This window comes from Lacinutrix chionoecetis, from assembly GCF_053604665.1.
On the sequence record NZ_JBSHNQ010000080.1, the window covers coordinates 173,015 to 285,382 of the forward strand.

Here is a 112,368-nt window from a genome sequence, read left to right on the forward strand (position 1 = left end):
ACAATGATGGCCTTTACGATATTAAAGTCATCAATGCAGCGGTTAGCGAATACGGAAATACTAATGCACCTGGTGACCCAGAAAACACCTATTCTGGAGAATTAAATGTATACGCTGGTTATGCCAATGCAGAATTAAAATTTGGCGAAAAATGGCTTGTAGTTCCTGGAGCGAGATTAGAATCTTTTAAACAAAATATAATTTACGACGTTATAAACTTACCAGCTAACGAGCCAGGATTTAGACAGACACAAAATATATTCTTTTTACCAAGCTTGAGTATTAAATATGCTCTAAGCGATGACCAAAATTTACGTTTCTCTACAAGTAAAACAGTTTCCACTCCAGAGTTTAAAGAAATGGCTCCATTTGTTTACGAAGATGTAACACAACGTATTGGTGGAAACCCAGATTTACTTAATGACCCTTCTTTTTCTTCAATTTACAATGTGGATTTTAAATATGAGTGGTTTATAGATAAAGCAGAATTATTTGCAATATCTGCCTTTGCAAAACAAATAAACAACCCAATAAATTTAGTAATTGCTAACGATGCTACTGGTACACAACGTTATTTTAGAACCGGAGACAAAGCCTCTATTATTGGTGTTGAACTTGAAATTAGAAAGGCATTACTTAAAAATGCAGACGAAGATGCACTAATGTCTATGGGTTTTAATGCTACTTATATGCATACCGAACAAGATTTGAAAAGTTCTTCAGGATTATACACATCTACTTTAAATAGAACAGACGAGTTACAAGGTGCATCTCCATTAATTATAAATGCAGATTTAAGTTACACACCAACCTTTGGAGAGAATTACAAACCTACTGCCAATCTGGTATTTTCTTATTTCTCCGATAGGATTTCGGCATTAGGCTCTGGACAATTAGGGAATATTATAGAGAAAGGTATTCCTACTATTGATTTTGTATTAAAAAATGAGATTAATAAAAACTTAGAAATAAATATAACTGCTAAAAACCTACTGGATCCCAGTATTGAACGTGTAAGAGAAAATACTTCGTTTGGAGACATTACACTTTCAGAATACAAGAGAGGCATGGATTTAGGTCTTCAGCTTAAATATAAATTTTAAATACAATAAACTTAAAAAACTAATTACATGAAACGACAATTTTTATTAGGCTTAACAGCTATAACATTGCTTTTTTCGGCATGCTCTACAGACGATACTTCAGATATTATATTAAATGTTAATAATGAAGATGGTGGACAGCTAACTGGCAATACTATTTCTGGAACTTACACGCAAGATTTAACATTAGAGGCTGGAGTAAATTATACACTAAACGGATCTTTAATCATGGCCGCTGGAACTACTTTAACAATTCCAGCCGGAACAACTATTAGCGCTTTAGCACAAGGGTCTGATGTTTACATCGCCATATCTCAAGGCGCTAGTATTAATGCTAATGGTACTGCAACAAACCCAATAGTATTAACCTCTAATGCTTTAAACCCACAAGCTGGAGATTGGGGAGGGTTAATTATATTAGGAAGAGCACCTATTAACTCTGTGTCAGGATCTGCCACTTCGACTTCTGAAATTGCAAGCTTACCTTATGGTGGTACTAATGTTGCTGATAATTCTGGGAGCATACGTTATATGAGAGTTGAATATTCTGGAGGATCTGCTGATGGACAATCAGAAAATAACGGATTTTCATTTTATGGCGTAGGAAATGGTACTACAGTAGAATATATTCAGGCTTTTGAAGGAAAAGACGATGGCGTGGAATTTTTTGGAGGTACAGTTAACGTGGACTATGTTTCCGTTATTAATGCTCAAGACGATTCTATAGACTGGACAGAAGGTTACTCTGGTACAATTACTAATGCGTATGTAAAACATGGTGTAGACCATGATAAAGGTATTGAAGCAGATGGATTTAATACAGATATTGGTAACAACTCTAATCCAATATTTTTCTCGAAGCCTACAGTTACAAACTTAACTATTGAAGGAAATGGTTCTTCAACAGGAAACGAAGCCATACGCTTAAGAGCCGGAACACAAGGCTTGTTTAACAATGTGTCTATTGTTGGTTTTGCTGAAGGTTTTGATCTCGATGGCGATCAAGGAGATTCGCCAACAGGTGCAGGTGTAATTAGCGACAATTTACAAGTTACAGGTGTACTTTTTACAGATGTGACTTTAAAAATGAAAAACGATACCACTTATACTTTCTCTGAAGCAGATTTTATTTCAGGTGATGGTAATGCAACAGGAACAAATTATACTTCTTGGAGTTCTGGTTGGACAGTACAATAAGCAAACCAAATATAAACAAAAAAGCATCTTCAAATTGAAGATGCTTTTTTTTATTTCTTAGCTTTAGTACACTAATTGGTATCTGCAACAGAAGCTTTTACCTCCCATTCGCTAACACTTACAATAGCACTATTGTTATAATCTACTTCTTTAAGAGTGGTGTCTTTCCAGAAAAACCACTTGCCGACTTTTTTACCATTATCATAATTTGCAGAAACTTGTTTCTTGCCTTCCGTATCATAACTTAACCACTCTCCTTGTAATTTACCATCTGTAGTGTAAGTTCCTGTTTGGCTTACAACTCCATTGTCATGATAATAAACAACTTCTATTAAATTAGTGTCTTTGTTAAGTTTTAAATCTCGCTTTTCTTGAGCGAAAGTTACCACGGTAATTAAAAAGGCAATTGAAAATAAAATTGATTTCTTCATAATTATGGGTTTTAACATTATGACTCAAAGATAAAATTTTAATAACATTAAAACAACAATTACGTAACGTTAATTTAACATTACAACACAAGTTTCTGTTATTCAGCGCTTTAATACGCATTATGCTTTAACAAAAAGCTTAATGATTAGTTAATATTGAGTTTACATTAGCTTTAATTACAATTGTCATATTTGTTATGTCTTAAGACAACCAATTAGTATTTCATATAATCTATTAGTTTTTGTCGACTACATTATTATGATTTCTAACGAGACTGCTTTGGCCAAAGCAGTCTTTTTTATATAATAAAACTTAAAATTTAATCATTTAGAAACATTTAGTTAACATTAGAATTGGTTATTTGCAGCGACAAAAACTAATACTAATGAAATTAAAAATTACGCTTACCGCTATATTACTATGTGCTTACATTTCTACAAGCGCACAAGAAATTAGCGATACTAAATTTGGCAAAGGCTTAATCAATTTTACAGCAAAAGACAGTTCGTTCAGCATTAATTTTGCACCTCGTTTTCAAGTACGCTCCGTATCTTCCTGGGACCACGATGGTGATAATTATGGTAGCCCAGAGCATAATTTTATAGTACGTCGTGCACGTTTAAAATTTGGTGGTTTTGCTTACAGTCCAAAATTAAAATATAAAATTGAGTTAGGGTTGTCTAACAGAGATGTTTCTGGCGCCAATGCGTTTAACCGTAACACACCTCGTATAATTCTGGACGCTGTAATCATGTGGAATTTTGCCGAAAACTTCGAACTTTGGGCAGGACAAACAAAGTTACCTGGTAACGTAGAACGTGTAGTTTCTTCTGGAAACCTTCAATTGGTGGATCGTTCGTTATTAAACAGTCGTTTTAATATTGATCGTGATTTAGGGCTTCAACTACGTCACAAAACTAACTTAGGAGGTCATTTTTTAATGCGTGAAAAACTTTCCATTTCACAAGGAGAAGGTAGAAACGTTACAGAAGGAAACATTGGTGGTTTACAATATACAGGACGTTTAGAACTTTTACCATTTGGCGCATTTAAATCTAAAGGCGATTACGTACAAGCCGATTTAAAACGCGAGCCTACTCCAAAATTAATGGTTGGTTTTACTTATAATTACAATCAAGATGCAGTGAGAGAAAGAAGCGGCTTAGGTTCTTACATGTTTCGTAGCGATGAATCTTTATATGAAACCGACCAAACTACTATATTTGCAGATGCCATGTTTAAATATCAAGGTTTTTCATTTATGGGAGAATATGCAAAGCGAACAGCAGAAAATGCAATTGCAGTAGATTTAGATGGAACTCCAACTGGTGATGTTGTTTTAACTGGTGAGGCTTTAAACTTACAAGCAGGTTATTTGTTTAAAACAAACTATGAAATAGCAGGTAGGTTTACTACTTTAGATTTCGATACAGTAACTGGAAGTCTTCCTCGAGAACAATATACTTTAGGAGCATCAAAATACATAGTTGGCCATAAATTAAAAGTACAAAGTGATTTGAGCTACACTACTTTAGATGGTAATGATGATAATATTACCTTTAGAATAGGATTCGATATCCATTTCTAAACATTATAAATGATAACATTGAGATAACATAATACTCAATAACACTTAAGATATTTGCAAACTTATTTTATATAAAAATTATGGATAATATTTACTTATTTATGTTAATTGCCATCACCATTTTAGCGATTGCTGATATTGTGGTTGGTGTTAGTAATGACGCTATTAATTTCTTAAACTCTGCAATAGGATCTAAAGCAATTTCTATGCGAACAATAATGATTGTTGCCAGTTTAGGAATTTTTATTGGTGCTGTATTTTCTAGCGGCATGATGGAGGTTGCACGTAAAGGCATATTTGTACCTGGCCAATTTTATTTTGATGAAATCATGTACATTTTCATGGCTGTGATGATTACAGATATTCTTTTACTAGACTTTTTTAATACATTAGGTTTACCAACCTCAACTACTGTATCTATTGTATTTAATTTATTAGGTGCTGCAGTTGTAATGTCTTTAATTAAAATAAGTGGGTCTGATGCCAATACCATTGCAGATTTAGAAAAATACATAAACACTAAAAAAGCCATAGAGATAATCACAGGAATTTTAATGTCTGTTTTTATAGCTTTTACCGTTGGTGCCATTGTACAATGGTTATCACGTTTAATTTTTTCGTTTCATTACGAAGGGAAAATTAAAAATTTTGGAGCTCTATTTGGTGGTGTTGCCTTAACAGCAATAACCTATTTTATCTTTCTTAAAGGATTAAAAGGAACACCTTATTACAGCGATTGGAAAGGGTATATTGAAGGTAATGAGTTATTAATTATCATTGGCGGGTTTATAATGTGGACGTTGTTTTCATACCTTTTTCAAAAACTGACTAATAAAAGTGTTTTAATTGTTGTAATTGCAGTGGGTACTTTTGGTTTAGCATTAGCTTTTTCTGGAAACGATTTGGTAAATTTCATAGGTGTCCCAATGGCAGCTTATCATGCTTTTTTAGCTTACAATGATGCTTTTTTAGCTACTGGCATTTTACCTTCAGAATTTTCAATGGGTGTGCTTTCTAAAAAAGTGCCTGCAGAACCTTTACTATTATTTATCTCTGGAGGTATTATGGTATTAACCTTATGGTTTTCTAAAAAAGCTAAAACCGTTGCAGAAACCGAAATAAAATTATCAAGTCAAGGCGATACAAGCGAGAAATTTGAGCCTAATGCACTATCAAGAGCTGTTGTTAAAGGGACTTCTTACATTTCTAATGTAATGGATTCTATAATTCCGGCAGCCATTCAAAATAAAATTAATTTAAGTTTTCAAAAACCAAACGAATCTTTAAGTAAAGTTGAAAGAGCAGACGCTCCTGCTTTCGATATGATTAGAGCATCGGTAAACCTTATGGTTGCTGGTGTATTAATCGCTATAGCAACATCAATGAAATTACCGCTATCTACAACTTACGTTACTTTTATGGTAGCTATGGGAACCTCGTTTGCAGATCGCGCATGGGGAAGAGAAAGTGCTGTCTATAGAGTGGCGGGTGTTTTAAATGTTATTGGTGGCTGGTTTGGTACCGCAATTGGTGCCTTTGTCGCTTCTGGAATTGTAGTATTCTTAATTAACTGGAATCCTATGGTTATGACGCCTATATTACTGTTTGTTACCGTAATATTATTATACAGAAATTACACAGCGCATAAAGAAAGTTCTAATAAAACATTAGATGAAGACAGTTTAACAACCTCAGACTCAAGTTCTGTACAAGGTGTTATTTACGAAAGTGCTAAAAACATCTCTAGCGTTGTAAAACGTGGAAATAAAATTTATACTAATGCCATTAGAGGACTAGCAAAGCAAGACACTTCCTTACTTAAAAAGAATAAAAAACAAGTTACCAAGCTTTCTAAAGAAGTAGATAGTTTGCGTGATAACATCTTCTATTTTATTAAAAATTTAGATGAGTCGAGCTTAAGCGCCAGTAATTTTTACATTAATATTCTTGGATACTTACAAGACATGACACAATCTTTAGAATACATTTCTAAAGTGAGCTATAAACATATAAATAACAATCACAAAAATTTAAAATTTAGCCAGATTAAAGAGTTAAAAGAAGTTGATGATGCCTTAGAGCAATTATTTGGAGATATAAAAATAGCTTTCGATTCTCATTCGTTTGAACAAATTGGAGATATTTTAAGTAGTAAAAAAGAGGTGTTCGACTTGGTAACTTCTAAAATTGTTAAGCAGGTAGCTCGTACAAGAACTGAAGAATCAAGCCCGAAAAACACAACATTATACTTTAGTCTGTTATTAGAAACTAAAGATTTATTAAATGCAACAATGAATCTTTTAGAAGAATATCATGATGCGCATGATAGTTCTGTTAAACCTGCAACTATTCCAGACACAGACGTATAGTTTTTAGTTCATATATAAAGAAACCTCGCTTAGTCGAGGTTTTTTTATGCCCAAAAGTTAAAATAATTATAAAATCTACAATCTAAAAGTCTATATAAATTTTAAACCCGTATAATATAATATAATAACCAAAAACTTAAAAATGAAGAAAATTTCAATACTATTCGTTTCGGCGTTACTATTATCAAGTTGTGTATCTAAAAAAAAGTATGTGGCTTTAGAACAGGAAAACGGAGAAATTAAAAGCGAACTCACAAAAACAAGAGTAGAAAAAGAAGATTTAGAAGCAAAGTTTGCTAAAATAGAAGCTCGTGTGGACGAGTACAATTCAAAAATTAATTCTTTAGTTTCAGACAATGAAAACCTGATGGTTGAAAACGAATCTAAAATAGATATATCTCCAGATGGTACTGTAGCCTCTAAGCTAACTAAGCAACAAATGCGTAACACGCTAACCAAAGTAGATCCATATTTATTAAGTCAAGCAAAAACACTTAAAGATTCTATGAATTTAGCCGTGCAATACAGCTTAAATCGTGTAGTTGATACCAGCTCTTTAAATGAAGACGAAGACATTACAGTAAATATTAACGAGACTGTGGTAATGATTTCTATTAGTGATAAAATGCTTTTTAACACTGGAAGTTATAGATTAAGTAACAAGGCTAATGGTATTTTACAAAAATTAGCTAACGTAATTAACTCTGAGCCAAGTATAGATGTAATGGTAGAAGGGCATACAGATGCAAGATCTATTAATACACCAACTTTAGCAGATAACTGGGATTTAAGTGTAATGAGAGCAACCTCTGTAGTTAGAAAGTTACAAAACGATTTTGGTGTGGCTCCAGAAAAACTAATTGCTTCTGGACGTAGCAGTTACCAACCGCTAACAGATAATGACTCAAACGAAGGGCGTTCTAAAAACAGACGTACAAGAATAATACTCCTCCCTAATATTGATAAGTTTTTTGCTTTAATGGCATCAAATAATTAATATTATAGTCTATATATATATTTTCAAAAAGCATCCTTCATGGGATGCTTTTTTACTGTTTAATATTTAAATAAAGTGTGTCGCTTTTACCTTCCACAAAACTGTATATTATTTTTTCTCCGCCTTGTGTTCCAACGGTTTGAATGGAATCTAAAAGACCAAGCGTTGGCGACTCCACATACAAAAATCTACTTAAACTATTTTTTTCTTTTTTTATTTTAAAGTAGCCTTCTGCATCTGTTATACCATAACTGTTGGTATTGCCTCTTTCATACACTTTTAAATTTTCCATTGGATTTGTATTAGCATCCAAAATATGGCCATGATAATAGTTGACTTCTTGGTTGCATTGTGCAAAAAATAATGTTGCGATTAAAAGTAGCAGTGCTTTCATTCTATTTCCAATTTTGATAACCAAATTAAACTGAGTACATCTTCTTGAGATGCAATAAACTTATCGTAAACAGATAAAGGAACAACATCTGTATAATATGGCATAATATCTATTTCTCCTTTTTTGTTATATCTTTTTGCATCTGAGCTTTGTGATTGAGTAACCACACTAACACTTCCTTTATGTCCATAAGAATAGTTTGTGCCACCATAGGCTTTTAATATGGTATGGCCAATCTCATGCGCAGAGGTCATTTTAAACTCTATATCTTCACTATTAGCATTTACATAACCCCATCCATTGGAGTATTTAATATAACCTACATTATAGCATACAGCTTCTCTGGATACCAAGTTTCCAACTGCAGACACAATACCTTCTACAGTTCCAGGATTACCAGAACGCATCCACTTTCTGTTCGTATTAAAAATGAGATCCACATCATCCATGGCACTTTCTCTCGTGTTTATGGCATTTACAAAAATTTGATATTCCTCTCCGTCTATAGTGACGTTTTTTGCTTCGCTGTGACTATTATTTCTTCCCCAATGGTAATTTAATCCCTCTAAAGCTAAGGTTTCTAAATCTTGAAAACTTCTGTTTCTAACCTTGAGAACAGGGTCTAATGGATTTAATTCTGAATCTGGAATTTTCTCCCATGGACAGGTAGTAACTGTTCTACTTGATCTTGGACCACCAACTCTTCTTGTGAAACAATCAATCCCTTTAGCACCACCATCTTTAAAATTAACTCGTAGGTCTATATTAATTTTTTTAGAACCTTTGTCAATTTTAATATCGACCCATTTTTTACCTGCTTTAGAGACTTTAAAATCTACCGTGTTAAAATCTTCATTACCTTCATCATCTTCAACTTTAACATAGAAATTAAGAGCTTTATAAGCTTTAAGAGCACTAGTATCTAATATTTGGTTATTATCAAAACCATCCCAAGACCATTGGTGGCTACCTTGAGTTATGTTTTCTGGATCGCTTTTAATTTCTTCAAAAATAACAGTAGAGCCATCTCTAATTTGCAACGTAATTAATTTTGCATCGTTTTCTGAAACCTCATACTCAAAAGTAATGTTGTCCTTTCCTTCTACTCCATTATAATCGGCTATCCCTAAGGGTACTAATTCTGGCATATTAACTAAGTTTTGCTTTTACCGCTATCTTTGTCTTTTCTAAAGGCTCGCTATTACTCTTTTTTGTTAAGTCGGTCTCTTTCCAGTACCACTCGAAAATTTTAACACCATCTTGTATCATAATGGCTGGTGACAATTTTAAATACACCTTCATTGGTTCGTTGTTTACACCATCAAAAACCTCTTTATATTCAATACAAAACACATCTAAAAGTTCTATTGTTCTCGATTTTGATACTTGATGGGTTTGCGAAATCTTTATTTTAAGATTTTTCATCATTTTATCATGTACCATCCACTCGTTAAATAAGGCATCTTTTGTAGATTCTAATTCTATATTAAAAATGCCACCTGTGGTTTGTGAAGAAGGCATGCCATTATTACTATGCTGTTGATTAAAGTTAAAATTAAACCTTAGCACGTTAAACTCCTTATCTTCGATAAATAATTTGGATACAATACTCATTAATGTATTTTATATTTTTTTAAGTAATCTCCTACTAATTTCGCATATTAGGTTCTAACTTCCAATAGATTATAGCATAAATATTATTCTTTTATCTTATTTGTGCTTTCTAAATGAAAAAAGCATCCCATTTAGAGATGCTTTTTTGGTAATAACACTTATTTAATCCTGCTTTAGCAGGAAGCTTGATTATGGTTTTTAAGAACCACACATTAAACAATCGTCACCTTCGGCTTCTTTTGCCTGAGCAATTAATGCTTTCATTTCCTCTGGAGACATTGGTGTTCCTTCTGGAGTTTCGGCTGTTTGCTTTGCAAATTTTTCGGCTGTTTTAACTGCTTTTTGCTGTTTTTGTGCAACGCCGTCGTTATCACTTTCTACTTCTGTTACTGGTGCTTTAACCGGTTCTGCTTTTGCAGCTCTCGATATAGTTACTTTTTTAGCATCTACAGCACTCTTAGTACGTAAATAATACATACCTGTTTTAAGACCGCTTTTCCATGCATAAAAATGCATAGACGTTAATTTTGCCATTGTTGCACCTTCCATAAACAGATTAAGCGATTGCGATTGGTCTATAAAATAACCACGCTGACGCGACATGTCTATAATATCTTTCATAGAAAGCTCCCAAACTGTTTTGTAAAGGTCTTTAATATCCTGAGGTATGTTCTCTACATCTTGTATCGATCCATTGGCTCTCATGATTTCATTTTTTAAATCTTCGTCCCAAAGCCCTAAATCTACCAAATCTTCCAATAAATGTTTGTTTACAACAATAAACTCTCCAGATAATACACGACGTGTATAAATATTAGAGGTGTATGGCTCGAAACACTCATTGTTTCCTAATATTTGAGATGTTGAAGCTGTAGGCATTGGTGCTACTAATAACGAATTACGCACGCCGTTTTTAAGCACTTGTTTACGTAATTTATCCCAATCCCAACGACCACTTAAAGTATCTTCCTGAATGTTCCATAAGTTATGCTGGAATTCTCCTTTACTTATTGGAGAGCCTTCATATGTTTGGTATGGTCCATCTATTTTTGCTTCCTCCATACTTGCAGTTACTGCAGCGTAGTATAGTGTTTCAAAAATATCTTGGTTTAATTGCTTTGCTTCGTCACTTGTAAAAGGCAATCGTAATTTAATAAACGTATCTGCTAAACCTTGCACTCCTAAACCAACTGGTCTGTGACGAAAGTTTGAGTTCTCTGCTTCTTTTACTGGGTAGTAGTTTCTGTCTATTACTTTATTTAAATTCTTTGTTACACGCTTGGTGATTCTAAATAACTCTTTATGGTCAAATTCACCATTTCTAACAAACATTGGTAATGCAATAGATGCTAAGTTACATACAGCTACCTCATCTTCTGAAGTATACTCCATAATCTCTGTACATAAATTTGAAGAACGAATGGTTCCCAAATTTTTCTGATTAGATTTACGGTTTGCTGCATCTTTATACAACATATAAGGCGTTCCGGTTTCAATTTGAGATTCTAATACTTTCTCCCAAAGCTCACGTGCTTTTATTGTTTTGCGTCCTTTACCTTCTGTTTCGTATTTAGTGTAAAGCGCTTCAAATTCTTCGGAATGCACATCGCATAAGCCAGGACATTCGTTAGGGCACATTAATGTCCATTCGCCATCTTCCTGCACACGTTTCATAAACAAATCTGGCATCCACATGGCATAAAACAAATCACGTGCACGTAATTCTTCGGCTCCATGATTCTTTTTTAAATCTAAGAAGCTCATAATATCTGCATGCCAAGGCTCAATGTACATAGCAAAACTTCCTTTACGCTTTCCGCCGCCCTGATCTACATATCGTGCTGTATCGTTAAACACCTTTAACATTGGTACAATACCGTTGCTTGTTCCATTTGTTCCTGCAATGTAACTTCCGGTTGCACGAATATTATGTATAGATAATCCTATTCCTCCTGCAGATTGTGAGATTTTTGCTGTTTGTTTTAAAGTATCGTAAATACCATCAATACTATCATCTTTCATTGTTAAAAGAAAGCACGAAGACATTTGTGGTTTTGGTGTTCCAGAGTTAAATAATGTTGGTGTTGCGTGTGTAAAGTACTTTTTAGACATAAGCTCGTATGTCTCGATTGCAGCTTCTAAATCATTAAGGTGAATACCAATAGACACACGCATTAGCATGTGTTGAGGACGCTCGGCAATTTGTCCGTTTAATTTTAAAAGATACGACCGCTCTAAGGTTTTAAAACCAAAATAATCGTAACCAAAATCGCGATTATAAATAATGGCAGAATCTAATTGTTCTTTATTTTCTTGAATAACATTATAAACCTCATCGCTTAATAACGGCGCTTTTTTACCTGTACGCGGGTTTACGTATAGGTATAAATCTGTCATGACTTCGCTAAAGGTCTTCTTTGTATTTTTGTGTAAGTTAGAGACCGAAATACGTGCTGCTAAACGTGCGTAATCTGGGTGAGCTGTCGTCATGGTTGCTGCTTGCTCTGCTGCCAAATTATCTAATTCGCTGGTTGTAACACCATCGTACAACCCATCTATTACTCGCATCGCCACTTTAATAGGGTCTACAAGTTCATTTAGTCCGTAACATAATTTACGTACTCTTGCCGTAATTTTATCGAACATTATCGGCTCTTTTCTACCGTCTCTTTTTAATACAAACATACTTTACACATTTTTTGTTTTTCCTGAATTCACCCCGTTCAGAAAAAGGATTAGTTGATTACTTTAAACCAGTAACACACTGATTAATAGCTGATTAATTTTTTACTTTTTTATGTTGAAATAATAATGGGCAGTCCTTATTTAGTCTATAGCGCTAATACGCTACTGAAAAGGCTTAAAACCAATTAAAATTTTTGTTTTTATATACCTGTTTGGGACTTAAAAATCGTCTGATCCAAAATCGTATTTATTCTCCTCTTCTTCTTTGTTTAAAACACCTGCTTTTTGGTATTCAGAAACGCGCTTTTCGAAGAAGTTAGTTTTTCCTTGTAACGAAATCATATCCATAAAATCGAATGGATTTGCAGTACCGTATTCTTTTTCACAGCCTAAATCCTGTAATAGACCGTCTGTTACAAACTCAAGATATTGTGACATTAATTTAGAATTCATTCCTATTAAACTCGCCGGAAGAGACTCTGTAATAAATTCTCTTTCAATATCTAAGGCATCTACAAGAATTTCTCTAATTCGTTCTTTAGGCACTTTATTAACTAAGTGGTGCTCGTGCAGGTGAACCGCAAAATCACAATGCATGCCTTCGTCTCTTGAAATAAGCTCGTTAGAGAATGTTAAGCCTGGCATTAAACCACGTTTTTTTAACCAAAAAATTGAGCAAAACGATCCAGAGAAAAAGATACCTTCTACAGCTGCGAAAGCAATTAAACGCTCTGCAAAACTTGGAGACTCTATCCATTTAAGTGCCCATTCTGCTTTCTTTTTAATAGCTGGAAATGTTTCGATAGCATTGAATAAATTTGCTTTTTCTTTTTCGTCTTTTACGTAAGTATCTATTAGTAAAGAATAGGTTTCACTATGTATATTTTCCATCATAATCTGGAAACCGTAGAAAAATTTAGCTTCTGTATATTGTACTTCGTTTACAAAGTTTTCTGCCAAGTTTTCGTTTACAATACCATCACTTGCAGCAAAAAATGCCAATACATGCTTAATAAAATAGCGCTCATCGTCGTTTAATTTCGAAGTCCAATCGGTAAGATCTTGATGTAAATCTATTTCTTCGGCAGTCCACATACTTGCTTCAGACTTCTTATACCATTCCCATAAATCATGATGTTGTATAGGGAAAATTACAAATCTATCTTTGTTTTCTTGTAAAATTGGTTCGACAGCTTGCGACATATTATTGTAGTTTTTAGTGTAAAAATTAAACGAAAATTTGGTTTTTCTTGGGACTAACAAAGATTGAAATAAATCTATGATTTTAAAAGGTGGTTTAGTGTAAATCTTTCCAAAGTTCTTAACATTAATTGTTGAAATGTACACTTACAAGCGACGTTTATTGGCGTTGTAGCTTTCTTAATTTTTTATATTTTTTTTGAAGAATAAAACCGAATGATTTTATAGAAAAAAGTTTGTATATAAAAAAAATGAACAACTTTAAGCTGCTCATTTTTAATTGGTTGATTAATAGCGCAATCATTAAATAGTGACTCCCTTAAAATCACTTAACCGTTTTAACTTAACTAAAACTAATCTTCCATAAAGATAAATTTTAAAACTTGTTTTAAATGGCAAAATGTATAACTGGTTTGTTTTTGTGTATAGTTGGTATACCTCATAAAGGTTAAACAAAAAGAGGTCTTCAAAAAAAACAAAATACATAACTGTTTACACATTATTATTTACCACTTACACATTAAATAATGTGAAATGTATTATATGTTTTATATTTATATAATAATCTCCTTAAAAATGATTAAAGCAGTTATTGTTGACGATGAGCCAAAAGCCATACAAGGTCTGTCTTGGGAACTCACAAATTTTAGCAATGAAATAGAAATAGTAAAAACATTCTCTATTCCAGAAGATGCTTTATTGTATTTAAGTGAACACACTCCAGATTGTTTATTTTTAGATATACAAATGCCTACAATGGATGGGTTTCAGTTTCTAGAAAAATTAAACCAAACTAACATTGCCGTAATTATTACTACGGCTTATGATGAGTATGCTATAAAAGCCCTTAAAAATGAGGCTTTAGACTATTTGCTAAAACCTATTGACTCGGACGATTTACAAGAGACCATTTTAAAAATTAAGAAATTTAGGTCGCGTATTGTAAATTCTGATAAAATAGAAGACATCCTTATTAATTTCACCAGTGCGAAAAACAAAAAGAAAGTTACTATAAATACGGATGGCAAATTGCTTTTTTTAAATATCGAGGATATAATATTTGCGGAGTCTGATGGTAATTATAGTACAATTTTTTTAAGTGAAGGAAAAAAAATTCTGGTTACAAAAAAATTAAAAGAGGTAAATGCCTTGTTGCCCGAAGGCGAATTTTTTAGAATACACAACTCGTACGTTATTAATCTTTCTAAAATTAAAGAGTTTTTAAAAACCGATGGTTATGTAATTATGGAATCTAACCACAAAATACCAGTGGCGCGACAAAGAAAGTCGGATTTTTTAGAAAAGCTATAACGATGACGTGTTTCTTGACAACAAATAAATTAGTATTTGCAGTATTTTTTTTTACTTGCCTTTCCTTGCAATATAGTTATTCGCAAGACCAAAAGCAGGATTTTACTGTTTTTGCAGACAGTATTATTACTGTTAATCATAAAAGTTATGATGATTTAGAATATGCTATCTATAAAAATAAGTACGACACTACTAAGATGCGTATTTTACTAACAAAAAGCATTCAGGCAAATTATCCATCTGGGCAAGCTTTTGCAAACATTATGTTGGGTAATCAATACCGAAACAAATCGCTTTTTAGCGAGGCCAGAACATTCTTAAATAAGGCTTTAGAAGTATCAGAAAAAAATAATTTAATAGAGTACAAAGTGGTTAGTTTAAATATGCTTGGTGTTGTAGAGCGACGCCAAGATAATGTGCGTCCAGCTTTAGATTACCACCAAGAAGCATTATCTCTTGCCGAAGCAGAAGCTAATAAAACTAAAAGTCTTCAAAAAAGTATTGCTGTAAGTCATAATAGTATGGGTAATATTTACCTAAGTTTAAAACAAGAAGATTTAGCTTTAAAGGAATTTAATAAATCTTTAAAAATTGAAGAACGCAATAACAACAAACTTGGCTTAGCCATTAATCATCACAATATTGGAGCTATTTATGAGGCTCGAGGCGACTTGGACAAAGCCTTATTGAGCTATAAAAAATCGTTAGCTTATAATGAGGAAATAGACTCAGATATTGGTAGAATTATTTGTAACAACAGTATTGGTGGTATTTACGTAAAGCAGGAAAAACCAAAAGAAGCCCTTAAGGTTATTACACCAACTATTGTACTTGCAGAAGAAAAACAAGATCAATTCTATATTGCATCGGCATACATACGCTTAGGCTGGGCTCAAAACCAATTAGGGCAATTGGATTTGGCAAAAAAAAACCTGAATAAGGGATTAGAAGTTGCCTTAAAGTACAATTTAAAATCCTCTGTTTCTGAAGCTAATTTCCAACTCTCTGACATTAATGAAAAAACCGGCAATAGTGCTTTGGCTTTAACCCAATATAAAGAAGCCGTTGCCCTTGATCAAAGCATTATTAACGAAAAAAACGCACAGTATGTAAACAGATTACGGTTTCAATACGAAGCAGAGAAACAAACCAACCAGATTAAAACGCTCGCTTCAGAAAAGTTGATATTAGAAAAGCGAAACGACTCTACTTTTATTGTTTTGTTTATACTTTTAACCGCAGTTGCCGGTTTGTTTTTCTTTTTTAGACACAGGCAGGTTAAAAACGAAAAACAAATACTTACGTTAGAGCAAGACATGTTACGTAGCCAAATGAATCCTCATTTTATTTTTAATTCTCTTAATTCTATAAAGCTTTATATTATTAATAATGAAAAAGAAAATGCGGTCTATTATTTAAATAAATTCTCTAAACTCATTCGTAAAATTTTAATTGCCTCTACCGAAAAACAAATTTCTTTAGCCGAAGAATTAGAAACTATGGATTTGTATATGAATATAGAAAACATTCGTTTTTCTAACCAAATAAATTATAGTCGTACTGTAGATAAAGATGTAAAAATAGACACTATAAAATTACCCTCTTTAGTGCTTCAACCGTTCCTTGAAAATGCTTTATGGCATGGTTTATCTTCTAAAAAAGAAAATAAAAGTGTGTGTATACATGTAGCTTCGAACGCATTAGATTATGTGACTATTACCATAACAGATAATGGTATTGGCAGGACAGCTTCGGCTGCCATCAAAAAGAAAAAATTATTAAAACGAAAATCGGTTGGTATCGATTTAACCAAGCAACGTTTAGAAAATTTTTCTAAACACTATACTAACTCTTATAAATTACGTATTGAAGATTTGTATGAAGATGGTATAGCCTCTGGCACCAAAGTAACCATAGAAATTCCAACAAAAGAAGTACACCGCTTAAAAACGGCTTAGTGAATATTTATTTCATGGTTTGGGCGACGTTTTCTAATTGGGAGTACCAATCCGCACCAAATTTTCTAATAAGTGCTTCCTTTACAAATTTGTATACTGGCACTTGTAATTCTTTACCAAGAGAACAAGCGTCGTCACAAATTTCCCACTTATCGTAATTTACAGCCGAAAACTCTGTATAATCCTTAACCCTAATAGGATATAAATGACACGATACTGGTTTTTTCCATGTTACCTCACCTTGATTATAGGCCTCTTCTATAGCACATAATGCTGTATTTTTTTTGTCGAAAATTACATAAGCGCAATCTGCACCATTAATTAAAGGTGTTTCCAGTTCTCCAAAATCTGTTTTAATAGAAGTGCCCTGTGCCTCAATAGCATCGATACCTTTTTGTCTTAAAAAAGGTTTTACTTTCGGGTATATATCGTTTAGAATTTTAGCTTCATCTTCTGTTAAAGGAGCGCCAGCATCGCCATCTATACAACATGCGCCTTTACATGCAGATAAATTACAAACAAAATCATTTTCTATTATAGCTTCAGAAACTATTGTTTTCCCTAATTGAAACATACTTAAAATTAATCTCTAATAAAGCACAAAGATAAGACGAAAATTTTCAATTAAACTGTCAATAATTTCGGTTAAAATTAACTTTAATTTAATATTGAAATTCTCGTATTTAGAAGTACTTTTGCCGAAAATTTAAGGAACTGAGTTATGAATTTCGATTTTAAAGAAATATTTACTGTATTTATGGTGCTTTTTGCAGTAATTGATATTGTTGGAAACATTCCAATAATTATAGATTTACGCAAAAAGGCAGGACACATACAGAGTGAAAAAGCTTCTATTATTGCAGGAATTATTTTAATTGCTTTTTTATTTTTAGGGAAAAGTATTTTAAACCTTATTGGTATAGACGTAAGTTCGTTTGCTGTAGCAGGTTCTTTTATTTTATTCTTTATTGCTTTGGAAATGATTTTAGGCATAACATTATACAAAGATGATGAAACCAACCCTATGACTGCTTCTGTTTTTCCATTAGCATTCCCATTAATAGCTGGGCCTGGAAGTTTAACCACTTTGCTTTCTTTAAGGGCAGAGTATGCAATCGAAAATATTATTCTTGCTGTTTTACTAAATGTTGTTGTTATATATATTGTATTAAAGACATCGAGAAAAATAGAACGTTTAATTGGACAAAACGGAATTAATATAGTAAGAAAGGTGTTTGGTGTAATATTATTGGCAATAGCGATTAAGTTATTTGCGCACAATGTTAAGATTCTTTTTTCTTAACTTTGTATTATGAAGATATTTACACTAGTACTTACTATTATTGCTTTTGGATTAATAGTTTTTAATGCAACCAAAATTAACTTTAACGCTCTTTTTGAAGGAGAAAGTATGGTTGCTTTGATTACTATAATCGCATCTCTGTGTGCTATATTATTGCTTCAAATTTTAAGAATTTCTAAAAAGATTGAAGAAAAAAGTAAAGGATAGATGTTAGACACTTTAATTATTGGCGGTGGCGCTGCAGGTTTATCTTGTGCTTTAGTTTTAGGCTCTGCGCTAAGTAAACCATTTGCTCAAAACAAAAAAGTTGGTATTATAACACATCAAAAAACATCCCATCTACAAAACGCATTATTTAATAATGTTTTAGGCTTAAAAGCGGGTACCTTAGGTAAAGACCTACTAATTGAAGGCAAACAACAATTAGCAGATTTATATCCCGAAGTATTACAATTTGAAAATGAAAAAGTTAAAAGCGTTTTAAAAAACAATGATAACTTTTTAGTGATTACAAATAAAGACGAATACAAAACTAAGCGTGTAGTAATAGCTGTAGGCTACACAAATTTATTAACTATTTCTGGTCTAGAACAATATGTAAAACCACATCCAAGGGCTGCAATTGAAAAGGACAGAATTTGGCTTGAAAACACAAATCATTTCATTGAAGAAAACCTATATGTTGCTGGTACACTAGCGGGTTGGCGAAGTCAGTTTGCTATTGCATCTGGTAGTGGAGCGCATGTAGCTACAGATATTTTAACACTTTGGAATAATGGCAAACAAACCAAAATTCATGACAAGGTTAGTCAGTAAATTCTCCGTTTAGACTTATATTAATCACTTCATTAACCATGGTGTCCTTTTGATTGATAACCTCTTCAAAAGCACCATTTCCAAAAAGCTGAGCTGCTAACGCTGCTTTTATATATTGTTTTACCTCTTCTTTATAAGCAACAAAAACAATATTTGTTTTTCTTTTTTTGCTTAAATATTCCTGAAACTCCTTTACGACCTCGTCTGATACTTGAAAAGTGATTAAAAAATCTTCTCTTGTAAAATCTTTAAAAAGGGCTCTATCCTTCTCCAATTGTTCGAAAGCAAAATTATTAATGTACCCTCTGCGCTGCAAAAAAGTAATAGTTTCATTTTGCATACCTTCATCTAAAGGCACAAAAACATCTGGAATAATACCTCCTCCTCCATACACTATTTTTCCTTGAGGTGTAGTAAATTTAAGCGAATCTGCCACTTGTATTTTTTCTGGATCTAAAAGCTCTCCACTATCCAATCGTGCATAATAATCGTCGAAATAGTCTTTATTTCCTTTATCGTATGCGCGTTGTATGGAGCGACCTGTTGGTGTGTAATATTTAGAAACCGTTAAACGCACTGCGCTTCCATCGCCTAATTTCATTTCACGTTGCACCAAACCTTTACCATAAGAACGACGGCCGACAATGGTACCTTTGTCGTTATCTTGTAAAGCGCCTGCTACAATTTCGCTCGCAGATGCAGAGTTCTCATCTATTAATACATAAACGTGACCATCCTCGAACGAGCCTTTTCGTGTAGCAAAACTCTTTTCTATTTTACCTCTTTTATTTTTAGTAAATAAAATAAGTTTGTCGTCTTCCAGAAACTCATCTACTATGCGTTCTGCCACACCTAAAAAACCACCTGGATTGTTACGTAAATCTAAAGCGATTTCTGTAGCACCAGCTTTTTCGAGTTTGGTTAATTCTTTTTTAAATTCTTTGTAAGTGGATTCGGCAAACCTGTTAATTTTAATATAGCCTAATGTTTCAGTTAACATATAAGCTGCGTCTACGCTAACAATAGGAATGTTATCGCGAGTTACTTTAAATTTTAAAGGTTTTGGCTCTCCTCTTCTAACAACTTCTATAGTAACATTGGTGTCTTTAGGGCCTTTTAATTTTTTTACCAAATCGCCATTTGTTAAGTCTCGCCCAAAAAGCGAATCGCCATCTGCAGTAATAATACGGTCACCACCTTTTAAGCCTGCGCGCTCACTTGGTCCGTTTTCTATGGTTCTGATTACTGTAATGGTATCGTTATAGGTGTAAAAGCTAATGCCTATACCTACAAAATCGCCTTTCATGTTTTCTGTAACGCTTTGCATTTCTTCTTTTGAAATGTAAACCGAATGCGGATCGAGATTCTCTAAAATACCATTAACTGTAACATCTACAATACTATCTGTATTGACATCTTCTACATAATCATGGTCTATGTAATCTATAAGCCTGTTAAGTTTATCTTTTTTACTGTTTGAAGTAAATAAACTATCAGTTTTGTCATTGAAATCTAAAGAACCACCAATAAAAATACCTGCTGCAATTGCAACACCTAAAAGTAGAGGAAGGTATTTTCTTTTTAATTTCATGTTCTTTAAAAAAAATTTTATGCGGTTAAATCTTCTATTTTCTCTAATTCTATACCAGCTTTTTCTAAAAACTGCAAACCCGAGTCGTCTTTATAACCTTCTTTATACACTACACGAACTATACCAGCTTGATGTATAAGTTTACTACATTCTTTACATGGCGACAATGTAATGTATAATGTTGCACCTTTACAAGATTGTGTTGAAGACGCTACTTTTAAAATAGCATTAGCCTCTGCGTGTAAAACATACCATTTTGTGTAACCCTCTTCGTCTTCGCAAGGGTTCTCGAATCCTGTTGGTGTACCATTAAAACCATCGCTAATAATCATACGTCCTTTTACAATTAAAGCGCCTACTTGTTTACGTTCGCAGTGTGATAATTTCCCCCATTCTTTGGCTATCCTTAAATAGGCTTTATCGTATTTGTGTTGTTTGTGTTTAGACATTTTTTTATAAGAGTAGTATTATTTATTTCTTAAAAAACACTCAGCAGTTTAAAATATGCGTATGGTTAACACTACTAACAACGAAGATAGCGTGTTAGTATTTTAATTACAATTCAATTAATGAAGATTTATGATAAATTTATGTTATACTACTTTAAAAGAGGGCTACTAAGCAACATAGGAATAACTAAGCCCACCACAATTGCAGAAACAACCATTATCCAGTCTCGTTTAGTAAATCTAAAAATTGTTTGCGTTAAATAACCCAAAAACAAGACAATAAATACAATAATAATTTGAGCAATTTCAATACCTAAAGCAAATTCAACCAATGTTAATAGCTTACTATCGTCTGCACCAACTAATAATTTAAATTCTCTGGCAAAGCCTAAACCATGAATTAAACCAAAGAATAAAGTGGTAATAAACAACACGCCTATTTTTTCTTTCTGTGCGCCTTTTCCAGATGTAAAGACATTAAAAAGTGCTGCTATTAAAATTGAAAGTGGTATTAAAAATTCTACTATGTCTCCAGAAACTTTAACTGCGCCATAGGTGGCTAAAATTAATGACAAAGTATGACCAACGGTAAACATGGTGACCAACAAAAACACACGTTTCCAATCCTTAAACATATAAGGCACTGTTAATACAATTAAAAATAGTACGTGATCGTAAGCGTTGATATCTAATACGTGATTGATACCATATTGTACATTAAACCAAAGTTCTTCGAGCATTGTAGATTATATTTTCGGGTAACTACAAAGATATAATAAAAAGAGAAAAACATCATCATTTCCAGAATTCTTCAATTTCTTCAAGAGATTTTCCTTTAGTTTCTGGGATAAATTTATACGTTACAAATACTATTATAAGGATAAACACAATAAAAATGAAATATGGTAAAGAGCCATTCCAGGTGCTATTGTTGTTCATTTCACTTCCCATTACAACAGGAAAGGATTGAGATACCACATAATTAGCAGCCCATTGAGCTGCGACTGCTACCGACATTGCCACACTTCTAATATTGTTTGGAAACATTTCAGAGAGTAACACCCAAACCACTGGACCCATAGATAAGGCAAAAGAGGCAATAAAAAGTAATACTCCTATTAAAGAAAGTAGTCCAACGTTTTGTTGCTGTAGTGTAATCCCTAAAAGTAAAAAACCAACAATCATTCCTACAGAGCCTATATAAAGTAGAGGTTTTCTACCAAATTTATCTACCGTAAACATTGCTACAAAGGTAAATACTAAATTAACAAAGGCTAATAATATTTGTTGAGCAAGAACATCTTCTTTACCAAATCCTAAAGCCTTTTCAAAGATATCTGCACCATAATAAAGTACTGCGTTTATTCCTGTAAATTGTTGTAGCATAGATAATACAGTACCAATAGCAATTATAACTAATATAGCCTTAGAGAGGTAGCTCACTTTTACACCTTTTTTATTTTCATCTAAAGATTTTTTTATGAGTAAAATTTCCTTGGACGCCTCTTCGTCTTCATTAATTTTTTGCAAAACGGCTAAAGCCTCATCATCTCTTCCTCTTAAGGCTAACCATCTCGGGCTTTTAGGCACAAAAAACAAGAGTATTAAAAATAATCCGCTTGGTATTAATTCTGACCAAAACATTCGGCGCCATCCAAAAGCAATATTTTCATCTACTGTTAAATTTTTTCCTATAAAATAAGTGGCTAAAAACACTACAAAAAAGCCTATAACAATTGCCAACTGGTAATAGGTTACCATACGTCCTCTAATACTTGAGGGAGCAATTTCTGCTATATACATTGGTGCATTCATAGAAGCAATACCAATACCTAATCCACCTAGAATTCTGAAAACCACAAGCATACTTACAGATTGCGGGAAAATTTCTGGTAAGCCAGACCCATAAGCTGAGAGTGTAAATAAGACGGCAGAAATAATTAACGACCATTTTCTACCAATTTTAATACTTAATGGTCCTGCAACAATAGCACCAAAAAAACACCCTAAAAGTGCACTACCAACAACCCAACCTTTTAATCCGTCGCTTAAGCTAAAGTGTTCGGTTAGATAAAATTGCGCGCCATTAATAACACCTGTATCATAACCAAACAGTAAACCACCTAAGGCAGAAACCGCAGCGATTAGTAGTAAAAAAACTCCTTTTTTCATTTTAGTAAATATGTTAGTTAGTATTAAGTTCTAAATATAAGTAAATAACATCGTAGAAAATAAATTCCTCTACTTGTTTCTATTTTGTTTGTAATAAATATTTATTGAATACTTTAAGTATTTGCATAAAAAAACCTACCATTAATCTATTCTCATTTTTATAAAAAATATTCTAAAACAATAGATTAAAGGTAGGATCCCTGCTATTTAATTATTCCGTGATCTGAAACAATTAGTTACTATGGTGCTTATTTAATAACCAGTTTTTTGGTTACTGAATTCTTATTAGAATCAGTAAGATTTAATAAATAAACTCCTGTATTTAAAGCTGAAACGTTTAAGGTGTTATTTGTTAAATTATCATTAGAAATTACTTTTTTACCTGTTATATCATAAACCGAAATATTTATAATTTCTCTATCGCTGTTTATTGTAAGTACATCTGTTGCTGGATTAGGAAAAATAGAAACGTTTGTAGTACTAAACTCATCCACACTTAATAATGGATTGTTAAAGAACTCGATATAATCAATAATTATGTCGCCATTTGAAGCATCTGTGTTACCTGCATTTCTAAATAAAATTTCAATTAAATCCATATTATCAACCCAGTCTGGATTAGTTAATGGAATTTCAACTACACCAGTTCCGTTTGCTGTAATCGTTTCATCTATATAATTATCTCCACCGCTAAATTTAGGGTGTTTAAATCTTAATACAGTATTTGGTGATTGATTATCGTAACCTATTTTAACAGAGTTAATGTTCCATGATGTTGGAGCAATAGCACAATTGTAAGTTATTTTAGGAACAACACCAGAGATGCTAACGGTTAAATCGTCATTAGCAGCTGTAGCTGTTGCACTTGAGTTTCCAGACCAGTTACTTAATTCTGCAGTAGTATCAAAATTTAAATCTGGTGCAGGAGATACAGGCGTAAAAGTAGCTGTTACGGTAGCATCTGCAGATCCCACTGTATAATTAAGAGGATTCATATTTCCCGCAGGTGCTCCATTTACAACCCATTCATTAAAGGTAAAATTTGCACAAGCTGGTGTTGCAGTAAATTCTACGCTATCACCAGTTAAATAACATGCTGAAGGCGCAGTAATTACGTTTGTTCCTCCACCATCTGTCTCAGGTAAAATTGTAAAACCAGTACATGGTACGATTGTAAAAGTAACATCATCTACAAAATAGGTAGAGTTTGGAGTTCTTCCAAATACTCTTACATTCATATTATCTGTTGTAATACCTGTAAAGGTATGCGTATAAGTTTCCCAAGTATCATCGGCTGCCAAGTCAATGTCAATACCGTTTGTTGCACCACCTTGAAATATAGCTCCTCTTACAGTGGTTCCCATAGTTCCCTTAACGCTAAACGTTAAAACGTAATCACCTGGACCATCATCTGGGCCTACATTTGGTGATGTGTTAATTCGTCCATTATTATTTCCACCAGTTGTAAATGTAATTGATCCTGGAGCAGCATCTCCTTCTGTAGAACTCCAAGATGAGGTTGCGTTGTTATCTACCCATCCATTAATGTCTGAATCAAAAGTTGAATTAGTTACTTGGGCAAGCCCAACTAACGGTAGCATTAATAATGTTAATAGTGTAATTTTTTTCATGATTTTTGAATTTTGGATTAATATTTATTGAATTGTTTTATATTTAATTGTTTATTATTTTTTTTGTTAATATGCTTCCATCCTGCATATACGCTTTTAAAAAATAAAGGCCTTTGTTTAATTGCGGTAGTGAAATGCTATTATTTTCTATATGTATTTGAATATTCTGACCCTGCACATTAAAAAGTAATACACGTTCAATTTGTTCATCGCTCTCTAAATGCAAAATATTGTTGCCGCCTACAGGGTTGGGATATACTTTAAAATTTGCTGCATTAATTGGGTTTTCTACAATACTTAATGTTTGATCTTCCATTTGGAAATCATCAAAATAATAGACACCAGCTTGCTTTCCGCAAAGTATTTGCAGTTGCAATGATGATATGTTTTGAGGTACTGTATATTGAAACTGATATTGTTGATATGCCGTATCATTTAAATTAAAAGTTGGAGAAGCTGTTAATTCTGTGGCACCATTGACAATCGCTTTTAACCTGAATTTAAATTGTTGTGTATTTGTCGAAGCTTTTGCAAAACAGGAAAAACTAAGTGATTTTCCGGATAAAGAGGCGTCTGCGACAACAATATTGTTTAAAATAGTTTTATTAAAACTGCCTCCTGCTGTAGTAACATCTACTTGCATGGTTATTTTACCATCTTTACTTTCTCCCAAAGTGGCATCTGTGTTTGTTGCTACTGCTGGGGTTTGTACAAATAAATCCCAATCCATTTCATAACCGCATTCTATATCGGGATTGGAAATTATTCCAGAAACTGGACAAGCAATTCCTAACACTGCGTTTCTAATATCTACAACCCATTTTCTTATATCTGATCTATATATAGTTTTACCAGCTTTAAAACCTGCATCCCAAACAGCAAGAGAAAACCCTCTGTTTACAGCTGCTTCTGCAACGTATTGATGATAGACATATCTCGAAACTTCATCCGGACCACCAAAGTTACCGCATACCTCATTTTCATAATCGTAACCACATACATTATCGGCTCCAAATTCTCCTAAAAAAACAGGAATGTTGTTATTTTGAGACCATGTTTCAACAGCATCAAAATGGGCGTCTACAGACTGCTTATCGCTAGCTGTTCCCCAATCGTTGTCTGTTTGATTTTCACCAGCAGATCTGGTAAACGATCCTGGTTTATAATAGTGAAATGTTGCTATTAAATAATTGTCGCTTTGTATAAAGGAGGCTGGTATTTGCAAAGGGGCTTCCCATGAATTTACACCACCACCATTTATAATGACATTTCTGGTTGGATTAGTTAAGCGAATAATATCAAGAATTTCTTGGTTGATATAGTTAACTTCGGGAGCCGACATACTAAAATAGGCCTCATTCATGATTTCAAACAACAAGTTTTCATGCTTGTTTTGAAATCTTTGTGAAATAGCAAGCCAAATGGCACGAAATCTGTCTTCAGACGCCAAAAGATCGTTTCCAGTTTTATATTCTGGGCTACCAGAATCATAGCTTTCCCAAAACCAATGGTCGCCATGCACATCTATAATGGCAACTAAGCCATTGTTTAATGCCCAATCGGTAACTTGTTCAACTCTGTCTAAAAAAGAGCTGTCTACAACATAATCGGCTGGACTACCTGTGTAATTATTATTACCATCGGTATATGTTACCGCGTTAAAAGGAGTTGTATGGAAATCCCACCGAATAGGAATCCTCACGGTTTGAAAACCCGAAGCAGCAACATCCTCAAAAAAAGTTTCTTCTACAGCTGGTGACCAGTTGCCTTCTACAGGCGCACTTAAAACATTACCCAAATTAATACCTCTGCCCATACTACTAACCATTTGTTGTGGTGTAGATTGCGCATAAGCAATAGAAGTTATCGCTACAAAAAATATTAATATGGATACTGTTAAGTGCTTCATTTGTGTTTGCTATTAATCAACTATTCTTTGGTTTTTTCCTTACCTGCCTTCCTGGCTTTCTTTTGATCTTTTGTTAAAATCTCTTTGTAGATTTTCTTATTAAATTTTTTGTTTACTTCTTTTTGGTCTTCTTTATCTCCATCAGCCTTTTTAACTTTTTTTAAAGCTTGCAATCTTTCAACATGAACGTTATAGATTTGTTCTTTTTGTTCTTCGGTTAGAGCTTGAGACTTGTCTCCTGCTATAATTTCGGCATTTATCTGTTCTACCTTTTCAGTAGCTTTTCCCTTTATTTTATCAGATTGCGAAAAACCCGTTGTAAGTCCTAATCCTAAAAACAGGACACATGTAAATAGTATTTTTTTCATAATATTTTTTTTAAAGTGAATTAATTTTCAAATTATCGAAACGCCATCTCGTTCTATAATTAGTACCATCAATTGTTTGAGAAATTCTTACAGCTACGTAAAAATCTGCCGTAGTTGTAATATTAAAATTTTGTTGTTTGTAATCATTATTTCCAAAACCATCTGCATCCATATTGGCTACAGTTTCGGTTCCCATAACTGTCCATTCACTTTCTGTAAAAGTTCCAGAACCGTTATATGTTTCAGAATAATAATAGGTGATGGTAGCGGTGTTTTGATTTTTAAATGCATACGCATTATCAATAATAACTTCAAAATTACCAGTAGCATTCATTAATGGTGATACCAAAACATTGTCTAATAATTCTGTAACTGTTGTACCACTTCCTGCGTTATAAAAGATGTTTAAACCATTATCTGAAGGCATTGTAAAATCATTAACATCTGTAAAATTACCAGCACTGGTAATTAATTCAATAACTTTAGTTGGATCGACTGTTTGACCGTTTAAAATATTTTCGAAACCTAATGTTGCTAAATCGCTTCCAGACTCGAAATCTTCAACATAATTAAATACTACAGCGTCATTGTCTGTAATAGTTAGCGTTTGCTGCTGTATATTCACTCCTGCATCTAAACCTCCTGTAACATTTGTTATGCTAAGAACTATAGTTTCATCTGCTTCTTGACTGGCATCATCTACTATAGTTAATGAAACACTACCAGCTGATGAACCAGAAGGAATAATAAATGAATACGGACTATTGCTGCCTCCAAAATTAAAATCTGAATCATCTGCAGTACCTGTTGCTGTTAATTCTACTGTAGCATCTGCTGTTGTGGTATTAGAGATATCAAAATTTAAAGTTATTGTTCCATCTGCTTCTGTGTAAGTTAATGTGTTTGAAGAGCTAAAATCTATAACTGGATTTGGTGGAGAATCATCATTCTCAATTGTAATTGTTGTTGCTGTAGTTACTCCGGTGGTTAAACCTCCTGTTACTTCTATTATAGAAAATACGGCTGTTTTATTAGCTTCAAAAACAGTATTATCTATGGCAGTAATTTCAAAACTTGCAGCGGTTGCTCCGGCAGGTACAGTAATGGTAAACGGGCTTGCATTTTGACCAACCACACTATAGTCTGTACCTAAAACGGCATCACCAGAAGCAGTTATTGTAATTGTCCCTCCTTCTGTAGACGCTTGGTTAAAAGGGATATTTATTAAATAATTAGTTGTATCATCTTCTTGTATTGTTCCTGTTGCATTTTCAAAGTCTACAATAGCCACTAATGGATCGTCGTCGTCTAAAATAGTAAATTGAAGCGTGGAGTTCTCTCCTAAAACCAAAGATCCTGTGGCGTTTGTTAAGGTAATAGTTAAGTTTAGATTGCCGTCTATTGTATCGTTATCTACAGGTGTTAAGCCAAAAGAATTAGCTAAGCTTCCCGGCTGTATTGTAATAGTAAAATTAGCATTACCTGTACTTGTTTCGTAAGCGACACCATAATCTGCACCAGAAATGGAAACATCTACAGTTCCGCCTCCATGATTAAAATTATCTATACCCAGATTAACGTTTAATGGTTGGGTTGCGTTTTCAACCTCTATTAATTGGTCTAAAGTGAAACTCACTGTACCTGCACCATTTAAATTCTCATCATCATCATTACATGATAAAATGATAAATACTGATAGCATTGCAAAAAGGAAAAACTTGGTTTTCATATAATCGATTTTTTAACATTGTAAAATTGTAGAAAAAGAAGCTAAATATGGTTTCATAATAGTCTGATAACGTTTGATAATTGTGAATTTATCAATAAAACCAAGCTTTAAAAGCAATTATGGTAAAATATACGAGCATATTTAATGAAATTAAAAAAACACAGCTTTAGGCTTTTTGTTCTATTTTGCTACTTGTTTTTTACGCGAAAAAGATGATTATTTTTCTGAAAAAAGACGTGTTAAGCCAAGATAATTTTCTTCTAAAATTATTTCAGGATCTCCGCCTTTAACATGTCCTAAAATTCCAAAAGGTCCTGAATAATTTAAGTCTAATAATTGTTGAATCATCTTTTTTTCAAGGTCTCCTTTTCCGATAGTGATAATTTTTGGACCTCCAGCTTTCATTCCATTTAAATTGACACACCAGAGATATGGGAGCAATTTTTTAATGTTTTCAGGATAAGCTTCCAACTCATCATGAGCGTGATGAAAATTAAAAACAATTCCTAACGCTTCATCTGGAAGTGCTTTAATAATTTTTAACTGATTATCTGGATTACCAAACCAGCCTCCATGGTTATACAATGCAACCTTACAACCCAATCCTTTTGCGCGTTGCGATAAATAGGAAACCATTTCTACTGTTTGTTTTAAGGATTCTTCTGGAGATAAAGCTTCAAAATGCTTAGGTTCAAAGCCTACCCAAATTTGAGTTTTTAAACCTACAGCTTCTAAGTGCTTAAAAACCGCTTCACTTTCAGGTTTTAGTGTATTTGGTTGGTCTTTTTTAAGGTTTATATAAAGCCAGACTGCTTTAATTGCAATGTTTTTATTTTTTGCCAGTTCCCACTCTTGTTGCATCGTTGGGATGTGTTTTGGGCGGTTTCCGTAGGCGTATTGCTTAAAGCCTAAACGCTCTAACATCTCTAAACGCTCATTTGGAGTGCGCTCTTTAATATCGAAACCAACAATTGACCACGGAATAAGGTTTTCTTTTTTAAAAAGTGCTTCATTATTTACTGCAATGCTTTCCGAAGTTTTACAAGCAGAAAAAATGCCTGCAATAATAATTATGCAAGCCATTCTTCTTAATAATGCAAGTAACAACTTAGATTTTGTCATTTACTTTTTAATCACCTTTTTAGTAACCGAGCCCATTTTTAACACATACACTCCGCTTGGTAAATGATTTAAATTTAAAGTGACAGAATTGGTATTCGATTGCGCATTAAAAGATTGCTTTTGTCCTAAAATATTATATAGACTTATATTTTTTGACTCTATATTATTGTGAAGAATAGTAATTTGATTATTAAAAGGATTTGGAAATACTCCTAAAGTACTTAACTCCTCATCATTAACTGATAAAGTAGAAATAAACTCTATGGCTCCTATATCTGGATTGGCATCTCGACTGTTTCCTAAATAATCGTCACCAGGTGCAAATGTGGTATTAGCAATATCAATAGCTGGTGAGTTTGAACTTAAACCAAAGTCATAAGTACCAGCATCATGATCACCAGCGTTAATAAATAATGGATTTCCAATTGTAGTATTTGTTTCTACACTTGTAATGTCATTATCTTGACTTACTGTACCATTATAGCCAAAAATGATATTATCAGACACAAATAAGTTGGAAGTACCTCCTGCGGCTAATGCATAACCATTCCAGTCTGTATCGATAACCGAAATATTATTAATCATTTTTATATCATCACTGCCTTGAGCACTTACACCAATATTTCTTCCTTGTTGTGTTTGCCCTGCATAGGTAACTGTATTTGTATAAGAATTTAAGTAACATGTGTTGTTTATAAAATCAATTCTGTTACCATCGTTAGAGTGTACACCACTAAACCCATTCCAATAGCATAGGTTGTTAGCAACTAAAATTCGCCCGCTACCGTTAATCCATCCTGCTGTATTATTTCTTTGTAAAGAAATTCCTTTACCCTCATCTATAATTGGAGTAATTATAGTCTTATCTGGTGCCCAAGAGAATTGTTCGTTATAATTGTGATGTATTAAATTTTTAAGAATTTTTATACTGTAATCTGTGGAGCCTATTGGTTCTGTTCTAGTAACTACTAAAGCATGCGTACCAGAGTAAGATCGTGCAGAACACCTGTAAATTTCATTACCAATAACATCTACAAACTTACTGTCGGACACCCTAAGACCACCTCCTGGAGTATGGTGAATGGTATTATTAGTAATGATTACGTTTTCAGAATTACTCATAAAAAAACCTCTAGTATCTACATAAGAAGGTCTTTTTACTGAGAGGTTGCTTATATCTGAATACGTATCGGTTTCTTCAACAATCCCATCGGTATCGTTAGTTTCATCTAAATTTCTAAATTTTATATCTGCTGCATCTGGTGCTGTTACTGTACCTTGTAAGTTACCATCATCTATTATATAAACAAACTGCAAATTATTAGCGGTAGTAAGTGGGATTCTATCCACTTCTCCTTCCATATTAAAATCTTCAATTTTTAAATAAGAACTATTCGTTATCCTAAAAATATTACCACCATCTCCTTTTAAAACAGTTGAATTATTATGCGCTTTAATAGTTATATAATTTCCAGCTGAACCGTTTAGGTTATTTATTCTAATAGTGTTTTCTGCATGCCAAAGATGCGCATCGTGTTCTGTAGTGTAAGTGTAATTTGGATTATAGCTTGGGTTGCTATATTCACCAATAATCTCAATGGTATCTCCTGCAGACACTTCGTTTTTTGCTTTATCAAAAGTCTCGAAAGCTGTTGAAACACTAGTCCCGTTACTGGCATCGCTACCGTTTTGTTGATCTACATAGTAAGTAGTTTGGGCATGAGTAAATGCACTAAGAAAAAGTGCGACAGCTAATACTAATTGTAATTTTATATTACGCATTGGGTAAGTTTAATATGTTCACTCAAAATTAACTATTAAAAAAACCGAAAGGGTTTAAAAGTAGAGGCAATGAGTTTAATAACTGTCAGCTTTAAAATTTGCTGTTGTTTTTAATTATCTATCACTTTTTAGAGTATTTCTATTGTATAACTACTTGTAAACGTCTTGTTTGGAGCAAGTTTTAAAACTCCTTCTTTTCGTTTGTAATCTTTATTGTGGTTTACATGATCTGCAATACCAAACCAAGGTTCTATACATACAAATGGCGATTTATTATTAATTGACCAAATGCCTAAATATGGAAAATCTTTAAATGTGACGCTCAAATATTGTTTATTGGTGGGCTTGTGAACAAAGGTCACTTTAGAAAACGGATTGGGATTAAAAGTAAGTGAGCCTTCATCGAAAACCGTATTTGGCAACTCTAAAATACCTGGCTCTTTAAAATACTGTGTCCATTGGTCTTTGTATAACCCATCATCTTTATCTTGCGTTTTAGGCATCGCGTCTGTATCGAAAACCAATTGGTATTCACTGCGTTTTTGGCCTTTTTCAATAGGGCAGTTAAATGCTGGATGTGCACCTATTGAAAAATACAAATCGTCTTTGGCTGAAGGGTTTTTAACTAAATAGTTGACCGCTAACGTTTTATCGTGTATTACATATTGTATTTGAAGCACAAAATCGAAAGGATATATAGCCTTTGAAGTTTCAGTAGCAATTTGCTCAAAAGTGATGCTGTTTTTAGATTTAGCAACGACATGAAACTCATTATCCCTTGCAAAACCGTGTTGTGGCATTTTATAGGTTTTTCCGTTGTAAGTATACTCATGATCTTTAAGGCGTCCAACAATAGGAAATAAGATTGGCGATTGCCTGTTCCAAAATTCGGGATTGCCTTGCCATAAATATTCGGTAGTATCCACTTTAATACTTGTTAGCTCCGCACCTTTAGTTTTTATAGACACTTTTAAATTGTCGTTGCTTATTGTATGAATTGCCATAGACTCAATTAGATTTTCTGTTTTTGACTTTGTTTTTACTTCGGGTTTTTGTTTAGCATCATTACAACTTAAGATAAGAGCAAAGAGGCAAATACATATCACTATATTTCGTTTCATAAATAAACAAATAATTATTATTCTCTATTAGAAAAATCAGGATTTGGTTGCGGATTTTCATAACCGGTTTCTTTTTTCCATTGTTGTAATCTTGCTTTTAATTTCACTATTTCAGCAGGATAGTTGTTTGAAACCTCATTAGTCTCGTAAGGATCATTGTTTAAATTATATAAAGTAAAGTTGTTTGTTTCAATGTCTTCGGTCATTTTAAAACCATCCATTTGTATCACATTCACCCAACTTGAGGCAAATTCCTTTCTCTTCTCATTCCAACGTGAGTAATTTGTGTATTGCCAAACCAATGCATTGCGTTTGGTTTCCGAAGTTTTTCCTAATAAAATAGGTGAAATATCTTCACCATCCAAAACATAGTCTTTTGGTTGTGGTGTGTTTGTTAATCCTAAAAGTGTCGGATACATATCCACGTGAATAATTGGTTCTGTAGACCTTGATCCAGCTTCAATTTTATTTTTCCATTTAATAATATAAGGCACCCTAATTCCGCCTTCCAATGTTTGGCCTTTAACACCTTGATATGGCTGATTAAAGATGTTGCTTTCAGTTTTGTAGTGACCATTGTCGCTTGTAAATACAATAATAGTATCGTCTTCTAAGCCTAAATCTTTTAAAGCTTCAAGCAATTGTCCAACGCTTTCATCAAGACTTTTAATCATAGCTAAGACTTTGATTTCGTCCTTTCCAACATCAGCATTGTTTTTTAATTTTTTTCTGAAATATGCCAGATATTCAGGTTTTGGCTCTAAAGGTTTATGTACCAAATAGTAAGGCACATAGGCGAAGAACGGTTTGTTTTCTGAAGATGCCTTTTTAATAAAATTAATCGATTTTTCGGTAATCACATCTGCGGAATACAATGTATGGTCTAAACCATCTTGTTGTGGTGAAGTTTTAAAATTATAGTGACCCGTAATTTCGTAACCTTGATCAAATCCTTGATTTTGGATTTGTAAATCGTTCTTTCCTAAATGCCATTTCCCATAGGCTGAAGTTGCATAATTGTTGGTTTTTAAAGCTTCGGCAATGGTTATTTTATCTAAATTTAATCCTGCACCAGAACCTTTTACTCTATTAATTGCTGGTGGTAAATAGCGCATCGCTTCCAATGTTTTTTTATCGGTTTTGTAACGATCTGCAACACGATACACTTTATGTCTTGGCACATATTGACCTGATAGAATAGAAGCTCGCGACGGCGCACAAGTGGGATCGTTAGAATAGCCATTGGTAAAATGCATACCTTCAGAAAATAGCTTATCTATATTTGGCGATTCCACCAAAGTATTACCATAACAGTTCAAAGCGTTAATGCCTAAATCGTCTGCCAAAATGAAAAGCACATTAGGTTGCTTTTCTGCTTTTTGAACAGCATTGTTTTGTGCATTGCAAGAGCAAAAAGCTAAAAGCAAAATTCCTATAACAACTATGTTTTTCATTAATTCTTTTTATTTTTTAACCAGAACAATTGTTTCCAGATTTTCGGACCTTCATTTTCTAATATTTCTCCTTCTGTACTTCTTCCGTTAAGAATAATCGTGTTTAATGCCGAAGTTAATTCTTGCTTTTTTTCCGCATAAGCATCATCAAAAAATAGATTCGTCGTTTCAGAAGGATCTTTTGCAATGTTGAATAAATAGCTACTTCCCTTTTTAGGATTTAAATCCATTTTCCAGTCGCCTTTTCTAATGGAAAAGCGTCCAGCAAAATTGCTGTAAACCGAAGCTTCTCTGCTGTAATTATCCTTTCCTTTTAATAGCGATAAAATACTGTAGCTATCGACACCTTGGTTGTGGTCTGTTTCCGCATTTAGTAAATCAGCGCAAGTGGCATATAAATCACCCAATGAAATGGTTGTGTGATTTTTTGAATTGGGTTTCACTTCGTTTTTCCATTGTACGATGAACGGAACCGTATGTCCACCTTGGTGCAATGATGCTTTTCTTCCTTTTAAATGTGCGCTTGGTTTGTGGTTGAATTGATCTTCAAATTCTACAGGAAACGACGCTTTCGATGCTCCATTATCTGCTGTGAAAATGATGATGGTATTGTCTTCAATCCCTTTTTCTTTTAAGGCTGAAACGATTTGACCAACCGTCCAATCTAATTCCTGAATAAAATCGCCATAAATTCCTGCTTTACTTGTTCCAATAAATTCATCTCTTGGATAAACAGGTGTGTGTGGTGCAGTGAGCGGAATGTACAAAAAGAATGGATTCTCTTCTTTGTAATTAGCGATATACTCAACAGACTTGTTTGTTAAATCCAACATTACTTGTTCTGCTTTAAAATCTGGTGCCTTATCACCTCTTCGTTTTAATTTTTGTCCGCCAACTAAATCCTTTTTTCTTCCGCCAGGAAAATCTTTATCCTTTCCATCAGGTTTCATGGTTGCTGTTGGCATGGTAATGAGTTTATTATTTTCTGAATACACATAAGGCGGAAAATCCAGTGATGCATTCAATCCGAAGAAATAATCGAAACCACAATCTGTTGGTCCGCCAGAAAACGGTTGGCTATAATCTACATTTTTACTGATATCTTCTTTAAATTGATAAGGATTTTTTGGATGCATCTCAAGATTGGCTTCATCCTCAACAACCCAATTCCAACCCAAATGCCATTTACCAATCATTGTGGTTTTGTATCCATTACGCTGCAATAATTTTGGTGCAGTGTCTTTTGTATCTTCAATTAATGCTTTAGAAAAACCATCTAAAACACGTCCTTTTAATTTTGTTCGCCATGCATATTCGCCAGTCATGATGCTGTATCGTGACGGTGTGCAAACTGAAGACGTGGTGTGCGCGTCGGTAAAGGTCATTCCGTTCTTTATCAAAGCATCAATATTTGGTGTACTAACTTTTGCTTCAGGATTTAAACCGGAAACATCACCAATACCCAAATCGTCTGCCAAAATATAAACGATGTTTGGACGTTTCGTTGAACGGTTTTCAGTTTGAGCATTACCAAATTGGAATGCACATGAAAAGAGTATGATTAAAGCTAAGTTCTTCATTTAGTCTTTTAATTGTTTACTAAATTCTTTTTCATAAAACTCAAAAAAATAAGTCCCGATTTTTTTCATAGCGTCAGTGACGTAATGACCAATTGGTGGTGGGTTTTTTTCAAAATAAAACTTTGAGTTTTTATCGCTTTCCTGCGGAATTAAGAGTACGTTATCGTCTGCTTTTGAAACAGTTTGCATAGCTTCAACCACTTTGCCATTACCAACCTGAAACATTATAAATGGTAAATTAGGCTTTTTAAAATCTGAACGTACGCGGCTAATTAATTTTGAAAGGTTAGTTTCATAAGCTTCTCCTGGTTTAGTGCCAAAACGCTTTCCGCTATCGGTTTCACCTTGAACCCAAAGCATTCCGCAGAGTTCATAATTTGATAATTGAGATAATATGTGGTTCGAGTAACTTACCAACTCACTGTACAGTTTAGGTTGGTTTTGTTCATTCATTAATGTTGCTTTTTTTTCATCCCAATCTGGATTCCATGCTCCATAAAGAGACATGCCTCCTTTAGATCGTTTAATCAACACAATCTTATGATTTGGGTATTTTTCAGACATCTCTATTCCGAAGAATAATTCTGGCCCAAACAAATAGTCAGCACCAAATTTTTTGGCTGTATGCTTCGCAACCTTTGTTGTATCTAAAGGTTTTCCTTTTTCAAAATTATAATACAAAGTCACGTTTTGCTGAGCTTTTTTCAACCTTTGTTTGTCTGTTTCTGAAAGTCCAGATGCTTTAGCGCGTCCATCCATGTTAGATTGACCAGCCAATAAAAATACTTTAGTTTTTTTTGGTTGAAGAGTGTTTTGCGCTTCCGTCTTAATCGAAACCGTTAGTAAAAAACATATAATATAAGAGACTACTATTTTCATCTGTTTTTAAATTAAAAAAAATATTGTCAGCTTCATTCATAAACATTAAAAGCTGTAATTTGAATCGCCTTCGTATTTTTTGTAGGCACTAATCGCATACCATAAATAGCATCACCATTAAGCTTCACTCGTAGTCCTTCGCCAATGGTTTTTCCGTTATACACAGTATTCCAATTGCCAGTTTTATCTTTAGCATCAATATGAAATTCTCTAATACAATGCGAACGCATATTCTCACTTAATAAAATAGTTTTTATCTTTTTAGCCGATTTGAAATCTAAAGTCAAACTCGGATTCTGATCCTCTTTTGACGGTTCCCACCATTTTTTAAGATGAATGCCTTCGCTAAACACATTGCCTTTTGAATTGTAAATAACATCTCCTTTTTTATCCTTATTGAAGAATGAAGATTCTGAAACGTCAAATGCTGTATTTGCCAAAGGAATAGCCTTCCAAGTTTCAATGCGTTCAAAATTTGAAGGGTTTTCAGCCAAAGTCAATTCTACGATGTTATCTATATTTTTACCGAATTCCGTTTTATCAAAATGAAGGATAAGCTTTCCGTTTTTAATGTTATGTTTTTTGAATCCATCCGTAATGCCTTTAGACGTTAAAATTTCCGTTGGAAGCATTGGCAATTCAATTGTTGCTTCTGAATTATCCGCTAATTGCTGCAATACATGTATATAGATTTTGTTTCCAACTTGCGTGGAAGCACCATAATCGCCACCAATGTAAATACCTCGTCGTGTGTTTTTTATGGTGTGACCATAGTGTTTTATCCATTCACCAACTTTTAACGCTTCTTCAGCTTCTTTTTCAACGAATTCACCTTTTCCGTTTGGTCCTAAATTCAGTAGTAAATTTCCACCATTTCCAGCCACTTGAATGAGCATGCTTAAAACGGTTTCGTAAGGTTTTATAGGGCCTTTTGGACTATATAACCATTTGTCTGTCATGGTTAAACAGGCTTCCCAATAACGATGATGGTCAATTGGGCCAAGGCTTTGCTCTGGTGTGTCGTAATCGCCACGATCGTCTAAAGGCCAAGCAAAACCAGTTCTTGCATTACTAATAATGCCTGGTTGCCATTTTTTCATGTCTTTTAACACATGATAGCTATCCCATTGCCAATATTTTGTCGCTAAATGGTCCCAAAACACACCATCAATTCTACCATATTCGGTAAACAATTGCTTAACGTGTTCTTTCATATAAGGCAAATAATTTTCGTAATGTTTCTCACGAAGATTATCTGGATGCGTCCAATCTGGTTGCGAATAGTACCAAAATAATTTAACATCTGCTTTGTGTGCCGCATCTGCCAATTCTTTACAGATATCACGACCAAATGGTGTGTTCATGATATCGTATTCTGTGTTTTTTGCATCGAAAAATGCAAATCCATCATGATGTTTTGCGGTGAATACTATGTATTCTGCTCCCCAATCTTTTACTTGCTGCATCCATTTGTCTGCATCAAAATTTTTAGGATTAAAATTTTTGTAGAGATTATCATAAACTTCAGGATGCACACCTTTCGTCGAAGGTTTTCCTGCGCCAGGACGTTCGCCATGTCTTCCCCAACTTAGTACGTTAGTTTTTAATAATGCAGGTCCCCAATGTACAAAGATGCCAAGCTTTGCATCTTTAAACCATTGCATTTCGGCTTCAGTGGCATATAACTCTTTTTGTTGTTCTGCAGTAACGTACATGGTAGAATCCTTTGCAGGAAACTGCCATTGGTCTTTGTAGTTGCTTTTTTTCTTTTGGGCGAAACCTATAGTTGAGATTACTAAAAAGGCTATTAAAAATTGTTTGTTCATTGTTTAATTTTTATCTAAATAATTAGGAATGCCGTCATTATCTGCATCGCCATTGCCTTCAGCTTCATCTGTTTTACCATCACCATCTGCGTCCCGAATTAAAATTTTGGATTTATTTTTTGCAGAAACTTCAAAAGGTTCGGTTTTTAATAATGCAATGCATCCATCTGCTTCACCTAAATTTCTAATATTTCTTGAAAATTTATGTAACAAAGGCTCGTAAACTTCACGTTGTGTTACTGCTAAATTTTGTGTTTCGTTTGGATCTTGTTCGTAGTCGTATAATTCGTAAAAATTGTCTCCACCTTTTTTGCTAACCCATTCTATATAACGGTATTTTCCTTTTACGCGATAGCCGTAACCCAAACCACGCTGACCTCTATAAAGTGTTATGGCTCCAATTTTTACTTGTGCATCTGTGTCGTTTAAAATAGGCACTAAACTGCGACCTTTTATTTTACGACCGTCTGTGCTTTTCGCGTTTTTTGGTTGTTCTGGAATTTCTAAACCTGCTAATTCACACAATGTTGGATAGATATCTATTGTGGATACAGCAGAAAATGTGTCGCCTTTTGCTTTCTTGTTTCGAGGATCGATTATAATTAATGGTGATGAAGATGCAACTTCTAAATTAGAATGCTTGTTCCAACGGCCATGTTCGCCCAAAAATAAACCATGATCTCCCCAAAGGACAATAATAGTGTTATCTGCAACGCCTAAATTTTCCAATTTTTTTATAACCATGCCAATTTGCGCATCAACAAAAGAAGTGCATGCATAATAGCCTTGTTTTAGTTTTAATTGAAAATCTTCATTAATTAATCCTGTTTCAGTATTCATGTTTTGCTTTACATCTTTTCCATGAATAGCATAGGTTTTTAAATCTTCTCTACCAATTGGTGCTTTTTGATTTTCAGCCACTTTAAAATTAGTATCATTATATAAATCCCAATATTTTTTTGGAGCAACAAATGGTTCGTGTGGTTTTTTAAAGCCGATAGCCATAAAAAACGGATTGTTTTTTGTTGCTACTTCTTCTAATAATTTGATGCCTTCCACTCTAATAATGCCATCGACGTAATCTTCATCTGGTAAATCCTGAAAATCCAATGCCATTTCCTTTGCTTTATGACCACCTTTTGGTGCTAAATAAGGAATACTCCATGAAGCCACATCGTCTCCATCTTTGTTTTCATCATCACCTACTGTTCTTGGATCATGGATTTTTCCTGCAGCAGCTGTAGTATATCCGTTATTTTTAAAATGTTGTGGTAAGAAAGTTACATTAGGCAGCTTTTTTCTAATAGGCTTAAAACCAATAACGCCAGTTTCTTCAGGCATTAACCCTGTGGTAATTACTGTCCGAGAAGGGCCACAAACTGCATATTGAACTTGATGGTTTCTAAACGTTACGCCTTCTTTTGCTAAAGCATCAATGTTTGGTGTTATGGCTTGCACATCGCCATAAGCTCCTAAATTATTACGTAAATCGTCGACACAGATTAATAATACATTTGGTTTTGATGTATCTGTGTTTTGTGCTGTAATTGTTTTAAGTCCAAATAATGCTAAAAGTAGTATAAAGTAATATTTCATTTAATTTAGTGTGTTTATTAGGTATGACTACAAAATCATGCCATAGTTTAATGCATTTTTATTCGCCTTTAATATTCTGCTTGTAAGCGATATGAAGTGTGTTTTTTAAGTCTGAAACGACTTTTTTATACTTCACATTATCAACTACATTTACATTCTCAGCTTTATCAACGCTATGATCGTACAACATGGATGTAATGGTCGTGTTATCTTCAGCTTTTATAAATTCAGTATAGCTAAATCGAGGTGTTTTTAAGGTGAAACCGTTTCCTTTTTTAATTAAAATATGGTCTTTTCCTTTTGCTTCAGAACTATTTAAAATAGAAACTAAACTTGTTCCGTCTAATTGATTTTTTGGAATTTCTAAATTGCATAATTCAACCAATGTTGGGTATATATCCACCAATTCCACTAAAGCATTTCTATTTCCTCTTAATTTTGAAAATGGGTTGTAAATAATAAGTGGAACTTGAGTAGAGGTATTATAATTCGTGAATTTTGCCCATTGCGTGTGTTCTTGTAAGTTATAGCCATGGTCTGATACAAAAATGACTATGGTATTGCTTTCTAATCCTTGAGTTTTTAGTTCTTTTAAAATCTTACCAATTAAAGCATCGGTATAACTTACTGTTGCATAATAGCCATGAATTAAATCTATTGCCAAACTGTCTGAAACTTGTCCTTTTTTTGAAATGTTAGAATAGGCACGCATTTCTCCCCAATTGCTAATAGACATTTTTGGCGCATTTTTAGGAATATAATTATGATTTTCTGGTTGTTTAATCTGGCTTCTATCATACAAATCCCAATACTTTTTTGGTGCGTTGAATGGTAAATGCGGACTAATAAATCCAGCCGTTAAAAAGAATGGTTTATTAGAATTTTTAAGTTTTTTGATATCTCTTATTACCTTCTCAGTCATTAAACCATCAATATAAATGGAATCGTTAACAGCTGCACTTTCATAAGCAGGGCCTGTGTTTGTAGCACTATATTCGGCAATATTTTCAGGGTTTTGATAATCTTTCCAAAGCGATTGCCACCAATCAGTAGGCGCTAAATTTTGTTCATTATTATTAAAAGCATAAGGTCTGTAAACCTCATCCCAATCGGTTTCCCTATCGTCTAAATGATGGTATATTTTTCCGTTAGAAATGGTGGTATAGCCATTAATTTTGAATAATTCTGGAAGTGTAACAGCATCTGGCGTTTCCTTTTCAACAAACGTATTGTAATCTAAAAATCGATTTTTTGTTGGTAACATTCCGGTAAGCATGCTCGCCCGAGAAGCACCACAAACTGGCACATTACAATAGGCATTGGTGAATTTTACACTCTTTTCTGTTAAAGCATCAATATTAGGGGAGAAAATTTGTGCAGCACCAAAACTTGCTAATTCTGGACGTAAATCGTCCATATAAAGAAAAAGGACATTTGGTTTTTGAGTTATTTCAGAGGGCTTTTCTTTACAAGACCAAAGGACTGTACTTATGAGAAAAACTACTATTATTCTAAAAAACTCCATCTTATTATTCTATTTTCATTTTTGTTACATCGCTTTCCTTATAACCAATACGTTGAGCCATTGCATATAAAAACTGATTTTTTTTAACTAAGAAAGGTTCACTATACACCTGCCAACCACTATCAAAATTAATATTATTTAATGCTTTATCTGAAATAATATAGGCTATAGATGCACCTTTTGTTTTGGTTGAAAGAGACACTTTTTTAGCCTCAATTTTAACATCTACTTTATTGGTTGCAGGTTGTTTAAAATTTGGCCACATTTGGTTAATGAGTTGTGCTTCTGGTTGCATTCCGTAATCCATGTGCTTATCTCTAAATTCTAATAAAACTCCTCGCATTCTGTTGCGGACGTCTGCAAATTCAGGGTTTTCTGCTAAATTATGTAAGCGATGCGGATCCTTTTTTACATCGAACAATTCTTCGTTTTGCTTTGCTTTAAACCAAGTCATTTGTACCTCGTTTAATTTATTGTTATCGCGAAGCTCAATCATTTCAGCCATCATAGGCATTTGTAAGCGGTATGAAATGTCCTTGTACCACATTTTATCAGGAAAATCGTTAATAACATATAAGTATTGCTTATCGTAAACTGCCCGAGAACGGTCTGTTATTTCATCAAACCGATCTGATGTTCCAAAAACGTAATCACGTGCTTCCGTATCCTGTTCACCCATGAATGCTTTTCCTTGAATAAAATCTGGAATGCTAACACCTGCTATACTTAAAATGGTTGGTGCTAAATCTACAAACGATATTAAACGCTCTGTACGACCTGTTGTACCTTTTAAATCCTTGACCATAAACGGGACATGTAATCCACTTTTATGAATACCACGTTTTTGTCTTGGTAATGGTCCACCATGATCACTATAGAAAAATATAATAGTGTTGTCATACAATCCATCTTCTTTAAGTTGTGCGATTAGTTTCCCTACTTGTTTATCCAACAATTCGATATTACTATAATTACGAGTCACATCTGCACGAGCTGTTTTGGTATCTTGATAATATGGTGGTAATGGAACGCTATCAGGATTTACCGTTAACGGTTTGTCTGCATTTTTCCAGATTTTACTTTCGTGAGTGACATCAAAATTAAATACTGAGAAAAAAGGTTGATTTTTATCACGATTACGCCAATGCGCCTGATTACTATTTTGATCCCAAACCGTTACTGGGATTGCGAATTGATAATCGGTTTTTTGATGATTGCTGGTAAAATAGCCTGCTTTACGCAAATACTCCGGAAATGCTTTTACATACTCTGGAATAACAGCTGCATACTCAATAATTGGGTTACCTTCGGTATCCGCGCGTCCTGTTTCTTTTTTATACGCTCGTGTTCCCCAAGCTTGAATGTCTTTTCCCGTTCGCATATGCATGGTTCCCAAACTTGTCGGGTACATTCCTGTAATTATTGCCGATCGACTTGGAGCACAGACTCCAACAACTGCATAGGCATTATCGTACACCAAACTTTCTTTGGCAAGTGCATTTAAATTTGGAGTTTTTGCTGTATCATCGCCATAAAACGATAAGGTTGGACTAATATCTTCGGATACAATCCAAAGGATATTTGGCTGTGTATTTTCTATTGTGTGTTCTGCTTGTTTTTCGGTTTGTGAATTGCAAGACGTAACTATTAAAATAATACATAGAAGCTGGAAGTATTTTATCATAACTCTATTTTATAAACATTTGCTTGTCTTGGCTTTACTTGAAACGTGCCAGTAAAGACCTTTCCATCGTCTACAAAAGAATATTCGTAAAGACCATAAAAGCCTCGTCCGACAACTAAACCATTTTCTGAAGTTGTTCCATTTAAGTTGGTTTTCCAGGCATCATGCACTAATGAGAAATAGGCTTTTCCCATAACACCAATGTTGTTATCTTTAGTAAAAATATCAGATTTTTTACGTCCATCTTCCGTGTTTCCCCAAAATAAAAACTCAGAAACATTAGGATGACTAAAGGCCGCAATCATAAAATCTCGTGTGTATTGCTCTCGGACTTTTTCATCCTGGACATCCATTGTGAATTCTGAAATACTAATTTGTTTGCCAAGCGTTGCATAATAAGATAAGATTTCAAGCACACGCTCAGGTGGTGTTAAGTCACTTCCTATATGGCTTTGTATGCCAATACCTTGAACCAAACCACCAGTATTGTCGTCAATACGCTTTATAAAATCGTAATACCATTGTTGCTTTTGGGTGTCGATGCCGCCTTTACTAATAATGCCATATTCATTGGTAAAACGACGAACATTGGGTTGTTTTGCTGCAATAGTTCTAAATCCGTTGTACAGAATCTCTTCACTTCCAGTAATTTTTTGCAAATCTCTGTTTGTGTAAGCTTCATTAACTACATCCCAATGTGTGATTTGTCCTTTAGTTGCATCGAGAATATTACTGACGTGAGACGCAATGATTTGCGTTACCTTTTCTGGGTTATCCTTATTTTCACGCACCTCTTTTGTAAGGTAATTAAAACCTGGCCAAATTAAAACATGTCCTTTTACTGGATAGCCATCAGTTTTAAGTATCTCTAAGGCTTCTAAGGTTTCTTTACGTTTATCTTCTCTAACCCAGTGCTTTATTTTTAAATCATTACCCAACACCAAGCTATTAAAAGCTTTTTTAAAATTTTTGTAATCGTCGGTATTATTCACAATATCTTCAGCAGCCATTCTTGCTCCAAAAGGGAAGGCATGATTTACGAGTTTAACGTTAATCTCTTTGTTGGCTATTGGTTTTTCATTTTTATAAAACTGAACTTTAAAATCTCCTTTTCTAATTGCTTCAATACGTTGGTTGGCGTCTATTCGCCATTTGGCATCGCCTTCCATACCTGCATAGGTAATTTTAGTTTTGGGCAAGCTTTCCAGCTTTGTTTCTTCTGGAAAGACTTCAAATTTAATGTCTTTTATAAGGAACGATTGTGGCCTGTAACCATATTGCATTACAATACCTAAATGTTCCTTTTTGATGTATCTATCTGCTTCGAAAGGTAAATAGTAGGTTTGCCAATCTGAAGAAAAACTCTGCGTATAATCTTTATTCCCTTTATAACTATCCAATTGTTTAAAGATAAAAAGTGCTTTAGCTTCTCCTGTTTCTAAACTTGCAGACACCGTTTTAGCTTTAAAAGACAACAAAAACACCGTTCCTTTTTTATAACCTTTTTGATGAATAGGAACGTTGGTGGCGCAATTATAAATAAATTTTGGTTCCTCTTTTGTTTCTATTAAAAACTGAAGATTTCCAGCGTCATCCATAGATTTTGTTATGTTTGAAAAATCGCCTTTCGTATTTAAAAATTCAATCTTTTTATAATCAATTAAATCTTCACCTACAGAATTATTTTGTGCAGCGATTAATGAAATAAAAAAAATAAAATAGAGTAGAATTGCGTGTTTCATATTAAAAATTAGATTTCCAGTTATTAAGTTCATTCAACAACTGTTCTGTTAATGCGATATTTTGTTTTGAAATATCGTTGCTTTCTGATGGATCCTGTGCGATATTATACAATTCTGTTCTGCCTTCTTTGTACCAATTAATCAACTTATAATCACCTTTTCTAATAGCAGAAGATTTGGTATCTCCTGTATTTACAGGTCGTGCTTTAGACGAATGCCAGAATACCGTTCTGTCTGTCCATTGTTCTTTATTCTTAAGAATTGGAAGGAAACTTTTTCCGTTGGTATTTAAGTTTTTATTTGCTGTAATATCTAAAACAGTAGGAAACACATCCATTAGCATGACTAACGATTGGCTATCTGTTTTAGGCTGAAATTTTCCGTTCCACTTCACCATTAATGGAACTTTTAATCCACCATCATACAACCAACCTTTTCCTGCGCGAAGCGGAAAGTTAGACGTGGCTAAATCGCGTTGTTTTGTACCATCATTCGAGAGTCCGCCATGATCTGAAGAAAATACGACGATCGTGTTTTTTTCAAGATCTAAGTCTTTTAGTAATGTCATTAATTTACCCACATTTTCATCCATAGTTTCCACCATGGCAGCGTATTTTGGATGATCTTGACGCATTTTGGTGCGTCCTGTGCCTTCTTCTATAAATTCTGGCTGGTTCCCGAAATCGAAGTTCTCAATCTCCTGTTTATTGCGTTTAATGTCTTTAGCTTTAGCTTCTAATGGTTGATGCACAGCGTAAAATGAAAACATGGCCATAAATGGCTTGGTTCTATCTGTATTGGTGATGTATTTAGCAACATTATCTGTCATGACATCCATTAGATAGTCGCCTTCTTTACTCACAGCATCTACATCTGGAATTGGTGATTTTTTAGATTTACCTTTACCTTTCTTTTCGTTAAAAGGATATAAAAAACTAATTGGCGAACCTGCGTGACCTGCTGCAAAACTATAATCGTAGCCAAAGTCTTTTAAGCTTTGTGCATTGCCTAAATGCCACTTCCCAAAATAGGCGGTCTGGTATCCTGAAGCTTTAATATTTTTTACAAAATTCTTATTATCTGCAATACCTGTCATTTTAAAACCATCGTCTGGTACATCTCCATTTTGGATTGGATAATTACCAGTCATCATCGCATATCTTGATGGAACACAACGTGGATAATTGGCATAGGCATTACTAAATACAACAGACTGTTTAGCCAAAGCATCAATGCTTGGTGTTTGGTAAATTTGACTTCCATTTATACTTAAATCGTGAAAACCCAAATCGTCTACGTGGATAATTAGGATATTTGGCTTATCATAAGATGTGCTAACTGTTTCAATTTTATCAGCATCTGAGATCGTTACCGTTTTTGTTTTACAACTCAAAACTAATGCAAATAGAAGTAAAAAATATATTGTTTTTAAAGCTTTCATTATTTGTATAAAAAGACCTCACAGGTTTTTTTTAAAACCAGTGAGGTCTGTAAATTGTTGTTCGTTAATTTTTATTCTTCTTTTTGTCTTTAGCTTTTCCGTTTTTATCGGCTTTATTTTTCTTTCCTACGTCTAAACGCTCAGGCACTAACATTTCTTTTTTCCAATCCTTCAATAACTTAAGCATTTGTGCAGTTTTAGCTGGCTCTTTATTAGATAAGTCCTTCTCCTCACTAATGTCTTCTTTCAAATTATATAATTCTACTTTATCTGTTCCTAAAAATTGAATTAATTTAAAATCGCCCGAACGTACAACAGCAGCTTTACTATCTCCTGTACTGTGTGGTCTTGCTTTTTTAGAAATCCAGAATACTGTGCGGTCTTCCCAAGTCTCTTTTCCTTTTAAAACTGAAGCGTAGCTTTCGCCATCTAAACCCTCCACTTTTTTATTAAGTGTTAAGTCTAAAAGTGTTGGAAAAATATCCATTCCTAATACTATCGATTCGTCATCCACACGTGGCTTTAATTCATCAGTCCATTTTATGAATAAAGGCACTCTTATACCACCTTCATACAACCACCCTTTTCCAGCTTTAAGAGGAATATTAGTTGTTGCTAAATGGCGTTCACCTTTATTTCCATCGTTAGATAAACCACCATGATCTGAAGAAAATACAATGATTGTATTTTTATCGATGTTCATGTCTTTTAAAGTTTGCAATAAACGACCCACATTTTCATCTACATTTTCTACCATTCCTGCGTAAGCAGCATCATCTTGGCGCATTTTGCGTCTGCCTTCGCCTTCTTTAATGTATTCTGGTGTATCACCAAAATCGATAGATTTTAATTCTTCTTTATTTCTTGCTTCATCTTCTGGTTTTGCTTCAATTGGTGTATGCACTGCATAGTATGCCAAAACAGCTAAAAACGGTTTGTCTTTTGGGTTGTTTTTTATAAACTCTATTGTGGCATCTGTTAACAAATCTGAAGCATAATCGCCTTCTTTTCCATCTTCCTTAACATTAGGCACATCGTACTTTGCAGGTTTCCCATTAGCTTGTGTATTAAACGGATAAAAACGACTTCCAATTCCGCCAGCTTCTCCTGCGGCATAAATATGATTAAAACCAAATTTATCTGGATTACTTTTGCCTTTTCCTAAATGCCATTTGCCAACATAAGACGTGTTATATCCAGCATTTACAAACTGTTTAATCATGTTTTTCTCTTCTGGAATAGCACCTAAGTTTCCTTTATTTTCATTTACTGGATACATGCCTGTAATCATACCATAACGTGATGGAGTGCAACGCGGATAGCTACTGTAGGCATTGGTAAAATTTACAGAAGCTTTGGCCAATTCATCAATATTATTTGTATCGTAAAGCTGAGAGCCCGTGATGCTTAAATCGTGGTATCCTAAATCGTCTGTGTGAATGATAAGAATGTTAGGTTTATCTTGAGCAAAACTTGCAAACGACAAACAAAAAGCTAAAAGGAATGTGATATTTTTCATTTATGTATTATTAATCGAATCTTGGTTAAGACGCTATTGTTATTTATTGATTTAATTCAGAAATTGTGCCAAAAAAAGCGATAAATTAATTACCGCTTTTATGTTACTTTGATAAATGCGATTTAAGTTTTACTTTTAAACCCTTTACTACAGAAGTATAAGCTGGATCATCCACCAGGTTTTTAGTTTCTAAAGGATCTTTTTCATAATCGTATAATTCGCGACCTACAATATTATCTTCTTTGTAAGTGTCGTAGCTTCTATAATTATTATCGTGCCATTCTGTATAACGATAGCGATCTGTTCTTATAGCATAACCCATACGTTTTTGACGTGCATATTGGTGATAAGCATAATCCATACCGATAGTTGTAGTACTGTCATTATCTAATAGAGGTGCTAAAGATTTTCCATCAGTTTGGTCACTTTGCGGAACATTTGCCAATTCGAAAACAGTTGGAAATAAATCTATTAAATTAACTGGATGATGTGATTTCTTATTTTTTTCAACTCCAGGTCCAGCAAACATAAATGGAATACGTGTTGCCTGCTCGAAGTTTGAATGTTTACACCATTCTGTATGATCACCTAAGTGAAAACCGTGATCTCCCCAAAGTACAATTACTGTATCGTCGAGAATATTTCTGCGTTCTAAATCATCGAATAAGATCCCTAATTGTGCATCGATGTACGAGATACATGCCATATAACCATGAATTAACTCGCGTTGCTTTTCTTCTGGTAAGACATCGCCTTGGCGTAATTTATTATCAATGTCACTAAAAGCACGTAATTCTCCAAAAGAATGAAAGGCAAATTTTGGTGTACCGTCCGACAGTTTTTGAAATTCTGCTAATTCAATTTTATCTCTATCGTATAAATCCCAATATTTTTTTGGTGCTACAAATGGTAAATGTGGTTTTTGATAACCAACACCTAAAAACCAAGGTTTTCCAGAGTTTTCTAAATCGTTAATCTGTTTTAAAGCCGTTTGTGTGTATAAACCATCTTGGTATGCTGTATCGCTAACGTCTGCGCCTTCTGTTGAAGGTTTTAAACGTTTAAAAACATAACTTCTTGGATTTTTGATGCCTTTTGCTTTTGCCTCTTCAGCCAGTTGAGCCATTTTCTTCTTAGTTGCAGGATCTTGATAATATGAAAAAGCAGCTTCTCCAGCAGCAGGATCATAATTGTCTGGTAATTGATGAGGCATAGACCAACTTTTTCCATCGTGTCCTTTTGAGGAGCTTCCTTTATGATAAATTTTCCCAACAGCAGTTGTTTCGTAACCTTGTGATATTAAATATTCTGGCATTGATATTAAATCTGGCGCAGATTCTCTAAAATCGGTGTGTAAATCCCACACTTTTGTTTTATCAGGATTAGTACCTGTCATTACACTGGCACGCGATGGACCACAAACAGCATATTGTACGTGCGCGTTTGTAAAGGTCATTCCCATTTTTGCCAAACGGTCGAAGTTTGGTGTTTTCATCTGTGATTCACCATAGTTTGATAATAATGGTTTTAAATCGTCAATAGATAAAAACAGAATGTTTTTTTTTGCAGCGTTTGAAGTTGGCATTACTTCTTTAGGTTGCGTTTCAACTATTTTATCGTTAGCCGATTTTTGCGCATTGCAACCTGAAAACAAAGTTATTGCAATTACAGATGCTATGGAGAAAAATTTATTCATTTAAAATTTCTTATTAATTAGTCAGAACATCTTGAACCGACGTTTCATCATCTTTTTTATCAACGATTGAACCAAAATCTTTGTCTGTAATCATTCTAAAATCTGCCAGCGATTTGTCGTTACCAGATTTTTTCATCAATTCTTTTAACTGTGCTTTTAAATCTGTTACCACATTGGCGTATTCTGGATTGTTAATGATGTTATTCATCTGTTGTGGATCTTTTTCTAAATCGTATAATTCCCAAACATCAATATTATAATAAAAATGCGCTAATGTGTATTTTTGAGTTCTTATACCGTAATGTGGTTGTACATGATGCCAGTATGGGAATTCGTAATAATGATAGTACATTCCTGTTTGCCAGTCTGCAGGTGTTTCGCCTTTTAAAACAGACTTAAAACTCTGTCCTTGCATTTCTTGATCTGTAGAAATATTCGCTAAATCTAATAAAGTAGGTGCAAAATCAACGTTTGTGATAATATCTTCATTTACAGAACCTGCTTTTACCAACTTAGGATACTTTACCATAAATGGCATTCTAATAGATTCTTCATAGATAAAACGCTTATCGAAAAATCCATGATCACCTAAATAAAAGCCTTGATCTGACGTTAATACTATAATCGTATTATCTGCTAAATCGTTATCATCTAAATATTTTAATACACGACCGATATTATCATCTACCGACTTTACGCAAGCTAAATAATCTTTAACGTAAGTCTGGTATCTCCATTTTCTACCTTCTTCGGCAGTCATGCCTTCTGGTTGTACAACTTCTCCTGGCTTTGCACCATAAAAAGCCCATTTAATTTTTTCTTTACCTTTTAAATCTGCTGGCTCTTCAAATTTCATATCTCTTCTTGAGAAATATTCCATTGTCATTTCTGTATCACCTGCTGTTAATTCACGACCTTTATAATCGTCGTTAAAAGTTGCTGGATAAGGGAATTCTATGTCGTCCCAAAGTTTTTCATATTTAGTATCTGGCTGCCAAGGTCTGTGTGGTGCTTTGTATTGCAACACCATCATAAAAGGATCGTCTTGCTTTCTATCGGTTTCTAACCAATTCATGGCAAAATCTGTACTTAAGTTTGTAGAATACCCTTCAACTTTAGTGTCTTCACCATTCATATTATAAACAGGATCCCAATAATGACCTTGTTGTCCAGCAGAATTATGATATTTAAAAACATCAAAACCTTGTGGTTCTGTACCTAAATGCCATTTCCCAAAAAGCGAAGTTTGGTAGCCGTTTTTTTGAAATTCCTGTGGAAATGTCCATTGCGTTTCATCAAACTTACCACCACTTTCGTTTTTATAATAACCATTTCGATTGCTATAATTTCCTGTTAAAATTGCAGCTCGAGAAGGTCCACAAATAGCATTGGTACACAATACATCTTGAAACAACATACCTTCTGAAGCAATACGATCTATATTAGGAGTTGGTGCTAAATCCTTATAAATACCACCATAAGCACTAATGGCTTGCGTGGTTAAATCATCTGCCATAATGTAGATAATGTTAGGCTGTTGCACTTCTGTATTTTCAGTAGTATTTAACGCCTGGTCTTTGTTAGTGTCTTTACAAGACAGCACAATTAATGCGCAGGCTACTATAAGGTTAATTTTTTTTAGCATCTTATTTATATTTATCTAATGTAATAGCGTCTTTAACTGATATTTTTGTGGTTTTCAAAGCTTTATCTGCTGAAGAATTTCCAGTCATAATTGTAAATGTTCCAGGCTCTACTACAAAGTTAAAGTCTCTGTCGTACATTGCTAAGCTTTCAGCCGAAACAGGAATTGTTACCGTTTGTGTTTCACCTGCTTTTACAAATACACGTTTGTAACCTTTTAATTCTTTAATTGGTCTTGTGTATGAGCTTAAATCGTCTCTAATATATAGCTGAACTACTTCTTCGCCATCCATATCGCTTTTGTTCGTGACTTTAACTGAAACATCAATGGTATCATCAAGCCCAACGAAATCTGCTTTTGAAACTGTTGGTTTAGAGATTTCAAAATTTGAATAACTTAAACCGAATCCGAAAGGATGCAAAGGCACTTTCTTTTCCGTATTATATTTATGAATATATGCCGTTGGCTTGTGGTTGTACACCATTTGCAATTGACCAACGCTACGAGGAATTGTTAGAGGTAGTTTCCCTGAAGGATTTACTTTACCAAAAAGAATTTCTGCTGTTGCCTGACCAGCAAAAGCACCACTTTCCCATGTGTTTACTACAGCTGCTGCACGTTGCTCTAACCATGGTTCTGCAATTGGGCTTCCGCTAACGTAAACTACAACTACTGGTTTGTTAAGTTCGAACATTTTATCGGCTAACTTCATTTGGTTACCAGATAATTTTAAAGTTGCTCTGTCAATATTTTCTCCAGTAGTTTTACGTTTCCAATCGTGACGGAAAGAGTTTTCACCTAAAACCAACACAATCATATCTGCATTTCTTGCTTGTTGTGCTGCTTTATTTATGTTTTCTGGTGTGATTTCTTTAGAACGATCTCCAGAATCAAAATAATTAACTTTATAACCATTTTCTTCTCCTATTGAAGTAATACCTTCAACCATTGTTATTACATTTTCTTCTGGCTGTGGCGAAACCCAATCTCCTAAAGTGGTTTGATTATTTGCATTTGGACCAGTAACAAATATGGTTTTACCGTTTCCTTTTGCTGCAAATGGCAATGTTTTTTCTTTATTTTTTTGAAGAACAATAGAGCGACGTGCTTGTTCTAAGGCATTTTCTTGATGTTCTTTAGAAAAATTAACTTCCTTGGCTTTTTCGACCTCAACAAATGGATTTTCAAATAAACCCAATTTAAATTTTGTTTCTAATATTTTACGACACGCATAATTTACACGTGCTATATCTACTTTTCCTTCTTCAACTAATTCTGCTAAATTTGTATCGAAAAGGATGCCGTGCATATTCATATCCATTCCTGCATTTACAGAAAATTCGATAGACTGTTTGAAATCTTTTGCTACGTTGTGCCAGATATCTATTCTCGAAATATCGTTCCAGTCACTTACGTAAAAACCTTCAAATCCCCAACGGTCACGCATTAGGTCATTCATCATAAATTTATCCATATGTCCAGGTAAACCTGCAACTTCATTGTGTGCTGCCATTATAGAAAATACATTGGCTTCCTGTACTGCACGACGGTATGGTGGTAAAAATATTTCGAAAAGTGTTCTTTTTGAAACATCGGTTGGTGAGGCATTTAATCCGTTTACGGACTGGCTTCCTGCAATTAAATGTTTTGCACAGGCAATTACATTATCGGTTCCAGAAAAATCATCAGACTGTAAACCATTTATTGTTGCTACGCCCATATTACCAACCAGGTATGGATCTTCTCCAAATGTTTCGCCTGTTCTTCCCCATCTTGGGTCGCGTAATACATCTATATTTGGTGTAAAAGACCAATGCATACCATTGGCTCTCATTTCTAAAGCGGTTTGTTTGCTACCTTCTAAAATTAAATCATCTGCAAACGTTGCTGCCTGCGAGATTGGTGAAGGATATATTGTAGAACCACTTACTAAACCATTACCATGAATGGCATCGATACCAATTAATAATGGAATTTTTAGAGGTGATTGCTGTGCTAATTTTTGTAGACTATTGGCTTCTTCTGGTGTAACTACATGTAAAAAAGAACCAATTTTTCCTGCTGATGCTAAACGCCCAACACTGTCGCTACGCACGCCTGGATAAAACCCTAAAGCATCATTTTTTTCTAATTCTTCTGGTGTGATTTTTTCTTCGGCATGTTTCATATGTTCTAAACCTACATATTGGCACATTTGGTAGATTTTATCTTCCGTAGTCATGCGCGACATGAGGTCGTCTAACCTATCTTCTATTGAAGCTGAAGCATCTAAATATGTTGGGTTTTCATCATTAGAAACGCCTTTTTTAGTCGCGTCTTTACAAGAGATAATAACTGTTGATATTACAATAGATAACGTTAGAAATTTTGCTATTAATTTTATTGTCTTCATTTAATAATCTTCTAAAATTTAGTACCCTGGGTTTTGGTCTGCTTGTGTGATTTCGGAATTGTTTGATAATTCTGTAGATGGAATTGGCAACAACATATTTTTAACGGAAACGGGATAGATATGATCTCTGTTTCCAAGGTTTCCAAAATTATTATGTGTTTCAATAACTTCATCTAAGAAATACTCGTAACCTCTTCTTCTGGTATCGAACCATTCGTGGTTTTCGCCTAACAATTCGTATTGACGCTCTCTCATAATTCTTGTTCTAAAATCATCTTGAGACAAGCCAGCAAAATCTGCAGGCTCTGCAGCAGTAGAACCATCTGCGTTGGTTCTTGCTCTTGCTAATACTTCATTTACATATTGATACGCATTGGCTGGACCGTTTAATTCATTTTCAATTTCGGCTAACATTAACAACAAATCTGCATATCTTAATTTAAGCATGTTTCTACTTGTGGTAGAGCCATTAAAATTAGGGTCTAAATATTTTTTTATAGCTGTATAGCCATCGTTACCATTAATTTGAATAGGATAGAGATTTTGAGTTGACCCGTTAACCTTGGTGTAAGAATTATAGATAAAAGTAGCATCTATACGTGGATCGCCAGGATATTGGCCTACGTGCTGATCGAAAACTTCTTTATTTGGACGTATGCGTCCAAAAGTATCATAATCATAAAAATCCTTTAGTGTGTAACTTCTAATAATATCTGAATTTCTTTCTGCACCATTTGGACCAAATTGTATTTCGAAAATAGCTTCTGATGTGTTTTCGTTTCCAGGGTCGTATAAGTCTTCAAAAACTGGAACTAAACTATATTGCCCCAATACTGGTATTGCTTCGTTGTATGCTGCTTGCCACATTGCGGTATCATTAGTCTCTCCTGCCAGCGTCATATATACTTTTGCAAGAAACATATTCGCAGCGGTTTTAACTGGTCTTTCTGGTAAATATTCTCCTGGATTAGGCAATAATTCTTTCGCTTTTTCGAAATCTGCTATTACTAAATCGTAAATTTCCTGTTTAGAACTTCTTGGTGTATTGAGGTCATTAATATTTGCAGGTAATGTTTTTAAAGGAACGCCACCAAAATAGCGTACCAGGTCGAAATAGGTGGCAGCACGAATAAAGTAAGCCTGACCTAAAGCTATGTCTCTATTTGGGAGTTCAGAATCTTCTATATTGAAAATTATGGTATTTGCTACATTAATTGTTGCATACATATCTGGCCACATGCGTGTTAACCACGTGTTATTGGGCAGGGTGTTTAAACTGGTAGCATCCTCACTTGCGCCTTGATTTGAGAAAAATTTACCAGATACAGGTGCAATAAAAGTATGAATAGAAGTGCCATGATAACCAGGACTTGCGTAGCTACGGTATAAACCATTAATAGCTGTTTCTATGCCATTTTCTGTAGAAAAAACTTGCTCTTCTTCAAAGAATGTTTCATAATCTTCTTCTAAAAAATCGTCACAGCCAAAAAACGAGCCGATTAAGACTGTAAATGCGAGTATTGTTATATATTTTTTCATTTTTAAATATTTTAGAATGTTAAGTTTAAGGCTACAGAAAAAGCACGTTGATTTGGAAATGAATTCCAGTCTATTCCAACACGTCCAGGGTCGAAAGTGAAGCTATTTACTTCTGGATCGAAGCCACTATAATCTGTAAACAATAATAAGTTTTGACCTGATAGTGATACGTATGCGTTATCGATAAGGGATTCCTTATTAATTGGAATATTATAGCCTAAAGTGACATTTGAGAGTCTTAAAAAACTACCATCTTCTACAATACGATCTGTAAAACCAGTTTCATCTGCCAAATCATATCCTACTCTTGGATAAGTTCCATTTGGATTACTTGGTGACCAAGCATTAAAATAAGCTTCAGACCTAACATTTGTAGAGCCATTATCTGCATACGCTTCTCTTAATAAGTTTCCATTAGCGATATCATTTCCGTATACACCATTAAAAAGTGCTGTTAATGAAAAGTTTTTATATTCAAAGCTTGTTCCAAATCCATAGTTGAAGTCTGGATTTGGATCACCAATAATTGTTAAATCGTTGTTGTTTATGATGCCATCTCCATTTTGGTCTACTAAAAAAACATCTCCCAATTCTGCTGGAGTTCCGTTAAAGCTTGGTGCATTAGCCAATTGAGCATCGTTTGAAACAATACCATTTGTAGCGTAACCATAAAATAATCCAGGTGCTTCTCCTTCTATGAAAATGTTTGCTTCCGTTTTAAAATAATTACCTCCAGAAATTTGGCGACCTAAGTAAGCACTGTAGGTTTGTGTACCAAATTGGTTAGGATCGAAACCTATATCTCCAACCTCACTTCTGTTAAATGAGATGTTTCCGTAAACATTCCACTTAAAATTATCGTTTTTAATGACATCTGCATTCATGGAAAACTCAATACCTTTATTAATAAGTTCTCCACGGTTTTCGAATGCGACTTCAAAACCATTTGAAGGTGCGATTGGAGCATTCAATAATAAATCGTAAATATTTTTGTAGTAGACATCTATTGTTCCCGTTACTCTATCCTCTGAAAATCCAAAATCTATTCCTGCGTTGTATTGGCTTGTGGTTTCCCATTTTAGAGTTGGGTTTCTAAGATTTTGAGGCACTAATGAGGTTAACGGGTTTTGTGCTTCGCTACCATCAGAATATGGTGTTTGTGTTAAATTAAATCTCGTTATAGTGCTGTAAGGATCTATAGCCTGATTTCCTGTTAAACCCCAACCTACTCTTACTTTTGCTTCGGAAATAAATTCAGAATCTTTTAAGAAATTTTCTTCTTTAAGTTTCCATGCCAATGCTAATGCTGGGAAGTAGCCCCAACGGTTTTCTTTTATAAATTTAGAACTTCCATCTGCTCTAAAAGTGGCAGTGAACAAGTATTTGTTATATAATGTATAATTAACACGTGCTAAATAAGACAGCAACGCTTCTTCCTCATTATAATAGAATATTGGTTGTTGATTTTGTCCAGTGGTAATACCATCTGCTCTTAAATCCTGAAGTGGAAAATCTGTTGCCGATGCCGTAGTAAAGTTAGACGCTCTTTGGTCTACAATAAAACCAATGGTTCCATTAATTCTATTATTTCTGTTAAAACGGTGTTTGAACATTAACGTATTATCGACATTATATCTAAATCGCTTTAAATTACTTAAACCAGCTTCACCATTTGCAAGTGAGCCTCTACGTAAGGCAGTGCCATACCATACCTGTCTTTCTTTAACTCTATAATCTGTACCAATTGCTAGTTTGTATGTAAATGCTTTAGACAGTTCATATTTTAAACCTAGGGATCCTAATAAACGTGTTTCGGTAGACTCATCATCGTAATCTGAAATCCAAGCTCGAGGCCCATCTAAACTAATATCAAATTCGTCTCCTTCAAAATTATCTTCAGCTCCTATAATGGGCACTCCAGATATGACTTGCCTGATTAAACTATTACTTGTGCCTCCCAAATTATCTGTGCCTTTAGAAGCAAAATTATTGGTAAAAGCCGCTGCTATTTTTGTAGTAAGTTCTACCTTATCTGTTAAATTATTGATTAATTTAATATTAAAATCTGTGCTTTTAGCAACTGCTCTTGGAATAATGCCTTCATTTTTTAAATAACCACCAGAAATATAATAATTGCTATTTTCACCTCCTCCAGATGCAGAAAGTCGATATTTAGTAGTGATTGAGGTTCGGTACGTATCGTTACTCCAATCGACACCTTGAATTCTTTCAATAGTACCTGCATTATCTATCATGAATTGTTCATCCATTTGAAAGTTAGCAATACTGCCATCTGGATAGATATAATAATTAGGATTAAACCCTTGGTTTGCTCTCACATCGTTTTGGTAATTTACATAATCACTAGTACTAAGTACATCGATATTATTGGTAATATTCCCTATTCGAGTCGAGGTATTAAAATTAAATGTTGTTTCTCCAGGTTTACCTTTTTTGGTTGTAATAATAATTACGCCATTTGCACCTCGAGATCCATATATTGCTGTTGCAGAAGCATCTTTTAAAATTTCAATACTTTCTATATCTCTTGGATTTAATCCTGTAATTCCTCCTTGTGGAGATAAATAGCTGCTACCACTTGAAAGCGGATCTAATGTATCTTCGGTTGCAGAATCTACTATAATGCCATCAATTACATAAAGTGGCTCTGTATTTCCTGTTAAACTATTAAGTCCTCTAATTTTTATACTGTTTGGCGCACCAGGCTCGAAACCGCTTTGTACTAAAACACCAGCTGCTCTACCTTGTATTAAATTTTCAACACTATTAGCCTGTGCTACTAAATCTTCATTTTGTTTTATAGATGTTATAGCTCCTGTTAAATCTCCCTTTTTTACTTCGCCATAACCAATTAACACGACTTCGTCTAAACGTTCCTGACTATTCTCTAAAACAATATTTACAGATGTTTGATCTGTAATTTCTATTTCTTGGGTAGCATAGCCTATATAACTTACTACTAATGTTGCAGGAGTTGTGTTTAGATTGAGGGTGAATTCGCCTTCAAAATTTGTTATTTCACCAGTTGTGGTTCCTTTAACTAATATTGATGCACCTGGTAAAGGAAAACTTTCACTATCTGTTACAGTACCATTTATAGTCTGTTGTGCCAAAGCAACCAAAGGCAGTAACATTAGTAGACAAAAATATTTTTTCATAATAAGTTAATTAATTTATGCTAAACTAATTTAATCCTAATGTTTAAGGTTTTAAAATGCATCACAAATGGTCTCTTTATTGTCAAAATGTGTTAAATACACAATCTAAACAGCCGATAATTACACATTTGTTAAAATTGAACAACTTTTTGTGTTGATATGAAAATTATAAAATTGAGATTAAGAAAATACCTTTTATTAACTTTTTTTAAGGCTCTCTATAAACCCACTTGGAGTCATTCGGTAGAATTTTTTAAAGGAGGTACTAAAATATTTAGGGTTGGAAAAACCAGATTGATAAGCCACTTCTTTAATGCTTAAATCGCCTTTAATTAATAAATTTTTAGCAAGCTTTAATTTAGTATGAATAATGAAATCTTGTGGTGATAAATCGACTAAATTTTTAAGTTTCATATATAAGGAGGTTCTACTCATACCTACACTATTAGACAAATCATGTACCGAAAACGAGTCGCTCTCAATATTTTCTACAATTGTTTTTTCTAAATTTTGAAGAAACTCCTGGTCGTTTTTATTTCTAAAAAGCTCTGCTGTATCTGCATCACTATCCTTTACATATTTATCTCTTAATTTTTGTTGCCATTTTAGCGTATTAATTAATTTAGCCAGTAATAGTTTGATATCTATTGGCTTTTCTATGTATTCTGAAATACCACTCTTTATACTTTCTAATTTTTGATCGGAATTTTGAAGCACCGTAAGCATGAATACCGGAATGTGATTTAAACTTATATCGCTTTTAAGCTGTTTTGCCATTTGCATGCCATCCATTTCTGGCATAATTAAATCTGTAAGAATTATATCTGGGAAAATTTGTAATGCAGTTTCAAGCCCTTCGTTACCATTTGCTGCTTCGTAAACCTGAAAGTAGGTTGCTAAGGTATTTGCCAGTGAGGTTCTTAACTCATCGTTATCTTCGACTATTAAAATTTTACTATCGCTAAATTCTGATAATTCTGCGCTGTTTTGGGTTATACCCTTATTGTTCTCTTTATTTTCTATGTTCTCTTCTACAGGAATGTATTTTTCTTTTAAGTTATTTAAAAGCACAACAAAGGTTGTTCCCTTATTTTCTTTACTTATAAAACTTATACTACCGCCTGTTTTTTCAAGTAATTTTTTAACCAAGATTAAGCCTAATCCTGTTCCTGGTCGCTGACTATTTATAGCATTTCTTGCTCTGTAATAACGGTTTAAGATATATTTTTGTTGGTCTTTTGGAATGCCCAACCCTTCGTCTTTAATTTCAATTTTTAAATCTCCATTTTCAGTTTTACTTGTATTAATAGTAATTTTTCCATTTTCGAAAGAATATTTAATGGCATTAGAAATAAGGTTTAAAAGTATTTTATCAAAACTTTCTTTATTAAAATAAAAGTCTTCGCTCCATGCGTTCTCGAAAACAATATTTAGATTTTGATCTTTAGTTAACGGATTAAAATTATAAATACGCTGCGTTATTTGAGCGTAGACATCGATTTTTGAAATATCTTGTATAGTATTATTATCTGCAGTTACTTTTTCAAAATTCAACATTTGCTCGAAAAGTGAATTTATGCGTTTTATGGTTGTTTTAATACGTTCTTTAGAATCTGCTGTAGAATCGACATTCTCAGTGACATTGTCTAAAGATGATATTAAAATTGCTAAAGGTGTTTTAATCTCATGTGTTACGTTGTTAAAAAAATCGATTTGCTGATCGGCATTTTTCTTTTTAACTATTAAATTCGTAACATGAATCATTGTATATAATAAAGCTATGGTTATAAGAGCGTAAATAATATAGGCAACAGTGGAGGACCACCAAGGTGTCGTGATATTAATTTTTAACTCTCTTTGGGTGGCATATGCTTCATTTTTATTAAATGCTTTTACTTTAAAAAGATAGTCTCCTGGACTTAAATTGGTATAGGTCGCAAAGTTTTGATTTGTTAGCGGTGACCATTGGTTATCGAAACCCTCTAACTTCCATTGGTATTTCACTTTAGATGGTGCACTGTGCAAAATACCTGTAAACTCTATTTCTAAAGAATTTTCCTTGTGGCTTAATTCTAAGTAATTGGTTTGGTTAATATGCTTTTGTAAAGGCGTTTCGTTTGGGGCTATTAATTTGTTAGAGAGTTTAAGCGAATTAAAGATAATTTCAGGCTTATATAACTGTTCTTCAATGGTTTCTGGATTAAACATCGTTACGCCATCAATCCCTCCAAATGCTAAAAGATTATTGTCTAATTTAGAATAACTTCCATAATTAAATTCGGTACTTGCTAAGCCATCCTTTTTATCGTAAACATCGATAATAGTATCTTTATTGGTAAGCTTAATTTTAGCAATTCCTTTTGTAGTACTTGCCCAGATGGTGTTATTATCTGTTTTAACTAAGCCTTGCACGATATCTGACGGCATACCATCTATTATAGTTAATTTCTTTACTTTTTTTGTGTTCGAATTATAAAATAATAACCCATCACCATTTGTGGCAATAAGCATGTTATTATCATCCAATTGTTCGGTGGCATTTACAGAAGAATAGGATAGATTACCATTGTCTGGAATTAAATCTTCAATGAGACCAAAAGTTTTATTGGCGTGATTAATTTTATACACGCCTTGTCTACATGAAATTAAAAGTTCTCCATTTTTGTTTTCTGAAATAGATTTAATCTGTTGTATTGGGTATTTGTAAATAACATCGTCTTTCTCTAAAACTGTTAAATCTTTTTCTATACCTCCTATCCAAATATTTCCCTCATTATCTTTATGGAGTGCGTATATTTTTTCAACGATATCGAATCCTTCCGCTATATTGTACGCTTTTATTTGTAAGGTTTCAGCGTTAATTTTAAACAACCCCTCGTTATAGGTACCAACCCACATATAGTCATCATCCCTTATTATTGCCAGGATTATGGTTTCATTTTCAGAGGTATCCTGAGAAAGGTTTTCTATATGTCTCCATTTATTGTTTTCAGGATTCCATATACTCAATCCTTTTTTAGTACCAAACCAAAAATTACCGTTATTGTCTTTTGCAATGGCTCTGGTAAAATTGGTAATAATACTATTTTCGTTATTTATTTCATGAGTAATGTTAGTGACTGGTAGTTGATTAGAATTATAATAATCAACGCCTCCTCCATAAGTTGCTACCCATAAAATATTTTCTCTATCAATACACATATCATAAACACCATTACTGGATAATGAATGACTTTGATTTACATTTTCTGTAAAATGATTATTGGTTTTAAAGGATGGGCTAACTTCGTAAATTCCATTACCATCTGTTGCAATTAGTAATGTATTATTGGTGCTTTTTAAAATTTTGGTTATTGGATCTTTTAATCTAAATTCTAAATTTATAGCATCTAATGCGCTAAAATCATTATTTAATTGACCTAAAAACCCATTTTTACTTCCCACCAATATTTTATTATCGACATTAGAGATGGTAGTGACGTTTTTATTTTCGGTAGTTGTGGATATTTCTTTTAAATTCTCCGTCTTTAAATCAAAATTAAATAATCCTTTAGTGGTTCCAATTACTAACTTATTGTCAAAATATTCTAATGCTTGTATGTTGTGATTGGCAACCAAACGCCTTGCTGTTTTGGTTTCTGCATTGGTCTCAATTTTCCATAATCCATTATAGGCACCAACCCAAATTGTATTCTCTTTATCTTCGGTAATAACATTAATCAATACAGGATTTAAATCGCCTTCTATATTTACCAGCTCAAATCTGTCTAAATTTTTATTATAAATACAAATCCCTTTTTCTAAACCAATCCAAACTCGTCCGTTAGTATCTACAAACACTTCTTTAGTACGGTTGCTCATAGATGGTGGCAACCCTTTATAAGTATTATAAATAATATAATATTGCGAGTTATGTTTTAATACGCCTTCTTCCGATCCAATCCAGATATTTCCATAATTGTCTTGGTCAATAGCATAAGTAATACTCTGAGTAGGCACATTTTCTCCTCTTAATTGCTGAAATTTAACGTTGGTTTGAGAAAAAGAACAGACGCTAATTAAAGTTAAGATGCATAAAAATAGAACTGTTTTTAAATTCAATGTTTATATTTGTTTGTGTTTAATTCTTAAATGTAATTAAAATATAATTCATCTCGAAAAGTCTTATTTAATGTCTATAAAATTAAATTATATAATAGCTGTTTTTTTTCTTCTCTTTATAACATCCTGTAAGAGCGATAAAAAAGAAACTTTAAACAAAAAAATTGAAAGCACACCTAAACAAGAAGTTGAGCTCACACTATTGGTAGAGAAGCCCGATAGTATTGTAACTCCAGAAGGTATGGTTTGGGTTAAAGGAACGACCTTTACACAAGGTGCAAAAACAACAGATGATTTTGCCATGCCAAGAGAAAAACCAGCACACCAAGTAAGTGTAGATGGATTTTTTATAGATATTACTGAAGTTACAAACCAACAGTTTAGAGCGTTTGTAGAGGCTACAAACTATGTAACTGTAGCAGAGAGACCAATAAATTGGGAAACTATGAAGCAAGAGTTACCAGAAAACACTCCAAAACCTCACGACTCTATTTTACAGCCTGGTAGTTTAATTTTTAATAAAAATGTGAATGCAGTTGTAAATATGGCCAACTACTCACAGTGGTGGACCTGGAAAATTGGTGCTAACTGGAAACACCCAGAAGGCCCTAAAAGCAACATAAAAGGCAAAGATAATTTTCCTGTAGTACATGTCGCTTTTGAGGATGCTTTAGCGTATTGCAAATGGGCTAACAGAAGATTACCAACCGAAGCCGAATGGGAAGCTGCTGCCCAAGGAGATGGTACAAACACGATATATACCTGGGGAGATGATGCAACTTTATTAAATGAAAATGCCAACACATGGCAAGGGACATTTCCTACCAAAAATGAAGATTTAGATGGTTTTACCTATATGTCTCCGGTAAAATCTTATAAACCTAATAGTATTGGAATTTATGATATGTTAGGTAATGTTTGGGAATGGACCTCTGATGTTTATAATAGTAATTATTACCAATCCCTTAATAATGCAGAACCAATTGTAAATCCTGCTGGAGCGGATAGTTATTACAATCCACAAAATCCATATCAGGTAGAAATGGTAATGAAAGGCGGCTCTTACTTATGTCACGACTCATATTGCGCCAGTTATAGAATTTCTGCTCGTATGTCTACCAGTAAAGATTCCGGATCAGACCATTTAGGTTTTAGAACCGTAGCTACTGCTACTATGCTGTCGAAGTAAATTAAGTGAGAACTTATGGAATGCCACAACTACAGTAGTTGTTGTATTATTTTCATTTTCTAAATCAGAACACAATGGGTTACTTAATTTTTAGGCCTCAAAACTCACAGTTTCTGGTATGAAAATCATCTATTTTACTAGTGTATTATATAAATTTTAAAGTTTCGAAAGATTTATTTAAGATTTGTGCATCGTTAACTTCCAACCAATTTTTTAATACTGTTGCATAAATAGACCTAAAATCTACAGTGTATTTTAAATCGTTATTTTTATCTAAATTAAAGAGATTTGGTGCTTCATTATAAAAACCTGGCGTTCTTAAATTTTTTCCTATTATAAAAACATTATTAGCTGCACCATGATCTGTACCATTGGCTGCATTTTGTTTTACACGTCTTCCAAATTCTGAAAATGTTAATACCAAAGTATCTTTAAATGTATCGCTCTTTTCAAGGTCTTTTATAAACACAGCCATAGCATCTGCATAAACACTTAATAGTTTTTCTTGTCTGTTAGCTTGGTTTACGTGCGTATCAAAACCACCCATAGACACATAATATACTCGACTTTTAATTCCAGAATTAATAAATTGAGCTGTTGTTTTTAGTTGTCTCCCAAATGGGTTTTGCGGATATTCAAACTTTGAAGTGTACGTTTTTGAAGTTTCAAAAATGTATTTAGCAGAAGATTTTGCTTCTATCATGGTTTTATACAAATAGCCTAAATTATGCTCACTTAAATGCTCATCGGTTTGTTGTTTTAGTATATTCTCGAAATATGGTGTATTCATATTTCTATTTAAAATAGCAGGATTTTTAGTCGCAATACCATTAATTTTTTCTCCTTTTAAAATTAACGATAAACTATCGTCTATTTCTATTCCCGAATATGGCATTTTTCCATAATTATCTATATACCTACCTAACCATCCTGTGTTTAAATATTGGTCGCTATCACTTGCCGTTTGCCAAATGTCTGTTGATCTAAAATGAGAACGATCTGGATTGGGATAACCCACATTATTAATAATGGATAAATATCCTTTGTCGTATAAATCTTTAAGTGGCGCCAATTTTTTATTAAACCCTAATTCATCATTAATTTTTAAAACGTTAGGTTTAGTAATGGCTAACGATGGTCTGCTATTGTAATAAATATCATTAGTATATGGAATAATGGTATTTAAACCATCGTTACCACCAGAAAGCTGAATGATAACTAACTTTTTATATCCCAAAACATCTCGTGCTACAGTTTCAAAAGCCTTTACAAAACTTGGTACAAAAAACAAGCTACTCGCTAAACTACTTTGTTTAATAAAATCACGTCTTTTCATAGCTTTAAATTTAGCATAATTGATATTCTGGTAACGACATTAATTGAATCATGTATTCCTTGTTATCTTTTGTAGATAAATTGGCTAAAAACCGCTCTGTGTCTTTATCGATTTTAGAAACTATAAGTAAACTTTTTAATTCTTCATGAGACAGAGAACCATATGCCTTGTAAAATTTATCCCAGTTAGATGCAACTTTTAAAAATTTATTCTTCTTACGTTCTTGAGCGTAATAGGCTTCAAAAGAATCTTCAAATTCTCCTTTTACATCTACATTAATTATGGCGTTATTTAATAATAGTGCTGCAAGTTTCATTCTAACCATTAATGTGTTGCCATCAATCCAATATCTATCCTGTTTCCAACCAGCCACATTTGGTGGGTCTAATAGTGTTTGACCCATTATTTTCTGAAGATATAATACTTGTTTTTTCTTCTGAAAACTTACTGGCACTATGCGTTGAATGCCAATAAGCAATTCAACTGGCGATTTAATTTTAACACCTCTGTTTTTTTCATCATAAAACCAATCTGAAGCCACAATATGACGCATCAAATTTTCTATATTATAATCTTTATAAAATACATTGGTTAGGCTTTCTAAACGTGCTTCGTCTACTTTCGGATTAATAAAATAAGTGTAGATTTTACCACAAATAAACCTGGCGCACTGTTTTTGAGTTAAAATGATATCAATTATATCTTCACCATTTAAGTTACCCGTAACACCCATAAAAGTTTTAATACCATCATCGTGTTTCTTGCGTCTTAACAGAAAGCTACCATCTTTTTTAAAAGCCCAACCTGTAAATGCTCTTGCAGACTCTTTAATATCTTTTTCTGTATAATTACCAACACCCAAAGTAAAGAGTTCCATGAGTTCTCTTGCAAAGTTTTCGTTGGGACTATCTTTTCTGTTTTGCTTGTTATTAAGATACTTGCTCATAGCGGCAGATTTTGCCACGGACTTAACAAAATCGCCAAAATTGCCCAAAGCATGTGATCTTAGTATATTATTATATTGCTGAACGTATAAAACATTATTATCCTTACAAACAAATATGTTTGCCCAAAAAAGCGTCATTTTTTCTCTTAATTCTTGATCTGTATCTCTTAAGCGCTCAAGCCAAGCATAATTAAATTTCTTTATGTCCTGTCTGCTTTTTTTTGCTAATTTCCTTAATGCCTCATTATCTCCAGTATTCATAGATTTCATTGAGAGGTATTGGTTGTAAGCAGATAAATCTATTGTTAATGGAGTGGTTTCTTTAGAATTCAAGAAAATAGCAGACACCATTTCGGTTTTAGATTTACCTAAAAGCGATTGATATTGCATTTGGTTAAGCCCAAACCCAATCCTTGAATATAAATGTTTTAAATGTGAAGCTTCCATATGCGAAAAGATATAAAATATAGACTAATAATATGGTAGAAGGTTTAATATCGATAGAAAATAGAAACATAACTTTCCATTGAACAAAAAGAATTAGAGCGGAAAATAATATTGATTTCCTAAAAACGAGTAAAGTATGAGTCTTAATATACCATAAAAAAAATGGAGTTTTTTACTTCTATTTTGAAAACTTACAATCTATCAAGAAAACAAGCTATTCGATTATTATTTATTTGACAGAATTATGTTAAATAATGTAAATCCCTGCTTAATTTGTTTTAATAAGCGTAGCTTATAAGAAAATCATTTGTTTACAATTGCGCAAATAACAATTAGGGAGTTTAAAAGAAAATATATTTACTAACTCCAAATTATAATCTAAACAAATACTTGATGTGCAACCCTATCAATAACTCAATTAACAATTAAAAAAAATATTATGAAAACACCTAATTACGACAAAACAATCGGCAAACACCCAATACCTCATGCGAAAGGAATAGCTAAAGGAGAAACTTCTGATATTGAAGAACAAAAAACAAAAGTGACAGAATATAAAAAGGGAAGTAACGAAGAAGAAGAAGAGTAATGCATTGCTTATCCTTAAATCTTAAAATAAATCACTAAAAACAGCTTCTCTTATAGAGGCTGTTATAGTGACACAACTTAATTCTTCTGTGGTCCTCTTAACACCATGTTAAGCTATTGATTAAAAGTAAATCTATTTGTAACATTATAGAGTCTCTACAAGTTTGAATAGAACATGCATAATTAACAAAGTCATTATAGATGAATATGAAGTTAGAACGTTTGATGTGAGAATCGCCGAATAATTGTAATTATTCAATTTTTAATTTCATTTGCAAAAAGAAAGAATAATCAATACAAATGGTTTACTTTTATACTTATGATTGCCATTTATATTGTTAGTATAGTTTTTATAATCACGCCTTTTTTACCTACCACAGGACTTACTCATTGGTTTTTTAGGACTGCCGATTTTGTAAGATTGCAGTCCATAGGTATTGAAATAATCTTGTTAATACTTATCTTAATCTTCGAGAAACAATATAATTTGTTTCAATATATATTGATAGCGGGCCTTTTGGTCGCAATGGTTTATCAATTAATTAAGGTACTGCCATATACTAAATTGCAAAAGCGAAGAGATACATCAAGCGACAGTGATGGAATGGTCTCAATTCTTGCGGTAAATGTACTACAAACCAATACACAATATAATAAATTAATACATATTATTGAGGAATACGATCCGGACCTTGTGCTTACAATGGAAAGTAATAAAGAATGGGAGAATGCATTATCTAAAATTGAAGGAAATTATCCTTTTACAGTAAAAGTTCCACTGGAAAATCTTTACGGAATGCATTTATATTCAAAAAATGAACTTAAAAATGTCTCCACCCAATTTCAGGTTGAGGATGATATTCCGTCTATATATTTCGATTATTCGATAACCGAAAACGCATCTATTTTCTTTGCTTGTTTACATCCTGCACCACCTAGTCCCACAGAGAATGAAACTTCCAAAGAACAGGACGCCGAACTTATGCTTACAGGAAAACACATTCGGGATTTAACAAAACCATGTGTGGTTTGTGGAGACATGAATGATGTAGTTTGGAGCCAGACCACCCGACTTTTTAAGAAAATGACTAAAATGATTGACCCAAGAGTAGGAAGAGGATTCTTTGCAACCTATCATGCAGGTTATCGATTAATGCGCTTTCCGTTGGATCATCTCTTCATAACAAAAGACCTCTATGTTGGTAAAATGGAACGAACAAAACACTTTGGAAGCGACCACTTTGGAGTGTATTACGAAATTTTTCATAAGAGTGAAAAAAAATCTGAAACCGAAGGCACTTTAAACGAGGAAGAAAAGGATGATGTAAATGATAAAATTAAGAATGGTAAGGAGAAAGTTGAAAACAATGACAACTAATATTAAGGATTAAAACCATTATGCTATTAGGTTAAAATATTAATAGCATTCACGATGATTTTAATGTTAATATACTATAGTTCTTTTTATTCTATCAAGTTTTCCATATTGGAAAGAATATTCTCAAATCTCTTTATATCCTTTTCCAAAACCTGTCGGATTTTTGCTTTCATTTGAGTTATTTCCTTATTGACTACAACTAATCTATTCGCAAGAAAACTTACTTCTTTAGCATTTTTACTATCATTTAAAAATGGTAAAATATCCTGAGACAAATTATCGATTTGACTCATTATAAGGTCTGCTTTAGTTTTATTCCTTAATAATTCTCCTTTATCTTTAGACTTAAAAGCAGAGAGACTCTGATTGAAATTTATCAACCAATTAGAATAGAATTCTTTGTATGCCAAATTCTCACTCTCTTCATTAATTTGAGAAAAAAATTCTTTTGAACGCAACAAACGCCATTTAGAATACGTGCTTTTCTTTTGTTGATAATTGTTTCTAAAAAAGTTGATTTCTTTGGAGATATAGGAGTGATAATCGCCAAAAAAGTTAGAATCGACCAACAATTGTTTAAAATATGAGAGCCTGTTTTTTTGGTAATTTCTATAATACCTATTTAAATGCACGATATTAATTTTTGTTAAAAATTTATCATTTAATGAGGCAGATAATATTGGATTTACAAAACCATCCAAATTAAGAGAATTATTAAATTCTTTAAGATCTACAATAGCCTCGTCTATAGATTGTATAAGTTCTGGCAATGAAGACTGAAAAAACTCAAAAGCATCTTTAGCATTATCCCTTCGCTGTTTTTTATATATAAAAAACCCTAGAAGCACGCCAAAAAAAGCCAACAGTAAAGCGCTTCCATCAATCAGCATTGACCATTGGTTTGAATCCATGCTCCATTTTTCGAAAATCATATAATATCTTTCAGGATTTTGGCTCATATATTTAAAGTTAAGAATTTTTTTATTTGCCTAAAATACAACGCGTTGTTGAGGCAATACTATTACGAAGTTACAAAAACGTAACGAGCTACTCGCTCGGAATTATACCCTGTAGATTTGTAATCCTTTAGCAACAAAAGTTATCGCTTTAGGGTCAAGGATTGTAATAAAAAGACCATATTTTTATTAAAATCATAAAATTATGAATGTACAAGCTTATTTAGCCTTTAATGGTAATTGTCAAGAAGCGCTCAACTATTACAGTGATATCTTCAATGCAGAAATTAAAAATCGTCAAACCTATGAGGATCAAAAAATAGATGTGCCCTCATCGTTTCGTCTAAAGTTACAACATGCAGAACTAAAAGGTAAAGGAATTCATTTTATGGCTTATGATGCTTCGCCAGACACTCCTATTAATCATGGCAATCAAATTCACATGAGTGTCGACGTTAATACTGCCGATGAAGCTAAAAAATTGTTCAATGCGCTTTCAAAAGGGGGTCAAGTGCACCACAATTTCAGGGAACGAGAATGGGGACATTTTGGAAGATGTAGCGATAAATACGGCATTGGCTGGATGGTTAATTGCAATAATTAATTGTCTTTCATTTTAACATAAATCATATAATACTATGCAAGTAATCTTTGAATATCACGATGTTAAGACAAGCCAACCTTTAGAAGATATGGCTAATGAGAAATTAGAGCAACTGGGTTTAAAATATGATATGGTTATTCGTGCAGATGTATTTTTTAAACTTGAAAACACGTCTTCCGACGAGACAGGGAAAATATGTAATATTAGATTGAGTCTTCCTGGCCCACGATTATTCGCTGAAGCAAGCCACGACAATTTTGCGGATTCCATTTCGGAATCCATAAATGACCTTGAACGCCAATTACGTAAGCGTAAGGACAAAATGAGAGATTATTAATTAGGAGATTAAATCTTTTATAAGGAAATTATAAAGCCCATAATACTATCAGGTGCAGCTTCGGTATTTATGCGAAATAAAAAATGTTTTAACTCAATAACAAAAAAGCTTCAACATAATTGTTGAAGCTTTTAGTACTCAAGGTGGGAATCGAACCCACACTCTCGAAAGAACTGGATTTTGAATCCAGCGCGTCTACCAATTCCGCCACTTGAGCAATTAACAGAACACAAAAATATATCTTTTTTAATTAAATGCCCTAAAAATAGTAGTGATTATGCTTTATAGATGAAAAAATAATTCTAAATTTGCACCTCATTAAAAATAACGTAGTGTTTATCACTACTTTAAAACATTTTTACGATGCCAAATACTAAGCCAGACGCAAAAATTTTTTCAATAACCCAGAGTAGAGCTTTGGCCGAGAAAATTGCAGCTGCTTATGGTGCAGAATTAGGTAATGTAATTACCTCGACTTATAGTGATGGTGAATTTCAACCATCTTACGAAGAGTCTATACGTGGTACCAGAATTTTTATTATTGGATCGACCAATCCAAGTTCGGAGAATTTAATGGAAATGTTATTAATGATAGATGCTGCCAAACGTGCTTCTGCAAGACATATTACTGCAGTTTTACCGTATTTTGGTTGGGCACGACAAGACAGAAAAGACAAGCCAAGAGTACCAATTGCAGCAAAATTAGTTGCTAAAATGTTGGAAACAGCAGGAGCTACTCGAATTATAACAATGGATTTGCATGCAGACCAAATTCAAGGGTTCTTTGAAAAACCAGTAGATCATTTATTTGCATCTACCGTATTTTTACCATATTTAAGAGAGTTAAATCTCGATAATTTAACCATTGCCTCTCCAGATATGGGAGGAAGCAAAAGAGCATACGCTTACTCTAAAGCATTAGAAAGCGATGTGGTAATATGTTACAAACAGCGTGCTAAAGCCAATGTAATTTCGCATATGGAACTTATTGGTGATGTTACAGGTAAAAATGTTGTATTGGTAGACGATATGGTTGATACCGCTGGCACATTAACAAAAGCAGCCGATTTAATGATGGAACGTGGTGCATTGAGCGTTAGAGCAATTTGTACCCATCCTATTTTATCTGGCAATGCATACGAAAGATTAGAAAATTCTAAGTTAGAGGAATTAATTGTTACAGATTCGATTCCGCTTAGACAAGAAAGTAAAAAAATAAGAGTAATTAGTTGTGCAGATTTATTTGCAGAAGTAATGCATAATGTTCATTTTAATAAGTCTATTAGCTCTAAGTTTTTAATGTAGTTTACCTCAACTTCCCAAAACGGAAAGCAACTGGTATTCTATAAGTAAAAAAGTATATTAATAATTAAATTTAAATAACAACAATGAAATCAATTACAATCAACGGATCTCAAAGAGAAAGCGTGGGCAAGAAAGCAACAAAAGCCTTACGTAATGCTGGTCAGGTTCCTTGCGTATTATACGGAGGAGACAAGGCAGTGCATTTCTCGGCACCTGAATTAGCATTCTCTAAATTGGTGTACACACCTAATGCGCATACAGTTGTAATAGAAATAGAAGGTGGAGACACTTTTAATGCTATCTTACAAGACATTCAATTTCACCCTGTAACAGATAGAATTCTACACGTAGATTTCTACCAGGTATTCGAAGACAAAGAAATTACTATGGATATTCCTGTTAACTTTATAGGAAACCCTAAAGGTGTTAGAAATGGTGGTGTGTTACGTAAAAACAACCGTAGCTTAAGAGTTAAAGCTTTACCAGGAAACTTACCAGATTATATCGATGTTAATATTGAAGATATGAAGATTGGAAACAAACTTTACATCACTAAATTAGCAACCGAAGATTACACTTTTATGCACCCAGACAACACTGTTGTTTGTTTAGTAAGACGTTCTAGACAAGCCATAGTTGAAGATGAGGATGAAGAAGAAGAAGGAGAAGAAGGAACTGAAGCTGGAGATGTACCATCTACACAAACAGATGACGTAGCTGCAGTGAAAGAATAATCACTACATTCTGTAAATTACACAAAAGCATTCTGATTTATTCAGGATGCTTTTTTATTTTTACTAAAAACAAATTTCAATATGTTTAAATGGTTATATACTTTCTTTAAAAATAAAGAACATGCAAATACTATTGAAAATACCAATTCCATGAAAAAATTTTTAATTGTTGGCTTAGGAAACATTGGCGAAAAATACCAACACACGCGCCATAACATTGGTTTTAAAATTTTAGATTATTTTGCCGAAAAAGAAGAGTTAACCTTCGAAACACAAAAGCTTGGCGACATAACTACCTATAAATTAAAAGGTCGCACGTTCATATTCCTTAAACCAAATACCTATATGAACTTAAGCGGAAAAGCCATAGTATACTGGCTCAATAAAGAAAAAATTCCCTTAGAAAATTTGCTTGTTATAACGGACGATTTAAACCTGCCTTTCGGGAGTATTCGTGTTAAAACCAAAGGTAGCGATGGTGGACATAACGGCTTAAAAGACACACAAGACAAATTAAATACCAATAAATACAACCGTTTTAGGTTTGGTATTAGCGATGCTTTTAGCAAAGGCAGGCAAGTCGATTACGTGTTAGGCGAATGGACAGCAGAGGAAGAAGCCAAACTAAAAGAACGCTTAGAAAAATCTACAGAACTTATTAAATCTTTTGCACTTGCAGGTATAAATAATACTATGAATGGTTTTAATGGTAAATAATAAAAAAGGGAGCTCATTTAGCTCCCTTTTCATTTAAAATTAATTAATTACTATTTTACAATTACCTTTTTTGTTTCAGTAATTGCGCCATCTGAAACTTGTAACATATACATTCCAGATTGTACATTTTCTAAATTAATAGTTTGATTAAATGCTGGTGAACTGTTGTAGATTTCATTAAATACACGTCTTCCTCTAATATCGAAAACCGAAATGTTAATATCGTCATTAGATGCTCCGTTAAGCATGACATTGAACGAACCATTGTTAGGGTTTGGATAGACAGAGAAATTAGAAATAGTCGAGTTAAATTCCTCTACAGATAACGAACCTTGCACACAAAAATCTAATGTAAATTCAATAATTGTTCCTCCATCTGCAGGGCCAAAATCGTCATCAACAGATAGTGTCCAATCTCCAGCAGTCATTTCACCATATAAAGTAGATAAGTCGCCTTCAGGTATAAATGTACCCGTGAATGGTGAGGTTCCTGTTGTTATTGAGGCAGACGCTTCTTGATCGAAAACTGTATTAGTATAATCATCATCGCCCGAAGCCCCATTATCTGTACTTAACTCAACAGATGTACCACTTGGGCTAATTAAAAATATATCTAAATCATTATTCCAATCATGTTCTATTGTAATTAAAACGTTCACATCTGTAATTGGTAAATCATCTGTAATGGTTATAACCGATGTATAGTTTGCATTTGCTCCACTACTTGCAATAGTAATAGGTGTATCTGTTGCAGTAAATAAGTTATTACACGAGATATTTGCAGTAGTAAAGTTAAAAATTGCAGATGCTGCAGCTGTAGCACATTGGTTAGAAGCTGTTACTCTCCAAAAATATTGCGTATTAGATGCCAGCATCGTTGTTGTGTAAGAATTTGTTTGTACTGTAGCAGATTCCACAATTGTAGAGAATCCTGCATCACTCGCCACCTCTACAAAGTAATCTTGAGCATTTACATCTATATTCCAAGTTAACATTCCATCTGACGAAACATCTACTGCTCCATCTACAGGAGAAACTAATGTTGTAGGCGCTAAAGAAGCATCGAAAACATTAAGAGTTAATAATGTAGATTTAGTTATCGATCCAGATGTACCAACTAAATTAAATGAATAAGAACCTAAAGCTAAAGATCCTGTTCCAGATACTGTAACAGTACCCGTAGTCCCATCTGCTGTGGCAGAAGAAGGATTAATAACTGCAGTAGCTCCAGCCGGTAATCCTGTTACTGTAAAATTAGTTGTGTCCATAAAATTCAGAAAAGTGTTGTATGTAAAAGTATAAACTGCATCTGCAGGACTACATACATCAATTCGATTTGAATCTGGTGTTATTACAAATTCTGATTCTTGAATAGAGAAATTTGTTGAATTTACTGCATAAAATATATTATTATTACCTTCTACTATCACTCTTGCCGTGTTAGTATCTCCACCTGTTACAGGTACTGTTACATCATGCGACCCATCATTAGGAACATCGGTAGCCATTGTAAATGGGAATGTTAAACCACCATCTACAGACAGTAAAATATTAACTGTAGGAGTATTTACCGCTCCACCATCTGAACCGGCAACGTTCCAAGTTACTGTTTGTGTAGAGCCTGCGTCCCAAGTTTCATTTGTTGTTTGCGATGTTACTTCAAAAGGTCCAGAAGTACCATCAACAGTAACTAACATAGTATCAAAATTTGTTTGTGGCATCTGCCCTACGCCTCCAGTTTCAGAGCGATCTCTAACAGTTAAGGCAAAATTTAAGGTTCTGGCTACTGTGGAAACAGTTTCCCATGACGAATTATCTACAGTTTCCACTGGACTGGTTTCTGTTAACTGCCCATTTAAAACGCGGCTTAAAATTGGCATGTATCTATCTGGCGAAGTGCTTGGAGGTCTCGATCGCCATACTGGACCCATATGTGTAGGACCAAACTGACCGTTAGTGGTTTGCCCACTATCTATTTGTTCCCAAGTGTATGTTAGTGCATCACCTGCATCTGCATCGGTTGCCGATCCTTTAAGAATAAAAGCTGTACCATTAGGTATGGTATAATCTGAACCAGCATCTGCCACAGGCGGATTATTGGTTATGGCTGTAGTTACGGCACATTGATTAGCTCCACTAGTAACATTATTAAGAATTTGATTGATACTGTGATAATGAAAATAAGGATCACTATGGTCTTGTACATCATTTCCACCAGTAATTCCAGCATAACCCATTATGCTTGTTCCACTTCCAGGTTCGGCATTAACTCCGGTTCCTTCTGTGTTAAAAGAAAAAGTATGGTTAGCTCCCATTTGGTGACCAATTTCATGTGGCACATAATCGATATCGAAAAAATCTGCCATATAAGGTCCTCCATCATTATCTGTAAATGAGTGAGACGAAAACGCACTGCCTTTACCGTTTTCACATACGCATCCTATGCAACCAGCATTACCATTATTACCCGCAAAAGCTAATAAGTGACCTATGTCGTAATCTGACTCACCAACTGTAGCTGTCAAGTTTGTTTGTAAGTCTCCATTTAAATTGCCACCGTAAGGGTCTGTACCTACATAAATTAAATCTAATGCAGGGTCGTCCGTTGTATCAACTAATTGAAATGTAATAGCCATATCAACTTCAAAAACTTCATTCGTTCTATTTAATGTAGAAACCATTTGGGCTAGCGCATCTTGTTGCGCATCTCCATTTCCAGCATTACCATCATCCCAATAGTTTGTATATTCTGAGGTTACAGACATTGCCATTCTAAAAGTTCTTAATAATTGATCGTTAGCATCTCTTGACATGGTACTCGTCATTACTCGCTTAGAAATTTCAACATCTTCGGTTAGACATTCAAAAGTGTCAGATGAATTAAGTTGTGCCGTTCTGTTATACACTATGTATTGGCCGTTAGAAACTTTGGTTATTGGTTGAATATAAACTGTTTCTTTTCCTATCTCAGATATCATAGCCTTTAAACCTAAAGGTGTTACACTAAATCTTACTCTTGTACCTGAACCATCGGTTGACGATCCTAAATACGTTTTAATATTTGGATGCTGTGCTGCATTATCATCCGAAGAAAAAATACGAGTTTCTACTACCCGATAATTCTGCATCCTGCCATCAATAGAAGGAAAGCCAACTAAAGTATTAGATTTTCCGTTCGATAAACTTCTTAACGGAGCTCCAGCTAATTGGAGTTTCAAATTTTCTATATTTAATTGAAGCACAGCAGAATTCTTAGTATCCAAATTCTTAAGCGAGATGCCGTCGGTACCGTCTTTAAATGTCGTCTTAGCCCAAACATCACTTTGGGCTACAAGAGTACTTGTCAATAACAGGAAAATTATTGATAGTACAATAGGTAATTTTGTTTTCATAATTTTAAGCTTAAAATGATTAGAACCACTAATTTAGTTAATTATTTACTAATGATATCCTTAATATTTTCAAAATGCAGCAAATACTTTGTAATTATGTTTTAAAATTAAGGAATAGACTATTCGCCTATAATAATTAAAGCCAATTGAACACATATTCAATTGGCTTTTTCTATTTTTGTATTTAAACTTTTACTACTTGACACCAGATTTAACCGAGAAAACAAACACCGTAGTTACCATTGGCACTTTCGATGGTGTGCATATTGGGCATCAAAAAATAATTGAGCGCCTTATTGAGGTAGGAAAACAAAAAAAATTAAAACCAACAATACTTACCTTTTTTCCGCATCCAAGAATGGTATTGCAAAAAGATGCAGACATCAAGTTGATAAATACAATTGATGAAAAGGAAGCAATTATGCATCAATTTGGTTTAGAAAATTTAATTGTTAAAAAATTTACTAAAGAATTTTCAAGAGTAACGGCCGAAGATTTTGTTAAAACCATTTTGGTAAATCAGCTTAATGCAAAACATGTTATTATTGGTTACGACCATCACTTTGGCAGAAACCGCTCTGCTAATATTCAAGATTTAAAAACGTTTGGTAAATACTATGGTTTTCATGTCGAAGCAATTTCTGCTCAAGATATTGATGATGTTGCCGTAAGCTCTACCAAAATAAGAGCAGCTTTATTAGAAGGCGATATTGAAACAGCAAACAGCTATTTAGGCTATGCCTTTTTTATTACTGGTACGGTTGTAAAAGGTAAAGGTTTGGGTCGTACTATAAATTTCCCCACTGCAAATATAGAGATAAGTGAATCTTACAAACTCATTCCTAAACAAGGTGTTTACGTGGTAAAATGTATTATTGAAAGCAAAAATGTTTTCGGGATGATGAATATTGGTACCAACCCAACCGTTAATGGTTCGACGCAAACCATAGAGGTGCATTTTTTTAATTTTGAAGGCTCTCTTTATGATAAAACATTAAAGATAGAGCTTATAACACGGTTACGAGACGAAGAAAAGTACGACTCTGTCGAGACTTTAAAAAAACAACTTGTAATAGACCAAAATAACGCCTTAGCATATATTAAAAGTCATGCTTAATAAATTTTTTTTTAAACATATAGACAATAGTGCTTTAGTGGTATTCAGGATTATTTTTGGGCTATTATGTTTTTTAGAAACCGTAGGGTCCATTTTTACCGGTTGGATAACGCGCACTCTTGTGGAACCTAAGTTTACATTTACTTTTTTAGGTTTCGAGTGGCTTCAACCACTTCCAGGTAACTGGATGTATGTGTATTATGCTGTAATGGGCATTTTTGGCTTATTAATTATGGTTGGTTACAAGTATAGAATAAGCATAATCATGTTTTTTTTAATGTGGAGCGGTGTGTATTTTATGCAAAAATCGTCTTACAATAATCATTACTATTTATTGGTTTTACTTACTGGTATTATGGCTATTTTACCAGCTAACACCTATGCTTCTATAGATGCTAAATTAAATCCTAAAATTAAAAGTATATCTATGCCAGCTTGGTGTAAATGGATTTTTGTAATTCAGTTATTAATCCTTTATACTTACGCTTCGAAAGCAAAAATGTATCCAGATTGGTTAGATTTAAGTGTGCCAACCATGCTTATGCAGAGCAAAGCCAATTATCCAATTATTGGTGGACTTTTACAACAAAGTTTTGTGCCATATCTTGTAGGTTATGGTGGTATTTTGTTTGATGGGTTAATTATACCATTGCTACTTTTTAAACCCACAAGAAAGTATGCTTTTTTTGCATCCATATTTTTTCATTTGTTTAATTCTTTTGTCTTTCAGGTTGGTGTATTTCCTTACCTGTCTTTAGCGTTTTCGTTGTTCTTTTTCGAGCCTGAGGTTATTAGAAACATCTTTTTAAAACGAAAAGAATTATACACAAAAGCAGAAATTATTGTACCTAACTACAAACCTGTTTTAATTGGTTTGGGCGGTTTATATTTTATCATTCAAATAGCCTTACCGTTGCGCCACCATTTTATAGAGGACGATGTTTTATGGACAGAAGAAGGTCACAGACTTTCTTGGCGTATGATGCTTCGTTCTAAATCCAGTTACACCACCTTTAAGGTTGTTAATACCAAAACGAAGGAAGAAACACCAGTAAATATGCGCGATTATCTTACAAAAAAACAAATACGTCTGGCGAGTTCTAAACCAGATGCTATTTGGCAATTTGCGCAATATTTAAAAAACGAGTACAAGAAAAAGGGTGAAGATATACAGGTTTTTGTAGATGCAAAAGTTAGTGTTAATGGTAAGCCACATAAACAATTAATAGACGTAAATACAGATCTTGCCAATGTAAAATTTAATTACTTTACACATAACGATTGGATATTACCATCGAAAAAGTAAACTAATACAATTACTTGTTTTTTGGCTAACAAAATCTTACTACTTTTACCACTTTAAAATAAGTATTACCTTTTTTTGCGTTAGGGATAGCAGCGGCATCCTTTTTGCTTTTTTTGCAAAAAGATATAGCGAATAGCCCGACCTTTAGGTAACGCCCAAACTAAAATATATGTTACAAGTACCTTTTATTAGAGACAATAAAACCGCAGTAATTGCTGGTTTGGCAAAACGTCATTTCGATGCTAAAGATTTAGTAGAGCAAGTAATTGCTTTAGACGAAACGCGCCGCGAATTGCAAACACATTTAGATAATACATTAGCCGAATCTAATGCCTTGTCTAAAGAAATAGGCATCTTGTACAAATCTGGAAAAGCAGCAGAGGCCAATGTTTTAAAAGAGAAAACGAGTGCGTTAAAAGAAAGTTCTAAAACGCTTTCTGACGATTTAAACGCTACAGCCGAAAAACTTCAAGGGCTTTTATACCAATTGCCAAATGTGCCTCACGAATCTGTTCCTGCAGGAAAATCGGAAGCCGAAAATGAGGAGGTTTTTAATGAAGGTGAAGTGCCAAAACTTTACGAAGGTGCAGCGCCACATTGGGAATTAGCTAAAAAATACGATATTATAGATTTTGAATTAGGCAATAAAATTTCTGGTGCAGGTTTTCCTGTTTACAAAGGAAAAGGTGCACGACTACAACGCGCATTAATTGCTTATTTTTTAGATAAAAATACAGCAGCAGGTTACACAGAATACCAATTACCGCTGTTAGTAAACGAAGCGTCTTGCTATGGCACTGGGCAATTACCAGACAAAGAAGGGCAAATGTATCACGATTCGCGGGACGACTTATATTTAATTCCAACTGCAGAGGTTCCGGGCACCAATGTGTTTAGAGATGTGTTGTTAAATGAAACCGATTTACCAATTGGTATTACAGGTTACACACCGTGTTTTAGACGCGAAGCTGGAAGTTATGGTGCACATGTTCGTGGATTAAATAGATTACACCAATTTGATAAAGTGGAAATAATACGTGTGGAGCATCCGGATAACTCTTATAAGGCCTTCGATGGTATGGTGGAGCACATTAAGAATATTTTACGCGAGCTTAATTTACCGTACAGAATTTTAAAATTGTGTGGTGGAGATACTGGTTTTCCTTCGGCAATGACTTACGATTTTGAAGTGTTTTCTACAGCACAAGACCGTTGGTTAGAAATATCGAGTGTGTCTAATTTTGAAACCTATCAGGCAAACCGATTAAAATTACGCTTTAAAAACAGTGATGGTAAAAATGAACTGGCGCATACTTTAAATGGAAGTGCTTTGGCATTACCTCGAGTTTTAGCTGGTATTTTAGAAAACTATCAAACCGAAAATGGTATAAAAATTCCAGACTGTTTAGTACCATATACTGGTTTTTCTATAATTGACTAAACCATATATTTTCCTACATTTTTATTCTAAAATAACATAAATCATCGTTAAAGTGTTAAAAAAATACGCTGTTTAACGAATTTTTGTGATTTTATTTTATTTATAGGGTTATTTTTTTCATATTTCAATTCTCATATTAAAATGAACTGACTTATGAAAAACATTATGCGCCTCTTCCTGCTTACTGCGCTGGTGGTTTTAGCGGTTAAAGTTTTTTCGTCGGATTACGAAAAACTAAAGACTGAAAAAACGCAAACTATAGTTATTGTAAACAAATAGCGTTTCAATATAAAAATATGCCCCAATCGAGTAATTGAATCATTTAGATATATAATGATTAATAGCACATTTATTTAGATTGGCTTATGCCTGATTAAGTTCAGGCATTTTTTTTATAGTTTTATTATATTCGCTTAGGCATAACATTTGCTATATTTACACAAATCCTAAACATGCGAATAGTATTTCTTTTATGTTTTTTATTAAGCTTCAATGCGTTTTCTCAAAGCGATATTGTAGCAAGAGAGTATTTTAACAATGGAGAGTTTGAAAAAGCATTATTATCGTACCAGAAACTCTATTCTAAAAATAATAGAAACAGAAATTATTTAAATCAATTAGTAAAAACACACCAGCAATTAGAGCAGTATAAAGAAGCGCAGGCCCTATTGGAAGCCGACTTGCTAAACACACAATATCCAGCAACCTATGTTGAACTAGGTTACAATTATAAATTGCAAAACGACACTGTAAATGCCAATTTAAACTACCAAAAAGCATTGGAGGCCGTGAACTTAAAACCTAATTTGGCCTATACTGTTGGTCGTAATTTTGAAAAACTTTCTTTATTAAAGCAAGCCATTTTAACTTACGAAAACGCCATGGCTGCAAAGCCACAATTAAATTTTAACATGCAGTTGGCGCGCATTTATGGTGAGCAGGGAAATATTGAAAAGATGTTTAATAGTTACATTAATTTTTCTGAAATTAATGAGACATACATTAATACCATAAAGCGCGAATTTAGCACCTTTATTAGTGAAAATAAAGAGAACGAAAACAATGCTATTTTAAGAAAAATTCTTCTTAAAAAAATTCAAACCTCGCCTAACCTACTATGGAACGACATGCTGAGTTGGTTATTTATTCAGCAAAAAGATTATAACAAAGCATTTACCCAAGAAAAAGCCATTTATAAAAGGCAATTAGAATCTTTAGATCGCGTTGAAGAACTGGCAAATATTGCCTACAACCAAAACCAACCAGAAGTTGCTACAACTATTTTTCAATTTATTGTAGATAATACACAAGACATAGATATAAAAATTAATGCGCATTACAATCTTATTCAAATTGAAACAGAACAAGCGTCTAAAAAAGATTATAAAGCTATAAACGAAAAATACATAACCCTGTTAGAAACCTTTGGTAAAACCGGTAGAACTATTGGCTTACAAATAGCTTATGCGCACTTTTTGGCTTTTTATCTTAACCAGACTAACGATGCCATTGTCTTTTTAAAAGACAGTTTAAAACTTGGTGTTGGTAATTATGATTTAGCACGTATAAAATTGGAATTAGGAGATATCCTTGTTTTAGAAGAACGCTTTAACGAAGCTTTAATTTATTATACACAAATTCAACGTGCACTAAAAAATAGTACCATTTCGCAGGAAGCACGATTTAAAGTAGCCAAAACAAGTTATTATAAAGGCGATTTTAAATGGGCAGAATCTCAACTTAAAATATTAAAAGCATCCACTTCGCAATTAACAGCTAATGACGCTTTAGATTTAAAGCTATTAATTGGCGACAATAAAGCCGAAGACTCTTTACAAACTGCGTTAAAACAGTATGCAAAAGCCGATTTATTAGCGTTTCAAAACAAAAAAGACGAATCGATTTTACTTTTAAACAATATTTTAGAAAACCATAAAACCGAAACCATTATACCACAGGCTTTATTTAAACAAGCGGAATTATATAAGGAAAAAGGACAGTTTGAAAAGGCAAAAGCCAATTACGAGCGTCTTATAGCAGATTTTAAAGATGGTATTTTGGTGGATGATGCTATTTTCGCTTTAGCTGAAATTTATGCCAATACATTAGCGCAACCAGAAAAAGCCAAAGCACTTTACGAAATCATTATTTTCGAGCATGCAGATAGCATCTATTTTGTAGAATCCCGAAAGAAATATCGTGCGTTGCGAGGTGATGCTATTAACTAAGCTACTTAGTTAATTTGTAATGGTTTTATTATGCAAATTTATTTTTGTTAATAAAGCTCAAAATTTTTAATAATGATTGTTGCAGAAACCAATAGACTAATTATTTCTAAATTTACTATTGAAGACGCAGCTTTCTTTATGGAATTAGTTAATACGCCATCTTGGTTAAAATATATAGGAAATAGAAATATTAATACCATCGAGCAAGCGCAAGACAGAATAAAAAACAGTCACTTAGAAAGCTACAAAAAACACGGTTTTGGGTTTTACAAATTATTATTAAAAGCTGAAAATCTAAAACCTATTGGCTCTACTGGTATAATTAAAAGACCAGAATTAGAAGACGTAGATATTGGCTTTTCGCTTTTGCCGGAATACGAAAGAATGGGATTTGGTTTTGAATCTGCAAATGCAGTAATGGCATTGGCAAAAAACGAATTTAACCTTAAAAAAATATGCGCTATAACATTAGAAAGCAATAAAAACTCTATCCTTTTAATAGAAAAATTAGGTTTAATTTTCGATAAAAAAGTAAAACCTTTTGAAAATGATAAAGAACTCTTGTTATTTGCAAAAAACTTATAATATAAAATGATAATATATAACGTTACCGTAAACATAGACGACAGTGCTCACGACCAATGGTTAAAGTGGATTAAAGAACATATTCCGCAAGTATTAGCAACAGGCAAATTTAAAGAAGCGAAATTAACAAAAGTGTTAGTTGAAGAAGAATTAGGCGGACAAACCTACTCTATTCAATACAGAGCACATTCTCGCGAAGCTCTCGATGCTTATTATAAAGAAGATGCAGACCGTTTAAGAACAGATGGTTTAAAACTATTTGCCGATAAAATGCTTGCCTTTAGAACCGAACTGGAAATTATAGATGAGTATGCTGTAAATTTTAATTAATCTCAGCACAAAAAACAAACATTTAAAAACCATCTTTATCCTAAAAAATTTTAGGATAGTGAAACACAATTATGGCGCAAAATAAAAACAATTCACACCAAGTAAAAGCAAAGAAATTTTTAGGTCAGCATTTCCTGGAAGATGAAACCATTGCCCAAAAAATTGCAGATGCTTTATCTCTTGAAGGTTACCAAAAAGTTTTAGAAATTGGTCCTGGAATGGGTGTGTTAACAAAATACCTGCTTAAAAAGCCCATAACTACTTACGTTATAGAAATAGATGCCGAGAGTGTAGAATATTTAAAAAACAATTACCTAAATCTGGCTCCAAGAATTATTGAAAAAGATTTTTTAAAATACGATGTTAGCGACACATTTGCCAACGAGCCTTTTGCCATTTGTGGTAATTTCCCTTATAACATTTCCACCCAAATTGTATTTAAAACATTAGAGTTGCGCCATCAAATACCAGAATTCTCTGGCATGTTTCAAAAAGAAGTTGCACAGCGTATCTGTTCGCAAGAAGGCAGTAAGGTTTATGGTATCCTTTCAGTATTAACACAGGCTTTTTATAATGCCGAATATCTTTTTACTGTGCCACCAACCGTTTTTAATCCGCCTCCAAAAGTAGAATCTGGCGTATTAAAACTTACTCGTAAAGACGATTTTATTCTCCCATGCGACGAGAAATTATTTTTCAGAGTAGTAAAACAAGCCTTTATGCATCGCAGAAAAACACTGCGCAACAGTTTAAAAACATTCGAATTAAGCGATAATTTAAAAGCAAATGCTATCTTTGACAAGCGTCCGGAACAGCTGGATGTTAACGCATTTATAGCGTTAACAACAATAATAGAAAACGATAGTAAAAATTAAGTTTTTAGTGGAAGAACAAGACGAAAATATCAAATTTACAATAAACGACGAGCTTATTGAAAATGTAGAACAGTTAGTAGATTCTCAAAGTGACGAAGCCATTTTAGACTTGCTAAATGAATACCACCACGCTGATATTGCCGAAATACTTGAGGATTTAAGTACCAATCAATCAACCTACATTATTAAGCTGTTAGACAGTGATAAAACATCCGAAATCCTTATGGAAATGGATGAGGACGATCGTGAGAAAATTTTAGCCACACTATCCACAAAAGAAATTGCTGAAGAAATCGAGGAGCTCGATACCGATGATGCTGCCGATATGATTTCGGAACTTCCAGAATACAGACAGGAAGCAGTAATCGCACAAATTGAAAACCAAGAGCATAAAGCCGAAATCCAGGAACTACTTACCTACGACGAAGATACAGCTGGTGGTCTCATGGCAAAAGAGTTGGTGAAGGTTAACGAAAACTGGACCGTTACAGAGTGTGTAAAAGAAATGCGTGCACAGGCCGAAAATGTCACCAGAGTACACTCTATTTATGTGGTAGATAGCGAAGAGAAGCTTATAGGTCGACTATCGTTAAAAGATTTATTAATGGCATCGCCAAGAGCTCATATTTCTACAGTATATATACCAAAAGTAGATTTTGTAGATGTTAATGAAGATGCAGAAGAAGTCGCTAAAATCATGCAAAAATACGACCTGGAAGCCATTCCTGTGGTCGATATAAACAAAGTTTTAGTAGGTAGAATTACCATTGACGATATTGTAGACGTTATTAAAGAAGAAGCAGAAAAAGATTACCAACTTGCTGCAGGTATTACACAAGATGTAGAAGCAGACGATAGTATTTTACAACTCACCAGAGCACGTTTACCTTGGTTATTTTTAGGACTCATAGGAGGAATTGGCGCCTTTGTAATCATGTATTTTTTTGAAGGCAGATTGCCAGAAGAAGCCGTTATTCTCTTTCTATTCACGCCATTAATTGCTGCCATGGCAGGAAACGTAGGCGTACAATCCAGTGCTATTATTGTTCAGGGTTTGGCAAACGACGATGTAAAAGGCAGTATAAACAATCGTTTAGTAAAAGAAATGTTGCTGGCCGCACTTAACGGTCTTGCCCTTTCTATATTTTTATTTCTATTTGTTTACGCCTGGGAACAAAACTTTAACCTTGCACTTGCCATCTCTGTATCTTTAATTGTGGTTATTATAATTGCTGGCTTAATAGGCACTTTTATACCCTTGTTTTTAGATAAAAGAGGTGTAGATCCTGCCATTGCAACAGGTCCTTTTATAACTACCAGTAACGATATTTTCGGGATTGTAATCTATTTGCTCATTTCTAAATCCATTATGGGATTTTAATATTTTAGTTGGGCGTTCCCTTTTTTGCACTTCGTACCTCAGGCAAAAAACGTCGTGCCATCCACTATATCTTTTTTTTGGCATATATGCCACCAAAAAAAAGGATGCCGTTTCTACCACTAACGCAAAACTTTGTAACTTTCAGTTTTAAAAAAGACAAAGTCGTAACTAATTCTTTTATACCGAACCTTAGCTTATGAAAATCCTTCATATAGATACTAACCATCCCTTACTCATTAATCAATTAAACGATTTGGGCTTTACAAACCATGAGAATTATTCAGATTCTAAAGAAGCTATTCAACAAATTATTCATCAATACGATGGTTTTATTATTCGTAGTAGATTTAGTATTGATAGTAGCTTTATAGATTCAGCAAAAAATCTAAAATTTATAGGTCGTGTAGGTGCAGGATTAGAAAATATCGATTGCGAATACGCAGCACAAAAAGGCATTACATTAATTGCAGCACCAGAAGGAAATAGAAATGCGGTTGGCGAACATAGTTTGGGCATGCTACTCTCTCTCTTTAACAAACTCAATAAAGCAGACTTAGAAGTTCGTGAAGGCAAGTGGTTACGTGAGGAGAATCGCGGACATGAATTAGACGGGAAAACCGTTGGTTTAATTGGTTATGGTAACATGGGCAAAGCCTTTGCTAAAAAACTACGTGGTTTTGATGTTACAGTAATTTGCTACGATATAAAACCAAATGTTGGAGACGAGAATGCTACACAAGTCCCTCTCGAAACGCTTCAAAAAAATAACGATATTTTAAGCCTGCACATACCAGAAACCACCTCAACTATTGGTATGGTTAATAGCGCATTTATAAACGCATTTAAAAAACCTTTTTGGTTAATTAATACAGCTCGTGGCAAAAGTGTTGTCACCAAAGATTTAGTTTCTGCTTTAAAAAGCGGTAAAATTTTGGGCGCTGGATTAGATGTTTTAGAATACGAAAAAGCATCGTTCGAAAACTTATTTAGCGATAATAATATGCCAGAAGCTTTTAACTATTTAATTCAATCTAAAGATGTTTTACTATCACCACATGTTGCAGGCTGGACTTTAGAGAGTAAAGAAAAATTAGCACAAACAATAGTCGATAAAATTAAAGCTAAATTTTACTAACTTTATAATTAATTAATACTAACTCAATATGACCTCTAAAGCCAAAACTCCAGAAGAATATATAGCACAACTTCCCGAAGAGCGCAAAGCACCAATTACAAAATTACATAACCTTATTAAAGAACACATGCCAAAAGATTTAGAATCTGGAATGGGCTATGGTATGTTGGCCTATTATGTTCCAAAATCTATATATCCAGATGGTTACCATTGTAAACCGTTTCCGCCTTTGCCATTTATAAATTTGGCATCGCAGAAAAATTTTATAGCCTTATATCATTCCGGCTTGTACGCAAAAAAAGAATTGTACGATTGGTTTGTGGGAGAGTATCCCAAGCATTGTAAATACAAACTCGATATGGGAAAAAGCTGTGTTCGGTTTAAAAAACCAGAAGACATTCCTTACGATTTAATTCAAGAACTATTAGGGAAGATGAGTGTGGAAGAATGGATTGATATTTACGAAAAAGCAATTAAAAAATAGATTACTAATTAATACTGTTAAACACACTTTTTTAGTAGTTTCAATAAAACAAATTTACAATACAATGAAAAACAGAGTCACAGGAATAGGCGGATTATTTTTTAAAACAAAAGACCCAAAAGCGGCTAAAGATTGGTATAAAAAACACTTAGGTTTTAATACAGACGATTATGGCTGTACTTTTTGGTGGAAGGATAAAGAAGGGAAAGATTGCTCGACGCAATGGTCTCCTTTTAAAGAGGACACAACTTATTTTGAGCCTTCAAAAAAAGACTTTATGTTTAATTATCGCGTAGAAAATTTAAGTAAGCTCTTAGACACTTTAAAAGAAGAAGGTGTAACCATTGTAGGTGACATGCAAGAATACGATTATGGGAAGTTTGGCTGGATTTTAGATCATGACGGTAATAAGATTGAGCTATGGGAACCAGTAGATGCCGCCTTTTTGTAATAGAATGCTTTTTTTTATTAACTTTAAACAATAATTAAAAACCAACAAAAAAAATGTCTGACGAAAAAAATTTAAAAGGCGATCTTGACGATATGTTAGGAGACGCTAAAGAAGGAGCAAAAAAAATGGGTGAAAAAGCCAACGAGTTTGCTGACGACGCTAAAGAAAAAGCTAACGAATTTGCTGAAGATGCCAAATCAACCGCTAACGAATTTACAAAAGGCGCACACGAAACTTTTGGAACAAATACCGAAAACAAGAAGATGCTTGCTGGTATTCTGGGTATTTTCTTAGGTTCTTTTGGCGTGCATAAGTTTATATTGGGTTATAACAAGGAAGGTATTATTCAATTAATTGCAACAGTAGTAACTTGTGGAGCCGCTGGAATAATTGGCTTTATTGAAGGCATTATCTACCTTACAAAATCTGACGAGGAATTTTATAACACCTATCAAGTAGGCCAAAAACCTTGGTTCTAAATAAAGATTAAAACCCGAGCACTAGTAGCTTTCGGGTTTTTTAATTTGTTAAAAAATCGTAATATTGCAATATCACGTTTAAAATTAAGAAACTATGGGATTTACCAAAAAACACATTTTCGACGCACAACAAAACCAAATTGCGAATTACACCAAAATGATTGGACACCCAGCACGAGTATCGATCATTCAGCATATAAGTGAGAATGAACATTGTAATTGTAACGATTTGGTAAAGGCTATTGGATTAGCGCAACCCACTATTTCACAGCACTTGGCAGAAATAAGAAAAACAGGATTATTACAACAAACCATTAAAGGTAAAAATCTCTTTTACACCATTAACATAGAAAAGTTAAACGAATGCAGACGCATGATTAATGACTTTTTTGTTAAAACACAGGTTAATTGTAGTAAGCAATAGATGTGTTTTTAATTATAAAAACTTAAAATAAGTATAATGTTGTTTCTTCTTTTTATTAAATACAAGAGTTTTCAATTGGTATTCCATATTAAAGCGTCCTTCTCTTAGATTTATAATTTCGGTTTCATCAACTTCTCCACCGTAATTATAACTGAAACTATATTTAACGCCAAGCAAAAAAAGGCAATGTTGAAGATTTTGAAAAATAATTGAATTAAGTCACAGATAAAATATATACTAAAGTTTAGTTTGTATAGTTAAGGTCAAAACGACCGTCGGTAATGTTGATTTCGTTGCCGTCATCATCTATTACGGAAAACTCGAATGTGCCTGAAATGATAAAATTTTCATTGTCAAAATTGGTTATGTTCAATGTTCCTGGATTACTTTCGGTAGTGCTAAAAATCAAACCTACACCACCTCCCCTAAAAAACTCACCAAAGTAATTTCCAGAAGCAAATTCTAAGAGTGTATATGTTGTTTCTTCAATTAAAGGCATATCCAGGCAACCGATATTTATGGATTTAAGCTCACTACCTCCGCCTGTTCCAGCAGATATACCCAAAGTATAAGCGTCATCCACAAACTGATAAAAGGCGTTTGGCGCGTTACCGCCAAAATTTGGCGGTACAAAAGGTTCACCATTAATAAGGCAGCCAAAGGTCTGCTCACCAGTTTGCGTGGCTGGTGGCAATTGGTCTATTGGGTCAGTTGGACCAGCATCGTCGTCGTTGTTGCAACAGCATAACAGCAATAGGGTAAAGAATAGAAATGTGTAATTTTTCATAGCTAAAGATTTTATTTTATAATTTTGAGTATTGAATTAAAATGTTGAACGGTTAATAATTAAAGTTTGTTAAAAGATATTTTTTCATTGGTCATTATGGTTTTTAAACTAATTCATATAAAAAAAATTTTAAGTTTAGTTTGTATAATTAAGGTCAAAGCGACCATCGGTAATATTGATTTCGTTGCCATCATTATCAAAAACGGTAAATTCAAATGTCCCAGAAATAATAAAATCCTCACTGTTAAAGTTTGTAATATTTAAGCTTCCAGGATTTTCAGTTGATGAAGATTCGTTTAAATCAAATCCTCCTCCTATTCTATATTCACCAAAATAATTTCCAGAAGCAAACTCTAAAAGCGTATAATTTATTTCTTCGATTAATGGCATATCCAAGCAACCAATATTTATGGATTTAAGCTCGCTTCCTCCTCCAGTACCTCCAGATATACCCAAAGTATAAGCCCCATCCACAAATTGATAAAAGGCGTTGGGCGCATTGCTACCAAAACTTGGTGGTACAAAAGGTTCACCGTTAATGAGACAACCAAAGGTCTGCTCTCCAGTTTGTGTAGCAGGTGGCAATTGGTCTATTGGGTCTTGTGGCATGTTGTCATCATCATTATTGCAAGCAGTAAATACTAATACAATAAGTAGTAATTTTAAATAATTTTTCATCGTCGCGATAATTTTAATAATTAAATTAATAACAATTGTATGGCAGGACGTAAAGTAAAAAATAGCTTTAAGTTTTATTACAAATAAACTAAGCCCTTTTTTAGCTTATTGATTTATCGCCCAGAAACAACAGCTTATTCTTACGTAAACACAATAGTAATTGTGAAGATAAAAATAAAAGTAAACACGAGATTTTTTTATACAAAAAAATTAGTCTTCAGAAGAAGTTCCAGGAAATTTACTTTCTAATTCGGCTTGAAATTCTTCCATTACAGGACGTACGGTGCTTTCGGGAAGATCGGCAATTTTAATATACATTAAACCATCGACAGCATTATTAAATAATGGGTCCACATTAAAAGCCACCAGTCTGGCATTTTGTTTTATATACTTTTTTAGCAAAACGGGTAATCTTAATGCGCCTGGTTCAATTTCGTCTATTATCTTATCAAATTTATTTAAATCGGCTTCAGTAGCATCAAAAACAAAGTCTTTGTCTGCATCCTTTAGTTTTACTTTAAACTCCTTTTTAGGGTGCACGTATTGCGCCACGTAAGGGTCGTAGTAATGCGATTTCATAAACTCAATCATTAACGACTTTGAGAAGTTTGAAAACTGGTTGCTAATGCTTACACCACCAATTAAATATTTATGTTCCGGGAAACGTAATGTAGTGTGTACAATGCCTTTCCAAAGTAAAAATAAAGGCATTGGTTTTTGCTGATACTCTTTAATAATAAAAGCGCGACCTAACTCTATAGATTCGCTCATCATTTTGTGCAGTTCTGGTTCAAAACGAAATAAATCCTGAAGATAAAACCCATCAATTCCAAACTGGGCAAAAATTTGAGATCCTAAACCCATTCGGTAAGCGCCTGCCAGTATATTGGCTTCATTATCCCATAAAAACATATGGTGGTAATACGCATCGAACTGATCTAAATCTATGGCTTCGTTTGTACCTTCTCCTACTTCTCTAAAAGTTATTTCGCGGAGTCTTCCTATTTCTCTAAGTATATTTGGTATGGCATTGGCAGGTGCTAAATATACTTCGTAATTTTTACTTACCAGTAAGCGTTTATCGTTTGCTTTAAGCGCCTCTACTTCTTTTAGCATGGTTTCCTGTGCAACAGGCGTAACAATTTTTTTAGGAATTTTAGGTAGTTTTAAACTGGACGAAAGACTGCTAATTATTTTTCCTTTAGGCTCGAAAGTATTAGAAAGCATGTAGGTTTTACGTCTTATAAAATCGGTAAAATCTTCTAACGTTGTATGCTCGTCTTGATCGTTAACGCTAATTGGTCTTCCAACACGAACTTTAATAGTTCTGTGTTTTTGTGTTAGTAATTCTGAAGGTAATTTGGCTGTTCTAAACGTGTCGCTAATTTTCGATAACTTATAAAATAACTTACTGTTTTTAGCGTGAAAATATATAGGAACAATAGGCACATTTGCTTTTTGTGCTAATTTCATAGCTGCTTCTTCCCATGGTTTATCGACCATTAATTTGCCATCTTTGTAAGTAGAAACTTCTCCTGCTGGAAATAACCCTAAAGGATGCCCATTTCTTAAATGTGTAATTGCATTTTTAAATCCCGCAATACTTGATTTTACATCTTTACGATCTTCAAAAGGGTTAACAGGCATAATGTATGGCTTCATCGGCTCTATACGATGCAGAAGAAAGTTAGCGATTATTTTAAAATCGTCTCGTTGTTCTACCATTAATTTTAATAAAAGAATACCATCTATGCCACCTAAAGGATGATTAGATACTGTAATATATGCACCATCTTTTGGTAATCTTTTAAGGTCCTCTTCCGGGATTTCAAATTTAATTTGAAACTCGTCTAAAATAGCATCTAAAAACTCGATGTTGCTTAAATGCTTATTACGATTGTAAATTTTATTAAGCGTAGAGATTTTTAAAACCTTCATTAAAATCCAGCCTATAAAAGTTCCTAACACACCATACTTATCGAGATGTATCGCTTTTGAAACTTCTTTTGCAGTGACTAAAGACATAGTTGGTTTTTCTGGTTTTAAGCTTACAAATGTAAGCAATAGATTATTGAGTTACAATTTGAACGGTTTCTTGAAATAACTGCTTTAGTAACACCGTTTTATCTTTTTCTAAATTTTTAATCGACTCCTCATTATAATGCCTAATAGTATATAATGAAACGTTTTCGTAGCATTTAACTTTAAATTTGGCTTTTAAATGAAGTAAGAGCTTTTCTAAATTATTGTAAGTATTATCGAAACAAACCGAAAAACTAATTGCCGAGTTTTGAATGACATCTACTTTCATTTTATATAAAGCTAACAGATTAAAAATTTCGCTTATATTTTCTTCAACGATATACGAGAAATCCAAGGTAGATAAAGAGATTAAAACTTGCTTCTGTTTTAAAATAAAACAAGGCACTTTAGGCTCAATTCCTTGAGACTTATTAACTGTTGTTCCTGCATTTTCTGGATTTAAAAATGATTTTACATGCAACGGAATTTCCTTACGTTGCAATGGTTGCAAGGTTTTTGGATGAATTACCGAAGCACCATAGAAGGCTAATTCGATAGCTTCTGTGTAAGAGATATTATTTAATAATTGTGTGTGCTTAAAAAAACGTGGATCGCCATTTAATACACCTGGCACATCTTTCCAAATAGTAACACTTTGCGCATTTAAACAATACGCAAAAATAGCAGCTGTGTAATCACTACCTTCCCTGCCTAAGGTTGTAGTAAAATTATTATTATCGCTTCCTAAAAAACCTTGTGTTATATACAATGTTAATGGTTTAATTTTTTTAGAGATAATCTCCTGAGTTTTAAACCAATCTACGTTAGCCCTACGATAGTAGTCATCGGTTTTAATGCATTGCCTAACATCTAACCATGTGTTTTTTATATGTTTATGATTTAGGTACTCGCTTATAATAGTTGTGGATACCAATTCGCCGTAACCAATAACTTGATCGTATATATAATTGTAATTAGGCGATTTATTGCTTGAGAAAAACTGTAAAAGCTCGGTAAGGAGCGCATCAACCTTACTAAAAACTGCATGTTGATTATTGCCAAACAAATCTACCATTATTTGTTCATGGTAGGTTTTTACGGTTTGTAATTCTGCTTTAAATGCATCGTTGTCGTTTAAATATTTATCGATAACAACTTCTAAAGCATTGGTGGTTTTTCCCATTGCAGATACAACAATAAGCGTGTTTTCGTGTCCTACTTTTTCTAATACTTTAATAACGTTTTTTACGCCATTGGCATCTTTTACAGAAGCGCCTCCAAACTTAAATACTCTCATATTTATGGCCCATAAAAAATGGGAATCTGTTTTTAGTTAATATTTGCTATATAATTTTTAATTGCCTCTTCGTTTAAGTGTACCACATCCCAGTCGCGCTTAACGTCGGCTCCTTTTTTCTCGTAAAAGGTTATTGCAGGTTCGTTCCAATCTAAAACCTCCCAGCTTATGCGTTTTACACCTAATTTTTGTCCAAATTTAACAACCTCATCTAAAAGCGCTGTACCCAATCCGCTACCTCTCATACTTTCTTTTACAATTAAATCTTCAAGATGTAATATTTGGCCTTTCCAGGTCGAGTATCGCATATATACCAAAGCAGCTCCTAAAATTGTAGCATCACGTTCTGCTACAAAGCAGGTAAATTTTGGTTCTTGTCCAAAACCATCATTTTCAAGGTCATTAATCGTAACTTCTACCGCATCTGGTTCTTTTTCAAAAATAGCGAGTTCCTTTATTAAGTCGAGAACAGATTGCATATCGTTTTTGCTTGCTAAACGTATGGTAAAACTCATGTGTGTATTTTGTTTTTAGTCAGGTTATACGGTTTATTAAAAAAACTTTGTTTAGACTTATTTTTTATTAATAAACCCAATTACAAATCAAATATAACTTAAAGTAAAATAATGTTACATATTTAAACTTACGAAAACGTTATAGTTTATTTAAAAATGCGATATTTGCAAAAAATCACTTCCTTACATTATGTCGAGAAAAAATCAAACTTTAGGCGAATTTATAATTGAAAACCAGTCTTCCTTTAGATACTCATCGGGTGAATTATCAAGATTAATTAACTCCATCAGGCTTGCTGCAAAAGTAGTAAATCATGAGGTTAATAAAGCCGGTTTGGTAGATATAATTGGCGCTGCTGGCGATACAAATATTCAAGGTGAAGACCAGCAGAAGTTGGATGTTTATGCCAATGAAAAATTCATTCAAACCTTAACAAATAGAAATATTGTTTGTGGTATTGCAAGTGAGGAAGAAGACGATTTTATCTCTATTAATAGCCAAGATGAAAATAACCAGAATAAATATGTGGTGTTAATAGATCCACTGGATGGCTCTTCTAATATCGATGTTAATGTTTCTGTAGGTACAATTTTTTCAATTTATAGACGTGTAACTCAAGTAGGTACTCCTGTAACTCTTGACGATTTTCTTCAAAAAGGAAACCAGCAGGTAGCAGCTGGTTATGTAGTATATGGGACCTCTACAATGTTGGTTTATACTACTGGTCACGGTGTAAATGGTTTTACTTTGAATCCTGCTTTGGGCACCCTGTATTTATCGCATCCAAACATGAAGTTTCCTGAAGACGGAAATATCTATTCGGTAAATGAAGGTAATTATAATAACTTCCCGCAAGGCGTTAAAGATTATATTAAATATTGCCAAAAAGAAGAAGGAGACAGGCCTTATACTTCACGATATATTGGCTCTTTAGTATCAGATTTTCACAGAAATATGATAAAAGGTGGTATTTATATGTACCCGAAAAGCTCGAAGAATTCTAATGGAAAGTTACGTTTATTGTACGAATGTAATCCCATGGCTTTTATAGCCGAACAAGCTCACGGTAAAGCCAGTGACGGTTTTACAAGGATTTTAGATATTGAACCTACAGAGTTACACCAACGTGTACCGTTTTTTTGCGGTAGCAAAAATATGGTGGAAAAAGCCGAAGAGTTTATGCAAAATGTCTAAATAGTATCCTATTCTAATTAATTTTGTTATTTTTACCCTTTCCCAACAAACTAAATACCAATGGCAAAGAAAGAAAAATCTAAACCTGAACATACAATCGCAAATGATCCTACTTCTAAAATAGATGCGATTAAACAGCTTATTTTTGGTGAAAATATCCAAGAGTATAATCATGAATTTGAAGCTGTAAAAAAAGATATTCTCAATAAGAAAAAGGAATTAGAAAATTTAATAGATGATGTTAAGGCAGAGTTACTTCAAAATATAGATAACCTAAGCACAGATATTAATATTAGAATTACCGAACTTGAAAACACTCTTGAAGACAAGGCAGACGCTTTAGATGAAAAGAAATTAGACCGCAAACTATTTGGCGACCTACTCATTAAACTTGGCGAGAAAATAAGTAACTAATTTGATTCTCACGCCATGAATCAAGACGAAAGACTTTCTATTTTAAAAGACATCTTATTAACAGATGAGCGTGAGTATGCCCAAAAAGTCGAAGAAAAATTAAGAATTGTTGAAGAGGTAATTAATAAACAGAATAAACTGTCTGAGCGCGTAAACCCTATTATCGATGAAAAGCTCAACAATTTTGTAATTGAAATACCTAAAACCTTAGGTCCAACTATTACCGAAGCTCTAAAAACTGAAATTAAAAATTCGCAAGATGCTGTTGTAGAAGCCTTATTTCCAATAATTGGAAAAATGATTAAAAAATATGTACAACATGAAATGCAAATTTTATCTGAGCAAATTAACGCTAAAATGAATAGCGCTTTTACTTTTGAAGGCTTGAAACGCAAATTTAAATCTAAAAGAACTGGTGTAAGCGAAGGCGATTTAATTTTACAAGAACTGGCACAGCCAATAGTTGAGCAAATTATGGTTATTGAAAAAGGTTCTGGGATAATAATTTCAGAATATTCAAAAACACAAGCGATTGACGAGGATATGGTTTCTGGCATGCTTACAGCAATAAAAAGCTTTGCAGAAGATGCTTTTGAAAAAAGCGACCAAGAATTACAATATATAGAATACAATACCTTCCATATACATCTTCAAAATTTCTCATCGTATTACATAGCTGTTGTTATTTCTGGGCCTTTTAACATATTGTTTAAAGACAAATTAGAAGACAAACTTTTTGACTTCGCTAAAAACTACATTAACAAAGAAGATTTGGAAGACAAGGACTCCTTTTCTAAAAAATTAAAGTTATATTTCGGCAATGAAAGTATCTAAAAAAATAGTACTAATTGGTCATTTTGGTGTTGGCAAATCGTCTTTAATAAGACGTTTTGTAGAAAACACCTTTACAGAAGATTATAAAGTAACTATTGGTGTTCATATTTTTAAGAAAAATATAGAAATCCCCGAAAAAGGCAAAGATGTCTCTTTAGTTATCTGGGATTTAGAAGGTAACGATGACATTAATAACACTAGGCTCTCTTATTTATTAGGCACTCATGCTTTTATTTATGTTTACGATGTATCCAGATCTGCTACGTATCTAAACTTAGAATCTGAATTAACTTTCCTTAAAGAAAAACAGAAAAACACTCCAATTATGGTTATTGGTAATAAAGAAGATTTAGTTACCAAGGCCTTTTTAAAGCAAAACAACGATAATTTTGGCAGTTTAACGGATTTGTACGTTAGCGCTAAAACAGGAAATAAAGTTGATTTTCTTTTCTCTAAATTAGCTGCATCACTTATTTAATAAGGTAAAAACCAGCCAAGTAATGCTTAAAGAATACAAAGAAAAATACATTAAACAGGTTATTCAATATCTAATTGTTGATTATAACGGTTTAATAGTAAAATCTGACCATACTTTGTTTTCTAAAATTGAAAATAAAAGCATAATAGATGTTCATCCGTTTTTTGAAACCATTTTACCATTACTATCCATGGAAAATGAAGAGACTGTATTCTCATGTGTTCATTTAAAAATTAATAATAAAGAAATTACTGCAGATATTATTCTGCAAACTTTTGACGCTGAAAAAAAACCGTTAATAATTATACATGATTTAACTGTGCATTATAATAATTATCAAACAACTGCTCAAGTCAAAAATGAAAGTATTATCAATTCGGAAATTCTGGAATTAAAAAATACTTTTTTAAAAGAAAAAGAGGCCTTTAAAAACATTTTTATAGCTAATTTTAGTCACGAACTCCGCGATCCTCTTACTGGAATTCTAACATTTACTGATATATTAAGCAAAACAGATTTAGATACACAACAAAAGGATTATATTCAAATTATAAATTCGTCATCAAATTTTTTAAAAAAAATGATTGACGATATTTTAGACATCTCTAAAATTGAATCTGGAAAACTTGAACTTGAAATAGAACCATTTAATTTTATAGAATTATTAAATGAAATTAAATATAATTACAAAATTAAGGCAGAACAAAAAAATTTAGCTTTCAAACATAATTTTGACGAAAAACTACCAAAAATTGTTGGAGGTGATGCTAAACGCCTTAGACAAGTATTAAACAACTTACTCGAAAATGCTATTAAGTTTACAAATAAAGGTAGTATTACTTTTAATGTTTCGTTAAACCAAATAAGAGCACAAAAAGCTAGCATCCATTTCGAAGTAGTAGATACTGGCATTGGTATTAAAAAAGAGAATTTTGAAGCAATTTTTACAAGTTTTAATCAGCTAAATAATGATGAAAACCACAAAGGAACGGGACTAGGTCTCGCCATTGTTAAACATTTAGTAGGCTTAACAAATAGTAAAATTACTATAGACTCTACATATGGAGAAGGCTCTTCATTTTCTACAAATATTAATTTTTTGGCGAATCCTTCATTAGAGCTTAAAACCAATAGAAACCAGAATTTAAAGCCACTTAATATAACAAAAAAACACAGTATTCTATTAGTTGAAGATTCTGAAATAACACAACTTGCTGTGTTAAAAATCCTTGCTTCTCAAGGTCATTATTTCTTAGACATAGTTAGCAATCCAGAAGATGCCATTGCAAGAATATCTAGTGTAGAAAACGAAATTGATTTAGTTTTAATGGACATTAAACTAAAAGAATACCGTGGTGATGACATCGCAAAGCAAATTAGAAAACTACCCGAAAGACATCAAAGAAAAGTACCTATAATTGCAATGACTGCAAAGGTATTTAAAGAAGATTTAAACCGTTACAAGAAGGCAGGAATAAACGCTGTTTTAAAAAAGCCTTTTAATGAAACCCAATTATTAGACGTTATTAGACAGCATCTTAAGTAGCGTGAAATTATTTTTCTTTATAATTTTATGCGTATATTTAAAGCCCCTAACCATCTACTTATAAAATATGATTGAGAAATACAATATTTCTTATAAAGAAACCACTAACCAAATTCTTTTAATTAATGATACAGGTATTATTATAGATTCAGAATCTATAATCTTTCAAAACGTTAACAACAAACTCATAAGCGACTTACATCCTTTTTTCTATATCCTTATAGATATACTACCAGAATACAATCAAGTATTTAATTTTGAATGTATTAATCTTCAAATAGAAAACAAACACTACACAATAGATGCTACGCTATATACCCATGGCAAAAACGAACCTGCGGCTTTTGTTTTTCATGAATTAACCAAACAATATGTGCTATACCAAAAAGCAGCACAAAAAAGAAATGAAGCTGAAATAAAATCGCAATTGTTAAACCAGCAAAATAATTTATTAGAAGAAAAAGAGACTTTTAAAAATAATTTTATTACAAATTTTAGTCATGAAATTAGAATGCCTGTTAATACTATTAATGGTTTTTCTATGCTTCTTGAAAATACTAATTTAGAACAAAAGCAACGTTACAATCTTAATATCATTAAAGACACTAATGATAAACTTAAAACTATGATTAATGATATTCTTGATATATCTAAAATTGAAACAGACCAGTTTTCAATATATAACATGCGTTTTAACCTACACGAAGAACTCAACATATTAGCTAAAATATTTGGTAAAAAGTGCGAAAAAAAGCATCTAAATTTCAACTTTAATCTTGATACAGAATGCCCAAAATATGTAGTTGGAGATAAATATAGATTAACTCAAATAGCTAACAACTTAATAGGCAATGCTATTAAATTTACTCAAATTGGAACTGTAAATTTGAGTGTCTCTTGCGTTACTAAAAATAATGAAAAAGCTACTTTACTATTAAGTGTAGAAGACACTGGAATTGGTATAGAAAACGAGCAGATAAATTCAATTTTTAATGGGTTTTATCAGGTAAACAATTCAATCGATAATGACGGTTTTGGTTTAGGCCTTGCCATTACTAAAAAATTAGTTTATGCGTTAAATGGTAAAATAGAACTTAAAAGTGAATATGGTAAAGGAAGTACTTTTAAAGTAACTTTAGATTTTGATATTGCAAATAATCAGAAAGATACTCAGCCAACTCAGCAACATGTTTTAGAAGATGCAAATCAAAATTATAAAATTTTATTAGCAGAGCCTTTAGAAAAAAACCAAATTGAATTTTTAAATATTATAAGTAAATTAAAAAACATTGGTGTTACTATTGTAGACAGTGGTGACCATGTAATACAAAAGCTTCATCAATCTCCTTTCGACTTAGTTATATTAAATCTTAAATTACCAACCATGGATGGACTGGATACGGCACGCTATATCAGGCATTCTAATCTTGAGCACTTTAACAATATACCTATTGTTGTTATAAGTGAAAACCCATCTAAAGAAGAAGAGCACTATTGTAAAGAGCGTAGAATAAATAGCTATATTGGAAAACCGTTTAATAAAGAAGAAATTTTACGTAAAATAAAATACATTCAACAAAAAAAGCAAGCTTAATCGCTTGCTTTATTTTTTAAAAAGATGAACATTTTATTTATTCATTCCTTTAATTTCTTCTATAAATGTATCTAAATCAACACCGTTATCAACCAAAGTCAAGGCTTTATCTACAACGTATTTTACATTTTCTGGTGTAAACCCTAAACCAACACCTATTTTTCTCAATAAAATCTCTTCTCGATCCCCTTTAATATGGTCCACATAAACCATTCTAGACAAATCGTACAATCGTTCTAAACGTTGATCGTAAGAATGAGGTGGATTAATTGGGTGCGATTGGTAATCCAGTAAAATTTGAGCATAATCGCCTTCGCTAATACCTAAATTTCTCGCTAAACGATCCAAAAACGCTTTTTCGTCCTCAGTAATAATTCCATCGTCCATAGCCACTCTTACAATAGAGGCAAAATGGTCTTCGTTACGCTTTTTAAATCCACTATCGAATAAATCTGAAAATGACATATATATTTTAATTTTTTAGTGCGTCAAAGATAGTTAATCTTAAAATGTTTTAAAATGAAAACTTTCTTTTTTTGGCTAATATTGAGCAATAGGATATTACAAATTATAAATGTAACCCTTATATTTGCCTTCCAATACTTTAAAACGTGAGCAAATCGCTTATCTCGCAAACTTATGCACGGTCTTTGCAACTGCAAAAACTGCAAACTGCCATTGCCCAAACTCAAGAAAAATCGAATAAAACGCACATTAAAGGACTCGTTGGTTCCGCGCTTTCATTCGTAATAGCCGAAAGCTTTAAAACAGACACAAAACCTTTTCTTTTAGTTTTTAACGACAAAGAAGAAGCTGCTTTTTATCTCAATGATTTAGAGCAACTTATTAATACTAAAGATGTTCTATTCTATCCTGGAAGTTATAGAAGACCTTACCAAATTGAAGAAACCGATAATGCCAACGTACTGCTTCGTGCCGAAGTTTTAAACCGTATTAACTCGCGTAAAAAACCAGCTATAATTGTAACCTATCCAGATGCATTGTTTGAAAAAGTAGTGACCAGAAAAGAACTGGAACGTAACACTTTAAAAATACACGTTGGCGACGATTTAAATATCGATTTTGTTAATGAAGTACTCTTCGAGTACAAATTTAAACGTGTTGATTTTGTTACAGAACCTGGTGAATTTTCAGTACGAGGTGGTATTGTGGATGTGTTTTCATTTTCTCACGACGAACCGTATAGAATTGAATTTTTTGGAGACGAAGTTGATAGTATTAGAACTTTCGATGTAGAAACACAACTCTCAAACGAGCAGATTAAAAAAATAGGCATTATTCCAAATGTTGAAAAGAAATTTTTAGAAGAGTCGCGTGAGAGTTTCTTAAAATATATAGCTTTAAAGACAGTTGTTTTCACTAAAAACGTCGATCTTTTATTTTCCCGAATTGATGATTTTTTCGCTAAAGCAGAAGAAGCCTTTAAAAACCTTTCTATCGAAGTAAAACACGCACAACCAGACGAGCTTTTTTGCAATTCAGATTTACTGAAAAGACAACTTTTAGAGTTTAAAGTAATAGAATGTGGTACAGAATCTTGGTTAAAAACACAAGAAGAAATTGTGTTTAATACCACACCACAGCCAGCCTTTAACAAGCAGTTTAATTTACTAATAGATAATTTAAACAGCAATCATAATAACGGGTTTACTAATTATATTGCCTGTGTAAGTGAGCAGCAAGCCAAGCGTTTCCACGATATTTTTGATGATGTGGAGCAAGATGTAAAATACCAGACCATCACACTATCTCTGTTTCAGGGTTTTGTGGACCATACCAATAAAATAGTGGTTTATACAGACCACCAAATATTTGAACGTTACCATAAATTTCATCTTAAAAATGGTTATGCCAAAAAGCAAGCCATTACATTAAAAGAGTTAACTAATTTAGACATTGGCGACTACGTTACACACATCGATCATGGTATTGGTCGTTTTGGCGGACTTCAAAAAATAGATGTAGAAGGCAAAAAACAAGAAGCTATAAAGCTGGTTTATGGAGAACGCGATGTCTTGTATTTAAGCATTCACTCCTTACATAAAATTACTAAGTTTAATGGTAAAGATGGCAAACCACCAAAGGTTTACAAATTAGGAAGTAAAGCTTGGAAAGTACTAAAAGAGAAAACAAAATCCAGAGTTAAGCACGTAGCCTTTAACTTAATAAAACTATATGCTAAACGTAAATTAGAAAAAGGATACCAATACAAGCCAGACAGCTACTTACAACACGAGTTGGAAGCTTCTTTTATTTACGAAGATACACCAGACCAAAGTAGTGCTACGGCAGATATAAAAGCCGATATGGAAAGCGAGCGTCCAATGGATCGATTAATTTGTGGCGATGTAGGTTTTGGTAAAACAGAAGTTGCTATTCGTGCCGCCTTTAAAGCGGTAGATAATGGCAAGCAAGTGGCTGTTTTAGTGCCAACAACTATTTTAGCATTTCAACACCATAAAACATTTACAGAGCGTTTAAAGGAGTTTCCGGTTACTGTAGATTACGTTAATCGCTTTCGTACTGCAAAACAGAAACGAGAAACCTTAGAAAAGCTGCAAAAAGGACACGTAGATATTATTATTGGCACACACCAATTGGTAAATAAAAACGTAAAATTTAAAGATTTAGGCTTGTTAATTGTAGACGAAGAGCAAAAATTTGGTGTCGCAGTAAAAGAAAAGTTAAAAACTTTAAAAGACAATGTAGATGTGCTAACCTTAACTGCTACGCCTATTCCAAGAACGCTTCAGTTTAGTTTAATGGCAGCACGGGATTTATCGGTTATTACAACACCTCCACCAAATCGTTATCCTATAGAGAGTCATGTTATTCGTTTTAATGAAGAGGCTATTCGCGATGCTGTGAGTTACGAAATTCAGCGTGGCGGACAAATATTCTTTATCCACAATCGTATTGAAAATATAAAAGAAGTCGCTGGTATGATACAGCGCTTGGTGCCAGACGCTAAAATTGGTATTGGCCATGGGCAAATGGAAGGCAAAAAACTAGAAACTTTAATGCTCTCTTTTATGGAAGGTGCCTTCGATGTTTTGGTAAGTACAACCATTGTAGAAAGCGGACTCGATGTTCCAAATGCCAACACTATATTTATTAATAATGCCAACAATTTTGGACTTAGCGATTTACACCAAATGCGAGGTCGTGTGGGACGTAGTAACAAAAAAGCATTCTGCTATTTTATTACACCAGAATACTCGGCAATGACAGACGATGCGAGAAAACGCATACAAGCTTTAGAACAGTTTACTGCTCTAGGAAGCGGTTTTAATATCGCAATGAAAGATCTCGAAATTCGTGGTGCTGGCGATTTATTAGGCGGAGAACAAAGTGGGTTTATAAACGAAATTGGCTTCGATACTTATCAAAAAATATTAAATGAAGCAATTGAAGAACTTAAAGAAAACGAGTTTAAAGATTTGTATGAGGAAGATCCAGAAACTAAAGAATATGTAAAAGACATTACAATAGACAGCGATTTAGAACTGCTCTTCCCAGACGATTATGTAAATAATATTACCGAAAGATTAAACCTCTACACCCAGCTTAATAATTTTAAAACGGAAGAAGAATTAGCCAAATTTGAAACCGAATTAATAGACCGCTTTGGAGAGTTACCAACACAAGTAGTAGATTTGTTAAATAGTGTAAAACTTAAATGGGTGGCTACCAAATTAGGTTTAGAAAAAGTAATAATGAAAAAAGGAAAACTGGTTGGTTATTTTATTAACGATCAGCAAAGCAATTTCTACCAAAGTAATAACTTTACAAAAATATTACAATACATACAGCGTAAGCCAACTGCCGGAAAAATGAAAGAAAAACAAACCAGAAATGGTTTACGATTATTACTTACCTTTGAAGGCATAAAAACAGTAGAACAAGCTCTAAATGCTCTAAAACCAATTTTGGCTTAATTTTTGTCTTTATGGAATTAAAACTATTAAAAATGAATAGAAAATTACTTTTTTTACTCGCTATTTTGCCTTCAATGTTATTTGCGCAACATACCATTAAAGGCACCTTTTCACCTCCCGAAGAATTTAAATTTGCCTTCTTATACCGTGTAACTGCAAAAACAGCATTGTTTGTAGATAATGCAGATGTTGCCAAAGATGGAACATTTATGTTTACCTTAAAAGAAGATGCTATCCCAGGAACTTATCGTATAGTTTATGCACAACCTCAAGACCAATATAATTTCGATTTAATAGTAAGCAACAAAGAAGATATTGAACTAAAATTCGATCTCGAAAAAGGCCTTACTTTCGATAAATCTGGAGAGAATAAACTATACAATGCTTACAATAGAAGTATGGCTATGGTTAATAAAAGTATACGCAACTATTACGGCACAGGCAAAGAAGATAAAAAAGGGTATTTTGAAATTTTCAACATTTTAAAACGTACACAAAATGAGTTCGAAAAGGCCTCAGAAGGGATGATAGTTAGTCATTTTATAAAAGCCTGCCGACCATACATACCTAACAGCATAGAAGATGTGGCGACGTTTTCTAAAAATGTAAAATCCAACTATTTTTCTAATATTGATTTTGGGAACGAAACGCTGCAAAACTCAAACTTTTTAATAAAAACCACTATAGATTATGTTATTGGTTTTGTAGATAGAAACAATCCAGACGCTTCTTATATGGAAAATATAGATACAGTGGTCGAAGCTATTGGTAATAATCCAGAAATTAAAGGAACACTTCTAAAGATTTTATGGAATCAATTTGCTGCAGAAAATAATGAAACCGTTACTAATTATATTGGTTCTAAGTACCTATTAGCTATTGCACGCGCTAATAACGACAACGAATTAGCAAACAATATTATCTATTTTAAAAACGCCTCGACAGGAAATACTGCGCCAGATTTTAAATTAGAAGTAAAAGATAAAAATGATAAAATTAAAGTCTCTAAATTAAGCAAATTAGAAGGTTCTAATAACTATTTGGTTTTATTTTGGAGTACAACATGTTCTCATTGTTTAGATGAGATCCCTGTTCTTAAGGACTACATAAAGAGCCAAACGAAAGAAGACATACAGGTAGTTGCCATAGCCTTAGATAACGATTTGTATCGTTGGAAAGATTTAACCTATGACTACCCAGAATTTATACACGTATTTGGTGAAGGTAAATGGGAAAACCCAATTGGAGATCAATATAACGTAACAGGTACTCCAAGCTATTTTGTATTAGATAAAGACAAAAAAATTATAGCAAAACCAGATGATGTTGTTGCTTTTAAAAAGTATTTTGATGCTTTGCAAAAAGAAAAAGACACAAAGACAGAGAAAAAAGAGTAATCTTTTGTTAAAATAATTCACAAGCGAAGTTTTATACTTCGCTTTTTTTATGCTCAATGACCTCTGATGACCATTAGAGAAATTTGTTAGAAATAAGTGAGAAAGATTTTTTATTTTACAGAATGATAAAAATTTGGATAATAGCAATAGCACTCTTTTCAATAATTACTTTTCTTATTTGGAAGTTATTCAATGGCTTTTATAGTAAAGAATATAGCAGAAAAGCGCGTAAGACTTGGGTATCAAGAATGTATTTCTGGCATTTTATAATAATGATTAGTGGTGCAGTTACCACGTTAACCATATATCTTTTAAAATGGAGTAATATTTTATCTTTTTAGATTATCAATTGTAAAACATTGGCTCGCATTACAATATATATGTAATCTGTCTACCCAATTACATTGTATTAAATTAAATATACTTATTGTTTCCACTCCAAGCTTTCCATAATACGCCTGATATCTTTTTGTAAATAGTTGGCTGCAGGCAATATAGAATCATAATTAGGCTTGGCATAAAAATACAAGGAGCCTGTTATAAAGTGATTGATACTATCGGTGACATAAAATTGGGACTGTGAAGCCGCATTTCCACCAACATCGTAGAACATACCATACACACGACGGTCTGGGTTTTCGTAAACAAACTCCTCTATTGCATCGGCTTTTTGTGTGTGTTCTTGGGTAAAGTTTTGTGCGTTTTTTAAATAGGTGTTTAACAATTTTTCACTACCTTCTATAGCTTTGTAAGTAATGTAAATGGTTCCTTTTAGGGTTGGATATTCTATGTTAATACCATAGCTAGTGGTCTCTCCTTTTAGCGTTTTGGTTCTTATATTTTTACCTAAGGCATTACGCTCGAAAGTAAAAGGCATTTTAGTAATATCTTCAGTTTTATATAGTGCATCCGGATATTCTAATGCTAAAAATGCTTTAGGTTTTGGCGTTGGGTCCTCGGTACAAGAAGTAATCAATCCAATTAAAAGTAATATTAAAGCTATATATTTATAGATTTGTTTCATAAAATTTTCAGCCTTAGTAGCAGTTTTCAGTCTTAAATAACATTTAGTGTCTTCTTTTATCAACTAAGGCATTGTAACCTTTACACGTTTAATTCGTTTTTTATCTAATGCTTCTATTGTAAAAACGTAATTTTCAAAATTTATTTTACTTGCTTGCCTCGGAAAGCTTCCAGAAATTTCCAAAATAAAACCAGCTAATGTTTCGGCATCTCCTTTTTTATCTTCGAACAAAGTTTCTTCTTCCAGTTTTAAAATTTTATAAAAATCTTTTAACGCTGTTTTGCCTTCAAACACGTAGTTTTTATCGTCTAACTTAGAATAATGTACATCTTCATCATCAAATTCATCACTAATATCTCCAACAATTTCTTCAATGATGTCTTCTAAAGATACTAAACCAGAAGTCCCTCCATACTCATCTACCACCACTGCCAAATGGACTTTTTTCTCTTGGAATTCCGACATTAAATCGTCTAATTTCTTATTCTCAGGCACAAAAAACGGGTCTCTTAATAAGGTAGTCCAGTCAAAAGTCTGCCTGTCTATGTATGGCAATAAATCTTTTACGTAAAGTATGCCTTCAATATTGTCCACATTATCTTTATAAACAGGAATTCTGGAATAACCATTAGCAATAATTTCTGGAATAACATCTTCGTATTTTTGCTCCATATTAATAGCAAAAATATCTAAACGTGGTCGCATAACCTGTTTGGTATGGGTATTACCAAAAGAGACTATACCTTGTAATATTTTTTGCTCTTCCTGTGTGGTGTCTTCCTCACTTGTAAGTTCTAATGCCTGTGATAATTGGTCGACACTAAGGTTAGATTTCTGTCTGCCTAATTTATTATGGATGCCAAGTGTTATGGCACGCATTGGTAAACTTAATGGTGAAAATACAAAGTCTAAAACTTTTAAAGGGTATGCCATAAAGGAAGCAAACTTTAAGTTATTTCTGCTTGCATAAACCTTTGGCAAAATCTCTCCAAAAAGTAAAATTAAAAAGGTAACAACCACAACCTCTACAACAAACTTTACAATAGCATTGGTAATGCCCTGAAATATAAAATTCCCTAAAAAGGCGAATAAAATAACGATGCCAATGTTTATGAAATTGTTAGCCACTAAAATGGTAGCTAAAAGTTTTTTTGGTCTCTCAAGTAGTCTCGTTATTATCTGTATCGATTTGTTTGCTTGTTGTTCTTCGCTCTCTAAATCTGTACGCGTAAGCGAAAACAATGCTACTTCTGCTCCAGAAATTAATGCCGAACAAAACAATAATACAAATAGCAATATAAAGCCCGAAATTGCAGAAAAATCTAAGGCTAAAAGGTTTAAAAATAAACTCGTGGGTTCAGGATCCAATGGTTATAGGTTTAGATTAAAATGGTAAATCGTCATCGCTTTCTGCTTTACCAGTAGCTTCTGGTTTGGTTTCTGCAGGTTTTGGTGTTGCAGTATTTGCATTCGTATTGGCTTCACTATCTTTCTTGGTGGAAAGGAAGGTAAACTCGGTGCCTTGAATTTCTGTACTGTAGCGATCGTTACCTTGGTCGTCTTGCCATTTTCTGGTTTTTATTCTACCTTCTATATAAACTTTATCGCCTTTAGTTAAATATTTTTCGCAAATTTCGGCAGCTTTATTCCTTAAAACAATATTATGCCACTCTGTATTTGTAACGCGTTCATTGGTGCTCTTATTCGTATAGGTTTCGTTCGTTGCTAACGGAAATCGCCCAACACAACCACCACCTTCAAAATAATGCATCTTAACTTCGTCTCCCAAATGCCCAATAAGCATCACTTTATTTAATGTTCCAGACATAAATTACTTAGTATTATAAATAACAAAATTACTCTTTTACTGTAGATAAACTTAAAATTAATAAAAAAAGAAAGATTAGTGTACCTTAAACGATTAAAAATTAAAGCTTTCAATAAAATTACCTATTAAAATTGGCACAGGATACTTATTTATTTTTTTTACTGAAACACCTTCTTGAAGGCTATCATATACACTTACAATCCAAAATTTAGTATATAAATGCTGATGTGATAATTTATGAATAATCTCCTGTTCGTTATATAGCGACACAACATATTCCTTTTTTTCTAAAACTGAAACACTCTCCAATGCTGTTTCAATTTCTAAAACCGTGGCAGACCTTTGTGTTTCAATTAAAGGAAATTGGTATAAATGCTGCCAAATCCCTTTGCCTTCACGTTTTTCTAAAACAGTTTTTTCATCGTTAGAAAGTATAACTATAAAGTTATAGTGTTTTTTCTTAACTTTTAAAGGCTTCAATTTTACAGGGAGATTTTCAATGTTGCCTTTTTCAAGTGCAACGCATGTATCGTTAAGCACACATATATTACAATCTGGGTTTTTAGGTTTGCATTGTCTGGCACCAAATTCCATGATTGCCTGATTAAACGTTGCAGGCCGTTTTTTATCTATTAACGCTTCGGCTAAAGTTTTAAACGTTTTAAATCCTTTGCTTGTATTAATAGGAGTGTCTATACCATAAATTCTAGACAAAGCTCTGTAAACGTTTCCATCTACAACAGGTGTTACTTCGTTAAAACAGATAGACGCAATTGCACTTGCGGTATAATCGCCAACACCTTTTAATTTTATTATGTCGTTAAAAGTATTAGGGAATTGTCCATCTAATTCATTAACTATATATTTTGCCGAAGCATGCAAATTTCTTGCACGAGAATAATACCCTAACCCTTGCCACAATTTTAAAATTTGTGACTCTTCTGCATTAGCCAAATCATAAACCGTTGGAAAATTAGTGATAAATAATTGATAATAAGGCAAGCCTTGAGCCACTTGTGTTTGCTGCAAAATAATTTCCGACAGCCAAATAAAATATGGATTTTGGGTATTTCGCCAAGGCAAATCTCTTTTGTTGCTTGAATACCAGCTAATTAATTTTTTCGTTACATCCATTTACAGAATAAGTTTCATTTGCAAAAGTAAATCTTTATAGCATTAAATTTTAATGAATTAGGTTTGAAATATTGAAATTTAAATGCCTATATTTGCCAACCCTTAAAAGAATAATAACCCAAATAAGAAAAAAATGACTAAAGCTGATTTAGTAGCAAAAATTTCTGAGAAATTAGGAATAGAAAAAGGAGACGTTCAAGCAACAGTAGAAACATTTATGGAAGAAGTAAAAACATCTTTAGAAGGTGGAGATAATGTTTACTTACGTGGTTTTGGAAGTTTCATCGTTAAAACAAGAGCTGAGAAAACAGGTAGAAATATTTCAAAAAATACTACCATTAAAATTCCAGCACATAATATACCAGCATTTAAACCTGCAAAAGTTTTTGTAGAAGGTGTAAAAACTAATGTTGACGTAAAGTAATTTACAACATAAAACGAATTATTAATTTAAAACCAGACATCTTATGCCAAGTGGTAAAAAAAGAAAGAGACACAAGGTTGCAACGCATAAGCGTAAAAAAAGAAGACGCGCTAATCGTCACAAGAAGAAAAAATAATACAAAAAAGTAGTTATAACAACTACTTTTTTGGTTTATTAAAAAAAATGTTCTTTGAAAACGAACTTAAAAAATACGCACTAACCTTGCGCGAACTTTAAGTTCTTCGGATTTCGAAAAAAAATCCTGTGAATGTCTTATTTGCGTAAGACATCATTTCTGGTAAATATGCCAGATAAAATAATGTATAATCCATCTGTTATACCCAATAGTATAATGGATTAAAATTAACAGTATGAATAAAGAATTGATTATTAGATCTAATTCTGAAGGTGTTGATTTTGCCTTATTAAAAGATGGAAAACTTATTGAATTACATAAGGAGGAAGATAGTAACAACTTTGCTGTTGGCGACGTGTTTATCGCCAAAATTAGAAAAGCTGTTCCTGGACTTAATGCTGCATTTGTAAATGTAGGTTATGAAAAAGATGCGTTTTTGCATTATCATGATTTAGGTCCAAAAATATCTTCCCTTTTACAATTCACAAAACGTGTAAGCACAGGTAAATTAAAAGACTTTTCTTTAAAAGATTTTCCATTTGAAAAAGATATTGATAAAGATGGCAAAATTGCCAACGTAATCAAATCTAACCAATCTATGTTGGTACAAATTGTAAAGGAACCTATATCTACAAAAGGCCCAAGAATAAGCTCCGAGCTTTCTATTGCTGGTAGATATATTGTATTAGTCCCTTTTAGCGACCGTATTTCTATTTCACAAAAAATAGAAGATAAAGCAGAAAAAGACAGACTAAAACGTTTGGTAAAAAGTATTACACCAAAAGGTTTCGGTATTATTGTACGAACAGTAGCCGAAGGCAAAAAAGTAGCAGAATTAGATAAAGATTTACAAAATTTGCTTGGTCGTTGGACCGCAATGTGTAAAAAGCTACATAAAGCACACCATCCTACAAAAGTTCTGGGTGAGTTAAATAAAGCCTCTTCAATGTTAAGGGATATATTTAACGACTCTTTTACAGGCATTCATGTAGATGATGAAGCGCTTTACATTCAAATTAAAGATTATGTGCAGGAAATTGCACCAAAAAAAGAATCAATAGTCAAACTACATCAATCTAATGTTCCAATTTTTGAAAAATTTGGAGTAGAACGACAAATTAAAACCGCTTTTGGAAAAACGGTTTCAATGGCAAAAGGTGCCTATTTAGTTATAGAACACACCGAAGCCTTACATGTTGTAGATGTAAACAGTGGAAATAGATCTAATAAAGCTAATTCCCAAGAAGACACAGCCTTAGAAGTTAATTTAATTTCTGCTACCGAAGTTGCCAGACAACTTCGCCTTCGAGACATGGGAGGCATTATTGTAGTAGATTTTATTGATCTAAATAAAGCTGAAAACAGAAAAAAACTCTATAATCATCTTCGTGATGAAATGAAAGATGATAGAGCCAAACACAAAATATTACCTCCAAGTAAGTTTGGATTGATTCAAATTACAAGACAAAGAGTACGACCAGAAATGAACATTAAAACCAGAGAGGAAAACCCTAATGGTAATGGTGGCGAAGAGGTTGAAGCACCAATAATATTAGTGCAAAAAATTACTCAGCAACTTGAACAAATATTTAAAAAAGACTATAAAAAGGTAACTTTAAACACACATCCTTTTATAGCAGCCTTTTTAACAAAAGGCTTTCCATCTGTACGTTCAAAATGGTTTTTTGAACACAAAAAATGGGTTAAAATTCAACCTAGAGATGCTTACACATACTTAGAATATCATTTTTTAGATAAAAATGGTAATGAAATTAAATAATAAAAAAACCACATCGAAAGATGTGGTTTTTTTGGTTTTAATTGTCACCTACTTAAAAATTATACTTTTTCTGTAAATACAAATTCTCAAAATAAAAAGCGACCATACAGTCGCTTTTTATTTTAATAGTAATATATTATTTAATTATTATCATTAGGACCACCACTTGTAATTATAAATTCCGAGCGACGGTTGAGTTGGTGTTGTTCGTCTGTACAATTATTACCACAATCTACAGCTAATTCTCTTTCACCTTTTCCTGCACCAGAAATACGTGAGGCATCAATACCTTTAGAGATAACGTATTGTACTGTGGTTTTCGCTCTACGGTCTGATAAGCGGTCGTTGTAGCTGTCTGAGCCTCTTATATCTGTATGTGAGGTGGCGTAAATAACCATGTTTGGATACTTGTTCATTACCTGTACCAGATTGTCCAGCTCAAAGGCTGCTGGTGCGGTTATGTTAGATTTATCGAAATCGAAATAAATAGGCTTAAGTACTACTCGTTCCTGCTCAATAATT

The 112,368-nt window shown here is 33.4% G+C and carries 90 protein-coding genes and 1 tRNA gene (1 of these 91 running past the window's edge); 41 read left to right on the forward strand and 50 right to left on the reverse strand.

Annotation, left to right across the window (positions count from 1 at the left end):
• Positions 1-1,103, forward strand: the 3' end of a protein-coding gene (locus ACVC43_RS08025) for a TonB-dependent receptor domain-containing protein (RefSeq protein WP_452223985.1). 1,687 nt of this gene lie to the left of the window's left edge; only the last 1,103 of its 2,790 coding nucleotides appear in the window; its start codon lies beyond the left edge, outside the window; the stop codon is at positions 1,101-1,103.
• Positions 1,104-1,130: 27 nt separating this feature from the next.
• On the forward strand, positions 1,131-2,300 hold the full coding sequence (locus tag ACVC43_RS08030; RefSeq protein ID WP_452223986.1) for a multidrug transporter: 1,170 nt from the start codon (positions 1,131-1,133) through the stop codon (positions 2,298-2,300).
• Positions 2,301-2,371: 71 nt separating this feature from the next.
• Here ACVC43_RS08030 and ACVC43_RS08035 read toward each other — a convergent pair whose 3' ends face one another.
• The gene (locus ACVC43_RS08035) at positions 2,372-2,731 is read right to left on the reverse strand and encodes a toxin-antitoxin system YwqK family antitoxin (protein WP_452223987.1); all 360 of its coding nucleotides are present in this window, start codon (positions 2,729-2,731) and stop codon (positions 2,372-2,374) included.
• A 386-nt stretch (positions 2,732-3,117) separates the two neighbouring features.
• Here ACVC43_RS08035 and ACVC43_RS08040 point away from each other — a divergent pair, with 386 nt between their 5' ends.
• The 3 genes from ACVC43_RS08040 (at position 3,118) to ACVC43_RS08050 (ending at position 7,686) form a co-directional block, all read left to right on the forward strand.
• Positions 3,118-4,320, forward strand: a complete 1,203-nt coding sequence (locus ACVC43_RS08040; RefSeq protein WP_452223988.1) for a porin — start codon at positions 3,118-3,120, stop codon at positions 4,318-4,320.
• Between the two features lie 80 nt (positions 4,321-4,400).
• Positions 4,401-6,689, forward strand: coding sequence for an anion permease (locus ACVC43_RS08045; protein WP_452223989.1), 2,289 nt, complete (start codon positions 4,401-4,403; stop codon positions 6,687-6,689).
• A 142-nt stretch (positions 6,690-6,831) separates the two neighbouring features.
• On the forward strand, positions 6,832-7,686 hold the full coding sequence (locus ACVC43_RS08050; protein ID WP_452223990.1) for an OmpA family protein: 855 nt from the start codon (positions 6,832-6,834) through the stop codon (positions 7,684-7,686).
• Between the two features lie 52 nt (positions 7,687-7,738).
• Here ACVC43_RS08050 and ACVC43_RS08055 read toward each other — a convergent pair whose 3' ends face one another.
• The 5 genes from ACVC43_RS08055 to ACVC43_RS08075 all read right to left on the reverse strand — a co-directional run bounded on the left by ACVC43_RS08055 (position 7,739) and on the right by ACVC43_RS08075 (position 13,582).
• Entirely contained in the window at positions 7,739-8,080 is a 342-nt protein-coding gene (locus ACVC43_RS08055) for a hypothetical protein (RefSeq protein WP_452223991.1), read from the reverse strand.
• Complete coding sequence (locus ACVC43_RS08060) at positions 8,077-9,228, reverse strand: hypothetical protein (RefSeq protein WP_452223992.1); 1,152 nt, start codon at positions 9,226-9,228, stop codon at positions 8,077-8,079. Before ACVC43_RS08060 ends, ACVC43_RS08055 begins: the two co-directional genes overlap by 4 nt.
• Position 9,229: 1 nt before the next feature.
• Positions 9,230-9,694 (reverse strand): type VI secretion system tube protein TssD, encoded by a 465-nt coding sequence (tssD, locus tag ACVC43_RS08065; RefSeq protein ID WP_452223993.1) that lies wholly within the window; start codon positions 9,692-9,694, stop codon positions 9,230-9,232.
• A gap of 198 nt (positions 9,695-9,892) precedes the next feature.
• On the reverse strand, positions 9,893-12,379 hold the full coding sequence (locus ACVC43_RS08070; RefSeq protein ID WP_452223994.1) for a ribonucleoside-diphosphate reductase subunit alpha: 2,487 nt from the start codon (positions 12,377-12,379) through the stop codon (positions 9,893-9,895).
• Between the two features lie 219 nt (positions 12,380-12,598).
• Positions 12,599-13,582 (reverse strand): ribonucleotide-diphosphate reductase subunit beta, encoded by a 984-nt coding sequence (locus ACVC43_RS08075; RefSeq protein WP_452223995.1) that lies wholly within the window; start codon positions 13,580-13,582, stop codon positions 12,599-12,601.
• Positions 13,583-14,155: 573 nt separating this feature from the next.
• On the opposite strand from ACVC43_RS08075, the gene ACVC43_RS08080 reads away from it, so the two are divergent.
• Both ACVC43_RS08080 and ACVC43_RS08085 read left to right on the forward strand, forming a co-directional pair.
• Positions 14,156-14,890 carry a LytR/AlgR family response regulator transcription factor gene (locus tag ACVC43_RS08080; protein WP_452223996.1) on the forward strand — a complete coding sequence of 245 codons (735 nt, stop codon included), beginning with the start codon at positions 14,156-14,158 and terminating at the stop codon, positions 14,888-14,890.
• A gap of 65 nt (positions 14,891-14,955) precedes the next feature.
• Positions 14,956-16,848, forward strand: a complete 1,893-nt coding sequence (locus ACVC43_RS08085) for a tetratricopeptide repeat protein (protein WP_452223997.1) — start codon at positions 14,956-14,958, stop codon at positions 16,846-16,848.
• A 7-nt stretch (positions 16,849-16,855) separates the two neighbouring features.
• Here ACVC43_RS08085 and ACVC43_RS08090 read toward each other — a convergent pair whose 3' ends face one another.
• Positions 16,856-17,422 (reverse strand): DUF3109 family protein, encoded by a 567-nt coding sequence (locus ACVC43_RS08090; protein ID WP_452223998.1) that lies wholly within the window; start codon positions 17,420-17,422, stop codon positions 16,856-16,858.
• A 147-nt stretch (positions 17,423-17,569) separates the two neighbouring features.
• Here ACVC43_RS08090 and ACVC43_RS08095 point away from each other — a divergent pair, with 147 nt between their 5' ends.
• The 3 genes from ACVC43_RS08095 to ACVC43_RS08105 are packed head-to-tail and all read left to right on the forward strand — an operon-like array spanning position 17,570 to position 18,967.
• Entirely contained in the window at positions 17,570-18,151 is a 582-nt protein-coding gene (locus ACVC43_RS08095; protein WP_452223999.1) for a MarC family protein, read from the forward strand.
• A gap of 9 nt (positions 18,152-18,160) precedes the next feature.
• A complete protein-coding gene (locus tag ACVC43_RS08100) occupies positions 18,161-18,358 on the forward strand; it encodes a hypothetical protein (RefSeq protein ID WP_452224000.1) in 198 nt (65 codons plus the stop codon).
• A complete protein-coding gene (locus ACVC43_RS08105) occupies positions 18,359-18,967 on the forward strand; it encodes an NAD(P)-binding domain-containing protein (RefSeq protein WP_452224001.1) in 609 nt (202 codons plus the stop codon).
• Here the strand turns inward: ACVC43_RS08105 and ACVC43_RS08110 are convergent.
• The 27 genes from ACVC43_RS08110 to ACVC43_RS08240 form a co-directional block, all read right to left on the reverse strand.
• Positions 18,957-20,558, reverse strand: a complete 1,602-nt coding sequence (locus ACVC43_RS08110; protein ID WP_452224002.1) for a S41 family peptidase — start codon at positions 20,556-20,558, stop codon at positions 18,957-18,959. The two genes, ACVC43_RS08105 and ACVC43_RS08110, sit on opposite strands and share 11 nt — an antisense overlap.
• 17 nt (positions 20,559-20,575) lie before the next feature.
• Positions 20,576-21,007 carry a deoxycytidylate deaminase gene (locus ACVC43_RS08115; protein ID WP_452224003.1) on the reverse strand — a complete coding sequence of 144 codons (432 nt, stop codon included), beginning with the start codon at positions 21,005-21,007 and terminating at the stop codon, positions 20,576-20,578.
• Between the two features lie 149 nt (positions 21,008-21,156).
• Positions 21,157-21,747, reverse strand: a complete 591-nt coding sequence (locus tag ACVC43_RS08120) for a HupE/UreJ family protein (protein WP_452224004.1) — start codon at positions 21,745-21,747, stop codon at positions 21,157-21,159.
• Between the two features lie 55 nt (positions 21,748-21,802).
• Positions 21,803-23,179: a sugar porter family MFS transporter gene (locus ACVC43_RS08125; RefSeq protein ID WP_452224005.1), complete on the reverse strand. Its 1,377-nt coding sequence runs from the start codon at positions 23,177-23,179 to the stop codon at positions 21,803-21,805.
• Positions 23,180-23,427: 248 nt separating this feature from the next.
• The gene (locus ACVC43_RS08130; RefSeq protein ID WP_452224006.1) at positions 23,428-24,810 is read right to left on the reverse strand and encodes a T9SS type A sorting domain-containing protein; all 1,383 of its coding nucleotides are present in this window, start codon (positions 24,808-24,810) and stop codon (positions 23,428-23,430) included.
• 43 nt (positions 24,811-24,853) lie between these two features.
• A complete protein-coding gene (locus tag ACVC43_RS08135; RefSeq protein ID WP_452224007.1) occupies positions 24,854-26,719 on the reverse strand; it encodes a cellulase family glycosylhydrolase in 1,866 nt (621 codons plus the stop codon).
• Positions 26,720-26,739: 20 nt separating this feature from the next.
• Positions 26,740-27,087 (reverse strand): hypothetical protein, encoded by a 348-nt coding sequence (locus ACVC43_RS08140; RefSeq protein ID WP_452224008.1) that lies wholly within the window; start codon positions 27,085-27,087, stop codon positions 26,740-26,742.
• A 10-nt stretch (positions 27,088-27,097) separates the two neighbouring features.
• A complete protein-coding gene (locus tag ACVC43_RS08145) occupies positions 27,098-28,816 on the reverse strand; it encodes a hypothetical protein (RefSeq protein ID WP_452224009.1) in 1,719 nt (572 codons plus the stop codon).
• A gap of 216 nt (positions 28,817-29,032) precedes the next feature.
• A complete protein-coding gene (locus tag ACVC43_RS08150) occupies positions 29,033-29,938 on the reverse strand; it encodes a sugar phosphate isomerase/epimerase family protein (RefSeq protein ID WP_452224010.1) in 906 nt (301 codons plus the stop codon).
• Positions 29,939-31,720 (reverse strand): T9SS type A sorting domain-containing protein, encoded by a 1,782-nt coding sequence (locus ACVC43_RS08155; protein ID WP_452224011.1) that lies wholly within the window; start codon positions 31,718-31,720, stop codon positions 29,939-29,941. It abuts the gene before it with no gap.
• A 128-nt stretch (positions 31,721-31,848) separates the two neighbouring features.
• Positions 31,849-32,841 carry an aldose 1-epimerase family protein gene (locus ACVC43_RS08160; RefSeq protein ID WP_452224012.1) on the reverse strand — a complete coding sequence of 331 codons (993 nt, stop codon included), beginning with the start codon at positions 32,839-32,841 and terminating at the stop codon, positions 31,849-31,851.
• 17 nt (positions 32,842-32,858) lie between these two features.
• Complete coding sequence (locus ACVC43_RS08165) at positions 32,859-34,295, reverse strand: sulfatase (RefSeq protein ID WP_452224013.1); 1,437 nt, start codon at positions 34,293-34,295, stop codon at positions 32,859-32,861.
• Positions 34,295-35,875: a sulfatase family protein gene (locus tag ACVC43_RS08170; protein ID WP_452224014.1), complete on the reverse strand. Its 1,581-nt coding sequence runs from the start codon at positions 35,873-35,875 to the stop codon at positions 34,295-34,297. The genes ACVC43_RS08165 and ACVC43_RS08170 overlap by 1 nt, the downstream gene beginning before the upstream one ends.
• Positions 35,876-36,754 (reverse strand): sialate O-acetylesterase, encoded by an 879-nt coding sequence (locus tag ACVC43_RS08175; protein ID WP_452224015.1) that lies wholly within the window; start codon positions 36,752-36,754, stop codon positions 35,876-35,878. It lies immediately after the preceding gene.
• A gap of 32 nt (positions 36,755-36,786) precedes the next feature.
• Positions 36,787-38,580, reverse strand: a complete 1,794-nt coding sequence (locus ACVC43_RS08180) for an alpha-L-fucosidase (RefSeq protein WP_452224016.1) — start codon at positions 38,578-38,580, stop codon at positions 36,787-36,789.
• 3 nt (positions 38,581-38,583) lie between these two features.
• Positions 38,584-40,176: a sulfatase gene (locus ACVC43_RS08185; RefSeq protein WP_452224017.1), complete on the reverse strand. Its 1,593-nt coding sequence runs from the start codon at positions 40,174-40,176 to the stop codon at positions 38,584-38,586.
• 58 nt (positions 40,177-40,234) lie between these two features.
• Positions 40,235-41,701 (reverse strand): sulfatase, encoded by a 1,467-nt coding sequence (locus tag ACVC43_RS08190; RefSeq protein ID WP_452224018.1) that lies wholly within the window; start codon positions 41,699-41,701, stop codon positions 40,235-40,237.
• A 4-nt stretch (positions 41,702-41,705) separates the two neighbouring features.
• Positions 41,706-43,385 (reverse strand): sulfatase family protein, encoded by a 1,680-nt coding sequence (locus ACVC43_RS08195; RefSeq protein WP_452224019.1) that lies wholly within the window; start codon positions 43,383-43,385, stop codon positions 41,706-41,708.
• Complete coding sequence (locus ACVC43_RS08200; protein ID WP_452224020.1) at positions 43,382-45,127, reverse strand: endo-1,4-beta-xylanase; 1,746 nt, start codon at positions 45,125-45,127, stop codon at positions 43,382-43,384. The genes ACVC43_RS08195 and ACVC43_RS08200 overlap by 4 nt, the downstream gene beginning before the upstream one ends.
• Before the next feature lies 1 nt (position 45,128).
• Complete coding sequence (locus ACVC43_RS08205) at positions 45,129-46,568, reverse strand: sulfatase (RefSeq protein ID WP_452224021.1); 1,440 nt, start codon at positions 46,566-46,568, stop codon at positions 45,129-45,131.
• A 64-nt stretch (positions 46,569-46,632) separates the two neighbouring features.
• A complete protein-coding gene (locus tag ACVC43_RS08210) occupies positions 46,633-48,087 on the reverse strand; it encodes a sulfatase (RefSeq protein WP_452224022.1) in 1,455 nt (484 codons plus the stop codon).
• Between the two features lie 103 nt (positions 48,088-48,190).
• Positions 48,191-49,783: a sulfatase gene (locus tag ACVC43_RS08215; protein WP_452224023.1), complete on the reverse strand. Its 1,593-nt coding sequence runs from the start codon at positions 49,781-49,783 to the stop codon at positions 48,191-48,193.
• A gap of 13 nt (positions 49,784-49,796) precedes the next feature.
• The gene (locus ACVC43_RS08220; protein ID WP_452224024.1) at positions 49,797-51,428 is read right to left on the reverse strand and encodes a sulfatase family protein; all 1,632 of its coding nucleotides are present in this window, start codon (positions 51,426-51,428) and stop codon (positions 49,797-49,799) included.
• A 1-nt stretch (position 51,429) separates the two neighbouring features.
• Positions 51,430-53,820 (reverse strand): glycoside hydrolase family 3 N-terminal domain-containing protein, encoded by a 2,391-nt coding sequence (locus ACVC43_RS08225; protein WP_452224025.1) that lies wholly within the window; start codon positions 53,818-53,820, stop codon positions 51,430-51,432.
• Positions 53,821-53,838: 18 nt separating this feature from the next.
• Entirely contained in the window at positions 53,839-55,359 is a 1,521-nt protein-coding gene (locus ACVC43_RS08230; RefSeq protein ID WP_452224026.1) for a RagB/SusD family nutrient uptake outer membrane protein, read from the reverse strand.
• Positions 55,360-55,370: 11 nt separating this feature from the next.
• Entirely contained in the window at positions 55,371-58,538 is a 3,168-nt protein-coding gene (locus ACVC43_RS08235; protein WP_452224027.1) for a SusC/RagA family TonB-linked outer membrane protein, read from the reverse strand.
• Between the two features lie 198 nt (positions 58,539-58,736).
• Positions 58,737-62,639, reverse strand: coding sequence for a hybrid sensor histidine kinase/response regulator transcription factor (locus ACVC43_RS08240; protein ID WP_452224028.1), 3,903 nt, complete (start codon positions 62,637-62,639; stop codon positions 58,737-58,739).
• Positions 62,640-62,709: 70 nt separating this feature from the next.
• Here ACVC43_RS08240 and ACVC43_RS08245 point away from each other — a divergent pair, with 70 nt between their 5' ends.
• Positions 62,710-63,828 (forward strand): formylglycine-generating enzyme family protein, encoded by a 1,119-nt coding sequence (locus ACVC43_RS08245; RefSeq protein ID WP_452224029.1) that lies wholly within the window; start codon positions 62,710-62,712, stop codon positions 63,826-63,828.
• 145 nt (positions 63,829-63,973) lie between these two features.
• On the opposite strand, the gene ACVC43_RS08250 is transcribed toward ACVC43_RS08245, so the two are convergent.
• Both ACVC43_RS08250 and ACVC43_RS08255 read right to left on the reverse strand, forming a co-directional pair.
• Positions 63,974-65,164, reverse strand: coding sequence for a DUF1501 domain-containing protein (locus ACVC43_RS08250; RefSeq protein WP_452224030.1), 1,191 nt, complete (start codon positions 65,162-65,164; stop codon positions 63,974-63,976).
• Positions 65,165-65,174: 10 nt separating this feature from the next.
• A complete protein-coding gene (locus tag ACVC43_RS08255; RefSeq protein ID WP_452224031.1) occupies positions 65,175-66,557 on the reverse strand; it encodes a DUF1800 domain-containing protein in 1,383 nt (460 codons plus the stop codon).
• A gap of 439 nt (positions 66,558-66,996) precedes the next feature.
• Here ACVC43_RS08255 and ACVC43_RS08260 point away from each other — a divergent pair, with 439 nt between their 5' ends.
• Positions 66,997-67,146: a hypothetical protein gene (locus tag ACVC43_RS08260; protein WP_452224032.1), complete on the forward strand. Its 150-nt coding sequence runs from the start codon at positions 66,997-66,999 to the stop codon at positions 67,144-67,146.
• 318 nt (positions 67,147-67,464) lie between these two features.
• Complete coding sequence (locus tag ACVC43_RS08265; RefSeq protein ID WP_452224033.1) at positions 67,465-68,523, forward strand: endonuclease/exonuclease/phosphatase family protein; 1,059 nt, start codon at positions 67,465-67,467, stop codon at positions 68,521-68,523.
• Between the two features lie 86 nt (positions 68,524-68,609).
• Here the strand turns inward: ACVC43_RS08265 and ACVC43_RS08270 are convergent, their stop codons facing one another.
• A complete protein-coding gene (locus tag ACVC43_RS08270; protein ID WP_452224034.1) occupies positions 68,610-69,482 on the reverse strand; it encodes a hypothetical protein in 873 nt (290 codons plus the stop codon).
• A gap of 202 nt (positions 69,483-69,684) precedes the next feature.
• Between ACVC43_RS08270 and ACVC43_RS08275 the strand changes: the two genes are divergently transcribed.
• Together ACVC43_RS08275 and hpf are read left to right on the forward strand one after the other, a co-directional pair.
• Complete coding sequence (locus ACVC43_RS08275; RefSeq protein ID WP_452224035.1) at positions 69,685-70,083, forward strand: VOC family protein; 399 nt, start codon at positions 69,685-69,687, stop codon at positions 70,081-70,083.
• Positions 70,084-70,117: 34 nt separating this feature from the next.
• Positions 70,118-70,420, forward strand: coding sequence for a ribosome hibernation-promoting factor, HPF/YfiA family (gene hpf / locus ACVC43_RS08280; protein ID WP_452224036.1), 303 nt, complete (start codon positions 70,118-70,120; stop codon positions 70,418-70,420).
• A gap of 135 nt (positions 70,421-70,555) precedes the next feature.
• On the opposite strand, the gene ACVC43_RS08285 is transcribed toward hpf, so the two are convergent.
• Positions 70,556-70,637 (reverse strand) — tRNA-Leu (locus tag ACVC43_RS08285).
• 146 nt (positions 70,638-70,783) lie between these two features.
• On the opposite strand from ACVC43_RS08285, the gene ACVC43_RS08290 reads away from it, so the two are divergent.
• The 3 genes from ACVC43_RS08290 (at position 70,784) to pth (ending at position 73,176) form a co-directional block, all read left to right on the forward strand.
• A complete protein-coding gene (locus ACVC43_RS08290; protein ID WP_452224037.1) occupies positions 70,784-71,725 on the forward strand; it encodes a ribose-phosphate pyrophosphokinase in 942 nt (313 codons plus the stop codon).
• Between the two features lie 83 nt (positions 71,726-71,808).
• The gene (locus ACVC43_RS08295; protein ID WP_452224038.1) at positions 71,809-72,459 is read left to right on the forward strand and encodes a 50S ribosomal protein L25/general stress protein Ctc; all 651 of its coding nucleotides are present in this window, start codon (positions 71,809-71,811) and stop codon (positions 72,457-72,459) included.
• Between the two features lie 150 nt (positions 72,460-72,609).
• Positions 72,610-73,176: an aminoacyl-tRNA hydrolase gene (gene pth / locus ACVC43_RS08300; RefSeq protein ID WP_452224039.1), complete on the forward strand. Its 567-nt coding sequence runs from the start codon at positions 72,610-72,612 to the stop codon at positions 73,174-73,176.
• 50 nt (positions 73,177-73,226) lie between these two features.
• Here the strand turns inward: pth and ACVC43_RS08305 are convergent, their stop codons facing one another.
• Positions 73,227-76,568, reverse strand: coding sequence for a zinc-dependent metalloprotease (locus tag ACVC43_RS08305; protein WP_452224040.1), 3,342 nt, complete (start codon positions 76,566-76,568; stop codon positions 73,227-73,229).
• Positions 76,569-76,767: 199 nt separating this feature from the next.
• On the opposite strand from ACVC43_RS08305, the gene ACVC43_RS08310 reads away from it, so the two are divergent.
• The 13 genes from ACVC43_RS08310 (at position 76,768) to ACVC43_RS08370 (ending at position 88,804) form a co-directional block, all read left to right on the forward strand.
• On the forward strand, positions 76,768-77,685 hold the full coding sequence (locus tag ACVC43_RS08310) for a bifunctional riboflavin kinase/FAD synthetase (protein WP_452224041.1): 918 nt from the start codon (positions 76,768-76,770) through the stop codon (positions 77,683-77,685).
• Positions 77,678-78,991 carry an HTTM domain-containing protein gene (locus tag ACVC43_RS08315; protein ID WP_452224042.1) on the forward strand — a complete coding sequence of 438 codons (1,314 nt, stop codon included), beginning with the start codon at positions 77,678-77,680 and terminating at the stop codon, positions 78,989-78,991. The genes ACVC43_RS08310 and ACVC43_RS08315 overlap by 8 nt, the downstream gene beginning before the upstream one ends.
• Before the next feature lie 169 nt (positions 78,992-79,160).
• Positions 79,161-80,432 (forward strand): serine--tRNA ligase, encoded by a 1,272-nt coding sequence (gene serS / locus ACVC43_RS08320; protein WP_452224043.1) that lies wholly within the window; start codon positions 79,161-79,163, stop codon positions 80,430-80,432.
• Positions 80,433-80,884: 452 nt separating this feature from the next.
• Positions 80,885-82,660: a tetratricopeptide repeat protein gene (locus ACVC43_RS08325; protein WP_452224044.1), complete on the forward strand. Its 1,776-nt coding sequence runs from the start codon at positions 80,885-80,887 to the stop codon at positions 82,658-82,660.
• Between the two features lie 72 nt (positions 82,661-82,732).
• The gene (locus tag ACVC43_RS08330) at positions 82,733-83,245 is read left to right on the forward strand and encodes a GNAT family N-acetyltransferase (RefSeq protein ID WP_452224045.1); all 513 of its coding nucleotides are present in this window, start codon (positions 82,733-82,735) and stop codon (positions 83,243-83,245) included.
• Positions 83,246-83,251: 6 nt separating this feature from the next.
• Positions 83,252-83,575 (forward strand): DUF4286 family protein, encoded by a 324-nt coding sequence (locus ACVC43_RS08335; RefSeq protein ID WP_452224046.1) that lies wholly within the window; start codon positions 83,252-83,254, stop codon positions 83,573-83,575.
• Positions 83,576-83,646: 71 nt separating this feature from the next.
• Entirely contained in the window at positions 83,647-84,450 is an 804-nt protein-coding gene (gene rsmA / locus ACVC43_RS08340; protein ID WP_452224047.1) for a 16S rRNA (adenine(1518)-N(6)/adenine(1519)-N(6))-dimethyltransferase RsmA, read from the forward strand.
• Between the two features lie 7 nt (positions 84,451-84,457).
• A complete protein-coding gene (mgtE, locus tag ACVC43_RS08345) occupies positions 84,458-85,831 on the forward strand; it encodes a magnesium transporter (RefSeq protein ID WP_452224048.1) in 1,374 nt (457 codons plus the stop codon).
• A 196-nt stretch (positions 85,832-86,027) separates the two neighbouring features.
• Positions 86,028-86,966, forward strand: coding sequence for a 2-hydroxyacid dehydrogenase (locus tag ACVC43_RS08350; protein WP_452224049.1), 939 nt, complete (start codon positions 86,028-86,030; stop codon positions 86,964-86,966).
• Between the two features lie 28 nt (positions 86,967-86,994).
• Positions 86,995-87,450 (forward strand): DUF1801 domain-containing protein, encoded by a 456-nt coding sequence (locus ACVC43_RS08355; RefSeq protein ID WP_452224050.1) that lies wholly within the window; start codon positions 86,995-86,997, stop codon positions 87,448-87,450.
• Between the two features lie 64 nt (positions 87,451-87,514).
• On the forward strand, positions 87,515-87,901 hold the full coding sequence (locus tag ACVC43_RS08360) for a VOC family protein (protein WP_452224051.1): 387 nt from the start codon (positions 87,515-87,517) through the stop codon (positions 87,899-87,901).
• A 53-nt stretch (positions 87,902-87,954) separates the two neighbouring features.
• The gene (locus tag ACVC43_RS08365) at positions 87,955-88,380 is read left to right on the forward strand and encodes an NINE protein (protein ID WP_452224052.1); all 426 of its coding nucleotides are present in this window, start codon (positions 87,955-87,957) and stop codon (positions 88,378-88,380) included.
• Between the two features lie 94 nt (positions 88,381-88,474).
• A complete protein-coding gene (locus ACVC43_RS08370; RefSeq protein WP_452224053.1) occupies positions 88,475-88,804 on the forward strand; it encodes an ArsR/SmtB family transcription factor in 330 nt (109 codons plus the stop codon).
• 244 nt (positions 88,805-89,048) lie between these two features.
• Here the strand turns inward: ACVC43_RS08370 and ACVC43_RS08375 are convergent, their stop codons facing one another.
• The 5 genes from ACVC43_RS08375 to ACVC43_RS08395 form a co-directional block, all read right to left on the reverse strand.
• Complete coding sequence (locus ACVC43_RS08375; RefSeq protein WP_452224054.1) at positions 89,049-89,591, reverse strand: hypothetical protein; 543 nt, start codon at positions 89,589-89,591, stop codon at positions 89,049-89,051.
• A 135-nt stretch (positions 89,592-89,726) separates the two neighbouring features.
• Positions 89,727-90,269, reverse strand: coding sequence for a hypothetical protein (locus tag ACVC43_RS08380; RefSeq protein WP_452224055.1), 543 nt, complete (start codon positions 90,267-90,269; stop codon positions 89,727-89,729).
• 210 nt (positions 90,270-90,479) lie between these two features.
• Positions 90,480-92,294, reverse strand: coding sequence for a GNAT family N-acyltransferase (locus tag ACVC43_RS08385; RefSeq protein WP_452224056.1), 1,815 nt, complete (start codon positions 92,292-92,294; stop codon positions 90,480-90,482).
• 43 nt (positions 92,295-92,337) lie between these two features.
• Positions 92,338-93,588: an aspartate kinase gene (locus ACVC43_RS08390; protein ID WP_452224057.1), complete on the reverse strand. Its 1,251-nt coding sequence runs from the start codon at positions 93,586-93,588 to the stop codon at positions 92,338-92,340.
• 32 nt (positions 93,589-93,620) lie between these two features.
• Entirely contained in the window at positions 93,621-94,103 is a 483-nt protein-coding gene (locus ACVC43_RS08395; protein ID WP_452224058.1) for an N-acetyltransferase family protein, read from the reverse strand.
• Positions 94,104-94,293: 190 nt separating this feature from the next.
• Between ACVC43_RS08395 and fbp the strand changes: the two genes are divergently transcribed.
• From fbp to ACVC43_RS08425, 6 genes are all read left to right on the forward strand, one after another.
• Entirely contained in the window at positions 94,294-95,298 is a 1,005-nt protein-coding gene (gene fbp / locus ACVC43_RS08400) for a class 1 fructose-bisphosphatase (RefSeq protein WP_452224059.1), read from the forward strand.
• Positions 95,299-95,358: 60 nt separating this feature from the next.
• Positions 95,359-95,712, forward strand: coding sequence for a fructose 1,6-bisphosphatase (locus tag ACVC43_RS08405; protein ID WP_452224060.1), 354 nt, complete (start codon positions 95,359-95,361; stop codon positions 95,710-95,712).
• A gap of 15 nt (positions 95,713-95,727) precedes the next feature.
• Complete coding sequence (locus ACVC43_RS08410) at positions 95,728-96,546, forward strand: cell envelope biogenesis protein OmpA (protein ID WP_452224061.1); 819 nt, start codon at positions 95,728-95,730, stop codon at positions 96,544-96,546.
• Complete coding sequence (locus tag ACVC43_RS08415) at positions 96,533-97,024, forward strand: Rab family GTPase (RefSeq protein ID WP_452224062.1); 492 nt, start codon at positions 96,533-96,535, stop codon at positions 97,022-97,024. Before ACVC43_RS08410 ends, ACVC43_RS08415 begins: the two co-directional genes overlap by 14 nt.
• 22 nt (positions 97,025-97,046) lie before the next feature.
• Positions 97,047-98,570, forward strand: a complete 1,524-nt coding sequence (locus tag ACVC43_RS08420; RefSeq protein ID WP_452224063.1) for an ATP-binding protein — start codon at positions 97,047-97,049, stop codon at positions 98,568-98,570.
• A gap of 67 nt (positions 98,571-98,637) precedes the next feature.
• Positions 98,638-100,164 (forward strand): ATP-binding response regulator, encoded by a 1,527-nt coding sequence (locus ACVC43_RS08425; protein WP_452224064.1) that lies wholly within the window; start codon positions 98,638-98,640, stop codon positions 100,162-100,164.
• 33 nt (positions 100,165-100,197) lie between these two features.
• Here ACVC43_RS08425 and ACVC43_RS08430 read toward each other — a convergent pair whose 3' ends face one another.
• Positions 100,198-100,629, reverse strand: a complete 432-nt coding sequence (locus ACVC43_RS08430) for a TerB family tellurite resistance protein (protein WP_452224065.1) — start codon at positions 100,627-100,629, stop codon at positions 100,198-100,200.
• 146 nt (positions 100,630-100,775) lie between these two features.
• Here ACVC43_RS08430 and mfd point away from each other — a divergent pair, with 146 nt between their 5' ends.
• Positions 100,776-104,123 (forward strand): transcription-repair coupling factor, encoded by a 3,348-nt coding sequence (mfd, locus tag ACVC43_RS08435; protein ID WP_452224066.1) that lies wholly within the window; start codon positions 100,776-100,778, stop codon positions 104,121-104,123.
• A 32-nt stretch (positions 104,124-104,155) separates the two neighbouring features.
• A complete protein-coding gene (locus ACVC43_RS08440) occupies positions 104,156-105,520 on the forward strand; it encodes a TlpA family protein disulfide reductase (RefSeq protein ID WP_452224067.1) in 1,365 nt (454 codons plus the stop codon).
• A 424-nt stretch (positions 105,521-105,944) separates the two neighbouring features.
• On the opposite strand, the gene gldD is transcribed toward ACVC43_RS08440, so the two are convergent.
• The 4 genes from gldD to mutY form a co-directional block, all read right to left on the reverse strand.
• On the reverse strand, positions 105,945-106,544 hold the full coding sequence (gene gldD / locus ACVC43_RS08445) for a gliding motility lipoprotein GldD (RefSeq protein ID WP_452224068.1): 600 nt from the start codon (positions 106,542-106,544) through the stop codon (positions 105,945-105,947).
• Between the two features lie 63 nt (positions 106,545-106,607).
• On the reverse strand, positions 106,608-107,912 hold the full coding sequence (locus ACVC43_RS08450) for a gliding motility-associated protein GldE (RefSeq protein ID WP_452224069.1): 1,305 nt from the start codon (positions 107,910-107,912) through the stop codon (positions 106,608-106,610).
• A 16-nt stretch (positions 107,913-107,928) separates the two neighbouring features.
• Positions 107,929-108,372 carry a single-stranded DNA-binding protein gene (locus tag ACVC43_RS08455; protein WP_452224070.1) on the reverse strand — a complete coding sequence of 148 codons (444 nt, stop codon included), beginning with the start codon at positions 108,370-108,372 and terminating at the stop codon, positions 107,929-107,931.
• 93 nt (positions 108,373-108,465) lie between these two features.
• A complete protein-coding gene (gene mutY / locus ACVC43_RS08460; protein ID WP_452224071.1) occupies positions 108,466-109,506 on the reverse strand; it encodes an A/G-specific adenine glycosylase in 1,041 nt (346 codons plus the stop codon).
• Between the two features lie 133 nt (positions 109,507-109,639).
• Between mutY and ACVC43_RS08465 the strand changes: the two genes are divergently transcribed.
• Positions 109,640-109,930 carry an HU family DNA-binding protein gene (locus ACVC43_RS08465; RefSeq protein WP_452224072.1) on the forward strand — a complete coding sequence of 97 codons (291 nt, stop codon included), beginning with the start codon at positions 109,640-109,642 and terminating at the stop codon, positions 109,928-109,930.
• 371 nt (positions 109,931-110,301) lie between these two features.
• Positions 110,302-111,846 (forward strand): Rne/Rng family ribonuclease, encoded by a 1,545-nt coding sequence (locus ACVC43_RS08470; RefSeq protein ID WP_452224073.1) that lies wholly within the window; start codon positions 110,302-110,304, stop codon positions 111,844-111,846.
• Between the two features lie 140 nt (positions 111,847-111,986).
• Here ACVC43_RS08470 and ACVC43_RS08475 read toward each other — a convergent pair.
• Positions 111,987-112,368, reverse strand: a 382-nt coding sequence (locus tag ACVC43_RS08475; protein WP_452224074.1) for an OmpA family protein, incomplete at its 5' end; no start/stop codon positions are given.

What these genes read in the sequence shown, in the direction of transcription:
- ACVC43_RS08030 (WP_452223986.1), top strand. Translation starts at nt 1,131, where the DNA reads ATGAAACGACAATTTTTATTAGGCTTAACAGCTATAACATTGCTTTTT.
- ACVC43_RS08035 (WP_452223987.1), bottom strand. Translation starts at nt 2,731, where the DNA reads ATGAAGAAATCAATTTTATTTTCAATTGCCTTTTTAATTACCGTGGTA.
- ACVC43_RS08040 (WP_452223988.1), top strand. Translation starts at nt 3,118, where the DNA reads ATGAAATTAAAAATTACGCTTACCGCTATATTACTATGTGCTTACATT.
- ACVC43_RS08045 (WP_452223989.1), top strand. Translation starts at nt 4,401, where the DNA reads ATGGATAATATTTACTTATTTATGTTAATTGCCATCACCATTTTAGCG.
- ACVC43_RS08050 (WP_452223990.1), top strand. Translation starts at nt 6,832, where the DNA reads ATGAAGAAAATTTCAATACTATTCGTTTCGGCGTTACTATTATCAAGT.
- ACVC43_RS08055 (WP_452223991.1), bottom strand. Translation starts at nt 8,080, where the DNA reads ATGAAAGCACTGCTACTTTTAATCGCAACATTATTTTTTGCACAATGC.
- ACVC43_RS08060 (WP_452223992.1), bottom strand. Translation starts at nt 9,228, where the DNA reads ATGCCAGAATTAGTACCCTTAGGGATAGCCGATTATAATGGAGTAGAA.
- tssD (WP_452223993.1), bottom strand. Translation starts at nt 9,694, where the DNA reads ATGAGTATTGTATCCAAATTATTTATCGAAGATAAGGAGTTTAACGTG.
- ACVC43_RS08070 (WP_452223994.1), bottom strand. Translation starts at nt 12,379, where the DNA reads ATGTTTGTATTAAAAAGAGACGGTAGAAAAGAGCCGATAATGTTCGAT.
- ACVC43_RS08075 (WP_452223995.1), bottom strand. Translation starts at nt 13,582, where the DNA reads ATGTCGCAAGCTGTCGAACCAATTTTACAAGAAAACAAAGATAGATTT.
- ACVC43_RS08080 (WP_452223996.1), top strand. Translation starts at nt 14,156, where the DNA reads ATGATTAAAGCAGTTATTGTTGACGATGAGCCAAAAGCCATACAAGGT.
- ACVC43_RS08090 (WP_452223998.1), bottom strand. Translation starts at nt 17,422, where the DNA reads ATGTTTCAATTAGGGAAAACAATAGTTTCTGAAGCTATAATAGAAAAT.
- ACVC43_RS08095 (WP_452223999.1), top strand. Translation starts at nt 17,570, where the DNA reads ATGAATTTCGATTTTAAAGAAATATTTACTGTATTTATGGTGCTTTTT.
- ACVC43_RS08100 (WP_452224000.1), top strand. Translation starts at nt 18,161, where the DNA reads ATGAAGATATTTACACTAGTACTTACTATTATTGCTTTTGGATTAATA.
- ACVC43_RS08105 (WP_452224001.1), top strand. Translation starts at nt 18,359, where the DNA reads ATGTTAGACACTTTAATTATTGGCGGTGGCGCTGCAGGTTTATCTTGT.
- ACVC43_RS08110 (WP_452224002.1), bottom strand. Translation starts at nt 20,558, where the DNA reads ATGAAATTAAAAAGAAAATACCTTCCTCTACTTTTAGGTGTTGCAATT.
- ACVC43_RS08115 (WP_452224003.1), bottom strand. Translation starts at nt 21,007, where the DNA reads ATGTCTAAACACAAACAACACAAATACGATAAAGCCTATTTAAGGATA.
- ACVC43_RS08120 (WP_452224004.1), bottom strand. Translation starts at nt 21,747, where the DNA reads ATGCTCGAAGAACTTTGGTTTAATGTACAATATGGTATCAATCACGTA.
- ACVC43_RS08125 (WP_452224005.1), bottom strand. Translation starts at nt 23,179, where the DNA reads ATGAAAAAAGGAGTTTTTTTACTACTAATCGCTGCGGTTTCTGCCTTA.
- ACVC43_RS08130 (WP_452224006.1), bottom strand. Translation starts at nt 24,810, where the DNA reads ATGAAAAAAATTACACTATTAACATTATTAATGCTACCGTTAGTTGGG.
- ACVC43_RS08135 (WP_452224007.1), bottom strand. Translation starts at nt 26,719, where the DNA reads ATGAAGCACTTAACAGTATCCATATTAATATTTTTTGTAGCGATAACT.
- ACVC43_RS08140 (WP_452224008.1), bottom strand. Translation starts at nt 27,087, where the DNA reads ATGAAAAAAATACTATTTACATGTGTCCTGTTTTTAGGATTAGGACTT.
- ACVC43_RS08145 (WP_452224009.1), bottom strand. Translation starts at nt 28,816, where the DNA reads ATGAAAACCAAGTTTTTCCTTTTTGCAATGCTATCAGTATTTATCATT.
- ACVC43_RS08150 (WP_452224010.1), bottom strand. Translation starts at nt 29,938, where the DNA reads ATGACAAAATCTAAGTTGTTACTTGCATTATTAAGAAGAATGGCTTGC.
- ACVC43_RS08155 (WP_452224011.1), bottom strand. Translation starts at nt 31,720, where the DNA reads ATGCGTAATATAAAATTACAATTAGTATTAGCTGTCGCACTTTTTCTT.
- ACVC43_RS08160 (WP_452224012.1), bottom strand. Translation starts at nt 32,841, where the DNA reads ATGAAACGAAATATAGTGATATGTATTTGCCTCTTTGCTCTTATCTTA.
- ACVC43_RS08165 (WP_452224013.1), bottom strand. Translation starts at nt 34,295, where the DNA reads ATGAAAAACATAGTTGTTATAGGAATTTTGCTTTTAGCTTTTTGCTCT.
- ACVC43_RS08170 (WP_452224014.1), bottom strand. Translation starts at nt 35,875, where the DNA reads ATGAAGAACTTAGCTTTAATCATACTCTTTTCATGTGCATTCCAATTT.
- ACVC43_RS08175 (WP_452224015.1), bottom strand. Translation starts at nt 36,754, where the DNA reads ATGAAAATAGTAGTCTCTTATATTATATGTTTTTTACTAACGGTTTCG.
- ACVC43_RS08180 (WP_452224016.1), bottom strand. Translation starts at nt 38,580, where the DNA reads ATGAACAAACAATTTTTAATAGCCTTTTTAGTAATCTCAACTATAGGT.
- ACVC43_RS08185 (WP_452224017.1), bottom strand. Translation starts at nt 40,176, where the DNA reads ATGAAATATTACTTTATACTACTTTTAGCATTATTTGGACTTAAAACA.
- ACVC43_RS08190 (WP_452224018.1), bottom strand. Translation starts at nt 41,701, where the DNA reads ATGGAGTTTTTTAGAATAATAGTAGTTTTTCTCATAAGTACAGTCCTT.
- ACVC43_RS08195 (WP_452224019.1), bottom strand. Translation starts at nt 43,385, where the DNA reads ATGATAAAATACTTCCAGCTTCTATGTATTATTTTAATAGTTACGTCT.
- ACVC43_RS08200 (WP_452224020.1), bottom strand. Translation starts at nt 45,127, where the DNA reads ATGAAACACGCAATTCTACTCTATTTTATTTTTTTTATTTCATTAATC.
- ACVC43_RS08205 (WP_452224021.1), bottom strand. Translation starts at nt 46,568, where the DNA reads ATGAAAGCTTTAAAAACAATATATTTTTTACTTCTATTTGCATTAGTT.
- ACVC43_RS08210 (WP_452224022.1), bottom strand. Translation starts at nt 48,087, where the DNA reads ATGAAAAATATCACATTCCTTTTAGCTTTTTGTTTGTCGTTTGCAAGT.
- ACVC43_RS08215 (WP_452224023.1), bottom strand. Translation starts at nt 49,783, where the DNA reads ATGAATAAATTTTTCTCCATAGCATCTGTAATTGCAATAACTTTGTTT.
- ACVC43_RS08220 (WP_452224024.1), bottom strand. Translation starts at nt 51,428, where the DNA reads ATGCTAAAAAAAATTAACCTTATAGTAGCCTGCGCATTAATTGTGCTG.
- ACVC43_RS08225 (WP_452224025.1), bottom strand. Translation starts at nt 53,820, where the DNA reads ATGAAGACAATAAAATTAATAGCAAAATTTCTAACGTTATCTATTGTA.
- ACVC43_RS08230 (WP_452224026.1), bottom strand. Translation starts at nt 55,359, where the DNA reads ATGAAAAAATATATAACAATACTCGCATTTACAGTCTTAATCGGCTCG.
- ACVC43_RS08235 (WP_452224027.1), bottom strand. Translation starts at nt 58,538, where the DNA reads ATGAAAAAATATTTTTGTCTACTAATGTTACTGCCTTTGGTTGCTTTG.
- ACVC43_RS08245 (WP_452224029.1), top strand. Translation starts at nt 62,710, where the DNA reads ATGTCTATAAAATTAAATTATATAATAGCTGTTTTTTTTCTTCTCTTT.
- ACVC43_RS08250 (WP_452224030.1), bottom strand. Translation starts at nt 65,164, where the DNA reads ATGAAAAGACGTGATTTTATTAAACAAAGTAGTTTAGCGAGTAGCTTG.
- ACVC43_RS08255 (WP_452224031.1), bottom strand. Translation starts at nt 66,557, where the DNA reads ATGGAAGCTTCACATTTAAAACATTTATATTCAAGGATTGGGTTTGGG.
- ACVC43_RS08260 (WP_452224032.1), top strand. Translation starts at nt 66,997, where the DNA reads ATGAAAACACCTAATTACGACAAAACAATCGGCAAACACCCAATACCT.
- ACVC43_RS08265 (WP_452224033.1), top strand. Translation starts at nt 67,465, where the DNA reads ATGATTGCCATTTATATTGTTAGTATAGTTTTTATAATCACGCCTTTT.
- ACVC43_RS08270 (WP_452224034.1), bottom strand. Translation starts at nt 69,482, where the DNA reads ATGAGCCAAAATCCTGAAAGATATTATATGATTTTCGAAAAATGGAGC.
- ACVC43_RS08275 (WP_452224035.1), top strand. Translation starts at nt 69,685, where the DNA reads ATGAATGTACAAGCTTATTTAGCCTTTAATGGTAATTGTCAAGAAGCG.
- hpf (WP_452224036.1), top strand. Translation starts at nt 70,118, where the DNA reads ATGCAAGTAATCTTTGAATATCACGATGTTAAGACAAGCCAACCTTTA.
- ACVC43_RS08290 (WP_452224037.1), top strand. Translation starts at nt 70,784, where the DNA reads ATGCCAAATACTAAGCCAGACGCAAAAATTTTTTCAATAACCCAGAGT.
- ACVC43_RS08295 (WP_452224038.1), top strand. Translation starts at nt 71,809, where the DNA reads ATGAAATCAATTACAATCAACGGATCTCAAAGAGAAAGCGTGGGCAAG.
- pth (WP_452224039.1), top strand. Translation starts at nt 72,610, where the DNA reads ATGAAAAAATTTTTAATTGTTGGCTTAGGAAACATTGGCGAAAAATAC.
- ACVC43_RS08305 (WP_452224040.1), bottom strand. Translation starts at nt 76,568, where the DNA reads ATGAAAACAAAATTACCTATTGTACTATCAATAATTTTCCTGTTATTG.
- ACVC43_RS08315 (WP_452224042.1), top strand. Translation starts at nt 77,678, where the DNA reads ATGCTTAATAAATTTTTTTTTAAACATATAGACAATAGTGCTTTAGTG.
- serS (WP_452224043.1), top strand. Translation starts at nt 79,161, where the DNA reads ATGTTACAAGTACCTTTTATTAGAGACAATAAAACCGCAGTAATTGCT.
- ACVC43_RS08325 (WP_452224044.1), top strand. Translation starts at nt 80,885, where the DNA reads ATGCGAATAGTATTTCTTTTATGTTTTTTATTAAGCTTCAATGCGTTT.
- ACVC43_RS08330 (WP_452224045.1), top strand. Translation starts at nt 82,733, where the DNA reads ATGATTGTTGCAGAAACCAATAGACTAATTATTTCTAAATTTACTATT.
- ACVC43_RS08335 (WP_452224046.1), top strand. Translation starts at nt 83,252, where the DNA reads ATGATAATATATAACGTTACCGTAAACATAGACGACAGTGCTCACGAC.
- rsmA (WP_452224047.1), top strand. Translation starts at nt 83,647, where the DNA reads ATGGCGCAAAATAAAAACAATTCACACCAAGTAAAAGCAAAGAAATTT.
- ACVC43_RS08350 (WP_452224049.1), top strand. Translation starts at nt 86,028, where the DNA reads ATGAAAATCCTTCATATAGATACTAACCATCCCTTACTCATTAATCAA.
- ACVC43_RS08355 (WP_452224050.1), top strand. Translation starts at nt 86,995, where the DNA reads ATGACCTCTAAAGCCAAAACTCCAGAAGAATATATAGCACAACTTCCC.
- ACVC43_RS08360 (WP_452224051.1), top strand. Translation starts at nt 87,515, where the DNA reads ATGAAAAACAGAGTCACAGGAATAGGCGGATTATTTTTTAAAACAAAA.
- ACVC43_RS08365 (WP_452224052.1), top strand. Translation starts at nt 87,955, where the DNA reads ATGTCTGACGAAAAAAATTTAAAAGGCGATCTTGACGATATGTTAGGA.
- ACVC43_RS08370 (WP_452224053.1), top strand. Translation starts at nt 88,475, where the DNA reads ATGGGATTTACCAAAAAACACATTTTCGACGCACAACAAAACCAAATT.
- ACVC43_RS08375 (WP_452224054.1), bottom strand. Translation starts at nt 89,591, where the DNA reads ATGAAAAATTACACATTTCTATTCTTTACCCTATTGCTGTTATGCTGT.
- ACVC43_RS08380 (WP_452224055.1), bottom strand. Translation starts at nt 90,269, where the DNA reads ATGAAAAATTATTTAAAATTACTACTTATTGTATTAGTATTTACTGCT.
- ACVC43_RS08385 (WP_452224056.1), bottom strand. Translation starts at nt 92,294, where the DNA reads ATGTCTTTAGTCACTGCAAAAGAAGTTTCAAAAGCGATACATCTCGAT.
- ACVC43_RS08390 (WP_452224057.1), bottom strand. Translation starts at nt 93,588, where the DNA reads ATGAGAGTATTTAAGTTTGGAGGCGCTTCTGTAAAAGATGCCAATGGC.
- ACVC43_RS08395 (WP_452224058.1), bottom strand. Translation starts at nt 94,103, where the DNA reads ATGAGTTTTACCATACGTTTAGCAAGCAAAAACGATATGCAATCTGTT.
- fbp (WP_452224059.1), top strand. Translation starts at nt 94,294, where the DNA reads ATGTCGAGAAAAAATCAAACTTTAGGCGAATTTATAATTGAAAACCAG.
- ACVC43_RS08405 (WP_452224060.1), top strand. Translation starts at nt 95,359, where the DNA reads ATGGCAAAGAAAGAAAAATCTAAACCTGAACATACAATCGCAAATGAT.
- ACVC43_RS08410 (WP_452224061.1), top strand. Translation starts at nt 95,728, where the DNA reads ATGAATCAAGACGAAAGACTTTCTATTTTAAAAGACATCTTATTAACA.
- ACVC43_RS08415 (WP_452224062.1), top strand. Translation starts at nt 96,533, where the DNA reads ATGAAAGTATCTAAAAAAATAGTACTAATTGGTCATTTTGGTGTTGGC.
- ACVC43_RS08420 (WP_452224063.1), top strand. Translation starts at nt 97,047, where the DNA reads ATGCTTAAAGAATACAAAGAAAAATACATTAAACAGGTTATTCAATAT.
- ACVC43_RS08425 (WP_452224064.1), top strand. Translation starts at nt 98,638, where the DNA reads ATGATTGAGAAATACAATATTTCTTATAAAGAAACCACTAACCAAATT.
- ACVC43_RS08430 (WP_452224065.1), bottom strand. Translation starts at nt 100,629, where the DNA reads ATGTCATTTTCAGATTTATTCGATAGTGGATTTAAAAAGCGTAACGAA.
- ACVC43_RS08440 (WP_452224067.1), top strand. Translation starts at nt 104,156, where the DNA reads ATGAATAGAAAATTACTTTTTTTACTCGCTATTTTGCCTTCAATGTTA.
- gldD (WP_452224068.1), bottom strand. Translation starts at nt 106,544, where the DNA reads ATGAAACAAATCTATAAATATATAGCTTTAATATTACTTTTAATTGGA.
- ACVC43_RS08455 (WP_452224070.1), bottom strand. Translation starts at nt 108,372, where the DNA reads ATGTCTGGAACATTAAATAAAGTGATGCTTATTGGGCATTTGGGAGAC.
- mutY (WP_452224071.1), bottom strand. Translation starts at nt 109,506, where the DNA reads ATGGATGTAACGAAAAAATTAATTAGCTGGTATTCAAGCAACAAAAGA.
- ACVC43_RS08465 (WP_452224072.1), top strand. Translation starts at nt 109,640, where the DNA reads ATGACTAAAGCTGATTTAGTAGCAAAAATTTCTGAGAAATTAGGAATA.
- ACVC43_RS08470 (WP_452224073.1), top strand. Translation starts at nt 110,302, where the DNA reads ATGAATAAAGAATTGATTATTAGATCTAATTCTGAAGGTGTTGATTTT.